Annotated in this window: 98 protein-coding genes and 1 pseudogene (1 of these 99 running past the window's edge); 54 read left to right on the plus strand and 45 right to left on the minus strand. The window is 73.0% G+C overall.

The genetic code is table 11. From position 1 onward, the window contains the following. The first annotated feature begins 357 nt into the window (after positions 1–357). The 4 genes from ACYVGT_RS09025 to ACYVGT_RS09040 all read left to right on the plus strand — a co-directional run bounded on the left by ACYVGT_RS09025 (position 358) and on the right by ACYVGT_RS09040 (position 5882). The gene (locus ACYVGT_RS09025; RefSeq protein ID WP_460856011.1) at positions 358–1641 is read left to right on the plus strand and encodes an MFS transporter; all 1284 of its coding nucleotides are present in this window, start codon (positions 358–360) and stop codon (positions 1639–1641) included. A 342-nt stretch (positions 1642–1983) separates the two neighbouring features. Next, positions 1984–2451 carry a DUF3054 domain-containing protein gene (locus tag ACYVGT_RS09030; protein ID WP_460856012.1) on the plus strand — a complete coding sequence of 156 codons (468 nt, stop codon included), beginning with the start codon at positions 1984–1986 and terminating at the stop codon, positions 2449–2451. Positions 2452–2461: 10 nt separating this feature from the next. Beyond that, on the plus strand, positions 2462–4144 hold the full coding sequence (locus ACYVGT_RS09035; protein WP_460856013.1) for a hypothetical protein: 1683 nt from the start codon (positions 2462–2464) through the stop codon (positions 4142–4144). A 475-nt stretch (positions 4145–4619) separates the two neighbouring features. Then, positions 4620–5882 carry a hypothetical protein gene (locus ACYVGT_RS09040; RefSeq protein WP_460856014.1) on the plus strand — a complete coding sequence of 421 codons (1263 nt, stop codon included), beginning with the start codon at positions 4620–4622 and terminating at the stop codon, positions 5880–5882. A gap of 5 nt (positions 5883–5887) precedes the next feature. Here ACYVGT_RS09040 and ACYVGT_RS09045 read toward each other — a convergent pair whose 3' ends face one another. Then, complete coding sequence (locus ACYVGT_RS09045) at positions 5888–8212, minus strand: hypothetical protein (RefSeq protein WP_460856015.1); 2325 nt, start codon at positions 8210–8212, stop codon at positions 5888–5890. A 263-nt stretch (positions 8213–8475) separates the two neighbouring features. Between ACYVGT_RS09045 and ACYVGT_RS09050 the strand changes: the two genes are divergently transcribed. Both ACYVGT_RS09050 and ACYVGT_RS09055 read left to right on the plus strand, forming a co-directional pair. Next, the gene (locus tag ACYVGT_RS09050) at positions 8476–8856 is read left to right on the plus strand and encodes a hypothetical protein (RefSeq protein WP_460856016.1); all 381 of its coding nucleotides are present in this window, start codon (positions 8476–8478) and stop codon (positions 8854–8856) included. Positions 8857–9060: 204 nt separating this feature from the next. Then, the gene (locus tag ACYVGT_RS09055) at positions 9061–9570 is read left to right on the plus strand and encodes a hypothetical protein (RefSeq protein WP_460856017.1); all 510 of its coding nucleotides are present in this window, start codon (positions 9061–9063) and stop codon (positions 9568–9570) included. A 74-nt stretch (positions 9571–9644) separates the two neighbouring features. Here ACYVGT_RS09055 and ACYVGT_RS09060 read toward each other — a convergent pair whose 3' ends face one another. Beyond that, on the minus strand, positions 9645–10319 hold the full coding sequence (locus tag ACYVGT_RS09060; RefSeq protein WP_460856226.1) for a TrmH family RNA methyltransferase: 675 nt from the start codon (positions 10317–10319) through the stop codon (positions 9645–9647). A gap of 381 nt (positions 10320–10700) precedes the next feature. Here ACYVGT_RS09060 and ACYVGT_RS09065 point away from each other — a divergent pair, with 381 nt between their 5' ends. Next, positions 10701–11336 carry a GNAT family N-acetyltransferase gene (locus ACYVGT_RS09065; RefSeq protein ID WP_460856018.1) on the plus strand — a complete coding sequence of 212 codons (636 nt, stop codon included), beginning with the start codon at positions 10701–10703 and terminating at the stop codon, positions 11334–11336. 127 nt (positions 11337–11463) lie between these two features. On the opposite strand, the gene ACYVGT_RS09070 is transcribed toward ACYVGT_RS09065, so the two are convergent. From ACYVGT_RS09070 to ACYVGT_RS09080, 3 genes are read right to left on the minus strand one after another with little or no spacing between them, the layout of a single operon-like run. Beyond that, positions 11464–12213, minus strand: a complete 750-nt coding sequence (locus ACYVGT_RS09070) for a succinate dehydrogenase/fumarate reductase iron-sulfur subunit (RefSeq protein ID WP_460856019.1) — start codon at positions 12211–12213, stop codon at positions 11464–11466. After that, positions 12210–14150, minus strand: a complete 1941-nt coding sequence (locus ACYVGT_RS09075) for a fumarate reductase/succinate dehydrogenase flavoprotein subunit (protein WP_460856020.1) — start codon at positions 14148–14150, stop codon at positions 12210–12212. The genes ACYVGT_RS09070 and ACYVGT_RS09075 overlap by 4 nt, the downstream gene beginning before the upstream one ends. Further along, positions 14151–14852 (minus strand): succinate dehydrogenase cytochrome b subunit, encoded by a 702-nt coding sequence (locus tag ACYVGT_RS09080; protein WP_460856021.1) that lies wholly within the window; start codon positions 14850–14852, stop codon positions 14151–14153. An 80-nt stretch (positions 14853–14932) separates the two neighbouring features. Here ACYVGT_RS09080 and ACYVGT_RS09085 point away from each other — a divergent pair, with 80 nt between their 5' ends. The 5 genes from ACYVGT_RS09085 to ACYVGT_RS09105 all read left to right on the plus strand — a co-directional run bounded on the left by ACYVGT_RS09085 (position 14933) and on the right by ACYVGT_RS09105 (position 20663). Beyond that, a complete protein-coding gene (locus ACYVGT_RS09085; protein ID WP_460856022.1) occupies positions 14933–15874 on the plus strand; it encodes a LysR family transcriptional regulator in 942 nt (313 codons plus the stop codon). Positions 15875–16261: 387 nt separating this feature from the next. Beyond that, positions 16262–17089 carry a hypothetical protein gene (locus tag ACYVGT_RS09090; RefSeq protein ID WP_460856023.1) on the plus strand — a complete coding sequence of 276 codons (828 nt, stop codon included), beginning with the start codon at positions 16262–16264 and terminating at the stop codon, positions 17087–17089. A gap of 139 nt (positions 17090–17228) precedes the next feature. Next, positions 17229–19175 (plus strand): fumarate reductase/succinate dehydrogenase flavoprotein subunit, encoded by a 1947-nt coding sequence (locus ACYVGT_RS09095; RefSeq protein WP_460856024.1) that lies wholly within the window; start codon positions 17229–17231, stop codon positions 19173–19175. Further along, complete coding sequence (locus tag ACYVGT_RS09100; RefSeq protein ID WP_460856025.1) at positions 19172–19972, plus strand: succinate dehydrogenase/fumarate reductase iron-sulfur subunit; 801 nt, start codon at positions 19172–19174, stop codon at positions 19970–19972. The genes ACYVGT_RS09095 and ACYVGT_RS09100 overlap by 4 nt, the downstream gene beginning before the upstream one ends. A gap of 172 nt (positions 19973–20144) precedes the next feature. After that, a complete protein-coding gene (locus ACYVGT_RS09105; protein WP_460856026.1) occupies positions 20145–20663 on the plus strand; it encodes a GNAT family N-acetyltransferase in 519 nt (172 codons plus the stop codon). Position 20664: 1 nt separating this feature from the next. Here the strand turns inward: ACYVGT_RS09105 and ACYVGT_RS09110 are convergent, their stop codons facing one another. The 3 genes from ACYVGT_RS09110 to typA form a co-directional block, all read right to left on the minus strand. Continuing rightward, on the minus strand, positions 20665–21063 hold the full coding sequence (locus tag ACYVGT_RS09110; RefSeq protein WP_460856027.1) for a hypothetical protein: 399 nt from the start codon (positions 21061–21063) through the stop codon (positions 20665–20667). 86 nt (positions 21064–21149) lie between these two features. Next, on the minus strand, positions 21150–22322 hold the full coding sequence (locus ACYVGT_RS09115) for an FAD-dependent monooxygenase (RefSeq protein ID WP_460856028.1): 1173 nt from the start codon (positions 22320–22322) through the stop codon (positions 21150–21152). Between the two features lie 355 nt (positions 22323–22677). After that, the gene (typA, locus tag ACYVGT_RS09120) at positions 22678–24570 is read right to left on the minus strand and encodes a translational GTPase TypA (protein WP_460856029.1); all 1893 of its coding nucleotides are present in this window, start codon (positions 24568–24570) and stop codon (positions 22678–22680) included. A 245-nt stretch (positions 24571–24815) separates the two neighbouring features. Between typA and ACYVGT_RS09125 the strand changes: the two genes are divergently transcribed. After that, positions 24816–25841 (plus strand): iron-siderophore ABC transporter substrate-binding protein, encoded by a 1026-nt coding sequence (locus ACYVGT_RS09125; protein WP_460856030.1) that lies wholly within the window; start codon positions 24816–24818, stop codon positions 25839–25841. A gap of 261 nt (positions 25842–26102) precedes the next feature. On the opposite strand, the gene ACYVGT_RS09130 is transcribed toward ACYVGT_RS09125, so the two are convergent. Next, complete coding sequence (locus ACYVGT_RS09130) at positions 26103–26561, minus strand: (deoxy)nucleoside triphosphate pyrophosphohydrolase (protein WP_460856031.1); 459 nt, start codon at positions 26559–26561, stop codon at positions 26103–26105. A gap of 263 nt (positions 26562–26824) precedes the next feature. On the opposite strand from ACYVGT_RS09130, the gene ACYVGT_RS09135 reads away from it, so the two are divergent. After that, positions 26825–27142 (plus strand): hypothetical protein, encoded by a 318-nt coding sequence (locus tag ACYVGT_RS09135; protein ID WP_460856032.1) that lies wholly within the window; start codon positions 26825–26827, stop codon positions 27140–27142. 544 nt (positions 27143–27686) lie between these two features. Next, a complete protein-coding gene (locus ACYVGT_RS09140) occupies positions 27687–28100 on the plus strand; it encodes a signal peptidase I (protein ID WP_460856033.1) in 414 nt (137 codons plus the stop codon). Between the two features lie 48 nt (positions 28101–28148). Here ACYVGT_RS09140 and ACYVGT_RS09145 read toward each other — a convergent pair whose 3' ends face one another. Beyond that, positions 28149–28991, minus strand: a complete 843-nt coding sequence (locus ACYVGT_RS09145) for a hypothetical protein (protein ID WP_460856034.1) — start codon at positions 28989–28991, stop codon at positions 28149–28151. A gap of 266 nt (positions 28992–29257) precedes the next feature. Here ACYVGT_RS09145 and ACYVGT_RS09150 point away from each other — a divergent pair, with 266 nt between their 5' ends. From ACYVGT_RS09150 to ACYVGT_RS09160, 3 genes are all read left to right on the plus strand, one after another. Next, positions 29258–30193, plus strand: coding sequence for a hypothetical protein (locus tag ACYVGT_RS09150; protein ID WP_460856035.1), 936 nt, complete (start codon positions 29258–29260; stop codon positions 30191–30193). A gap of 263 nt (positions 30194–30456) precedes the next feature. Continuing rightward, a complete protein-coding gene (locus tag ACYVGT_RS09155; RefSeq protein ID WP_460856036.1) occupies positions 30457–30732 on the plus strand; it encodes a hypothetical protein in 276 nt (91 codons plus the stop codon). A 15-nt stretch (positions 30733–30747) separates the two neighbouring features. Further along, positions 30748–31113, plus strand: coding sequence for a hypothetical protein (locus ACYVGT_RS09160; RefSeq protein ID WP_460856037.1), 366 nt, complete (start codon positions 30748–30750; stop codon positions 31111–31113). On the opposite strand, the gene ACYVGT_RS09165 is transcribed toward ACYVGT_RS09160, so the two are convergent. Next, on the minus strand, positions 31101–31601 hold the full coding sequence (locus tag ACYVGT_RS09165; protein ID WP_460856038.1) for a hypothetical protein: 501 nt from the start codon (positions 31599–31601) through the stop codon (positions 31101–31103). The two genes, ACYVGT_RS09160 and ACYVGT_RS09165, sit on opposite strands and share 13 nt — an antisense overlap. A gap of 451 nt (positions 31602–32052) precedes the next feature. Between ACYVGT_RS09165 and ACYVGT_RS09170 the strand changes: the two genes are divergently transcribed. After that, on the plus strand, positions 32053–33060 hold the full coding sequence (locus tag ACYVGT_RS09170; RefSeq protein ID WP_460856039.1) for a MinD/ParA family ATP-binding protein: 1008 nt from the start codon (positions 32053–32055) through the stop codon (positions 33058–33060). Beyond that, positions 33057–34085: a serine/threonine-protein kinase gene (locus ACYVGT_RS09175; protein WP_460856040.1), complete on the plus strand. Its 1029-nt coding sequence runs from the start codon at positions 33057–33059 to the stop codon at positions 34083–34085. The genes ACYVGT_RS09170 and ACYVGT_RS09175 overlap by 4 nt, the downstream gene beginning before the upstream one ends. A gap of 68 nt (positions 34086–34153) precedes the next feature. Here ACYVGT_RS09175 and ACYVGT_RS09180 read toward each other — a convergent pair. Beyond that, positions 34154–34518: pseudogene (locus ACYVGT_RS09180) on the minus strand (MmcQ/YjbR family DNA-binding protein). 302 nt (positions 34519–34820) lie between these two features. Between ACYVGT_RS09180 and ACYVGT_RS09185 the strand changes: the two are divergent. Beyond that, positions 34821–36653 (plus strand): bifunctional metallophosphatase/5'-nucleotidase, encoded by a 1833-nt coding sequence (locus ACYVGT_RS09185; protein WP_460856041.1) that lies wholly within the window; start codon positions 34821–34823, stop codon positions 36651–36653. 139 nt (positions 36654–36792) lie between these two features. Here ACYVGT_RS09185 and ACYVGT_RS09190 read toward each other — a convergent pair whose 3' ends face one another. From ACYVGT_RS09190 to ACYVGT_RS09200, 3 genes are all read right to left on the minus strand, one after another. After that, a complete protein-coding gene (locus tag ACYVGT_RS09190; RefSeq protein ID WP_460856042.1) occupies positions 36793–37152 on the minus strand; it encodes a hypothetical protein in 360 nt (119 codons plus the stop codon). A gap of 519 nt (positions 37153–37671) precedes the next feature. Further along, positions 37672–38499: a MetQ/NlpA family ABC transporter substrate-binding protein gene (locus ACYVGT_RS09195; protein WP_460856043.1), complete on the minus strand. Its 828-nt coding sequence runs from the start codon at positions 38497–38499 to the stop codon at positions 37672–37674. Between the two features lie 239 nt (positions 38500–38738). Next, the gene (locus tag ACYVGT_RS09200) at positions 38739–39665 is read right to left on the minus strand and encodes an AEC family transporter (protein WP_460856044.1); all 927 of its coding nucleotides are present in this window, start codon (positions 39663–39665) and stop codon (positions 38739–38741) included. Positions 39666–39905: 240 nt separating this feature from the next. Here ACYVGT_RS09200 and ACYVGT_RS09205 point away from each other — a divergent pair, with 240 nt between their 5' ends. The 3 genes from ACYVGT_RS09205 to ACYVGT_RS09215 all read left to right on the plus strand — a co-directional run bounded on the left by ACYVGT_RS09205 (position 39906) and on the right by ACYVGT_RS09215 (position 42787). Beyond that, on the plus strand, positions 39906–40034 hold the full coding sequence (locus tag ACYVGT_RS09205) for a hypothetical protein (RefSeq protein ID WP_460856045.1): 129 nt from the start codon (positions 39906–39908) through the stop codon (positions 40032–40034). A 141-nt stretch (positions 40035–40175) separates the two neighbouring features. After that, positions 40176–41402 carry a styrene monooxygenase/indole monooxygenase family protein gene (locus tag ACYVGT_RS09210; RefSeq protein ID WP_460856046.1) on the plus strand — a complete coding sequence of 409 codons (1227 nt, stop codon included), beginning with the start codon at positions 40176–40178 and terminating at the stop codon, positions 41400–41402. 446 nt (positions 41403–41848) lie between these two features. Then, complete coding sequence (locus tag ACYVGT_RS09215) at positions 41849–42787, plus strand: NADP-dependent oxidoreductase (protein WP_460856228.1); 939 nt, start codon at positions 41849–41851, stop codon at positions 42785–42787. Positions 42788–42857: 70 nt separating this feature from the next. Here ACYVGT_RS09215 and ACYVGT_RS09220 read toward each other — a convergent pair whose 3' ends face one another. Further along, the gene (locus ACYVGT_RS09220; RefSeq protein WP_460856047.1) at positions 42858–43478 is read right to left on the minus strand and encodes a hypothetical protein; all 621 of its coding nucleotides are present in this window, start codon (positions 43476–43478) and stop codon (positions 42858–42860) included. Positions 43479–44225: 747 nt separating this feature from the next. Further along, on the minus strand, positions 44226–47675 hold the full coding sequence (locus ACYVGT_RS09225) for an AAA family ATPase (protein ID WP_460856048.1): 3450 nt from the start codon (positions 47673–47675) through the stop codon (positions 44226–44228). Positions 47676–48098: 423 nt separating this feature from the next. On the opposite strand from ACYVGT_RS09225, the gene ACYVGT_RS09230 reads away from it, so the two are divergent. Continuing rightward, the gene (locus ACYVGT_RS09230; protein ID WP_460856049.1) at positions 48099–48686 is read left to right on the plus strand and encodes a hypothetical protein; all 588 of its coding nucleotides are present in this window, start codon (positions 48099–48101) and stop codon (positions 48684–48686) included. Positions 48687–48768: 82 nt separating this feature from the next. Continuing rightward, positions 48769–49377: a hypothetical protein gene (locus tag ACYVGT_RS09235; protein WP_460856050.1), complete on the plus strand. Its 609-nt coding sequence runs from the start codon at positions 48769–48771 to the stop codon at positions 49375–49377. A gap of 48 nt (positions 49378–49425) precedes the next feature. On the opposite strand, the gene ACYVGT_RS09240 is transcribed toward ACYVGT_RS09235, so the two are convergent. Then, positions 49426–51033 carry an N-acyl-D-amino-acid deacylase family protein gene (locus tag ACYVGT_RS09240; RefSeq protein ID WP_460856051.1) on the minus strand — a complete coding sequence of 536 codons (1608 nt, stop codon included), beginning with the start codon at positions 51031–51033 and terminating at the stop codon, positions 49426–49428. 83 nt (positions 51034–51116) lie between these two features. Further along, a complete protein-coding gene (locus tag ACYVGT_RS09245; RefSeq protein WP_460856052.1) occupies positions 51117–52487 on the minus strand; it encodes an alanine racemase in 1371 nt (456 codons plus the stop codon). Between the two features lie 247 nt (positions 52488–52734). On the opposite strand from ACYVGT_RS09245, the gene ACYVGT_RS09250 reads away from it, so the two are divergent. The 4 genes from ACYVGT_RS09250 to ACYVGT_RS09265 all read left to right on the plus strand — a co-directional run bounded on the left by ACYVGT_RS09250 (position 52735) and on the right by ACYVGT_RS09265 (position 57233). Next, positions 52735–53823, plus strand: a complete 1089-nt coding sequence (locus ACYVGT_RS09250) for a sugar kinase (RefSeq protein WP_460856053.1) — start codon at positions 52735–52737, stop codon at positions 53821–53823. Beyond that, on the plus strand, positions 53820–54635 hold the full coding sequence (locus ACYVGT_RS09255) for an IclR family transcriptional regulator (RefSeq protein ID WP_460856054.1): 816 nt from the start codon (positions 53820–53822) through the stop codon (positions 54633–54635). Before ACYVGT_RS09250 ends, ACYVGT_RS09255 begins: the two co-directional genes overlap by 4 nt. 106 nt (positions 54636–54741) lie before the next feature. Continuing rightward, the gene (locus tag ACYVGT_RS09260) at positions 54742–55167 is read left to right on the plus strand and encodes a RidA family protein (RefSeq protein WP_460856055.1); all 426 of its coding nucleotides are present in this window, start codon (positions 54742–54744) and stop codon (positions 55165–55167) included. A 230-nt stretch (positions 55168–55397) separates the two neighbouring features. Further along, on the plus strand, positions 55398–57233 hold the full coding sequence (locus tag ACYVGT_RS09265) for a tetratricopeptide repeat protein (protein WP_460856056.1): 1836 nt from the start codon (positions 55398–55400) through the stop codon (positions 57231–57233). Between the two features lie 296 nt (positions 57234–57529). Here the strand turns inward: ACYVGT_RS09265 and ACYVGT_RS09270 are convergent, their stop codons facing one another. From ACYVGT_RS09270 to ACYVGT_RS09290, 5 genes are all read right to left on the minus strand, one after another. Beyond that, complete coding sequence (locus ACYVGT_RS09270) at positions 57530–58780, minus strand: DUF2786 domain-containing protein (protein WP_460856057.1); 1251 nt, start codon at positions 58778–58780, stop codon at positions 57530–57532. A gap of 209 nt (positions 58781–58989) precedes the next feature. Continuing rightward, entirely contained in the window at positions 58990–59997 is a 1008-nt protein-coding gene (locus ACYVGT_RS09275) for a zinc-binding dehydrogenase (RefSeq protein ID WP_460856058.1), read from the minus strand. A 392-nt stretch (positions 59998–60389) separates the two neighbouring features. After that, a complete protein-coding gene (locus ACYVGT_RS09280; RefSeq protein ID WP_460856059.1) occupies positions 60390–60881 on the minus strand; it encodes a hypothetical protein in 492 nt (163 codons plus the stop codon). Further along, a complete protein-coding gene (locus ACYVGT_RS09285) occupies positions 60878–61282 on the minus strand; it encodes an STAS domain-containing protein (protein ID WP_460856060.1) in 405 nt (134 codons plus the stop codon). Before ACYVGT_RS09285 ends, ACYVGT_RS09280 begins: the two co-directional genes overlap by 4 nt. A 699-nt stretch (positions 61283–61981) precedes the next feature. After that, positions 61982–62971 carry a helix-turn-helix transcriptional regulator gene (locus tag ACYVGT_RS09290; RefSeq protein ID WP_460856061.1) on the minus strand — a complete coding sequence of 330 codons (990 nt, stop codon included), beginning with the start codon at positions 62969–62971 and terminating at the stop codon, positions 61982–61984. Between the two features lie 61 nt (positions 62972–63032). On the opposite strand from ACYVGT_RS09290, the gene ACYVGT_RS09295 reads away from it, so the two are divergent. Beyond that, positions 63033–65297: an ATP-binding cassette domain-containing protein gene (locus ACYVGT_RS09295; RefSeq protein ID WP_460856062.1), complete on the plus strand. Its 2265-nt coding sequence runs from the start codon at positions 63033–63035 to the stop codon at positions 65295–65297. A gap of 222 nt (positions 65298–65519) precedes the next feature. Here the strand turns inward: ACYVGT_RS09295 and ACYVGT_RS09300 are convergent, their stop codons facing one another. The 5 genes from ACYVGT_RS09300 to ACYVGT_RS09320 all read right to left on the minus strand — a co-directional run bounded on the left by ACYVGT_RS09300 (position 65520) and on the right by ACYVGT_RS09320 (position 72448). Beyond that, positions 65520–67715 (minus strand): hypothetical protein, encoded by a 2196-nt coding sequence (locus tag ACYVGT_RS09300; protein WP_460856063.1) that lies wholly within the window; start codon positions 67713–67715, stop codon positions 65520–65522. A gap of 108 nt (positions 67716–67823) precedes the next feature. Beyond that, positions 67824–68789: a winged helix-turn-helix domain-containing protein gene (locus ACYVGT_RS09305; protein WP_460856064.1), complete on the minus strand. Its 966-nt coding sequence runs from the start codon at positions 68787–68789 to the stop codon at positions 67824–67826. A 611-nt stretch (positions 68790–69400) separates the two neighbouring features. Beyond that, the gene (locus ACYVGT_RS09310) at positions 69401–70054 is read right to left on the minus strand and encodes an IclR family transcriptional regulator (protein WP_460856065.1); all 654 of its coding nucleotides are present in this window, start codon (positions 70052–70054) and stop codon (positions 69401–69403) included. 100 nt (positions 70055–70154) lie between these two features. Continuing rightward, entirely contained in the window at positions 70155–71117 is a 963-nt protein-coding gene (locus tag ACYVGT_RS09315; protein WP_460856066.1) for a hydroxymethylglutaryl-CoA lyase, read from the minus strand. Positions 71118–71119: 2 nt separating this feature from the next. Further along, positions 71120–72448, minus strand: coding sequence for a CaiB/BaiF CoA transferase family protein (locus ACYVGT_RS09320; RefSeq protein ID WP_460856067.1), 1329 nt, complete (start codon positions 72446–72448; stop codon positions 71120–71122). Between the two features lie 484 nt (positions 72449–72932). Here ACYVGT_RS09320 and ACYVGT_RS09325 point away from each other — a divergent pair, with 484 nt between their 5' ends. The 4 genes from ACYVGT_RS09325 to ACYVGT_RS09340 all read left to right on the plus strand — a co-directional run bounded on the left by ACYVGT_RS09325 (position 72933) and on the right by ACYVGT_RS09340 (position 76453). Continuing rightward, entirely contained in the window at positions 72933–74279 is a 1347-nt protein-coding gene (locus tag ACYVGT_RS09325) for a GntP family permease (RefSeq protein WP_460856068.1), read from the plus strand. 183 nt (positions 74280–74462) lie between these two features. Continuing rightward, positions 74463–75122, plus strand: coding sequence for a C39 family peptidase (locus tag ACYVGT_RS09330; RefSeq protein ID WP_460856069.1), 660 nt, complete (start codon positions 74463–74465; stop codon positions 75120–75122). 178 nt (positions 75123–75300) lie between these two features. Further along, a complete protein-coding gene (locus tag ACYVGT_RS09335) occupies positions 75301–75885 on the plus strand; it encodes a hypothetical protein (RefSeq protein ID WP_460856070.1) in 585 nt (194 codons plus the stop codon). A gap of 148 nt (positions 75886–76033) precedes the next feature. After that, positions 76034–76453, plus strand: a complete 420-nt coding sequence (locus ACYVGT_RS09340) for a DUF4345 family protein (RefSeq protein WP_460856071.1) — start codon at positions 76034–76036, stop codon at positions 76451–76453. Here ACYVGT_RS09340 and ACYVGT_RS09345 read toward each other — a convergent pair. After that, entirely contained in the window at positions 76423–77421 is a 999-nt protein-coding gene (locus ACYVGT_RS09345; RefSeq protein WP_460856072.1) for an SEC-C domain-containing protein, read from the minus strand. The genes ACYVGT_RS09340 and ACYVGT_RS09345 overlap by 31 nt on opposite strands. A 592-nt stretch (positions 77422–78013) precedes the next feature. Here ACYVGT_RS09345 and ACYVGT_RS09350 point away from each other — a divergent pair. Further along, positions 78014–79318, plus strand: coding sequence for a PucR family transcriptional regulator (locus ACYVGT_RS09350; protein WP_460856073.1), 1305 nt, complete (start codon positions 78014–78016; stop codon positions 79316–79318). A 219-nt stretch (positions 79319–79537) separates the two neighbouring features. Then, positions 79538–80488 (plus strand): AraC family transcriptional regulator, encoded by a 951-nt coding sequence (locus tag ACYVGT_RS09355; protein WP_460856074.1) that lies wholly within the window; start codon positions 79538–79540, stop codon positions 80486–80488. Between the two features lie 261 nt (positions 80489–80749). On the opposite strand, the gene ACYVGT_RS09360 is transcribed toward ACYVGT_RS09355, so the two are convergent. The 6 genes from ACYVGT_RS09360 to ACYVGT_RS09385 form a co-directional block, all read right to left on the minus strand. After that, the gene (locus ACYVGT_RS09360; RefSeq protein WP_460856075.1) at positions 80750–81523 is read right to left on the minus strand and encodes a hypothetical protein; all 774 of its coding nucleotides are present in this window, start codon (positions 81521–81523) and stop codon (positions 80750–80752) included. Positions 81524–81557: 34 nt separating this feature from the next. Beyond that, positions 81558–82172: a M15 family metallopeptidase gene (locus ACYVGT_RS09365; RefSeq protein ID WP_460856076.1), complete on the minus strand. Its 615-nt coding sequence runs from the start codon at positions 82170–82172 to the stop codon at positions 81558–81560. A gap of 65 nt (positions 82173–82237) precedes the next feature. Beyond that, positions 82238–82804 (minus strand): hypothetical protein, encoded by a 567-nt coding sequence (locus tag ACYVGT_RS09370; RefSeq protein WP_460856077.1) that lies wholly within the window; start codon positions 82802–82804, stop codon positions 82238–82240. Positions 82805–82913: 109 nt separating this feature from the next. Beyond that, on the minus strand, positions 82914–83258 hold the full coding sequence (locus ACYVGT_RS09375) for a hypothetical protein (protein ID WP_460856078.1): 345 nt from the start codon (positions 83256–83258) through the stop codon (positions 82914–82916). 66 nt (positions 83259–83324) lie between these two features. Further along, a complete protein-coding gene (locus ACYVGT_RS09380) occupies positions 83325–84503 on the minus strand; it encodes a C40 family peptidase (RefSeq protein WP_460856079.1) in 1179 nt (392 codons plus the stop codon). A gap of 245 nt (positions 84504–84748) precedes the next feature. Further along, positions 84749–85348, minus strand: a complete 600-nt coding sequence (locus tag ACYVGT_RS09385) for a hypothetical protein (RefSeq protein ID WP_460856080.1) — start codon at positions 85346–85348, stop codon at positions 84749–84751. 543 nt (positions 85349–85891) lie between these two features. Here ACYVGT_RS09385 and ACYVGT_RS09390 point away from each other — a divergent pair. The 16 genes from ACYVGT_RS09390 to ACYVGT_RS09465 all read left to right on the plus strand — a co-directional run bounded on the left by ACYVGT_RS09390 (position 85892) and on the right by ACYVGT_RS09465 (position 101562). Continuing rightward, positions 85892–86488, plus strand: coding sequence for a hypothetical protein (locus tag ACYVGT_RS09390; protein WP_460856081.1), 597 nt, complete (start codon positions 85892–85894; stop codon positions 86486–86488). 3 nt (positions 86489–86491) lie between these two features. Next, positions 86492–86818, plus strand: coding sequence for a hypothetical protein (locus tag ACYVGT_RS09395; RefSeq protein WP_460856082.1), 327 nt, complete (start codon positions 86492–86494; stop codon positions 86816–86818). A 58-nt stretch (positions 86819–86876) separates the two neighbouring features. After that, complete coding sequence (locus ACYVGT_RS09400) at positions 86877–87215, plus strand: hypothetical protein (protein ID WP_460856083.1); 339 nt, start codon at positions 86877–86879, stop codon at positions 87213–87215. 58 nt (positions 87216–87273) lie between these two features. Beyond that, entirely contained in the window at positions 87274–88827 is a 1554-nt protein-coding gene (locus ACYVGT_RS09405; RefSeq protein WP_460856084.1) for a hypothetical protein, read from the plus strand. Between the two features lie 2 nt (positions 88828–88829). Further along, the gene (locus ACYVGT_RS09410; RefSeq protein ID WP_460856085.1) at positions 88830–90299 is read left to right on the plus strand and encodes an SCO6880 family protein; all 1470 of its coding nucleotides are present in this window, start codon (positions 88830–88832) and stop codon (positions 90297–90299) included. Positions 90300–90306: 7 nt separating this feature from the next. Further along, the gene (locus tag ACYVGT_RS09415) at positions 90307–91869 is read left to right on the plus strand and encodes a hypothetical protein (RefSeq protein WP_460856086.1); all 1563 of its coding nucleotides are present in this window, start codon (positions 90307–90309) and stop codon (positions 91867–91869) included. Between the two features lie 4 nt (positions 91870–91873). Then, entirely contained in the window at positions 91874–93694 is a 1821-nt protein-coding gene (locus ACYVGT_RS09420; protein WP_460856087.1) for a type IV secretory system conjugative DNA transfer family protein, read from the plus strand. A 51-nt stretch (positions 93695–93745) separates the two neighbouring features. Next, positions 93746–94318, plus strand: a complete 573-nt coding sequence (locus ACYVGT_RS09425) for a hypothetical protein (RefSeq protein ID WP_460856088.1) — start codon at positions 93746–93748, stop codon at positions 94316–94318. 169 nt (positions 94319–94487) lie between these two features. Then, the gene (locus ACYVGT_RS09430; RefSeq protein WP_460856089.1) at positions 94488–95504 is read left to right on the plus strand and encodes a hypothetical protein; all 1017 of its coding nucleotides are present in this window, start codon (positions 94488–94490) and stop codon (positions 95502–95504) included. A 324-nt stretch (positions 95505–95828) separates the two neighbouring features. Continuing rightward, positions 95829–97370, plus strand: a complete 1542-nt coding sequence (locus ACYVGT_RS09435) for a hypothetical protein (RefSeq protein ID WP_460856090.1) — start codon at positions 95829–95831, stop codon at positions 97368–97370. A gap of 58 nt (positions 97371–97428) precedes the next feature. Then, positions 97429–98052 carry a DUF4913 domain-containing protein gene (locus ACYVGT_RS09440; protein ID WP_460856091.1) on the plus strand — a complete coding sequence of 208 codons (624 nt, stop codon included), beginning with the start codon at positions 97429–97431 and terminating at the stop codon, positions 98050–98052. Between the two features lie 166 nt (positions 98053–98218). After that, positions 98219–98833: a hypothetical protein gene (locus ACYVGT_RS09445; protein ID WP_460856092.1), complete on the plus strand. Its 615-nt coding sequence runs from the start codon at positions 98219–98221 to the stop codon at positions 98831–98833. Between the two features lie 112 nt (positions 98834–98945). Continuing rightward, on the plus strand, positions 98946–99185 hold the full coding sequence (locus ACYVGT_RS09450) for a hypothetical protein (protein ID WP_460856093.1): 240 nt from the start codon (positions 98946–98948) through the stop codon (positions 99183–99185). A 394-nt stretch (positions 99186–99579) separates the two neighbouring features. Then, a complete protein-coding gene (locus tag ACYVGT_RS09455) occupies positions 99580–99990 on the plus strand; it encodes a hypothetical protein (RefSeq protein WP_460856094.1) in 411 nt (136 codons plus the stop codon). A gap of 155 nt (positions 99991–100145) precedes the next feature. After that, positions 100146–100712, plus strand: coding sequence for a hypothetical protein (locus ACYVGT_RS09460; protein WP_460856095.1), 567 nt, complete (start codon positions 100146–100148; stop codon positions 100710–100712). A gap of 82 nt (positions 100713–100794) precedes the next feature. After that, complete coding sequence (locus tag ACYVGT_RS09465; RefSeq protein ID WP_460856096.1) at positions 100795–101562, plus strand: hypothetical protein; 768 nt, start codon at positions 100795–100797, stop codon at positions 101560–101562. A gap of 137 nt (positions 101563–101699) precedes the next feature. Here the strand turns inward: ACYVGT_RS09465 and ACYVGT_RS09470 are convergent, their stop codons facing one another. Further along, on the minus strand, positions 101700–103166 hold the full coding sequence (locus ACYVGT_RS09470; protein ID WP_460856097.1) for an alanine/glycine:cation symporter family protein: 1467 nt from the start codon (positions 103164–103166) through the stop codon (positions 101700–101702). A gap of 550 nt (positions 103167–103716) precedes the next feature. Here ACYVGT_RS09470 and nadE point away from each other — a divergent pair. Further along, positions 103717–105459, plus strand: coding sequence for an NAD(+) synthase (nadE, locus tag ACYVGT_RS09475; protein ID WP_460856098.1), 1743 nt, complete (start codon positions 103717–103719; stop codon positions 105457–105459). A 45-nt stretch (positions 105460–105504) separates the two neighbouring features. Here nadE and ACYVGT_RS09480 read toward each other — a convergent pair whose 3' ends face one another. From ACYVGT_RS09480 to ACYVGT_RS09515, 8 genes are all read right to left on the minus strand, one after another. Beyond that, positions 105505–106017 carry a hypothetical protein gene (locus tag ACYVGT_RS09480; protein ID WP_460856099.1) on the minus strand — a complete coding sequence of 171 codons (513 nt, stop codon included), beginning with the start codon at positions 106015–106017 and terminating at the stop codon, positions 105505–105507. Then, a complete protein-coding gene (locus tag ACYVGT_RS09485) occupies positions 106014–106904 on the minus strand; it encodes a hypothetical protein (RefSeq protein WP_460856100.1) in 891 nt (296 codons plus the stop codon). The genes ACYVGT_RS09480 and ACYVGT_RS09485 overlap by 4 nt, the downstream gene beginning before the upstream one ends. 78 nt (positions 106905–106982) lie before the next feature. Further along, positions 106983–107408 (minus strand): hypothetical protein, encoded by a 426-nt coding sequence (locus tag ACYVGT_RS09490; protein WP_460856101.1) that lies wholly within the window; start codon positions 107406–107408, stop codon positions 106983–106985. 535 nt (positions 107409–107943) lie between these two features. Continuing rightward, the gene (locus ACYVGT_RS09495; protein ID WP_460856102.1) at positions 107944–109527 is read right to left on the minus strand and encodes a protein kinase domain-containing protein; all 1584 of its coding nucleotides are present in this window, start codon (positions 109525–109527) and stop codon (positions 107944–107946) included. 152 nt (positions 109528–109679) lie between these two features. Then, on the minus strand, positions 109680–111884 hold the full coding sequence (locus tag ACYVGT_RS09500; RefSeq protein WP_460856103.1) for a DUF3488 and transglutaminase-like domain-containing protein: 2205 nt from the start codon (positions 111882–111884) through the stop codon (positions 109680–109682). Further along, the gene (locus ACYVGT_RS09505) at positions 111872–113044 is read right to left on the minus strand and encodes a DUF58 domain-containing protein (protein WP_460856104.1); all 1173 of its coding nucleotides are present in this window, start codon (positions 113042–113044) and stop codon (positions 111872–111874) included. The genes ACYVGT_RS09500 and ACYVGT_RS09505 overlap by 13 nt, the downstream gene beginning before the upstream one ends. 834 nt (positions 113045–113878) lie before the next feature. Then, positions 113879–114877 (minus strand): AAA family ATPase, encoded by a 999-nt coding sequence (locus ACYVGT_RS09510; protein WP_460856230.1) that lies wholly within the window; start codon positions 114875–114877, stop codon positions 113879–113881. Between the two features lie 84 nt (positions 114878–114961). After that, on the minus strand, positions 114962–115343 hold the 3' end of the coding sequence (locus tag ACYVGT_RS09515) for an NHL repeat-containing protein (RefSeq protein WP_460856105.1). The gene runs 1508 nt beyond the window's last position; the window shows 382 of its 1890 coding nt (coding positions 1509–1890); its start codon lies beyond the right edge, outside the window — the gene reads right to left on this strand; the stop codon is at positions 114962–114964.

Raw genomic sequence — 115343 nt, forward strand, 5'->3', positions numbered from 1 at the left:
CGCACCGCGGCTGCCGCCTCCGGCGGCCCGCCCGGCAGCGCGCCCGCGCCCTGTGGCGTCGGCCACTGCCGCCGCCCGCGCCCGGGCACTCGCAGCGCCGGACGGGCAGACCGAAACCCCCGCCGCTGCCGGGGCCGCGGCCGCCGGAACACCCCGGGCCCATCCGCACGGCCACCGCACACACGCCCGCCCACCCTGTCCACAATGTGGGAACGGACGTCTCATAGTTCGGTTCGCGTGCCTAGGATCAGCGGGTAACGACCACGCAATGGGAGGTTCAGGGCCGTGACCACGCAACCGGAGGCGGCGGACCGCGGGCGCGCGGCTGCGCCTCCGCCCCCGCAGCAAGAGCCGCCCGTGAACAGCAGGGGGCGCGTGGTCGTCGCCAGCCTCGTCGGCACGAGCATCGAGTTCTACGACTTCTACGTGTACGCGACGGCGGCGGTGCTGGTCTTCCCCTACCTCTTCTTCCCCGAGGGCGACGCCACCGCGGCCACGCTGCAGTCGTTCGCCACCTTCGCGATCGCGTTCGTGGCGCGCCCGGTCGGCTCGATGCTGTTCGGCCACTTCGGCGACCGGGTGGGCCGCAAGGCGACGCTCGTCGCGTCGCTGCTCACCATGGGCATCTCCACGGTCCTCATCGGCGTGCTGCCCGGCTACGCCCAGATCGGCGTGGCAGCGCCGCTGCTGCTGGCGCTGTGCCGGTTCGGCCAGGGACTGGGGCTGGGCGGCGAGTGGGGCGGCGCCGCGCTGCTCGCAACGGAGAACGCGCCCCGGCGCAAGCGCGCGCTGTACGGCACGTTCCCGCAGCTGGGCGCGCCCATCGGGTTCTTCCTCGCCAACGGCGTCTTCCTGCTGCTCACGCTGGGCCTGGACGACGACGCCTTCCTCTCGTGGGGCTGGCGGGTGCCGTTCCTGCTGTCGGCGGTGATGATCGCGGTCGGCCTGTGGGTGCGGTTGAAGCTGCACGAGACGCCGTCGTTCACCAAGGCCCGCGACGCCGGCCGCATCTCGCGCGCACCGCTGATCGACGTGTTCCGCACCAGCAGCGGCGCGGTCGTGCTGGGGACGCTGATCATGGTCGCCACCTACGTGCTCTTCTACCTGACCACCGTCTTCTCGATGTCGTACGGCACCAGCCCGGGCGGCCTCGGCTACTCCTACACGCCGTTCCTGCTGATGCTGCTGGTCGGTGTCGTCTTCTTCGGCGTGTTCACGCCGGTCGCCGGACTGGTCGCGGACCGGTTCGGGCGGCGCCCCACGCTCATCTGGGTCACCGCGGCGATCATCGTGTTCGGCGTGGTGATGGGCCCGATGCTGGACAGCGGCTCGACGCCGCTGGTGCTGCTCTGCCTCATCGTCGGCCTGTCGCTGATGGGCCTGACCTTCGGCCCGATGGGCGCGCTGCTCCCCGAGCTGTTCCCCACGCAGGTCCGCTACAGCGGGGCCTCCATGGCCTACAACCTCGGCGGCCTGCTGGGCGCCTCGCTCGCTCCCTACGCCGCAACGTGGCTGGAGAGCCGGTACGGCCTGCCCGCGGTCGGCGGCTACCTGGTCGCCGCTGCAGTGGTGACCCTGGTCGCTCTGCTCATCGCGCGGGAGACCCGGGACACCGACCTCGACGCGGCCGAGGTGCGCTGAGCGTTCGGCGCCCCGGCGCACTCCGCGCCAGGAACCGTCTCCGCTGCTGCCGCCGTCCGGCTGCCCACCGGGCGGCGGCAGCCGCCGCTGACCGGGCGCGCTCCGCCTCCGTCCCTGGCTGCAGCTCCGCTGCCGAGCAGGCACTCCTGACCGGTGGGCCCCACCACACCCTCGCGGTGCCCGCACAGACGGAGCAACCCGACGGCAGACGCACCGCGCGCTCCGTCAGGCCCCCTGTACCGCGGCAGTCTCCGGCTCCGGCGCGATGCGGCTGGCCAGAGGGCCGCGGTGCCCGGACCGCCCCGTCCGCGGGGCCGGTTCTGCACCGCATACCCTGAAGGCATGCGTTTCCTGCCCATCGCCGTCGCCGCGGTACTCGACCTGCTGAGCGTCGCCGCGTTCGTCACCATCGGCCGCCAGTCGCACGAAGAGGCCGCGTCGCTCGCCGGGACCCTGGGTACCGCCTGGCCCTTTCTGGTTGCGCTCGCCGCCGGGTGGGTCGCCTTCCGCGCCTGGCGCTCACCGTTCAGCGTCGTGTGGACCGGTACCGGAATCTGGGCGGTGACCGCGGCCGGCGGCCTGGCGCTGCGCGCGCTGTTCACGCCGGACAGCGCCCCGCTCTCCTTCGCCCTGGTCACGGCGGTGTTCCTCGGCGGAGCGATGATCGGCTGGCGCGAGCTCTCGCGGCCGTTCCGGATGGGCCGCGGCCGGGCAGCGGGCGCCACGCAGGCCGACCCCGCCGAGCCGGCGGACCCGGACCCGGCTTCGGGGGAGGAGCCGGCGCGGCGCGCGGAGGACTCCTCCTCCTGACGCCCGCCGCGTGACTCCCGCACCCCCGCCTCCCGGACCGGAGCCCGACCCCTGGGGCACCCTGCCGCCCCCAGAGCGGGAGGTCCTCGTCGTGGTCCGCAGCGTGCCCGCCGCCAGCCGCCTGCTCGACGCCGTGCACGTGTTCGACGGCGACGACCGGGTCAGGCTCACGTTCGCGGTCAGCCCCGGTTCGGTCTCCGAGCCGGGGATCGCTCCGATGCTGCAGGCAGCAGGCGTCGGGGAGGTCCTGCCGTTCGACCGGGCCGTCACCGAGCGGGAGCGGTTCGGACTGGCCCTGGCCGCGTCGGCCAAAGACGGCCTGCACGCGCTGCGGCCGGGCGAAGGCGGGCCTCCCCTGCTGCTGATGCCGCACGGCGCCGGCCACAACCGGCTGGTCGACGCGCTGCCCGGTGACCTGTCCACCGCGTCCGGGCTGGCACCGGAGCAGCTGCTGCACGCCGGGCAGCCCCTGCCGACGGCGCTCGCCGTCTCGCACCCCGAGCAGATCGGGCGCCTGCACGCCCACCCCGCGCTGCGCCGCGTGGACGCCGAAGCCGTGGGCGACGTGACGTTCGACCGGCTGGCCCTCAACGAAGGCCGCCGCGACCGGTTCCGCGCCGCCCTCGGCGCCGGCCCGGGTCAACGGCTGGTGGTGGTGTCGTCCACCTGGAACCGGGATTCCCTGCTGGGTTCGGGGCGGGACGCACTCCGCCGCCTGCTCGCGCAGCTGCCATCAGACCGCTACCGGATCGCGCTCGTCGCCCACCCCAACGTGTGGGCGCGGCACGACCCGCACGGGCTGCAGCGGATCCTCAGCGACGAACTGGCCGCCGGCCTGGCCCTGGTCGATCCGTTCCAGGGCTGGCAGGGCGCGCTGATCGCGGCCGATGCGGTGGTGGGCGACCACGGCTCGACGACCTACTATGCGGCGTCCCTCGGCCGGCCGGTGCTGCTGGCCGCGTTCGGGCGGGACGAACTCGACCCCGCGTCGCCGCTGCACGCCTTCGCGCGGCGGGTCCCCGGACTCGACCCGCGCGGCGACGTCCGCCGCGCCATCGAAGCCGCTCTTGAGGCGCCGCCGCCGGATACCCGCCCCCTGCTCATCGCGCACCCCGAGCGAGCCGCGGAGCGGCTCCGCGCCCTCTGCTACCGGCTGCTGGAACTCGCGCCGCCGGAGCGGCCGGCCGGGGTGCGGCCGCTGCCCGACCCGACGCAGTTCTCGGGTGAAGCCACCGCGTGGCGGGTCGCGGCTCCGCTGGAGGGCGGCGACCGCGGCGCCCCGGTCCTGCGCCCCGAGCTCTATCCCGCCGCGGTGTCCTCGGCGCGCCGCGGGCCGCTGGTGGTGAGCACCGAAGACACCGCCCCGGCCCGGCGCGACTCAGCGGCGGTCCTCCTCCGCCCCCGCCCGATCCCCGAGCCCGAGGCCGCGGCCTGGGCCCGCGAAACCCTGGACCGCCACCCTCTGGCATCCGCCGCCATCGCCGTCCTGTCCCCCCGCGACTTCCTCATCGCCCCCGCCGGCTCCGCGCAACTCCGCCTCCGCGCCGACACGCCGGCCGCCCCGACCTCCATCGCCGCCGCCACCGCCGCCTGGCACCCCCGCGACCCCGACCTCGCCACCTGGCGCGCCAAGGGCGCCGTCCTCCGCCTCCCCACCGGGGACCTGCTTTTGGGAGCACCCCCCCCCGCATGATTGAGGGATTCTCAGGGGCACACCGACTCTGGGGTCCGGAACGGCACCGCAGCTCCGTCCCCCACCGCGGACTCCGCACACCGGCCTCAACCGGCCACCGCAAGAACGTGGCGGCGCGACTGCCCCTAACCTGTCGCCCGGCCCGCCTCCGGCCGAGTCGTCGCAACTGCTAACCCCGGTCCTTCACCGCGCCCCGCTCCCGCGCCGCGTTTCGGGCCGGTCACACTCAGCTCCCTGCCGCCACAGGCCCCTGTATTGCACCCGCCTCATCGCCTTTTCGGCGCATTCGCGCCTTCCGGTGTACGCGTTCCTCTTCCATGCTCACTGTGCCGACTCCCCGCACGAGACGAGGTGGATTCGATGCCGACGCCGTCGCCCGCAGATTTCTTCCAGAGGATCGCCGGTCAACGAAATTTCTCCTTCTCGTCCGGTCAAGAGCTCGCAGCAAGTACGGAGCTGGCCGCGACACGCGAAGATGAGAAACGACGAGCCGAAGGAAGAATCGCTCTGCGAAGGCCACCCCGGCTCGTTCCTGTTCCCGAGTGCGCGCGCTCCTCCTCAGCCGGCCCCCTTTGCCCCGTGGGACGTCCTCCACTTCCTCGGAAAGGCCATTGCACTCGACCGCCGCGGTGCGGCCCGGGGCATGGCCGAACACTGGGCCTGCTTGAAGTACATTCCCGCCCTGACCGGGAACGAGCGCGGTTTCCTCGGGCTGTCGGAAGAGGGCCGCAGTCCGCAGCAGGAGCACCTGGGGACCCAAGCACGAGAGCTGGGAAAAGCGTTCGGGGTGACACTGGTGCGCCATGTCCTGGAGAAACGACATCCCAGGTGTTCCGTCACGATCGTGCCCGCCGATTCTGTGCTCCTTGCGGGCTGGAAGTCGCTGACATCGCGGAAAGGCCACAGGCCCCGCGCCTACCGCCCCCAGTTCTTTGCCGAGGCATGGCAACCGGGCGAGCGTTCGCGGATCTATCCGGTGGTACTGCTCGGCAACCATTCTCCGCGATCTGAAGCAGCCAAGCAGCTCGCGACCGCATCGGTCCACGCGGAGACCGTCCATATCGGCCCGTGGGGACCAACACCAGCGCTCATCTGCAGCACCAGCCTGCGTCCGCGCAAGGGCCCGCTCACCACCAACGCGCTTGAAGCGCCCGGCGAGTCGGGGTGGATCTCCGCAACCGCTCCCCCCGACCTCTCCTCACCGCCCGCAGAAGTCAACTTCCCTCCGGAAGTCCGTCCGCAGAGCTTCACGGCAGCAGAAGAACCGGAAAGCATCCATGGATTCCATATCCCGCCGGAAGACTATTCGTGGCTGCAGAAGGCTGTGGCCTACACGCAAGCCGCTGCGGTGTCCGCTTTCGCAGGGGATGGCCCGCTGGCGTCCCGCTACCTGACCGAGCGCCAGGGACGGAAGTACTTCGCGGCGAGTCTGCACGCGGCTATGGGCAGCACCCAGGACACAGACCGGGTTGTGGACGGGGTGACCTACCGCGGAACCGACACTGTGTTCCGCCTGGCTGGGAGACGCGTCGAGGCGTTCTCTGGTGTAGCCGAGCCGGTGTTCGCAACCCTCGGGCCCGGTCGAAATGGTCCCGCCGGGCCCGAAGTGCCGGCGTTCCGCGAGGCGCTGTACGCGTGGGCGCCGCCGCAGGCCGGGGTCTTCTGGGCCGGCGGTGAGGCCGGGCTGGTCTCGGTGCACCCGGACGGCACGGTGCTCTCCCTCCGGGTGATGGGGTGACGCGCTCAGAACCCCAGGTCATCGCGGAGGTGGGGCGCGGAGACGTGATGGGCGCTGTAGATGCGGAGGGCTTCGGCGCCCCAGGTCTGGGCGTCGGGTGAACCGAGAGTGCGGGCGGCACGGGCGACGAGGGAGAGCGCGTCGGCGCGGCGGAGCGGCGCCGCGTCGGAACCGAGCTCGCGGACCAGATACACGCCGATGCCGAGGGCCCGGTCAACTCCGCCGGCAGCCAGCAGGGCCTCGCCGAGGCGGACGGCGACGCGGAGGTAGAGCGAGCGCCAGTCCCCGCTGTCCGGGTGGAGCTCCAGCTCGGCGGCAGCGGCCTGTTCAGCGGCTTCCAGTTCGGCCACCGCGTGCGCCGCGTCAGTGCCCAGGAGAAAGAGCCCCAGCTGGTAGCGGCTGAGCACCGTACCGCGCACGTTGCCCAGGCCGTCGTGGACCTGCCGGGTCTCGGTGATGTCCCGCACTGCCTCGCTCCGGCGCCCCGTCCGGTGGTGCAGCAGGGCACGCGTCTCCAGCACTGCGGCACGGGTGAACGCGTCCCCCGACCGCTCAGCGCAGTCCAGCGCCGCTGCCAGCTCGTCCTCGGCCGCCGCGGGGTCGCCGGCGTCGAGCAGCGCGCGGCCGCGGTAGTTGCGCATCCGGGCTTCGGCCTGCGGGTCGCCGAGGTAGGCCGCGTCCTCGGCGGCGCAGCGGTACACCTCGGCGGCGAGGCCGTTCTGGCGCTGGTCGTGCAGGAACGGCCAGAGCGACTCCGCGATCAGCAGGGCGTCAGCGGTACGCCCGAGATCACGCGCCGTACGCAGGAGGAACCGCGCGGCTCCCGCTGCCTCCCTGACCCAGGCGCGGACCGCAGCAGCGTCCGCGCGCTTCGCTCCGGCCGCACCGAACGGCGCGGCGTAGCCGCCGGATATGCGGTCCGCAGCAGTGTCCCCGCGGTCGGCGGTGACGCGGCCGCGCCGGCCGGCGACGGAGCGGTCCGCGTGGGCGAACGCCGCCGCATAGAAGTCGAGCACGCGAGCGCGGTCGCGGATCCGTTCCGCGTCGGGCCGTGCGGCCGACCGGGTGCGCGCATCGGCGCGCATCACGGGCTCCCAGCGGTGGCCGCCCCCGTCGCGCGCGACGAGGCAGCGGCCAACGAGTTCGGCGAGGGCGCGGCGGGCCGCAGCCGCAGACCCCAGCAGCGCCGCCGCGAGCCCGACCGGGATCTCCGTCCCCGGGCTCTCCCCCAGCGCCACGTAGAGCTCTGCCGCCTCCTCCGAAAGGTGCCGGACACCGAGGGCGATGAGGTCTTCGACGCTGGGGCCGGCCTCGGGCGCACCTCCCATCAGGGCGAGTTCGGTGTCGATGCGCTCGGCGGCGCTCAACCGCTCGGCCACTGCGGCGACCTCCGCCCCGTCGCCGATTCCGGCGAGGAAGGCGCCGACGATGCGCAGCAGTTGCGGCAGACCGCCGCAGCGCTGGATGAGCAGTCGCACCTTCTCCTGGACTTCGGGGGCGTCGATCAGCGCGGCCAGCGGCCCGCCGCCGGCGTCGAACCCGCGCAGGAGCTCCAGTGCGTGCTCTTCCCCCAGTCCGGGAAGCCGGATGACCGGGACCTGCCGGTCCGCCAGGTCCTTGTGCGGCGCAGTAGGGCCGGAGGTGACGAAGGAGCGGCCCGTGGCGATGAGCAGGCTGCCCGGGCCGGGCTCGAATGCGGCGACCTCGGCGCCGCTGACCACTCCGTCGACGATGATGACGGTGGCATGGCGCGAGGTGATCTCGTGGAACTTGCTCCGCCGCGCCTGCAGGCCTTCGGGGATCCGCTCCGCCGGCAGGTGCAGCCGCCGGAGGAACTCGCCGAGGGCGTCGGCAAGGTGGACCTGCTCCTCCACCACGCCCGGGGCGGCAGCCGGGTCTGCACCGCCGGTCCCGTCGGCTGCGCCGCCGATCGCGCCGGAACCGGACTGGGCGCGCGAGGCGTCGAGGTCGACGTACAGCCCGAACGGCGGAGTCCCGGCCGCCTCGGCGATGAGCCGGCGCGCCGTCAGCGACACCTCCAGCGCGAGGGTGGTCTTGCCGGCTCCCGCCGATCCGTACAGATAGGTGACCGCGGGCCGACCGGCGAGAACCCGGTCGCGCACCTGGCCGAGCAGCCGCTCCTGCGCGCCCTGGTGGTTGACGAAATCGCCGAAGAAGTCGGTGCGGATGTCCCACACCGGCTCCGGCAGCGGGGCGGTGCCGGAGTTGAGGTACACGTCCCTGGCATGGTCCAGCTGGACGGCGACACCGCCGTCGCCCACGTCGCCGATCGTGTTGGCGGTCCTGCGGTGCTCGTCGTGCGGGGCCACGGCTAGGGGAGCCTCCTCGCGCATCGGGGGGTGTGCGCCGATCCTACGCAGCGTGCACGGAGTACCCCGGTCCGGGCTCGCCGGTGGCCGCATGCGGACGGCGCCATGGAACACGCAGGGTTGCCGTGCAGGTCGGCGCGGGTTGCTGCCGCGGCAGCCAGGAGCACCCCGAGGCCGCCCGGGGCAGCCCGGTGTACCGCTGCGGCGCGCGGGAAGTCCAGCTGTGGAGAGCCTCCGGACACGCCTTCCCTGAAAGGAACCCCGTGGACGAGTTCACGCTGGCCATCGCCGGCGCCGTCGCCGGCAAACTCACCGAGTCGGCCACCGAGAGCGTCCGGGACGGGGCGAAGGCGCTGCGCCGCGCCCTCCGAGCGCGCTTCACCGCGAGGAAGGACGCCGAAGGGGACGAGGCACTGGATGACGCGCTCGCATCGCAGGGCGCCGACGCGGCGGAGGTCCAGGTTCTGGCCGGACACGTCACCGCAGCGGTCGAGGCCGATCCGGAGATCGCCCGCCTGGTCGAGGAGCTCCGCCCGCACCTCACCGCCTCGCAGACCACCGTCACCAACACCATCAACGGCAAGGTCACCGGCACGGCCTTCCAGGCGGGCACCGTCCACGGCGACGTCACCCTCGGCCGGTAGCCAGCCGGCTCTCCCGGCGTTCGGCGCGGCGCAGGAGCGCCGCCCCTCCGCTGCCGCCGCGGTGGCTCCGCCGAACTCAGCGCGGTCCCTCAAACCGCCACGGCCGGCTCCGGTCGTCCACCGAGTGCGGCCCGCGCCCCGCGGCGGCGGTGCCCACGCATGCACGGCGTGGGAGTGTGGCGGTCCACGAGAGAGGCGGGGCGCATGGCGGATGCAGCAGGACCGCGCGGGGCAGGGTTCTGGCGGTCGGTGAACCGGGTGGTGCGGCCGGTACTCCGGAGCCGCTCCGGGCTGCTGCCCAGCGGGCTGATGCTGGTCCGCTACTCCGGGCGGCGCTCCGGCCGCGGCTACGAGATCCCCGTCCTCGGGTACCGGCGCGAGCCCGGCGAGGTGTGGGCCTTCGGCGCGCGGCGCGGCTGGGTCTCCAACCTGCGCGGCGGCCACCCGGTCCGGCTGGTACTCGGCGGGCGGGAGTTCGAAGCCGTCGGCGAGGCCGTGGAGGATCCCGAGGACGTCGCCGGCCTGCTGGCGGAGCTGGCGGAAGGCTTCCCCGCCTCCTCGCCCCGCCGCATGCTGCTCGGGCTGCCGCGCGGGCGCACCCCCAGCCGGGAGGAGTACCTCGCGGCGGCCGCGTCCACCCGCATCGCCCGGTTCCGGATTCGCCGGGACAGCGCCCCCGCACGATCAGCCGGCAGCCCCGCCGAACAGGGGTGATGCACGGGAGCTATCGGCACTGGACGCCCCGGGCCCGCACGGTGCGCAGCGGTTGCCGGGGGCGGCGGGCACCGCTACGGCGCCGTCGCCTCGCCCTCCGCGGACGTCCTCTGGCCGGATACATGCTGGTCGAAGACGTGGGCCCGGACCCAGGCGTGCATGGCGACCGCGGCCGCCGCGCCCGCGTTGATGGAGCGGGTCGAGCCGAACTGCGCGATCGACAGGACCGCGGTGCAGACCGCGCGGACCTCCTCGGAGAGCCCTGGGCCCTCCTGGCCGAAGACGAGCACGCACTCCCGCGGGAGCGGCCACGTCTCCAGCGGCACGGCGCCCGGCAGGTTGTCGATCCCGATCAGCGGCAGCCCGCGCTCGCCCGCCCAGTCGACGAGTTCCCGGGTGCCCGGGTGGTGCAGGACGTGCTGGTAGCGGTCGGTCACCATCGCGCCCCGGCGGTTCCAGCGGCGCCGCCCCACGATGTGCACGGCGCGGGCGTTGAAGGCGTTGGCGGTGCGCACCACGGAGCCGATGTTGAAGTCGTGCTCCCAGTTTTCCACCGCCACGTGGAAGGAGTGCCGGTGCAGGTCGAGGTCTGCCACGATCGCCTCGTGCCGCCAGTACCGGTAGCGGTCCTCGACGTTGCGGCGGTCGCCGGCGGCGAGCAGCTCGGGGTCGTACCGCTCGTCGGCGGGCCATGCGCCCTCCCACGGTCCGACGCCGACCCCGTCCGCTCCGGGCTCTGCCGCGCTCACCGCATCGGCTGCCGGAACCGCCGGAGGCGGCGCTGACTGGCGGGGCGCGGCGTCGGGGTGCTGCACGTTCACGCTGACCAGCTTAGGGCGTGCTGGGTGGGCAACTGCCCTGCTGCGCACCACCCCGGCACGCTCCTCGCGGAGTTCTCCTCTCCTCGACAGGGAACACCCGCCCTGACTCCGCCGTCGGCCGTGCGACGGGTGCACTGCCGGCACCGCTCGCGGCAACGCCACCCAACACGCCCTGGACGCTGCCGCAGGCCGCCCGGCCGCGGCCGTTTCCGGCCAGCCGACGCGGCGCCCGGGGGCAGCAGCCGTCCCTTTCCTATGCTGGGGCGGCGTATGACGCCGAGAACCCAGTCGACACTCCAGAGGGCGAGCATGGCCGAGACCTCCGCGTTCACCATCCGCACCGCCACCTCCGATGACGTGCCCGGCATCGCCCGCGTGCTGAGCCGCGCCTTCCGCGACGACCCGCTCTGGGTCTGGATGTTCCCCGACCCGGAGACCCGGATCGCGCGCAGCGCCCGCTTCGCCGCAATCCAGATGGGCCACTGGTACATCCCGGCGGGCACGGCCGAGGTCGCCGTCTCCGCGGAGCCGGGTCCGGTCGTCCGCGGCGTCGCCGTGTGGACGCCGCCCCAGACGCAGGCACCGTCCGGGCCCGCGCTGCTGCGGTCGCTGCCGCACCTGCTGGAGCTGCTCGGGCCGGCGACGTTCGGACGCATGCCGCTGCTGCTGGCCGAAATCGGCGCCCACGCTCCGTCCGAACCGCACCGCCGCCTCGAATACCTCGCGGTCGACCCGGTCGCCCAGGGCCGCGGGATCGGTGCGGCGCTGCTGCACGCCGGGCTGTCCCGCGCCGACTCCGCCGGGGAGCCGATCGCGCTGGAGACGTTCGTGGAGGAGCGCACCGGCTTCTACGCCCAGCGCGGCTTCGCCACCAAGGCACACATCTCCGGCGGCGACGGCGACCGGCCGGAGCTGTGGACCATGGTCCGCCCCACCGGCATCTGAGCGCTGCCCGCCGCCGGAGCGCAGCACCGGCAGGGAACACGGCGAGGGCCGCCCCCGGTGGGGGCGGCCCTCGCTGCGGTGCCATCGGAGGCGGCGGTCCGCTGCGCGGCTGCCGCTCCTCAGGGGACTACTCCGGCTTGCTGCTCGCCAGTGCGCCCAGCAGGTCGCGGTTCATCTCCGAGATGGTGTCCAGCGGGATGCCCTTGGGGCAGACCGCGGCGCACTCGCCGATGTTGGTGCAGCCGCCGAAGCCCTCTTCGTCGTGCTGGTTGATCATGTTGATCACGCGGGCCTCGCGCTCCGGCTGCCCCTGCGGCAGGCTCCCCAGGTGGGTCACCTTGGCCGCGGTAAAGAGCATGCCGGAGGCGTTCGGGCAGGCCGCGACGCAGGCGCCGCACCCGATGCAGGTGGCGGCGTCGAACGCGCGGTCGGCGTCGGCCTTCGGCACCGGGGCGGCGTGCGCGTCCGGCGCGGTGCCGGTGGGCGCGCTGATGTAGCCGCCGGCCTGGATGATGCGGTCGAACGCGCCGCGATCGACCACGAGGTCGCGGACGACCGGGAACGCGCCGGCGCGCCACGGCTCGATGGTGATCTCGTCGCCGTCGTTGAAGCTGCGCATGTGCAGCTGGCACGTCGTGGTGTTCTCGGGGCCGTGGGCGACGCCGTTGATCACGACGCCGCAGGCGCCGCAGATGCCTTCGCGGCAGTCGTGGTCGAAGGCGACCGGGTCCTCGCCGGCGAGCGTGAGCTTCTCGTTGAGGACGTCGAGCATCTCCAGGAAGGACATCTCGGGGCTGACGTCTTCCACCTTGTAGGTGGCCATCCGGCCCGCGTCGTCCTTGCCCTTCTGGCGCCACACGCGCAGGGTGATGTTCACTTGTAGCTCCGCTGCTTCATCTCGACGTACTCGTACTCCAGCGCTTCCTTGTGCAGGACCGGCGGCGTGCCGTCCCCGGCGAACTCCCAGGCGGCGACGTAGGCGAACTCGTCGTCGTGGCGGAGCGCCTCGCCGTCCTCCGTCTGGCTCTCGCTGCGGAAATGCCCGCCGCAGGACTCGCGCCGGTGCAGCGCGTCGATGCACATGAGCTCGCCGAGCTCCAGGAAGTCGGCCACCCGGCCGGCCTTCTCCAGCGCCTGGTTGAGCTCGTCGTTGCTGCCGAGGACCTTGACGTTCGTCCAGAACTCCTGCTTGAGCTCGCGGATCTTGTCGATCGCCTTCCGCAGGCCCTCTTCGTTGCGCTCCATCCCGCAGTACTCCCACATGATGTGGCCGAGTTCCTTGTGGATGGAGTCGACGGTGCGCTCGCCGTCGATGGACAGCAGTGTCTCGATGCGGGACCGGACGGCGTCGGCGGCCTCCCGGGCCTCCGGCGTCTCCTCGGTGAGCTCCTCGAACGGGCCCCCGGCGAGGTAGTCGTTGATGGTGTTGGGCAGCACGAAGTAGCCGTCGGCCAGGCCCTGCATCAGCGCGCTCGCGCCCAGGCGGTTGGCGCCGTGGTCGGAGAAGTTGGCCTCACCGGTCACGAACAGGCCGGGGATGCTCGACTGCAGGTCGTAGTCGACCCACAGGCCGCCCATCGTGTAGTGCACGGCCGGGTAGATGCGCATCGGAACCTCGTAGGGGTTCTCGCCGGTGATGCGCTGGTACATGTCGAACAGGTTGCCGTACTTGGCCTCGACCGCCGGGCGGCCCAGCCGCTTGATGGCGTCGGCGAAGTCCAGGTAGACGCCCAGGCCGCCGGGGCCGACGCCGCGGCCCTCGTCGCAGACGTTCTTCGCGGCGCGCGAGGCGATGTCGCGCGGCACGAGGTTGCCGAAGGAGGGGTAGATGCGCTCCAGGTAGTAGTCGCGCTCGTCCTCGGGGATCTCCCGCGGGTCGCGGGCGTCGCCGCCCTCCTTGGGCACCCAGATGCGGCCGTCGTTGCGCAGCGACTCGCTCATCAGGGTCAGCTTGGACTGGTAGTCGCCGCTGACCGGGATGCAGGTCGGGTGGATCTGCGTGTAGCAGGGGTTGGCGAAGTGCGCACCCTTGCGGTGCGCGCGCCAGGACGCGGTGACGTTGCAGCCCATCGCGTTGGTGGAGAGGAAGAACACGTTGCCGTAGCCGCCGGTGGCGAGCACGACGGCGTCGGCGAAGTGGGTCTCGATCTCGCCGGTCACCATGTCGCGGGCGATGATGCCGCGGGCGCGGTTGTCCTTGACGATCACCTCGAGCATCTCGTGCCGGGTGTTCATCTCGACGGTGCCGGCCGCGATCTGCCGCTCCAGCGCCTGGTAGGCGCCGATGAGGAGCTGCTGGCCGGTCTGGCCGCGGGCGTAGAAGGTGCGCGACACCTGCACGCCGCCGAAGGAGCGGTTGTCGAGCAGGCCGCCGTACTCGCGGGCGAAGGGGACGCCCTGCGCGACGCACTGGTCGATGATCTCGACGCTGGTCTGGGCGAGCCGGTAGACGTTGGACTCGCGGGAGCGGTAGTCGCCGCCCTTGACGGTGTCGTAGAACAGCCGGTAGATGCTGTCGCCGTCGTTGCGGTAGTTCTTGGCGGCGTTGATGCCGCCCTGCGCGGCGATGCTGTGCGCGCGGCGCGGGCTGTCCTGGTAGCAGAAGGACTTCACCCGGTAGCCGGCCTCGCCCATCGTCGCGGCAGCCGAGGCTCCGGCCAGCCCGGTACCGACGATGATCACGTTCAGCTTGCGGCGGTTCGCCGGGTTCACCAGCTTGGCGGAGAAGCGGCGCTTGTCCCACTTCTCGTTGATGGGGCCGTCGGGCGCCTTCTCGTCGGCGATCGGCGCGCCCTCGGTGTAGAGGTCGGTCATTTATCCCACCAGCCCGAAGAAAACGGAGAACGGCGGCAGCAGGAAGCCCACCGTGATGACGGCCGCGACGGCGATCGCAGTGATGTTGATGGCCCGCCGGCGGCCTTCGCGGTTGAGGCCGAGCGTCGCGCAGGCGCTCCAGATGCCGTGCCGCATGTGCAGGCCGACGAGGATCACCGCGACCACGTAGAAGAGGGTCACGTACCAGTACTCGGGCTGGAAGCCCTGGACGAGCCGCTCGTAGGGGCTGTCCGACTTGCCGCCCGGGGCGATGGTGTTGGTCGTGAGGTGCAGGATGTGGAACACCACGTAGAGCGCGATGATCACGCCGCCCCAGCGCATGGTGCGCGAGGCGTAGGTCTGCTGCACCGACTTGTGCTTCTCGTAGCGCACCGGGCGCGCCTTGCGGGCCCGGATGGTGAGCGCTGTCGCGGAGTAGATGTGGATCAGGATCGATGCCAGGAGCACCACGCGGATGATCCACAGGGCGCCCTCGTGCGGGAGCATCGGCTCGCCGAGTTCACGCAGGTGGTGCGAGTACTCGTCGAACGTCTGCTGACCGGCGAAGACGTTGAGGTTGCCGTACATGTGCGCAATGAGGAAGAGCACGAGGATCGCACCGGTGACCGCCATCGCGGACTTCAGGGCCACCGTCGAGCCACGCGCCTCCGAGCGCTGCTTGGTCAGGGTACTGTTCGCCACGACCTGTCACTTTAAGGCGAGATAAAGGATGGCGTCTAAGTCATCGCGGCGCTGGTGTCCATAGCCGTAAGCTATGGAGCATGCAGTTCCAGCAGCTCGCGTACTTCCTGGCGGTCGCCGAGACGCGCCATTTCACCCGGGCAGCCGAGCTGTGCCAGGTGGCGCAGCCCAGTCTGAGCAAACAGGTCCGGATCCTCGAAGAGGACCTCGGCGCGCCGCTGTTCAGCCGCGCCCGGGGAAATATCACACTCACCCCGGCCGGCGAGGCGCTGCTGCCGCTCGCCCAGCGCATGGTGGCCGACGCCGAAACGGCCCGCCGCGAGGTGGCCGAGCTCGCCGGCATGCGCAAGGGGCGGGTCAGGCTGGGCGCGACACCGTCGCTGTGCGGCGGACTGGTGGCCGAGGCGCTGGCCGGCTTCCACGCCCGCTTCCCCGGCATCGAGCTGCGGGTGGAGGAGAGCGGCTCGCGCGACCTGATCCGGGCGCTCGGCAAGGGCGAGCTGGACCTGGCGGTGATCATCCTGCCGCTGCAGAGCAGCGACCCCGCGTTCGTCACCACGCCGATCCTGCGGGAGAACCTGGTGGTGGTCAGCGCCGCCGACCGGCCGCCGCCGTCAACGGGCGCCTCGCTGCGCGTCGCCGACCTGCGGGACCGCCCGCTGGTGATGTTCCGCCGCGGCTACGACCTGCGCGAGGCGACGATCAGCGCCTGCCGGGCGGCCGGCTTCGAGCCGCGGCTGGCCGTGGAGGGCGGCGAGATGGACGCCGTCCTCCGGTTCGTGGAAGCCGGCCTGGGCCTGGCAGTGGTGCCGAGCATGGTGCTGAAGAACCGCCCCGGGCTGCGCGGCACCCCGCTGGGGCGGCCGCGGCTGCTGCGCACGATCGCCCTGGCGCACCGCAAGGACGTCGACCCCTCCAACAGCGCCAAGGCGTTCCGGCGGCACCTGACGACCTACCTCACCCACCTGGCGCCCGCCGATCTCGGCGAGGACCTCGAAGTGATCGCGTCGTCGATGCCCTGAACGGCTCCACCCCGCACCGGCGGCGCCCGGCAGGCGCCCGCCCCAGCGCCCGTCCGGGCGCGGTGTACGCCCTCCGCCCGCAAAATTCGATAGATTCCATCGATGAAGGGTGGACTTTCCTTGCGGCCCATTAAGCGAACCCACGGAAACCCCTCTCTCCCCCGCGGGCACACAGCCGCCCCGGCACCACTTCAGACATTGCCGGAACAATGCGAATCAGAACCACTAAGGGAATAATTTTCGCAGGGAACAGCAAAGGGAATATATTGGCCCGGTCGATGGATAATCGTGGGACTTTTCACACCCGCGCCGACGTGATTTCTTGCTGAATTCGTGATCGCGCCGTCCTAGCGTGGCTCCACCAACGCATAAGGGAGTTGCGCGTTCATGACATCGACCCTTCCCCCGCGCCCCGGCCCCGAGGCGCCGGACCGCAGCCGCGCCCGCATCGCGGCGCGCACGCTGCGCACCGACCGGTGGTGGTCGGCACCGGTGTGGACGGTGCTCGGCCTCTCGGCGTTCCTGGTCTACGGCCTGGTCCGCGCCCTGCAGCAGGACCATTACTGGGTCGCCGAATACCACTATCTGACGCCGTTCTATTCCCCCTGCCTCGCGGCGCAGTGCGTGGAGGGCTCAGCGGTGTTCGGCCGACTGCCGTGGGAGTTCCCCTGGTTCCTCCCGTTCGCCGTGATCAGCCTGCCGTTCCTGCTACTGTTCCGCTTCACCTGCTATTACTACCGGAAAGCCTATTACCGGTCATTCTGGCAGTCGCCGACCGCGTGCGCGGTCCGCGAACCGCACGGCCGCTACACCGGCGAGGCGCGGTTCCCGCTGATCGGCCAGAACCTGCACCGCTATTTCTTCTACGTCGCCGTCCTCATCTCCCTGCTGAACACCTATGACGCCGGCGCCGCGCTGTTCCACGGCTCAAACGGCGGCTTCGGGCTCGGGATCGGCAACCTCGTCCTGATCGCCAACGTCGTCCTGCTCTGGTGCTACACGCTGAGCTGCCACTCCTGCCGCCACGTCATGGGCGGACGCCTGAACAGCTTCTCCCGGCACCCGGTGCGCTACGGCGCATGGACGGCGATCTCCCGGCTGAACACCCGGCACATGCAGTTCGCCTGGATCACGCTGGGGACCCTGGTGCTGACCGACGCCTACGTCGCGCTCGTCGCCAGCGGCACCATCACCGACCTGCGCCTGTTCAACTGACGCGCACCGCTGCCGCCGTTCCCGGCTCGGCAGCCGCCGGCGGCACGGGCGCCGCACCCACTGCACTGCAACCCATCCGGCCCTTCGCGGAGCACCGCGGACGCGGCCCGCAGAACCGAAACGTCAGGCGGATGACTACATGTCCGACCAGAGCGATACCCCCACACGGCACACCTTCGACGTCCTGGTGATCGGCGCGGGCGGCGCCGGCCTGCGGGCCGCCGTCGAGGCGCGCCTGCAGGGCAAGCGCACCGCGATCATCTCCAAGTCGCTGTTCGGCAAGGCGCACACCGTGATGGCCGAGGGCGGCGCCGCGGCGGCGCTCGCCAACGTCAACGGCTCCGACGACTGGCAGGTGCACTTCCGGGACACGCTGCGCGGCGGCAAGTTCCTGAACAATCCGCGCATGGCGGAGCTGCACGCCCAGGAGGCGCCGGAGCGGATCCTCGAACTCGAGCGCTGGGGAGCGCTGTTCGACCGGACCCCCGACGGCCGGATCAGCCAGCGCAACTTCGGCGGCCACGAGTACCCGCGGCTCGCGCACGTGGGCGACCGCACCGGCCTGGAGCTGATCCGCACCCTGCAGCAGCGCATCGTGCAGCTCCAGCAGGCCGACGCCGAGGAGCACGGCGACCCCGAGGCGATGCTCGCCGTGTTCGCCGAGACCACCGTGACCGAGCTCCTCCTGGAGGGCGGACCGGACGGCGGAGCCGGAGCGCGCCGCATCGCCGGGGCGGCCGCCTACTCCCGGGACACCGGCGCCCCGATGGTCTTCGACGCCCCCGCGGTGGTTCTGGCCACCGGCGGCATCGGCAAGTCCTTCAAGGTCACCTCGAACTCCTGGGAGTACACCGGCGACGGCCACGCGCTCGCGCTGCGGGCCGGCGCTTCACTGCTCAACATGGAGTTCGTCCAGTTCCACCCCACCGGCATGGTCTGGCCGCCGTCGGTGAAGGGCATCCTGGTCACCGAGTCGGTGCGCGGCGACGGCGGCGTGCTGCGCAACGCCGACGGCGAGCGGTTCATGTTCGGCTACGTCCCGGAGGTGTTCGCCGCCCAGTACGCCGAGACCGAGGAAGAGGCCGACGGCTGGTACACCGACCCGGCGAACAACCGCCGGCCGCCGGAGCTCCTCCCGCGGGACGAGGTCGCCCGCGCCATCAACAACGAGGTGAAGGAGGGCCGGGGATCGCCGCACGGCGGCGTCTTCCTCGACATCGCGAGCCGGCTGCCCGCCGAGGAGATCATGCGGCGGCTGCCCTCGATGCACCACCAGTTCAAGGAACTGGCCGACGTCGACATCACCGCCGAGCCGATGGAGGTCGGCCCCACCTGCCACTACGTGATGGGCGGCGTGGAGGTCGACGCCGACACCGGTGCGGCGCTGGTGCCCGGGCTGTTCGCGGCCGGCGAGGTGTCCGGCGGGATGCACGGCTCCAACCGGCTCGGCGGGAACTCGCTGTCGGACCTGCTGGTGTTCGGCCGCCGCTGCGGGCTCGGCGCGGCCGACTACGTCGACGCGCTCGCCGAACGGCCGGCAGCCGCCGCCGAGGAGACCGCCGCGGCACTGGCGCGGCAGTCGGAGCCGCTGGAGCGGACCGACGGCGACGACCCCTACGCGCTCCACCAGGAGCTGCAGCAGACGATGAACGACCTGGTCGGCATCATCCGGCGGGCGCCGGAGATCGAGCAGGCGCTGGAATCCCTGGACAAACTGGCCGACCGGGTCGCCGCGGTGCGCGCCACCGGCGGCCGCGTCTACAACCCCGGCTGGCACCTGGCCCTCGACCTGCCGAACATGCTGCTTGTCTCGGAGGCGGTTGCCCGTGCCGCGCTGGAGCGGACCGAGTCCCGCGGCGGGCACACCCGGGACGACCATCCGGGCATGTCGGCCGAGTGGCGGCGGGTCAACCTGATCGCCTCGCTGACCGGCTCGGGCAGCGTGCGGCTGCGCCGGCAGCCGCTGGACCCGCTGCGGGACGACCTGCTGGCGCTCTTCGACCCCGGCGAGCTCGCCAAGTACCTGACCCCCGAGGAGCTGCCCGCGGGCGGCGCGGAGCAGCCCACCCCCGAGGAGGAGCTATGACCACGAAGCGCGCGTTCCGCGTGTGGCGCGGCGGCGGCGAGGACGGCGCCCTGGCCGACTACGAGGTCGAGGTCGACGAGGGCGAGGTCGTGCTGGACATCCTGCACCGGCTGCAGGCCACCCAGGCGCCCGACCTCGCGGTGCGGTGGAACTGCAAGGCCGGCAAGTGCGGATCCTGCTCGATGGAGATCAACGGCCGCCCGCGGCTGTCCTGCATGACGCGGATGAGCACGTTCGACCCGGACGAGACGATCACCGTCACCCCGATGCGCACCTTCCCCGTCATCCGGGACCTGGTGTGCGACGTCTCGTACAACTACGCCAAGGCCCGCGAGATCCCGTCGTTCACCCCTGCAGCGGACGCACCTGCGGACGGCTACCGCATGCAGCAGGAGGACGTGGAGCGCTCGCAGGAGTTCCGCAAGTGCATCGAGTGCTTCCTGTGCAACAACGTGTGCCACGTGATCCGCGACCACGAGGAGAACAAGGAGCACTTCTCCGGCCCGCGGTTCCTGATGCGCACAGCCGAACTGGAGATGCACCCCGAGGACACCGCCGACCGGCGGATGATCGCCCAGGACGAGTTCGGCCTCGGCTACTGCAACATCACCAAGTGCTGCACCGAGGTCTGCCCGGAGGGCATCAAGATCACCGACAACGCGCTCATCCCGCTCAAGGAGCGGGTGGCCGGCCGCCGCTACGACCCGCTGGTCTGGCTCGGCACCAAGATCGGCCTGCGCCCCGGCGCTGACACCCCGCGCGTGCCCAACACCCGCCCGGGCGACAGCGCCGGCTGACCGGTCCGCATGCGCGCCTGCCCGGCGGGCGGCCGCCCCGGAAAAACCGGAGGACGGCCGCCCGCCGGGCCTCTAGGGTGAGGGGGTTCGCGTGAGGGGCGCGGTGCGCCGGTCCCCTCTGCACCCCGGGCCGGTGTCCCGGAGCTCCGTCTTCACTCGAAAAGGATCAGCCATGTCCTCAGCGACCACTCCGGCCTGGACCGCGCGCCCCGAGGCGGCGGGAGAGGCCGGCACCGTGCGCGAGATCGTCCTCGCCGCGTTCGACCGCGCGGAGGAGGCCGACCTGGTTGATGCACTGCGCGCCGACCCGTCCTGGATTGACGGCCTGTCGCACGTCGCCGAGGCCGAAGACGGAACCGTCGCGGGACACGCGCTGCTGACCCGCTGCCACATCGGCGACGTCCCCGCGCTCTGCCTGGCCCCCTGCTCCGTGCTCCCCGCCTACCAGCGCACCGGCGCCGGGTCGGCCTCGATCCGGTCGGTCCTGGCAGCCGCCGCCGAGCAGGGCGAGCAGTTCGTCACCGTTCTCGGCCACCCTGAGTACTACCCCCGCTTCGGCTTCTCCCGCGCCTCGGCCCACGGCATCGGGCTCACCATCGACGTCCCCGACGACGCCCTCATGGCCCTCTCGCTCACCGGCGCCCCGCTGCCGGCCGGGACCATCGGCTACGCGGCGCCCTTCGGCATCTGAGCTAGGACCGCCAGTCGGCGCCCATCGGGAGCGCCACAGCGAACAGCCAGAGGATGCACCAGAGAAAGACCAGGCCGAAGCGGTACGCGTCGAGCCCGCGCCGCGAGGGGAACAGCCACACCCCGATCAGCCCCAGGCCGGAGGCCAGGTAGGCGAGGGCGAAGTATTCGCCGAGGCGGGCCTGCGCCTTGGACTCGGGGCAGGGATTGACGTCACCGCAGTTGCCGGCGGCCATGCCGGCGCCGAACAGCACCACTCCGATGAACAGCAGCCCGGGAAGGTACAGCACGCTGCCCAGCGCGGGCACCGCCCACCAGAAGCGGTTCCCGGTGCCGGCTTCCGCCGTGCCCTCCGCATCCCCCGCCCGTGCTGCCGCCCGCTGCTCCGTCGTCTCATCCATGCCCCCCACACCACCACCCGCGGCCCTCGGGCACCTGAGTGCGGGTACTCAGCGCCGCGCACCGCGGCGGATCTGCCTGACCGGCGTCAGGGCGCCACTGGGGGGCGCCAGTTTCCGGTGGGGCGTGCGTACCGTGCGAGCTGCCAGGGGGCGACCTTCCCGACGAGTTGGGCTGCGGTGTCCCGGATGTTCGTCAGTACCGGCGAATCGTTCTGGACCGCCTCGGACAGCTGAGCGGAGCGCTGGACGAGGGCGGCGGTACGGGGGAGCCGGGCGGCCGTGTAGGACTGCACGGCGATCGGCACGTAGGCCATCGAGCCGCGGGCGTGGTGGGCGAGCACGACGGCGTCCTCCACTGCCTGGCAGGCGCCCTGGGCCAGGGAGGGCGTCATGGCGTGGGCCGCGTCGCCGAGGAGGGCGACGCGTCCCTTGTGGTAGGCGGGCAGCGGCGTGTCGATGTGCCAGACGTCGTTGCGCACGACGCGTTCCGGCAGGGCGCGGGCGAACAGGTCGGCGAGGGGCTCGTGCCAGTCCTCCAGCCGGCCGACGACCTCGGTGCGCTCGTCGGGCAGCGAGGCTCCGGCGGGGACGTTGCCGGTGGCGTAGCAGTAGACCTCGTCGCCACTGAGCGGCAGCACGCCGGCCACACCGCCCTGGCCCCACGTCTCGCCGAAGTCGAGCGGGTCGGCCTGGTCCCACGGGACGACCGCGCGCCACGCCGCGTACCCGGCGTAGGCGGCGCCGGGGTGCTCCAGGAAGAGTTCGGACCGGACGGTGGAGCGGGCCCCGTCCGCGACCACGACGAGGTCGGCGGTGACGTCGCCGGTCTCGGTGGAGACGCGGGCCAGCTGCCGAGTGCCGCCGGGGTCGACGGCGGTCACCGCGGACCCGGTGTGCAGGGCGCCCTCGGGCAGCCGCCGCAGCAGAACGTCGATGAGGTCGGACACGCGCAGCACGCAGACGGCGTCGCCGAAGCGCTGCTGGGTCTCGTGCGGGCCGGTGCGGACCAGCCAGCGGCCGCTGCGGCGCCGGATGGCGGCGATGCCGTGCGGCGCCGAGCGCTTGCGCACCTCCTCTCCGGCGTCGAGGGCGTCCAGAGCGCGCAGTGCGTTGGGCGCCAGCGAAATCCCGGCGTCGACCGGGTCGAGAAGCGGCGCCTTCTCGAAGACGCTCACCGCGCAGCCGACCCGGTCCAGAGCGAGGGCGGCGGCCAGGCCGCCGATGCCTCCGCCGACCACGACGGCGTGCGGTACTGGCATGGGCAGCGTCCTCCGGAAGCGAGGGGCGGCCCCGGCCCGCCGGTCCGTCCGGAGCCCTCTTCCACAGGCTAGAGTCGCCGGGCGGCCCGCGCCATGCATCGGCGGCGATTGGGGCGGCTTGTCCCGAGTCGGGAGTCCGGACCCGGCCACCAGGTGGAATCCTCTGCAGAGATGCCGGGGCGCCCGCCGCACCCGCACGGCTCCGGCGAGGCCGCGGTACTCCCCGGCCGCGCCGCGGCGGGAGTCCGCCTGCCGCGCGGCTGCCCGCCGCTGGACATGAATGCGCCCGGGCGGCGGCCGCCCGGGCGCATGCAGTGCGGAGGAACGGCCGGAGCACAGCGCCCCGGCCGCAGCGTCAGGACTGGCTGCGCTTCTTGTGCGCCGCCATGCGGCCGCGCTCCTTGTGGTCGAGGACGACCTTGCGGATGCGCACGGCCTCCGGGGTCACCTCGACGCACTCGTCCTCGCGGCAGAACTCCAGCGCCTGCTCCAGGGAGAGCTTGCGCGGCGGGACGAGCCGCACGAGCTCGTCGCCGGTGGAGGAGCGCATGTTGGTGAGCTTCTTCTCCTTGGTGATGTTGACGTCCATGTCGTCGGAGCGCGAGTTCTCGCCGACGATCATGCCCTCGTACACCTCGGTGCCGGGCTCCAGGAAGAGCACGCCGCGCTCCTGCAGGTTGAACATGGCGAACGCGACCGCCTGGCCGGAGCGGTCCGCCACCAGCGAGCCGTTGGCGCGGGTGCGCAGCTCGCCGAACCACGGCTCGAAGCCCTCGAACACGTGGTGGGCGATGCCGGTGCCGCGCGTCTCGGTGAGGAACTCGGTGCGGAAGCCGATGAGGCCGCGGGAGGGCACGAGCCAGTCCATCCGGATCCACCCGGTCCCGTGGTTGCTCATCTGCTCCATCCGGCCCTTGCGGACGCTGAGCAGCTGGGTGATGGCGCCCAGGTGCTCCTCGGGCGCATCCACGGTGAGCCGCTCGACGGGCTCGTGCAGCTTTCCGCCGATCTCGCGGGTGACCACCTGGGGCTTGCCGACGGTGATCTCGTAGCCCTCGCGGCGCATCTGCTCGACCAGGATGGCGAGCGCGAGCTCACCGCGGCCCTGCACCTCCCAGGCGTCGGGACGCTCGGTGGGCAGCACCCGCAGGCTGACGTTGCCGATGAGTTCGCGGTCGAGCCGGTCCTTGACCAGGCGGGCGGTGACCTTGGCGCCCTTCACCTTGCCGACGAGCGGAGAGGTGTTGGTGCCGATGGTCATCGAGATGGCGGGCTCGTCGACGGTGATGAGCGGCAGCGGGCGCGGGTCCTCCGCGTCGGCGAGCGTCTCGCCGATCATGATGTCGGGGATGCCGGCGATCGCGATGATGTCGCCGGGGCCGGCCTTCTCGGCCGGCTTGCGCTCCAGCGCCTCGGTCATCAGCAGCTCGGTGATCTTCACCTGCTGGGTGGTGCCGTCGGTGCGGATCCAGGCGACCTGCTGCCCCTTGGTGATCTCGCCCTGGCGTACCCGGCACAGTGCGAGGCGGCCGAGGAACGGGGACGCGTCGAGGTTGGTGACGTGCGCCTGCAGCGGGGAGCCGGGCGCGTACTCGGGCGCGGGGACGGTGTCCAGCAGGGTGCGGAACAGCGGGGTGAGGTCGTCGTTGTCCGGGACGTCTCCATTGGCCGGCGCCTCCAGCGACGCCTTGCCGTCGCGGGCGCAGGCGTAGACGATCGGGAAGTCGATCTGGGCCTCGTCGGCGCCGAGGTCCATGAAGAGCTCGTAGGTGTCGTCGACCACCTGGGAGATCCGGGCGTCCGGCCGGTCCACCTTGTTGATGCACAGGATGACCGGGAGCTTGGCCTCCAGCGCCTTGCGCAGGACGAACCGGGTCTGCGGGAGCGGGCCCTCGCTGGCGTCGACCAGCAGGACGACGCCGTCGACCATGGACAGGCCGCGCTCGACCTCGCCGCCGAAGTCGGCGTGGCCCGGCGTGTCGATGATGTTGATGACGACGTCCTCGCCCTCCGGCGAGGTGTAGTGGACCGCGGTGTTCTTCGCGAGGATCGTGATCCCCTTCTCGCGCTCCAGGTCGTTGGAGTCCATCACGCGCTCGTCGACGTCCTGGTTGGCGCGGAAGGCCCCCGACTGCCACAGCATGGCGTCGACAAGCGTGGTCTTGCCGTGGTCGACGTGCGCGACGATGGCGACATTGCGGAGGTCAGCGCGGCGCGCGGAGCCCTCGGCGGTGGTGGCGCTGGACATGCGAAAGGTCCCGATCTCATCTGCTGGGAAGTACCGCGACACCCGCGGCCGACTACCAGTTTATGCGCACACGCGATCGTGACCGGGACCACTGGACACGCGGCAGCAGCGTGGACTTAGGATAGGCGAGCCTTACTTTCTCGCCGTCCCCGCTCCCGGCGCCCCGGCTGCACGCCCTGTTCCTCCCCCCGGCATTTCCCCGCTGCCCCCCGGCCCCCTGCATCCCGATCCCCACCGAGGTCGCCATGTTCTCCCCTGGCCGTTCCGCCGCCGCGCACACACTGCGCGCCGGCCTCATCGCCTCCGCCGGCGTGCTGGCGCTCACCTCCTGCACCTCCGGCGCGGCCGACGCCGGCAAGCCCGCCGGCGGCGGCTGGTCACCGGTCACCATCGAGCACGCCCACGGCAGCACCGAGATCACCTCCGAACCGGAGCGCGTCGTCACCATCGGGTGGTCGGACGAGGGCGCGCTGCTGGCCCTGGGGGTCGTGCCGGTGGGCATGGCCGAGTCCACCTGGGGCGGCGACGACGAGGGCTATCTGCCCTGGGACCTGGAGAGGATCGAGGAGCTCGGCGCCGAGAAGCCGGCGGTCTTCAACACCGACGACGGCGTCCCGGTCGAGGAGATCGCGGCGCTGGACCCCGACCTCATCCTGGGCGTGCAGTCCGGCCTGGAGGAGAACGAGTACGAGCAGCTCTCCGCGGTCGCGCCGACCATCGCCTACCTGGACCAGCCCTGGATGACGGACTGGAAGGACGCCACCCGCACCATCGGCGAGGCCCTCGGGCGCGCAGACGAGGCCGACGAGGCAGTCGCCGGTGTGGAGGCCGACATCGCCGAAGCCGCCGAGGAGCACCCGGAGTTCGACGGAGCGACGGCCGCCGTCGGTGCGCTCATGCCGGAGAGCTCCGACTACGCCTTCTACACCGAGGGCGACCCGCGCGCCGACCTGATGGACCAGCTCGGGTTCACCCGCGCCCCGTTCATCGACGAGCTGGAGAATCCGGGCGGCACCTTCTACGCGCCGCTGAGCGCGGAGAAGGCCGAACAGGTCGATACCGACATGCTCGTGATGTGGTACGACACGCCCGAAGCGCGCGAGGACACCGAGGAGAGCGCCCTGTTCTCCGGGATCGGCGCGGTCGAGGACGGCTCCTATGTGGCCTACGAGGACGCCACCAGGGCGATGGCCATCTCCTCGCCCAACGCCATCAGCATCCCGTGGGTGCTCGACGACTTCGTCGGCGACCTCGGCGAGGCCATGGAGTAAGGGCCCCGGAGTGCGAGGCAGCACCGCCGCCGGGCCCTGTGGCGCGCCAGCGCACCGGGGCTCCCCGGCGGCGGGATCCGGAACTCCCGCGGGAATCGCGGGAATCGCGGGGGAACTCGGGCTGTTACCCGCCCGTTCTCCTGCTGTGACGGCCCGCCGGACCGGCCCCGCCCCGTTCGCCACGCGTGGGCACCGGTCCGGCACCGCCGTCACACCACCGCGGCCGCGCAGCGCGCCGCCGGCGCCATACCGCGGCGCGCCCTACCGCGGGTCCGGTTCGGAACTGCGCGGCAGGTGCGCGCCGGCGCTGAGGTGCGGTCGCACCGCGTCGATGAACGGCAGGTCGGCAGGGAGCCAGTCGACGGCGCCGAGTTCGGCCGGCGCCAGCCAGCGCAGCGCCAGGTGCTCGATGCGGCGCGGCTCGCCGCCGAGGAGCTCCGCGGTCCACACGCGCAGCACCGCGCGGGTTCCGTCGCCGCGCGGCGGGAACGCGACGTCGCCGCCGAGCCGGTGGAGCGGCCGCACCTCGACGCCGAGCTCCTCCCGGCATTCGCGGACCAGCGCGGCGGTATCGCTCTCGCCCGGGTCGACCTTGCCGCCGGGCAGCTCCCACCGTCCGCGCAGCGCCGCGGGCGCGGCGCGCTGCGCGGCGAGGAGGTGCCCGTCGCGGATGAGTGCGGCGCCCACCACGACGGCGGGCGCACCAGGGAATCCGGCCACGGTCGCCAACGCTACTCCAGCCCGCGCCCGTCCGGCCCGGCGGTTTCGGCCGTCCCCCATCCCCCGCTGGCCGGGCGGCAGATCCCGGGGCGGAACAGGACGGAACCGCACGCCCGGGACCGGACGGACGCATGCGGTGCGCACGGCCCTGCCGGAACCGGCCGCGGCCGTGTGGCGGCCGCCCGGCGCGGGCACGCTGGGATCGGCCCGGCAATCCCGGCGTACTGCCGCGCCGGAAGGCGATGCTGCCGAGAGGGGTGGACATGTCGGCGCTCGACGCCCTCACGGGGTGCGCACTCACGGGTACGTGGATCGACGTGCCGGCGCACAGCGTCACGCTGTCGCTGCACACCGCCCCGGGCACGGAGCCGTCCGTGGGCTACACACTGGTGCTGCAGGGCGTCACCGACCTGAGCTTCTACGACGACGCACCTGCGCCGTGGCCGGGAGCCGAGGTCGCTGGAATCCAGTCCGAGCACGACCGCGATTCGCTGCGGCTGGACTTCACCTTCGGCGGCGACGCCTCCGGACTCACTGTCACGTGCGAGAAGGTGCTGCTGCACCGCACCCGCGACAGCTGAGGCCGCTGCCCGGGCGCCGGCTGAACGGCCCTCAAGACCGGGAACCCTATTCCGCAATTGCACGGGATTTCCGGGTTTGCAGACCGCTTTTCCGTGCGAAAGCGCCCCGGGAGCCGTGCCGGCCCGGGCCGCCCTGGCAGGAGATCCGGGGCCGTACCCGGGAGGGGGGTCGGATACGGCCCCGGGTGCGGACGGTGCTCTCCGGACACGGGGAGGGGATCCGTGCCCAGGCGTCCGCCGCTCCCCACCGTAGGCGAGATCCCGTGCGGCGCATTTGGTCGGAGGAACGAATTTTCCCGGTATTTCTGATCCTCCGGACAAAGCACCTTCTTGAATTCGAACACTTCGGCACGGACCCGGCGTTCGGTGCACTGTTCACAGCATCGCAGAAATACTACCTCGGGTAAGAAACACGGAAGAAAAGGGAGAGAGGGGGGCACGCAGTACCCCATTGCCCCAGAAGGGCAGCCGCCTGAATCGCCTCCACCCGCTTTCGGCAGCACGGCCAGGCACCGCGCATCCCGCAAGCAGTAGCCTCGCCGCCGTGACCACACCGAACGGCTCCGCCGACCGCGCAGCACACGTCCCGGACATCTACGTCGGCAGTGCCGGCGCCGACGGCGCACTTGACCGCGGCTGGCTACTCGGCCACTTCCGCCCCGCAGGCGACGCCCGGCACAGCGCCGACGTCGAGATCAAATGGGGCGTGCATCCGGCGGGCGAGGAGCGGGCCGAGTGGGCGGTCGGGGAACAGCGCACCGCCCTGCTCATACTCATCTCCGGGCGGTTCCGGCTGCGGTTCCGCACTGCCGCCGGAGAGCGCGATGTCCTCCTCGCCGACCAGGGCGACTACGCCGTGTGGGGCCGGGGCACGGACCACTCCTGGATCGCCGAGGCGGATTCGACCGTCCTCACCGTGCGCTGGCCCTCGATCCCCGGCTACGCCGTCGTCCGCTGACCCCGCGCCCGGCGCTCCCGGTGCCAGCGGCCCTGCGGCCCGCACCGCTCAGTACCGGTAGGGCTCAGCCAGTGCGCGGTAGGCGCGGGCCGCGGGGCCGGCCTCCCGGGCCGCGACCGCCCGGGCCAGCTCCTCGATGTCAGCGGTCCGGCGGCGCGCCTCGCCGGTGACGACGCGGAGCGGGCGGGCACCCGGCGCCCGGTTGTCGCTGAGCGAGCGCGCCATCCGCCACGTCCGGTCGCGCACCAGGCGGAGGCAGGCCGTCGGAGCCGGCCCCGGCCAGGCGGCGAACCCGCCCCCCGCTGCGGCGGCACCGGCCAGCTCCCGCTCGGCGCCCTGGGCACGGCGCACCAGCTCGCGGTCGGCGGGCGCGAGGTCGCCGGGGCGGACGTAGCGCCCGTGATAGCGGGCCGCCGCCCGGTGCGGGTCGTCGCCGGCGAGCCGCCGCTGGGCGGCCTGCCAGCCCAGGACGAGGGCGGTGAGCGCCGCGATGACGGCGAGCGCACCGGGGCCGGAGCGCAGGTAGAACAGGATCAGCAGGGGCACCGCGACCACGCTGTTCAACACCATGTGCCCAGCGCCGCGGGCGAGGCCGTACACGCTGCACGCGGCGATCGCCGACGCCGCGAGGACCAGGAGCAGGTCAGGGGCGGTCAGCACACTGACGGCGACGCAGAGCAGGGCGGCCGCCGCGGCGGCCGCGGCCATCGCCGCGCGCCGGACGCGCTCTGCACGCGGCATGTGCTCGGGGTCGCCGGGATCGGCGCCGGCGGGCAGGAGCAGCTCGGGCGCGCGGGAGAGCTCCTCGGCGGCGTACGCGGGCAGGGCGGGGTCGAACACGGGGCGCTCCGGCTCTGCTCCGCTTTCCCCGCGCACCGGCAGCACCGCCATCGGCTCCGCCCCCTCCGCCGATCCCCGAATCCCGACCGATCGGCGGCGCACCGGGACGCGCGCCCCGTGCCGCGCCCGCCGAAGATCCCGCACCGCCCCCGGTGCCGGTGCCGCCTCCATCGAACCTACGCGGACCCGCACGGGAGGAAAAGCCCGCTCCGGGACGTGTCGGGGCATCGCGCCGACCACCGGCCGCGCTGCCGCGCGACGGCGCAGTGCACGGTTACCCTCGGCCGTGACCGACCAGCACGCAGACAGGCTCACCGATGGTCCACACCCAGGTGGTCGTCGCACTGCACAGCGGCGGCACACGCACCGGCCCGTTCGACCCCGCCGCGCTCAGCGCCGCGCTGGCGCCGTTCGACGCGGCGCGCTCCGTCGACCCCTACCCCGACTACACCGAGTTCCAGGGGCGGCCGAGCGGTTTCTGGGCGGTGAAGTACCTGCGGGCGCACTGCGGGCTGGACACCCCCGATGAGGAGTTGACCTGGGAGCAGGTCGCCGAGGTGTACAACACGGCGTTCGCGCCGGCAGAGGGTGAGCCGCCGATCCTGTTCGACGGTGCGGGCGCGCCGTACCACGCGTCGACGCATAACCCCGAAGAGCGGTGGGACCACTGGTGCATCGGCGGGCGGTGGAGCGGCGCCTTCCGGGTGCACCCCCGCGCCGACCCGGACGATCTGGTGGGGCTCACCGAGGGCCCGGACGGCCCGCGCGCGGACGGCGGACGGCGGAGGGCCCTGGACTTCGCTGCGATGCGCGCGGACGCGGGCGCCGGTGCGGCACGGGCCTGGCACGCGTTCGAACGGTGCGCGGCGCGGCACCCGCCGGCGCTGGGCTGGTCCACGTTTGCCCGGCTCGTCTCACCGGACTATCCCCGCCCGCGCGCCGAGGACGACTACCGCAGCCAGCCGCTGGTGGCCGAGCTCTACCCCACCGAGCTGAGCGACGTCCTGGATTTCGCGCTCGACGCGCCAGGTGCCGACCTGCACTCCTACGTGGCGCGCCGGCGGCTCGCGGCGACGACCGGCGCCGCCCTGCTCACCGCGGACGGGCAGTGGATCGACGAGCCGTTCGCCGGCTGGGTCGGCTCGCCGCCGGAGGTGCGGTCGGCGGCGGACTCCTACCGCCGCCGCGCCGCCGCCTACCTGGACACGCTGCCGCCGGACACGTGGCTGGCGGTGGTGGACGCGCACAGCTGAACACCGGCGTCCGCAAGCGGACACCGGCCGCCGGCGCGGATCGCCGCCGGGTGCATTACCGTCGCCCCCATGCGGCACCGGACTTCCCCCGCCCCGCAGTCCCCCGATCCTGTCCGGCCCCCTTCCCCGGCAACCGGCCGGCCCGCCCCGCCAGACGCATCCAGCGGGGGTGCGCGGCCGCACACCCCCGGGGCCGGCCGCCCGTTCCTCCGCGGCACCCGCCGCAGCCGAGCCGCACCGCGGGCGGGGAGCGGAGGGCGGCGATGCTGAGCGCGTTCACGCTGTTTCCGCTCGTCCTGCTGCTGGGCGGGGGTGCGGCGCTCATGCTGGCCGGCTCCGCTCCCCCGCAGACGGCGGGAGCGGTGTTCGCCGCGGGCCTGCTGCTGCTCGGCGGCGGCCTGGTCCTGCTCTTCGCCGGCGGCACCGTCGCCACGACCGCCGGCCACGCGGCGGCGGTCTCCTCCTTCGCGCTGCTTGGGGCCGCTGCCGCACGGCGCGCGCTCACACCGGGAGCCGCGGACCGCCCACCGTCCCGCTGACCTCCGGAGGCACCCATGCAGTGGCTTCCGCAGCCGCCCGGGCTCGTCCTCGACGCACTCATCGGCTGCATCGGGCTCGCGATCGCCCTCGCCGCGCTCGGCGCGGGTCCGCGGCGGCGCGCCGCCGCGGCCGGCGGAGTCCTGCTGGCCGCCTACGCCGCGATGGCGCTCGGCTGGTGGGCGCTCCCGCTGGATCCGCCGGGGCCGCGGCCGCTGGAGGAGGTCCTGGCCGGCGACGGCTCGGCCGCGGAGGTCCTCAACCTGGCGCGGCTGTGCCTGGGCGCCGTCCTGTGGTTCGCAGCGCTGCTCTGCCTGCTGGCCGCGGCGGTCCGCGGCGACGAGGAGCCGCGGCCCGCGCGGCCGGGCGCTCAGGACCGGTAGTAGGCCCGCGCCCGACCGCTGCACATGAGCCCGATCTTGAGGATGCACAGGGACAGCGGCAGGACCGCGAGCAGGTTGAGCACGAGCAGGTTGGCCGCGTAGGCGAGGGCCAGCAGCACCTGGAACCCCACCACCGACCACAGCCACAGGCGGGAGCGGCGGCCGGCGAGCGCGGCCAGGGCCAGCGAGATCAGCCCGGTCACCAGGGGGACGCCGACGATGGCGCCGGCCCCGGCCACCAGGTACTCCGCGGGGATACCGGTGACCTCAGAGAACATGGCCGCGAACTCGAGCCACTCGGCGGCGCTCGCCGGTGCTCCGGGTTCCATTTCGACGACGAACAGGGCGACGGCGATGACCCCGAGGCCGATGAGCACACCGAGGAGGCCGCCGAGGGCCATCAGCACGCGCACGGCCGTGACCTCGCCGGGCAGCGGGGGCGGGTCGGCCTGCTGGGGCCCGTAGGGCACGGGGGTCGGTGAGTACACGGCGCCTCGCTCTCTCTGCATGCGGGGATGCCCCCGGTGCGGGGGCGTCCGGCCCCTCCGACGCAGCGCGGCCGCCGCCGGTTCGCCACCACCGCACCCGATTGCCGCTGGACTGAGTACGCGGGCTCATGCGGGTGTCGGCGGCTCCGGGGAGGATCGCACCATGGAGACCGCCGCACGCCCCGCCCACCACTCCGACTCCGCCGCCCGCCCGCATACCTGCCCGGCTACCCGCAGGCGCTGCCCGATGTGCCGGCGGGCCGGGATCCGCTACGGCGCCGCGCCCCGCGCCAGCCTGGGGACGGCGCCACCCCGGCCCCGCTGACCTCGGTATCTGCGCCGCGGGCGGCCAACCGGAAAAACCCCGAACAGGCAGACTCCGGCGACACTGCGTAAAATGCCGTGCGACAGGCCCTGCGCGCACGAGTCGAGCCCCCGAAAAGGTCAAGCGGTGTCCGTACGTTCCCCCCACCCCGAGCCCGCGTCCAGCGGCGACCGGTCTGACGGGTCCTCTGCCGACCCGCTCAACGCCGATCCGCTCAGCGCCGACGCGCTCATCCGCCGGGAGCGCCCCGCGCCCCGCGGCGGCTGGCGCCGCGCCGTATTCGCGGTGACCGGCGGCCGCGTCAATCCGGGCGACTCCAAGACCGAGCAGCGCCGCCAGGAGCTGGCGGCCGCGGTGCGCAGCGCACCGTCCGCCGAAGAGCACCAGTCCATCGCCGTGGTCGGCGCCGTTCCGGGGGTCGGCGCCACCACCGTTGCGCTGGCGCTGGGCACGATGCTGGCAGTGCACCGCGGCGACCGCTCGATCGCGGTGGACGCCGACGCGGAGAAGCCGCCGGTGACCGACCGCGTTCCGCTCAAGTGGCACGCCGAGCTGCCCCTCCAGGACCTCATCGCCTCGCCCGAGGCGGCTGTCCGGTTCTCCGATATGAACCGGTTCACCGCGCAGACCACCGGCGGCCTGGACGTCCTCGCCTCCCGGCCGTTCGACACGGCCAACCGGCCGATCGGGCTGGACGGTTTCCGGCGGATCTCCGACGCCGTCGAGCGGCACTACCCGGTCCAGATCGTCGACGCCGGCTGCGACCTGGGCCAGCCCGCACTGCCCGTCGTCCTCGCGCGCGCCACCCGGCTGATCGTCGTGGCCGGCGCCGACCGGGACGGTGCGAGCCGCGCCGCGACGCTCCTGGACGAGGTGCGCGACCTGGGGCTGGAGGAGCTCGCCGAAAGGTGCGTGCTCGTACTCAACCAGGCTCCGTCCGCGGGGCCGGGCACCTCCGCCGAGGTCGACGACCTGCAGGCGCAGCTGGCCCAGCGCGGCGCGGCAGCGTTCCAGCTGCCCGCCGACCCGCACTTCTCCTCCGGCGACCCGCTGGACCCCGAGCACCTGCGCTCCCCGGCGGTGCTCGGCCTCTTGGAGCTCGCCGCAGAGATCACCGCGGGCTATACGCGGTGAAACCGCGCGGCCCGCGGCGGCTCGGCCCCCTCCAACCGGGGGATCCTGCCGCCGTCGGCGGCTACCGGCTGATCGGCCGGGTAGGGGCCGGCGGCATGGGCACCGTCTACGCCGCGGCAGGCGACGGCCTGCGCGGCTACCTCGCCGTCAAGGTGGTGCACCCGCAGCACGCCGCGAACGCGGAGTTCCGCCGCCGGTTCGCCGCCGAAGCCCGGCTGCTCGCCCGGGTGAACAGCCGTTTCGTCGCCCGGTTCACCGCGGCCGACGTGCAGGCGGAGCTCCCGTGGCTGGCCACCGAGTTCGTCCCGGGCCCGACGCTGCGCCGGCACGTGGAACGTCGCGGCCGGCTGCGCCGCCCCCTCCTCACCGGGCTTGCCGCGGGCACCGCGGAGGCGCTGCGCGCGGTGCACGCGGCCGGGGTGGTGCACCGCGACCTCAACCCGGGCAATGTCGTCCTCGCGCCGGGCGGGCCCACCCTGCTCGACTTCGGCATCGCGCACCGCAGCGCCCGCGAGGACGCGACACGCCACCTGCGGCTGCGGCGGCACCGCCGCGCGGTGCGCGGCCGCGGGCTGGCCGCGGCTCCGGCACCCGCGGAGGAGCCCGCGCCGGGGCCGCGGGATGCGCTGGGCACGCCGGGCTGGATGAGCCCGGAACAGCACCGGGGCCGGGAGGTCACGGCGGCGTCCGACGTGTTCCTCTGGGGCGCTCTGGTCGCCTACGCAGGATCGGCCCGCGACCCGTTCGGTGCCGCCGCGCCCGCCGAGCTGGCCCGCCGGACGGTCCGGGAAGCGCCGGACGTGGACCGGCTGCCGGGCGCACTGGACCCGCTCGTGGCGGCCGCCCTGCGCAAGTCGCCCGCGGAGCGGCCGGGACCGGCAGCGCTGCTGTCGGAGCTGCTGGGGCTGCCGGCCGGGGCGCCGGGTGCGGCGTGCACGGCCGCGGTGCGCACGGTTCTGGACCGCGACTGGGCACCGGGCGTCGCCGTCCGGCTGCCGCGCCCGCCGCGGCGTCGGTTCCGCTGAGGACGCCGGCGCCGGTCCGGGACGGGCGGCAGGGACGCAGCAGCCGCCGTCCCGGACGCGCTGCCCCGTCAGCCGCCCGGCAGCGGCGGCATCTCATCGCCGAGAACGGCGCGCAGCCGGTCCCGGTCGGCGCGGCGCAGGCCGGCGATCACCCGCTCGTAGGAGTGCCGGGCCATCTCCGCGATTTCGTCGTCGGGCACTGAGCCGTCGAGCAGCACCGTGTTCCAGTGCCGCTTGGCCAGGTGGTAGCCGGGCGTGACGGCCGGATACTGCGCCCGCAGCTCCAGGGCGAGGCCCGGCTCGCACTTGGGGGATATCCGCGCCGGGCCGCGCCGGTCTCCGGCATCAGCAGCGCGAAGATGCGCCCGCCCGCCTTGTACACCTGGGTGCCCGGACCGAACGGCTCCGATTCCTCTGCTTCGGGGAACCACAGGTAGGTCGTGTTCGGTGGGTGGCGTCCGTAGCGAGCGGTGTCCTGGTGCGTTCATCGCAAGGCCGACAAAGGAGTCAGGGCGGGTTTTCCTGTCGACTGAGGAGAACGCCGCGAGGGGCGTGCCAGGGCGACGCGCAGTAGGACAGTTACCCACCGAGCACGGCCTGGATCGATGAACTGTTCGGGCGTCATGGCGCGCCTCCCTGGCGGCTCTTCCGGACTGGTCGGGAGGAGCCTAGGGTGTGCCCCTGACCGTGCTCGTGGACCCCGTTCCCAGAGTCCCCCGTGAGGAAGGCGAGAGCATGCCCGCCCATCCCCCCTCCCCCCGCTCCTTCGCGCGGCCCCGCGGGGCCGCGGCGTGCGCACTGCTCGCCGCGGCCGCCCTGACCGCGTCGGCCGCACCCGCGGCAGCCGACCCGTCCGTGCAGGGCGTCGCCTACCGCCTCACCCTGCTGCACGCCAACGACCTGGAGTCGGCACTGCTGGGCGCGCCGGCCGACGCCGACTACGGCGGCGCCGCCCGGTTCACCGCGCTCCTCGACCAGCTGCGCGGCGAGGCCGAGACGACCAGCGACGGCGTCCTCACCCTCTCCTCCGGCGACATGTACCTGGCCGGCCCCGAACTCGCGGCGAGCCGCGAGGCGGACGCGCCGTTCTACGACGCGCAGGCGGCCGCGGCCGCCGATTGGGACGCCATCGCGATGGGCAACCACGAGTACGACTTCGGCCCCGACTTCTACGCCGACTACATCGACGCCTACACCGCGGCCGGCGGCACCGCGCCGTTCGTGGCCAGCAACGTGGACGTCTCCGGCGAGGAGCGGCTCGCCGCGCATGCGGAGCGGGGCACGATCGCGCCGAGCGCCGTGCTGGAGGAGGGCGGCGAGGAGATCGGGATCGTGGGCGCGCTGACGCCCGACCTGCCGAACCTGTCCAGCCCGCGCAACGTGGCGGTGGACCCCGGGGTCGCGGCCGCCGTACAGGGCGCGGTGGACGACCTCGCCGACGACGGCGTCGACAAGGTCGTGCTGCTGGCGCACCTGCAGGACCTGAACAACGAGCGCGCGCTGGTCGGCGAGGTCGAGGGCGTCGACGTGGTCATCGCCGGCGGGGGCAGCGAGGTGCAGGCCGGTCCGGACACGCCGCTGGTCCCGGGCGACGAGGTCACCGAGGATCCGGAGACCGGTGCCCCGATGGACTACCCGCTGTGGGCCGAGGACGCCGCCGGCACCGAGGTGCCCGTGGTCCAGGCCAACGCCGACTACAAGTACGTCGGACAGCTCGTGGTGGACTTCGATGCGCGCGGCGGGGTCTCCGGCGTGGCGGACGGCTCGGGCCCGGTTCGGGTCTCCGGTACCGGCGGCGACGCCGTCGATCCCGACCCGCAGGTGGCCGAAGAGGTGCAGGCCCCGGTCCGGGACTATGTGGACGGCCTCGCCGGCGAGACCGCCGCGGAGTCCGAGGTGGACCTGGACGGCACCCGGGCCGGCGTGCGCGGCGCGGAGACCAACCTGGGCAACCTCGTCGCCGACGCTTTGCTCGCCGCAGGCCGGGAGAAGGCCGAGGAGTACGGGGTGCCGGAGCCGCAGCTGGCGCTGCAGAACGGCGGAGGGCTGCGCAACGACTCGGTGCTGCCCGCCGGGACGGTCAGCGAACTCGACACCTTCTCGGTGGTCCCGTTCGCCAACCAGGTCGCGGTCGTTCCCGAGCTGCCGCGCACCCAGATCAAGGAGCTGCTGGAGAACGCGGTGTCGGCGATGCCGTCGGCCGACGGCCGGTTCGCGCAGGTCGCGGGTGTCACCTTCAGCTACGACGCGGCGCGGACGGCGCAGGAGACGACCGAGGACGGCGAGATCGCCACGCCCGGCGAGCGGGTCCGGGAAGCGGTGCTCGACGACGGCACCGTGCTGGTCGAGGACGGCTCGGTGGTGGACGGCGGCCCGGTCACCGTGGCGACCGTGGACTTCTCCGCCAACGGCGGGGACCGGTACCCCTTCCGCGACGCCGACTTCACCGTGGTCGGCACGGTGCATCAGGAGGCCCTGGCCGCGTTCCTACGCGACGGCCTCTCCGGCACCGTCACGGCCGCGGACTATCCGGAGGGCGGCGAGGGCCGCATCACCCGCCTCGGCTGACGGCGCCGCCCGACCGGCCGAAGCGGCAGCGAGCGGGCCGGCCGGGCCGGGGCGCTGGTCCCGTCCCGGCCGGCCCGCAGGCTCCCCGGGGCCGCCGCCGGTGCGGCGGTGGCGCAGCGGAACCGGGCGCAGCCGGCGTTCAGTGCTGGGCGGCTCCGCTGTCGGAGTCGCCGCGTGCGGAGGCGCGCAGCCGGAGCGCACGCAGGGCGCTGGTCCAGGCGGAGCAGTCGTCGGCATCGCCGCCGCAGGCGGTGATGAACGCTCCGACGAGCGCGACGGTGGGCGCGCGGCCGCCCTCCAGGGTCTGCTGGAACCGCGCTGCGGTGCAGACTTCGCCGGAGCGGCGCTCCATCTCGTCGTAGCCGGGGTTGCCCGCCCGGCTCCGGTAGGAGCGCATCGCCTGCACGAACTCGCCCGTGGTGCGGGCGGCGTGCGGGGCGGGGACGGGGGTCGGCGCCGGCGCTGCACCGGCGGTTCGGGTGTCGTGGTCGAAGGGCAACGTCGCTCCTCCGGGTCGAGTGGTGCAGGCGTGGCTGCTGGGGGATGTCTCGAGAACGGACGGCCCGCTGTGTCCGGTACAACGCGGCAGGCACGGAGCCGGGTTCCCTGCCGCGCAGTCCGGGTTCTGGCACGGGCTCCGCGGTGTGCCGGGCGGCCGGAACGCGCGGGATGCCGAAGCGCCGCGGAGGCGGGCGGGCTTGCGGCGGAGCGGCGCGGCAGGAGAAGGATCGGCCGGTGCGGCCGGCTGCACCGCGGCACCCTCCGCCGCCGGGTCCGCGCGCGCGTGCAGTACTCCCCGCAGCCTTGCCGCACGCATGCGGCACGGCTTTTCACGCATAGCCGTCAGTCCCCTCCACACGCCCGCGGGCGCCCCCTATCGGACCCAGTGTCCTCTGCATAGGCCGATGGCGCCAGAGCTTGTCCGGCGGACATCTGCCCCACCGTGCACTCCAGGCCCACCGGCCACTGCGGGCGCGCACCTGCGCCGCGGCCGCCCGCCGCTGGTGGTCAGCGGCCGCTACCCGGCGGTGGCGGGGATCACGCTGCCGCCGTACTGCTGCTCGATGAACTCCGCGGTCTCGGGCGACGTGAGCAGCTCCGCGAGCTTCTGCACCCGCGGGTCGCCGGAGGTGTCGGCGCGCGCGGCGAGGATGTTCACGTAGGGGTTGTCCTCCAGGTCCTCGGCGAGGATGGCGTCCTCGGTCGGCGACAGGCCCGCGTCCTGGGCGTAGTTGTTGTTGACGATGGCCGCGTCCACGTCGTCCAGCGACCGCGGCAGCTGGGCCGCCTCCACCTCGCGGAAGTCGAAGCCGTTCGGGTTGTCCTCGATGTCGGCGAGCGAGAACGCGGTCTCCTCCACGCCGTCGGCGAGCCCGATCAGGCCGGCCTCCTGCAGCAGGAGCAGTGCGCGGAACTCGTTGCTGGGGTCGTTGGGCAGCGCGATCTCGGCGCCCTCGCCAAGGTCGGCCGGGTCGTCGACGACCGAGGAGTAGAGGCCGAGCGGGGGCAGGTAGACGTCCTGGACCTTCTCCAGGTCGGCCCCGTTGCCGGAGTTGTACTCGTCCAGGAACGGCTCGTGCTGGTAGAGGTTGGCGTCGATCTCGCCCTCGGCCAGCGCCGCGTTCGGGGCGATGTAGTCGGAGAACTCGGTGATGTCGAGGTCCAGGCCCGCATCGGGGGCGAGCTCCTCGTCGACGAAGGCGAGGATCTCGCCGGCCGGGACGGCGGTCGCACCGACGGCCAGGGTCTCCCCGCCGCCGCCTCCGCTCTCGGACGGGGCGCTGCAGGACGCGGCCGCCAGTGGGAGGACCGCTGCGGCGAAGACGGCGATGGGGGTGCGGCGCATGGGTGGGATCCTTCGTGTTCGTGCTGGGTGGCACGCCGGCGCTCGGCGCAGGAGCGGAGGCATCCGCTGCGGGGCTCAGCCGGGGGTGCCGGGGCGGAGGGAGCTGTCGGGCGCAGCCAGGTGCACCCGGGGACGACCGCCCGTAATTTCCTATTAGTCCGATCTTAAATGCGGATCTCCCCGGAACCCAGCACTCGTGACCGACGCCATAGCCCGCGACCGGCGCCTGCGCGCCGCGGCTACCCGTGCAGCAGCGCGATACCCACCAGCACGGGGAAGGTGACGATGGTCGACAGCAGCACGATCTCGCTCACGAACCGCGGCACCGCGTTGTAGCGGGCCGCGTAGGTGTACATGTTCTGCGCCGTCGGGAGCGCAGCGAGCACCACCACCGCGAACAGCGCCTCCGGCCCCAGGTCGAACACCCAGGTGCCCAGCGCCCAGGCGATGAGCGGCTGCACCAGCGACTTGAGCGCCGTCGACAGCAGGACGGGCCACCGGTCGGCACCCCGGGCGGGCAGCGGACTGCCGTGCAGCGAGATCCCCAGGGCGAGCAGCACCGCCGGCACCGACATCGAGCCCACCAGCTCGAACGGCTGCATCAGCGCGCCGGGCACCGGGATGTCGAGCAGCGACACCGCGACGCCGGACAGCGCCGCCACCGCGACCGGGTTGCGGAAGGGAGCGGTCGCGATCCGCAGCACCCCGGTGCGCTGGCCCGTAGCGGTGGCGCCCAGGTCGAGCAGAGTGACGGCGAGCGGCGTCACCACGAGCTGCTGGAGCAGCAGGATCGGTGCGACCAGCGACGCATCGCCGAGCACGTAGACGGCGATGGGGATCCCGAGGTTGCCGGCGTTGACGTAGCCGGCGCACAGGGCGCCCATCCCGGTGGTGCGCCAGTCCCAGCGGCGCAGTAGCGCCACCGCGAGGAACAGCAGGGCGACGGCGGCCATGCTGGCGGCCGTCACCAGCAGCGGCGCCGACAGGAGGAGCCGCGGGTCGGAATCGGCCAGGATGGTGAAGAGCAGAGCCGGCGTCGCAACGTAGAACGCGAGCCGCGTCAGCACCTCGCGTCCGTTCTCGCCGAGCGCGCCGGTGCGCCCCAGCACGTAGCCCACCGCGATGATGCTCGCGATCACCCCGAAACCGGTGATCACCCCGCCCATGCCCGTCCACCCCTCTCGGCGCCGGCGACCTGCCGCCGCGCGCGGGTCGACGGTATACCACCGGCGGGGGACGTCGTCCCAGGTGGTCCGGGCTGAGCGGGCCCGCGGAGCGAGCACTGCGCCGCGCACCGCGCAGCCCGTGGCGGTGATCACCGCGGCGCGCGGCGGGGGGCGGGGCGGGGACCGGCGCCGATACCCCTATCCTCGGAGAAGAGCCCGCGTTCTCAGGAGGACACACCCATGGTCGGTACCATCGCAGCCGTTCTGATGTGCATCGGTCTTCCGATGATGATCATCGCTGGCCTCCTCGGTGCCTTCTTCACCAAGAGCTACACCGGCCCCAAGACCAGCGCGGACTCCGCGAAGTAGCCAGCCGGATCTGCACGGGCCCGCACGCGCTGCCGGGCCCGTTCGCGTGTGCGGGGGCTGGCCGGGGGCCGGGGCGGGGCGCTGCTAGGTTCCCCTGGGGTTTGCCCGTGAACCCGGACCCCCTGATGCGACGGGAACCGCATGCGCAAGATCCTCATCGTCGGCGGCGGCCAGTCCGGCCTGCAGCTCGCGATCGGCCTCCTCGGCGACGGCCACGACGTCACCCTGCTGACCCTCCGCTCCGCCGACGAGGTACGGTCCGGGCGGGTGATGTCGACCCAGTGCCTCTTCGGGACGGCGCTGGACCGCGAGCGCCGGCTGGGGCTGGCGCGCTGGGACGGCGCCGCGCCGGACGTCACCGGGGTGGCGATGACGCTGGCCGGCAGCGAGGGGATCGCCGCCTCCTGGACGGGCCTGCTGCCGCGCCCTGCGCAGTCGGTCGACCAGCGGATGAAGCTCGCCGCCTGGTCCGAGGAGTTCGAGCGGCGCGGCGGCCGGATCGTGCTGCACGGCGCGACGCTGTCCGACCTGGACTGGTTAGCCGCCTCCTATGAGCTGGTGGTGGTGGCCGCCGGCCGCGGCGAACTCGCCGACCTCTTCCCCGTCAACCGGCACCGCACCCCGAGCGGCGGGCCGCGGCGGCATCTGGCGCTGGCCTACGTGCACGGCGCCGGCGAGCACCCGGACGGCCCGGTCCTGGACCGCAGCGCGGTCGACGGCCTCGGCGAGGTGCTCGTGGTACCGGCCCTCACGCACACCGGCCGGTGCCACGCACTTCTGGTGGAAGCGGTTCCGGGCGGTCCGATGGACATGCCGCTGCCGCACGCGCCCCAGCCGGGCGACGTGCTCGCACAGATCATGCAGGTGCTGCGGCAGAACGCCCCCTGGGTCTACGAGCGCTGTGCGGACGCGGTGCCCACTGATCCATTGGCGGAGGCCGCCACCGCGTTCCCGCCGGTCGTGCGGGAGCCGGTCGGCCGGCTGCCCGGCGGCGCTCCGGTGCTGGGGATGGGCGACACGGTGGTGGCCAACGACCCGGTCACCTCGCAGGGCGCCAACGCGGCGTCGGCCTGCGCGGACGCCTACCGGGCGGCGATCGCCGCCCACGGCGGTGGGCCGTTCGACGAGGAGTTCATGCGGGGCGCCTTCGCCGCGTACTGGCGGCACGCCCGCTACCTGCGCGCCTGGAACCAGGTCATGCTGGACGGGCCGCCGCACGTCTGGGAACTGCTTGCGGCGGCTGCCGACCACCCCGAGGCGGCCGACCGCTTCGCCGGGGCCTTCGACGACCCGTCCGACCTCATCGACTGGTTCCTGCACCCCGAGCGCGCCTACGCCTACCTCGACCGCCTCGGCTCCGCCGGCTGACGCCCGCGAGGCCCGCTGCGCCTCGGCCGGTGCCGCTCTCCGCCGCGGGGCTCAGTACCGTGCACCCACTGCTGCGGGCACAGCGTCGAGCTCGGCGAGGCCGGCTGCAGTGAGGTCCACATCGGCCGCTCCGGCGTTGCCGTGCAGGGAGCAGCAGGCCGGGGAGCGCCGCTGCGCCGCTGTCTCCGCACGCCGGCGGGTGAGGCCCCACGGGCAGGCACGGGTGCTCCCGCTCGCCAGGGCCGAGCCGCATCGGACGGCCGGCCGCGGCCCGGCGGGTGCGCAGGAAGCCGCGAGCCCGGAGCTCCGGCGCGAATCTGCGGGGCACGGTTGGCCAGGCCCCGGTGGTGCGGCGCGGTGGTGCGGCGGTGGATGGTGGTGCCATGAGCGAAACGCAGGAGACGCAGGAGAACACGGTCGCCGCGGTGCCGGAGGTCCCGGAGCGGATGCGCGCCGTCATGCAGGAGGTGCACGGCGGGCCGGAGGTGCTGGCCGTCGCCGAGGTCCCGGTGCCGCAGCCCGGGCCGGGCGAGGTCCTCATCCGGGTGCACGCAGCCGGGGTGAACCCGACCGACTACAAGCACCGCTCGGGCCGCCGCTTCCTGGGCGACCCGCCCTACGTCCTGGGCTGGGACGTGTCCGGCACGGTCGCGGCCGTCGGGATGGGCGTCGCGCTGTTCCGGCCGGGCGACGCGGTGTTCGGCATGCTGCCCTACCCGCACGGCGCGGGAGCGCACGCCGAGTTCGCGGTCGGCCCGGCGCGCGCCTTCACCGCCAAGCCGGCCGAGCTGGACCACGTGCAGGCCGCAGCGGTGCCGCTGGCCGCGCTCACCGCGTGGCAGGCGCTCGTCGACACGGCGGGCATCCGCGGCGGCGACCGGGTCCTGGTGCACGCTGCGGCGGGCGGCGTCGGCCATTTCGCCGTGCAGATCGCGGCGGCCCGCGGGGCGCACGTGGTCGGCACGGCAAGCGCGGCAAAGCACGGCCTGCTGCGCGAACTGGGCGCCGCGGAGGCGATCGACTACCGCGAGCAGGATCCGGCGGAGTCGGTGCGCGGCGCCGCGGCGGTGCTGGACTCGCTAGGCGGCGACTCCCCGGTCCGGTCGCTGGCGGCGGTGCGGAAGGGCGGGACGGTGGTGGCGATCCTGCCGACCGGCACCGGCCGGCTGGAGCAGGCCGCTGCGGCGGCCGGGCGGCGCGGCACCGAGATGCTCGTCGAGCACGACCAGGCCGGGATGCGGTCCATCGCCGCGCTCATCCGGTCGGGGGCGCTGCACCCGGTGGTGCAGGAGGTGTTCCCGCTGGAGCGGGCCGCCGACGCGCACCGCCTGGGTGAGGCCGGGCACGTTGCGGGGAAGCTGGTTCTGCAGGTCGTCCCGGACTAGGGCGTGCCAGGGCGTGTCGGGTGGTCGGCGCCGTACCACCGCGGTGCCGGCCGCGGCCGCCCGCGGCCGGTCAGGCGACGGGGGCCGCCGCGGCCGCTCGCTCTCCGGCGGCCAGCAGCAGCGCGTCGCCGCCGAGTGCGGAGGCGGCCCAGCCGCGGGCGGGACGGCGCGCCGGAGCGCGCCTGCCGGGCACGGCGAGCAGGACACCGCCGATGAGCAGCATGACGCAGGCGATCCACAGTGCGTGGGTGTACCAGGGCCAGGAGTGCGCGAGCGAGGTGAGCGCGCTCCCCCACGGCGCTGCACCCGGCACCACCCACACGGCGGCCCAGCCGGACGCCGCCGCAACCAGTACGGCCGAGACGCGGATCGTCCACCGCTCGGAAGAGGAGACGCCCTCCGCGGTACCGGTGACGGCGCGGGCCATCCCGCTCCTGCGGCCCACGCGCAGGCACACGGCCGCGAGGTTCCCGATGCCGGCGATCAGGACCGGCCAGACCATGTGCGGCGGCGCCTCGATCCAGCCCGGGCGGCCGATGAACTGGACGCCGAGCAGCACGGCGCCGGCGCTGCAGAGCACCGCGCCCGCCTGGACGGCGGCCGACAGCGCCGAGCGCCTGCGCCCGGTGCGCGCCGGGTGCGCGGCTGCCTCGGTCGGGGGATGCGTGTGCCCGGGTTCGGGGGAGGACACCTGAGTCTGCTCTCCATGAAGGCGCCGCGGGGGCCGGCGCACGAAAGGGGGGTAGGAACGTCACTGTATCGGCGCCGGAGTGCTGTTCCGTGCGTACAGTGAGTGATTTGACCGATGGTTCCGAAGTTGTCCGTGTGACAGGTTGGCATCACTGCGGGCGCCCCTCCGGTCACGGACGGCAGGCGCTCCGGCCGCGTTCGGCGCCCGGCGCGGGGTGGACCCGCTTCCCTGCGCCCGCCGGCCCTGCACCGGAGCGGCGCACCGCACGGGAAGCCGCGGCCCGGCAGGCCCGCACCCCGACTGGCCCGCCAACCGACCGGGCCTTGACCGAACGGGGCCGTTGCTAGCGGCCGGCGCTGCGGCACCGCGCCGCAGTCGGCAGAGCCCCGGACGGAGGCGGCCGGCAGCACCGGAGAGCACCGTCCTGCCGACCGCGCGCATCCGCCCAGCGCCGGACAGCCGCATCCGCCGGCCTGGCGGCGAGAACGCCGAGAACCGCCCGGCCGGCTGCTCCCCCCGGCAGCGCGCGGCGGACTGAGCACGCCGCCGCGCGTCAACCCCTGAACCCCTGCGGCCCGACTGGCGCACCACCCTCCTCGAACACGGTGCGGTTCCCGCGGCCATCGCACTTGAACAGGCGCGCCGGAAGCCACCCGGTCGGAGGAACGCTCCACGGCACGCCCTCGCCAGCCGAGCGGCGGTCCTGCGAAGCACCCCGCGACGGGGCTCCGCACAGCGCCGCGGCCGCTACTCCTGCGGCGCGACGTCGTCCGGGAGGAGCGCCCGGAGCTGCTCCACGGAGGGGTCGGCGCCGGACAGGGCCTGGGCTTCGATGCGGCGGGACTGGCGGGCGACGCTGTCCTCGAACAGGGTGCGGATCTCGCGGCCGTTGCCCTCGGCGAAGCGGGCCGGGGCCGCGTCGACCACGGTGCCGACCGCGGTGCGGGTCGGCTCGGGCACGGTGAAGTCGGCGCCAGCAGCGACCGCCGCGAAGATCTCCGCCAGCTCGGCGCGGGTGTAGGGGGCGAAGGCGATGGTGCGGGAGAACCGGGAGGCGAGCCCGGGGTGGTCGGCAAGGAAGTCGGCCATCTCCGCGGAATGCCCGGCGGCGATCACCACCACCTCGTCGCGGAAGTCCTCCATCAGCTTGAGCAGCGTGTCCACCGCCTCCCGGCCGAAGTCGCCACCGGTACCGCCGAGGGCATAGAGCTCGTCGATGAACAAGACACCGCCGCGGGCCCGCTCCACCACCTCGCGGGTGCGCTGCGCCGTCTGCCCGATGTACTGGCCGACCAGGTCGGCCCGCCCCACCTCCACGACCTGGCCCTGCGCCAGCACGCCGAGGGCGGCGAGCAGCTCGCCGTAGATGCGCGCGACCGTGGTCTTCCCGGTCCCCGGCGGACCGGAGAAGACCAGGTTGCGGGAGGGGAGCGGCGCCTCCAGGCCGGCCGCGCGGCGCCGACGCCCGGCCGAGATGAGGCTGGTGAGCTCGGCGACTTCCCGCTTGACTCCGGACAGCCCGACCATCGCGTCCAGCCGGGCCATCAGAGCGCGGGCCTGCCGCTCGTCGCGCGGCGCGCCGACCCGGGCGCTCAGCCCGCCGTCGACGACGCCCGCCAGGTCGCCGGGGAGGATGTGCGCGAGGGCCTCGGCGGAGACGGCGCCGTCGGCGACGACCCGGCCGGTCTGGCGCTGCACGACGTCCTCGAACATGCGGCGCGCCTCCCGCCCGTTGCCGAAGGAGGAGTCCTTGGGCACCGCGCGGAAGTGGCGCACCACCAGGTCGTGCACTCCGGCGCCGAGGACGTAGCCCTTGCGCTCGGCCATCGCGGTGAAGATGGTGGCGAGCTGGTCGGGCGTCTGGTGCTCGAAGCGGACGGTGCGCGACACGCGGGAGGCGAGCCCGGGGTTGGCCGACAGGAACGTGCGCATCTCGTCGGAGTAGCCGGCGAAGACCACCACGACCTCGTCGCGCAGATCCTCCATGAGCTTGATGAGGGTGTCGATCGACTCCTGTCCGAAGTCGGCTCCGGCACCGAAGGTGCGGGACAGGGCGTATGCCTCGTCGACGAAGAGCACGCCGCCGCGGGCCCGCTCCACCACGTCGGCCGTCTTGCGGGTGGTCTCGCCCAGGTGCTCGCCGACGAGGTCGGCGCGGGAGGCTTCGACGAAGACTCCGGTCGCCAGGGCACCGAGGGACTGGAGCACTTCGCCGTAGAGGCGGGCCACCGTCGTCTTGCCGGTACCCGGCGGACCGGAGAACACCAGGTGGCGGCTGAAGTCGAGGGCCGGCAGGCCGGCGGCGCGGCGCCGCTCGTTCACCCGCTGCAGGTCGACGAGGGAGCGGACCTCGCGCTTGACGGCCTCCAGGCCGACCAGGTCGTCCAGGTCGGCGAGCACCTCGTCGATGGGGCGCGGTTCGCCGGCGGTCCGCTCCCCGGACGCCGCCCAGGCGGCGTCGGCGTATTCGGGGACGCCGGTGCCGTCGGGGCCGGCGGCGAACTCGTCGGCCTCACCGCAGTCCTCGGCCCCGCCGGTCGGCAGGCCGGTGACGGCCCACCCCTGCCCGTCCCCCTCGCCGACCGAGGCGACCTGCTGCTCCACCCCTTCCAGGCGGGTATCGACCAACTGCACGACAGCGCCGTCTTCGGCGTAGATGCCGGGCTCGCCGTTGTCGCGCACGGTGCACCGCACCAGGTGCAGGCGGCCGCCGCCGGTGACCGCGGCGCCGGCCCGGCCCGCACCGGCCAGCAGCGTGTCCTCCAGGGTCGCGCTGCCGCCGTCGACGACGCCGACGCCGCCGGCCGCGCCGGCCACCGCGGCGTCGCGCAGGTGCAGGCGGCCGCCGTCGCCCACGTGCACGCCGTCGCTGACGGTGGTGCGCACCTTGGCGCGGGCGACGTCCAGGGTGCCGCCCGCGGCGACCGTGACGGCGTTGCTGCCGCACATGGCGGCGGACAGCCCGTCGACGGACAGCGCGCAGCCGTCCACCACCCACAGGCCGCCGCCGATGTCGGAGAGCTCCACGTCGCGCAGCTCTCCCCCGCCGCCCTGCGCGGTGACGGCCTGCCGCCCGCGGTTGCCCGAGACGTGCACGCGCTCCAGGTCGACGCGGCTCTGCTCCAGGTAGATGCTGGGGTAGGCGACGCCGTCGCGCGCCGCGGCACCGGAGACGTGCACCCCGGCCAGGCGCGCGGTGGAGGCCCGCAGGTGCAGCCCGTTGCCGCCGGGGGTGCGCACCCGGACCCCCTCGCCGGACAGCTGCCCGCCGTCGACGAGGACGCCCTGCCACGCGGGCGCGCCGACGCGGAGGTCCTGCACCTGCGCGTGGCCGCCCCCGCTGACGTGCAGCCCGGTCCCCGCGCCGGTGATATCGGAGTCCTCGAACAGGGCCTCGGCACCCGCCTCGACCCGCACGGCGGCCCATTCAGGGCGCCCGCCGCGCACGCCGAGCCGGGTGAATGCGGCACTCGACCGGTCGGTCACCAGCACCGCTGCCCCGCTGGAGTCGGTGAACGCGCAGTCGGCGACGGACGGCGCGGCGCCGTCGGCGATCCACAGCGCGGCGCGGTCCTCGGAGCCGGCGCGGTCGAAGGTGCAGCCGCGCACGGCGGGCCGCGCCTCGGCGGTCACCGACAGGCCGGCCGCGGACTCGTCGTCGCCCTCTCCCGGCGGCAGGCCGGCGAACGCGAGCCGGTCCAGCTCGACCGCCCCGGTGCCGGCCACGGTGAGCCAGGCGCCGTCGAACGCGGTGTCGGCGACCGAGCCGCCCTCACCGAACAGGGCGAGGCCGCCGCCGGTGAACCTGCACCGCGCCATCGTGACCGGCGCGGCGTGCGCGTCGATCTGCGCGGCGGAGGTGAAGGTGCAGTCCTGGGCGTGGAAAGAGGTGCCGGGCAGCAGGGAGACCGGCGGCTCTTCATCGGAGCCGCCCGCGATGTCGACGCCGTACAGCTCCAGCCGCCCGGCGGCGACCGTGAAGACGGGCGCGCCCTCGACGGCGATGGTGGTCGTTCCGGCGCCCTGCGAGGCGACGACGATGACGTGCCGGTCGATCAGGTGCGATTCGTCGACCCGGTACTGGCCCGGATCCACCTGGAGGTACAGGTCCATGCCCGCGCACTGGGGGTGCAGCAGGATCTCGTTGAGGTCCGACGCCGCGCCGCGCGCCGTCTTGGAGACCTGGACCGTGAACACTGGGCACTCCACACGCCGATAACGGATCCGACCGGGGCCCGCTGCGCCGCCTGAGGCACCCGCAACGGTGTGGTCCGTACGGTATCGCCCACCCCTGTCCCGTGTTCAGCCATCGCCGCGCCCTTCCTGGAGATCCTGCACCCCCGGCCCCCTCCACCACCGCGCCTGCCGGCCCCGGAGGGCGCGGCGCACTACCGGATCACGGCACTGCGGGCAAGGGGCGGCGCCGGGCTCCCGAGCGCACCGCGGGCGGCGGACTTCTACACTCCCCGTGGTCCCGCACGCGGACGCCGCACCCCGAACACCCCCACAGTTGGAGACGATTCCGTGCAGCCCCATCCCCCTGGCTCCCCCTACCCGCCCGCTCCGCCGCCGCCCGGGTCCGGGCCGCACCAGGGGCCGGCGAAGAAGCACAGGAACCCGATGGCCCTCCTGGTCGTGCTGCTGAGCATCGCCCTGGTGGTGGCTCTGGTCGTACTGGTGATCGTGCTGGGCCGCGGAGGGGGCGGCGCGCCGGAGCCCGCTCCCGGAGACACGCCGGGCGCCGGCGGCGACACGGCGGACGGCGGCGCGGAGGACGGCGGCGACGGCGCCGCGGACGACCCGGACAGCGGCGCGGCCGACGCCTCAGCGCTCTACGAGGCCGAGCTGGTCGAGATCGACCTGGACGGCGGACTGACCTACGTCGACCTCGACACCGAGCCGCCGACCGTCTCCGACACCAAGATCGGCGGCCATGACCTGAGCCTGGGCACGACGACCGGCACCCCGGGGCTGCATTCGCAGGACTCCGTGCAGATGACGCTCGCACCGCTGCCCGAGGGCGGCGCCGAGCCCGACGCCGCGAGCTGCCGCGACGCGGTGGAGACCAACGGCACCTACACGAGCGATTTCGAACAGGACGCCCGGTTCTGCCTGCAGACCGACGAAGGGGCCGTCGCCGCCATCCAGGTCACCGCATCGCCGCACGGCCGCGGCCCGGCGGCCTTCGAGGTCACACTCTGGGAATGATCGGCCGGATCCGGCCACCGACAGCGGAGACGGACCCGAAACGGGCGCCGGAGGGCTCCGGCGCCGCGCGGCAAGGAGAGGCATGGACGACGTGACTGGGGCCGGCGCCGACTCCCCCGGCGACGTGTGGACGCTGGGGTGGCGGTCGGCCGTCGACCTGCGGTCGGCCCTTCTCGGCGGAGCGGGGCTCCCGGAGCTGCCGTTCGTGCCGGTGCGCCTGGAGCCGGGCGAGACCGCGCACGCCGAGCTCGTGCTGGACTACCGGCGCTTCTACGGCACGGACGTGTCCTACTCGCAGACGTCCGGCTTCTACTTCGGCTCGCCGGTGTTCGTCGCTGCCAGCCTCGCCGGGCAGGGCCTCGGCAACATGGCGGCGAAGAACCGCGCCGAAGCGCAGGCGCGGGCGCAGTGGCGCGAGCACCAGCGGGTGACCGCGTACCTGACCGATACGCGGCTGCTGGCGCTCGTCGACGGGCACCGGTGGCTGTCCTGGTGGCATGCCGGCGCCATGCAGGTGCACACGCTGCTGGAGGAGTGGAGCGTCGTGCAGATGTTCGGCGACACCGAGCCGCTCCGCTGGGAGGGCCCGGCCGCGCCGTGGCTCGCCGTTGCGCTGGTCGACCTCGTGTACGGCCGGGACGCGCTCGCCCGCCACCCCGGGCTGGCCGCGCTGGCGGTGCCCGGGGGCTGAACCTCGGGCCCGCGGCAGTCCGCCGGCCCTTCCGCTGCGCAGCGCGCCCTAGCGCCGCCTGCTCCGCACGGAGCGGCCGGGGAGGGCCGAGGTGCGGGCGCCGTCGCGGATGACGGGGGTGCCGGCGACCCAGACGTGCGGGATGCCGCCGGGGAGGCGGCGGGGCTCCGCGAAGGTGGCGCGGTCGCGCACCCGGCCGGGGTCGAAGAGGACCAGGTCGGCGCGGAGGCCGGGGGCGATCCGCCCGCGGTCGCGCAGGCCGAGGCGCGCGGCGGGGCGGGCGCTCAGATGCGCGACGCACTCCTCCTGAGTGAAGACGCCCAGGTCGCGCGCGTAGTGGCCGAGGTAGCGGGGGAACGTTCCGTGGCCGCGCGGATGGGGCTTGGCGCCGTGCAGGATGCCGTCGCTGCCACCGGTGTGCACGCGGTGGCCCATGATGGTCCGCACGTTGTCCTCGTCGCCGACGTGCTGCAGGATCGCGGTGGCCAGCCGGTCGCGGACCAGAAGCCGCAGCGCCGTGTCGAACGGCGCCTCGCCGCGGTCGCGTGCGATGGCGGCGACGGTGCGGCCCACGTGGTCGCCGAGTTCCGGTGCTGCCACGCCGGCGACCTCCACGGCGTCCCAGTCGATCGGAACGCCGTGGCCGCCGTCGCAGCCGTCCACCTCCATGGCGTGCCGGATCCGCCCGGCGGTCGGGGCGTCGCTCAGCCGGCTGAGGATCGCGGCCGGGCCGCCCGCGCTCGCCCAGCCCGGCAGCAGCGCGGCGAGCGTGGTGCTGCCGGGGGTGTAGGGGTAGGTGTCCAGGGTGACGTCGGCACCGGCGCAGCGCGCCTGGTCCACGAGGTCGAGGAGCTCCTGCCCGCGCCCGGCGTTCGGAGCGAAGTTCATGGTGGCGTGGGCGAGGTGCAGCGCGCACCCGGCCGCCCGCGCCACCTCCACCATCTCCCGGTAGGCGTCGAGCGCGCCCGCGCCGTAGGAGCGGTGGTGCGGGCAGTAGTAGCCGCCGCGGGCCGCAACCACCCGGCAGAGGGCGGCGAGCTCCTGGAAGCCGGCGTACATCCCCGGCGCGTAGGTGAGACCGGAGGACATGCCGAGCGCCCCTTCGGCGAGCCCGGTGTCGAGAAGTCCCCGCATGCGGTCGAGCTCCGCGGCGGTGGCGGGCCGGTCGTCCCAGCCCATGGCGAGCATGCGCACGCTGCCCTGGGGGACGAGGTAGGCGGCGTCGACCGCGGTGCCCTGGTCGATGCGGTCCAGGTAGCCGCCGACGGAACGCCAGCCGATACCGCCCGGGACGCCGGCGCCGTCGCCGTTCCAGCCCGCCACGGCGGCGCGCACCTGGTCCAGGGTGGTGGCGTCGGCGGGCGCATAGGAGAGCCCGTCCTGGCCGACCACTTCAAGGGTGACGCCCTGGGCCGCCTTGGCGGAGTGGTCGGGGTCGGCCAGCAGGGCCAGGTCGGAGTGCGCGTGCATGTCGATGAACCCGGGGGCGAGCGCGAGCCCGCCGGCGTCGACCTCGCGTGCAGCCGAAGGACCGGGCGGCGCTGCCCCGTCGGCTGCGACCCACGCGATGCGGCCGCCGCGGACACCCACGTCGCCGCGGTAGGAGGGCTCCCCGGAGCCGTCCATGATGCGTGCGCCCTTGATCACCGTGTCCATGCGCTCTCCTCTCTCAGCGCCCCGCAGCCGCTGCGCCGGACACGGCCCGGAGGCGGGCACTTCAGGCAGCGCGCGGGACGGGCTCAGAAGAAGGTGCGGATGAGGTCGACGACGGTGCCGTCGTCGCGGACCGCGGGGATGAGCTGCCACTTGTCGAAGACCGTGCACGGGTGGGAGAGGCTCAGGCCGACCCAGTCCCCGACCTCCAGCTCGGCGCCCTCATCGACGCTCACCCAGGCGTGCTGGTCGGAGAGGCTGGTGACGGCGATGCCCTCCGCGGAGCGCGCCGGTCCCCCGCCGGACGGCCGCACCAGGTGCGGCCGGGGCAGGTGCTGGTCGAAGGAGGCGTCGCGGCGGCCGGCGTTGAGGAACGCCTGCCCCGTCTCCGGGCGGGACACCACCTGCGCCCACAGGGTGAACGCGGACTGCAGCTCCCCCTCGCCGGGCACGCGGTTGAACGGCGTGCGCTCCCGGTAGAGGCCGTCGTCGTGGGTGACGTAGGCGCCGGAGCGGAGCAGCTTGCGGACGGGCCGGGAGAGCGATTCCAGCGGACCGCCGGGCTCGCTGAACACCGCTGCGACCGCGTCGAACCAGGCGCTGCCGCCCGCTGAGACCGTGATGGGCTCCCCGGGGCCGAGGGCGGCGAACCGGCCGTCGGCGTCCAGCTGCGCGGTGAGCCGGGTGAGCTGGCGCAGCCATGCGGCAACCCGCTCGGGGGTGGCTCCGGGGACCTCGCCCTCGTAGCCGGCGACACCGACCGGGCGCAGGGCCGGTGCCTCCGCCGCCGCGGCGGCCACCCGGTCGGCTTCAGCGGCGCTGCGCACGCCGGTGCGGGTGCCCTCGCCGGCGCCGAGCTCGACAACCACGTCGACCGGCCGGCGCGCCCCGGCCGCGCGCAGGGCTTCGTCCATGAGGCGGACGCCGCGCACGGAGTCGACGTAGCAGGCGAAGGAGAAGTCCGGGTCGGCGTCGAGCTCTGCGGCGAGCCAGCGCAGCGCAGCGGCGTCGACCAGCTCGTTGGCGAGGAAGAGCCGGGCGACGCCGAACCGGCGGGCCACCCGCACCTGGTGCGGCGCAGCCAGGGTGATGCCCCAGGCCCCGTAGCGCAGCTGCAGGTCGAACAGCTGCGGCGCCATCGACGTCTTGCCGTGCGGCGCGAACGCGAGGCCGTGCCGTTCGGAGTAGTCGCGCATCAGGGCCAGGTTGTGCTCCGTGCGCTCCGCGGACAGCGCGAGCACCGGGGTGGTGAACCCGCCCGTGAACAGGGAGCGGCCCTGCGCGGCGAGCGCGCCGACGGTGCTGTGCGCAGCGTCCGGCGGAAGGCCCTTGAACCGCTCGTCGGCGTGCTCGGCGGCGAGCCGGCCGAGGCCGGGCAGCACCGGGGAGCCGGGCGCCCGCAGTCCGTGCGGTCCACCGCCGGGGCCGGCCACAGTACGGACGTCGGCACTACTCACGGCGGCCTCCTCGGTCGGCGCGGTCGAGCGTTGCGGCGTCCCTGCTGCCGCTGGCAGCGGTCGGGCCCACCTCGGCCGTACCGCGAATGACCAGCGTTGCAACATGTGCAATGCTCATTGCGTTATCTGCTCATCGCTGTCTACCATCCGGCTTCAGGGCGGTCAACGATGCCGGTTCCGGTCCGGCTCCGAACCGCAGCACGGCGACACGACCGGTCGGACCCGGTGGACGAGGAGCGCTGACCAGGTGGCCACCAGTACGGACGCTGCGGCGCGCGCGCCCGGCGCTCCCGACGCGGTCTGCCTGGGCGAGACGATGGTCGCCCTGCTGCCGGCCCCGCCCGCAGCGCTCGCCGCCGCGCAGTCGTTCCGCCCGTCGGTCGGCGGCGCCGAATCCAACGTGGCGTGCACGCTGGCGGCACTCGGGCATCCGGCGCGCTGGCTGGGCCGGGTGGGTGCCGACGGGTTCGGCGACACGGTGGTTGCCGACCTGGCTGCGCGCGGCGTGGACGTGTCTGCGGTCCAGCGCGACCCCGGCCGCCCCACCGGCGTCTACTTCCGGACTTCCGGAACGCCTTCCGCGACGGACGGGGACGGCGCGGGGCCGGCCGCAGAGGTGGCCTACTACCGCGCGGGGTCGGCGGCGTCGGCGATGGCGCCGACCACCGTGCGCACGGCCGACGCCGACGCCGGCCGGGTCCTCCACCTGACCGGCATCACCGCCGCGCTCTCCGCGGACTGCCGGGACCTGCTGGAGGGGCTCACCGGGCCGCGGCGGGGACGGCCGCTGGTGTCGTTCGACGCCAACTACCGGCCCGGGCTCTGGGCGCGGACGGCGGCCGATCCGCAGCTGCTGCTCGACCTGGCGCGGCGGTGCGACGCGGTCTTCGTGGGCGAGGACGAGGCGGCCGCAGCCTGGGGCCTGTCCGGCGGACCGGCCGCGGTGCGCGCTGCGCTGCCGGAGCCGGGCACGCTCGTCGTCAAGCAGGGGGCGCGCGGCGCCACCGCGTTCGGGCCGCAAGCGCCGGACGGACTCTTCTGCCCGGCGGTCGACACCCCGCTCCGCTCGCCGGTGGGCGCGGGCGACGCGTTCGCGGCCGGGTTCCTCTCCGCGGTGCTGCGCGGCCTGCCGCTCCGGGACCGGTTGCGCCACGGCCACCTGGCGGCGGCCGCGGCGGTGGCGGCGGAGGGGGACGTGGGCGACCCGCTCGACCGCGCCCGAGCCGACGCGCTCGCGGCGCTCAGCGACGCCGACTGGGCAGCGCTGCGCTTCCCGGGCGCCCCGGAACCGCCCTTCGGCGCCGCGCCCGCGGCCGAGGGGGTGCAGCAGCGATGAGCCAGACGGTGGACCGGGCGATGACCGTGCTCGGCTATCTCGCCGGCGGACCGCGCAGCCTGGACGGCGTGGCCCGCGAGTTGGGCGTGCACAAGTCGACGGCGCTGCGGCTGCTGCGCACCCTGGGCGAGCACGGCGTGGTCTATCGGCAGCCCGACCAGCGGTACCGGCTCGGCGTCCGGCTGTTCTCACTCGCCCACCAGGCCATGGAGGGGCTCGACGTGCGCGAGGTCGCCCATCCGCACCTGGCGCGCCTGAACGCCGACACCGGCCACACCGTGCACCTGGCGGTGCACGAGGAAGGCCAGGTCCTCTACATCGACAAGGTCGACAGCCGCTACCCGGTGCGGATGTACTCGCGCATCGGCCGCTCGGTCCCGATCACGGTCGCGGCCGTCGCCAAGGTCCTGCTGGCCGACCTGCCGGCGAGCGAGCGCACCGACCTCGCCCACCGGCTGGACTACCCCCGCTACACGCCGCGCTCCACGGCGGCGCCCGAAGAGTTCCTGCAGGAGTTGGCGCAGGTGCGGGAGCAGGGGTGGGCGGCCGATTTCGGCGGCCACGAGGAGGCGGTGAACTGCATCGCCGCGCCGGTGCGCGGGCCGGACGGGCGGGCTGCGGCAGCCATGTCGGTCTCGGCCCCCGGTGTCGTGCTCGCGCGCGAAGACCTGCTCGCCCTGCTACCGGCGGTGCGGCGCACTGCGGCCGCCATCGGCGCCGAGTACTCGGGCGAGCGGATGGACACCCCGGTCCGCGGCCGGCACGGCAGCCGGACCGGGGACGGTGCCGACCGCCGGCCGGCTGCCCGGTGACCTGCCGTCGCTTGCGAATCCCGTTCCACCTGCCGCGCTGCGACCGCTGTTCCTGCATTTTCCGCTGCCGCAGCCGCTGCGGTACACCCGATCCGATGGAGGCACCATGACCGAGTCCGCTGGCCAGAAGGGCGCCAAGACGGCGCTCAACCCCGCCACGCACACGACGCCGCCGGCCCGCTTCTCACACGGCGTGCTGAAGGGCGGCCTCCTACAGGTCGCCGGCCAGGTCGGCTTCGGCCCGGCCGAGGAGGGCAAGGCCCCCGCCCCGGTCGGCCCCACGCTGCGCGAGCAGACGCTGCAGGTCTTCGACAACGTCCGCGCGGTCCTCGCCGAAGGCGGCGCCACCTGGGAGGACGCGGTGATGATCCGGGTCTACCTGACCGACACCGCCCACTTCGCCGAGTTCAACCAGCTCTACGACGACTACTTCGCCACCGTCCAGGGCCCGCCCGCGGCCCGCACCACGGTCTACGTCGGCCTGCCCGCGGGCCTGCTCGTGGAAATCGACGCCCTGGCCGTCGTCGGCTGACACGGGCGGCTGCACCGCCTCGCCGCCCTGGCCCGCGGCAGGCGGTGCAGCCCCGCACTGCATCCGCGGCGGCGCCCCGCGGCGCAGTGTGCGCGGCCCGCTGTTCCGGGGGAACCCGCACTTCGGAGCGCCCGCACCCCACTTCGGAGGGTGTAGGGCATTCGCCCGCCGTCACCCGATTGTGGAAGAGTCGTCCCGCAGAGACCCGCACCAGAACGGTGGGAGGGACGATGGCGGACGGCACCGAAGGCACCGCCGACCCCCGGCTCGAAGCCCGAGGCGAGCTGTCCATGGCGCTGCTCGCCGTTGACAGCGGCGACCTCGGGCACGGAGCCGAGCACGTCGCCCGGGCGCTCGTCTATGCCCCCGCGCTGCCGGAGGCCCACGAGCTTCTCGCCCGCCTCGCCGTCCACCCGGAAGGCGGCGCCGACCTCTTCCCGCTGCCCGCCGCGAACGGCTCCCCGGTCAGCCTGGGCACCGTGGTGGCCCGCGCCCACACCCTCGCTGTCCTCGGCCGGCCCGGCGACGCGCTGCCGCTTCTGGTGTCGGCGCAGCGGCACAGCCCTGACGGCCGCTGGGCCGATGCCGCCTGGATGTACGACCCGAACGTGGCCTGGCGTATCGGCCCCGAAGCGGTCGAGGCGTGCGCGCTCCGGCTCGCCCAGGTGGTGCCCGAACCCCCGCCGGAGGAGCGCAGCGCCGCGATCGCCCCCTACCTGGCACTGGTCCGGTCGACGGTGGCCGCGTTCCCCGGCCACGCCGGGCTGCTGTGGACCGCCTCGGTCCTGCTGCGCCGCTCCGGCGACGCCGCGGCAGGCGCCGACCTCGCGCTCCGCTCCGAAGCAGCCCGCCCGTCGTTCCACGCCGCCACCGCCGCCGGCTACGCCTTCCGCGCTCAGCAGCGCTGGCAGGACGCCGAGGACGCCTGGATCCGGGCCCTCGGGTTCGAGCCGCGCAACGTCGCCCTGCACACCGACATCGGCGAACTGCTGGCCTCGGCCGGGCGCCCGCGCGACGGCCTGTCCTGGATCGAACGCGGCCTGTCGATAGATCCGCAGCACCCGGGGGCGTTTGCCACCGCGCGCGGGCTGCGCTTCCGCATCGACGGCGAGCTCCACCACCTCGTGGAGCTCGCCGACCATCTGCGCGACCATCCCGGCAGCGGCCACGGCGACCGGGTGCTCGCCCACGGTTCGCAGAGCCGCTGGTGGCTGGGGCCTATCCCGCCGGCATCGGAGTCGGTGGTCAACGCCCTGCACCAGGTGCTCGACGACGACCGGTTCGTCCGCAGCGCGGGGCTGTCGCTGACGGTTTCGGCGCCTGAACCGCCGAGCGCGCTGCTGGCGTTCCAGCGGGCGCTGCCCGGATCGGAGGTCGCGATCGCCTCCGCTCCGCAGCCGGACCCGCGGCTCAGTGTCCCGGAGGCGTTCGCCCGCGGCCCGATCCACACGGTGGGCCTGCGCCTGTGGAGCTTCGCCGGCCCCGCTGCGCGGCCCGCTGTCGCGCCGCCCTCGGAGCAGGCGGCGGCCGCCGTCCGCGGCGCCGCCACCTACCCGTGGCGGCACCTGCCCGGCGCCTACGACGACGCGGTGCGCCTCTCCGGCCTGCCGCTCCGCGACCTGCTCGGCCTGCTGGTCCACCCGCCCGAGCCGCTCAACGAGGATCCGATCGTCTGGCCCGCGTGGATCCGCCGGGTGCAGGCGTGGGCGTGCCTCGGCATCGCCCACCACCGCGGCGACGAACCGTGGATCGACTCCACCCGCCGCAGTGTCCTCGTCGACCTCGCCTACGGCCCCGACGACTGGACGTGCGAGGCGGCGCTGCTCGCGTTGGCCGCAACCGCGTGGACCCAGCCGGGCACCCGCTCCGACATCGCCGAACTCGTCGCCTGGCGCTTCCTGGCCGCTCTGGAAGCCGAACGCACCCGCCCGGTCACCATCCTCGACTCGCTGGCCCACCTGGTCCTGGCCACGCCCGGTGTGCACGCCGACATCGCTTCGCTGGCCCGCGAGGCACTGACCCGCCCCGGAGGCACCGGGAGCACCGGGGGCACCGCCTCGGAGTGATCGGGCCCGCGGCGGGGCCCCGGTGCGGCGGCTGCCGGCCGCGGGGGCCGGCTCCGGCCTCCCCGCTCCGGAGCGCGCGGAGGCGACGCCGGCGGCCGCGACGCCGGTCTGCGCAGACCCTCCGGGATCCGGGCGCCGGGACCGCGATCGGCGGCTGCGCGGCGCGCAGTGCGGCCGTCTCTCCCCCCGGACGAGAGCTCCGCGCGGGGGGGGACGCATCCACCGCGGGCACGGAGGGCTCAGCGGATACGGACCCCAGGTCAGCCCGTCTCTGCCGACCGCCGGGGCGCATCTCCTCAGCGGCGGACCTGCGGGGGACGGCCCAACCGGGCCGAGTCGGCGGCGGCGAGGCCGGCTTTCCAGCCTTCCGCGCTGTCGGGGCCGCGGACGCGGGACCGGGTGAGTGGCCCGAACAGGGAGTCCACTGCGGCGTCGACGGCGCGGTCGCGCTGCTCGACCGCGGGGACGATGTCGCGTCCGGCGCGGGCGTGCTCGGCCACCGCCTCCTCGCGCGCGGAGGCTGCGGCGCGCTCCAAGCGGTCGCCCACGCGTTCCGCGAAGGCCATCAGGAACGACGACCGGTACCGCCGGTCGGCGGCCCGGCCGGAGCGGTCGCGGTCGGCACCGGCCGCGCGCATCGCCGTGTCCGCCTGCACCAGCAGCGAGGTGAACAGGACTTCCACCGCTTCGGTGTCGGCCTCATGGCCCACCACGGTACTCAGCCCGGTACTGGGGTCCCAGACGGCGCGGCAGCCGTCGGCCTCCGCCACGATGTGCAGCAGTGTCGCCTTCTGATCGGCGTAGGGGTCCTCCACCGGCAGCCGCAGGCCGACGGCGTCCCCGCCGGAACGGCCCCCGGACTCGGCGAAAGCGAGCCAGGCGGCGTCGATGCTGTGGCGGGCCATCATCTCTGCCGCCCGGGCGGAGAGCGCTTCGGCCTCCTCGGGGAATCCGGTCGACTCGGCCTTCGCGAGGAGTGCGCGGATCCGGGACAGCTTGCCCGCCTCGGGTGCCGCACCGCTCGGCCGCGCGGGGGTATCCGCCCGGCCGTGTACGGGCTCACCGGGGACGGGGAGCAGGCGCTGCAGCCGGGGGAGGCGTTCGAGGAGCACCAGCAGGTGGAGTGCGGATTCCACCGCTTCCCACCGCGGACGGCGCGGTGCGGGCCCGCCTGCCTCCGCTGCGACGTCGTTCAGCTGGGCCGCCCATCGCGGGTGCAGGTCCTCCGGAACCCGCCTCGCTGTCCAGGGCCGCTGCTCCGCTCCGACATAGCGTGCGCAGAGCCGCGCTGCGTCCGGCCCGAGCCGGCGGCGCGCGTGCCGCACCACTTCGGCGGGCTGCCAGCCGCGCCGCCACGCCTCGGCGATGCAGGCGGCCGCGGCGGCCTCCAGTACCGCGTCGGCCGCTTCCCGCCACGCGGCGCGTTCGCCATCGGCGAGCAGGGCAAGGGGAAGGTCGGCGTCGGCGGGGTCGCCGCCGGACCGCAACGCGCCGAGCGCGTCGTGGACCAGCGCTTCAGCGCGCTGCCGCGGGTCAGTCTCCGCCATGGCCTTCCCTGCTCTCGCCGGCGCCGGGCCGGTTCCCCCTCCAGTCTGCCAGCGCAGCGCACCGGAGCCGCCGTCGCCGCCGCCAGCCGGCGCACCGGGGGCGGAGGCGCCCGCGCCCGCCCCGCACGCGGTTCGGGGCGGGCGCGGAGCGCTCCGGCACCGGCGGCGTGTCCGCGAAAGCACCGCCGGCCGCTCGTGGACGGACGCCGCTACGGCAGGAGGAGCACCTTGCCCAGGGCGGTACGCGACTCCAGCGCCCGATGCGCCTCGGCCGCTTGGTCCAGGGGGAAGGTCTGGCCGATATGCGGGGCGAGCTGCCCGTCGGCGATGAGCCGGAGGGACTCCTCCACGGCGCGGCGGTGGCCGTCCGCGCCACCGAGGTCGAGGTCGAACAGCCCCGTCACGGCGATGTTCCGGCGCTTGGCCTCTGACGCGTCCGCCTCGGAGAAGGCGCCCTCCGCGCTCCCGTAGGTGATGAACCGTCCGCCCTCTGCGGTGAGGGGGAAGGCGGCTTCGCCCTTTGCCCCGCCGGCCCCGTCGATCACCGTGTCCACCCCCGCAGCGCCGACGAGTGCGCGCACGTGCCAGATCCAGCCCGGAGCGGTGTAGTCGACGGCGTGGGCGGCCCCGAGGCTGCGGGCCAGTTCCTGCTTGCGCGGTCCGGAGACGGCCGCGATGACTTCGGCGCCGGCGTTCCGCGCGAGCTGGACACCGAGGCTTCCGGCTCCGCCGGTCGCGGCCAGGATCAGCACCCGCTGTCCGGGTGCGTACTCCGCCGCCGCGGCGACCGACAGCGCAGTCGGGCCGTCGGCGAGAACGGCGAGCGCATCGTGCTGACGCACCCCCGCGGGGATCCGGCGCAGCGTCGCAGCGGAAACCAGCGCCCGCTCGGCGTAACCGCCTGCGGCGTCGCGGCCGCGGCCGGTTTCGGGGTCGCGTCCGCCTGTCTCAGCGAGAACGTCCACTCCGACCCACTCCGGGTCCACCCCGGCACCGACCGCGGCGACCGTGCCGGCGACGCCGCCTCCGGGCACGTAGGGCGGCCGTTCAGGGAAGTAGTCCCGCCCCCACCCGCTGCGGATCAGCGTGTCGAGGAACATGACGTTGGCGGCGCCGACGGACACCACCGCCTCCCCCGCCCCTGCCTCCGGCTCCGCGGCCTCGACCGCCCGGAGAACGTCCGGCCCACCGAATTCGTCCACCTGTACTGCACGCATGCCGCTCCCTTGTGTTCGGGTCCCCCCACTCTCATACTTCGACTTAACTCGAAGTCAACCGGAGCGCGAGTCGCCTCACCAGACCCAGCTGCGCCACGCCACCCTTCGCTGACGTGGCGCGGCATCGGCACCGCTGGCCGCCTCTAGGGCCGGCCGACCGGTGTTCAGCGCATCGGGCAAACACAGAAGCGGCAGCGATGGCGGCGGGGCAGGCGCTCGGGGGGCGGGGGGGGCGGGGAGGGGTGACCAGGCCGCACACCGGCTCCGAAGCAATGGGCCAGAGCAGAAAGCCTGGCGGCGAAGCCGCCCCTGTTGTGAGTCCCGGCCCGCGGCAGCACCAGCACGAACGGCGAGCGCCACCGGGGGGGGGTAGCGCCCGCCGCTGCTCGCCGTCAGAGGAGGTGGCGCGGGGCGCGGCCGAGCCAGTCGTCCGGCCAGCCGTCGAGGAGAGCCGTGCACTTGGTGCGCAGGACTGCCGGATCGACGTGGAGGCCGTCGGCGACGTCGTCGGGCGCGTAGCGGGAGCGCTGGCGGTCCGGAGCGGACGGGCGCGGGAGGGCGCCGTCGCGGCCGGCGTTGCCGGTGCCGCGCTCGGCACGGCGCATGGCCGCGATGCCGTCGATCCAAGCCCGGTCCCGGGCGACCAGCGTGGTGCGCTCGCCCGTCTCGGTGTCCTCCAGCAGCAGGGCGCCGTAGCCCGACCTGCTCGGTTGCAGGCCGATCAGCTCGCAGACTGCGGCGTAGGCCTCAGCGCCGCTGAGGCCCTCGGGCGAGAAGTAGAGGTAGCCGCGCGGCACGGCCCGCTCCAGCGCGGGAGAGCGCTCCACCGCCGCCGCTTGCGCCGGTATCACCGCGTCACCGCGCAGCAGCGCCGATGCGGTCATGAATGCCCCCCGGAGCCGGCGGCCGGGTGCACGCCGAACCGGTCCGCGAGCCGCGCGGCGGCCAGTGCCGTGAGGACGGCGTCGGAGGGGTCGGTGAGGGACAGCGGCAGGCCGAGCAGGGCAGCCCTGCGGCGGGTTCCCACCAGCAGCGCGACACCGGCGGCGTCGCAGGCAGTGACCTGCGCCAGGTCGAGCGCAACCGCTCCGGTGCCGGGGCGCAGCGCAGCGGCGAGCTGCTCGCGGACGGCGCGGGAGGTGGTGCGGTCCAGCGGGCCGGCCACCGCGACGGTGACCGCGCCGGCGCCGGGCTCTCGCGCGGCGACGACGCGCACGGAGCGGGGCCGGCCGCGTTCGGGGGCGATGGGGATCGCGGAGGGTTCCGCGACTGGTGTGTTGTTCATGGTTCTCCTGTTCCGCCGGCCGGATCCGCGCGCCCGGGCGCCGCAGACGGTGTCCGGGCCGGGCGGCGGCGGGGGTCCCGCCGGGTGGTCGACCCGCTCCCGCCGGGGGTGCCGGCGTCCTGCGAGTCGTGTGGTCGTGGCCGGCGTGCCACCGGGTGCGGCGGCGGTCGGACCGCCGGCACCGTCGCGCGCCGGGTGCGGGGTGACGGACCGCGGGCCATCGGCCCTGCGTGGTGCGCGTCGTCCCGCACGGTGCACTCGATGTGTGCGCTGTGGTCGTTCATCCCCTTCGGCCGGCCCCTGCACTTCGATCACAGGAACCGCTTCATTCGGTCTCGATCAGATTACGCCGTCGGTCAAATTCTTTCCGGGCCTGCACTCGAACACCGCAGGAACGGGCGGAAACATCCCTCCCACGGACCCCCTCCGCACCGCACCGCTAGGGAGCCTTCCCCGATCGGAGCGCGGCGTACCGGCCACTCGGCTCCGGCTGCCGCCGCCAGAAGTCCCTGCCGCCGCGCCGGATGGGCCCGGGCCGCCCCGGCCGCGCTGCCCGGCCGGCCAGCGGAGCAGCACGCGGGCCCGGATTGCGCCCGGCTGGGGGCGCCGCGCCTTTTGGGCGGGCTCTGGCCTGAACCGCATTCCCTGCCTCCGGCCAGGGAACCCGGGCGGCGCGTCCGGAACCGGCCGCCTCCGGGGTTACGCCTCCGCGGCCTGGCCCTCGCCCGCACCCGGTTGCCCGTCCGCTGCACGGGCGATCCGGCCCGCCAGTTCTCGGGAGCGGTCGATCAGCTCCGGCGGCCCTTCGATCGAGTACGCGACGCCGACCATGGCAAGGGTGATCGCCAGCCATTCCCAGGAATCGGGGGCGCTGACGAAGCGGCAGCTGTCCGCGTCCACCGCTTCGAGCGTCCCCGCCTCCGCCAGCAACCGGTCGGACACGACGCTGAGCGGAGCGTGGAACAGCACCACCGCGCGGTGGCGGGTGATCGGTGCCTGCGCGCTGCGCTGGACGAAGGAGACCGGGTCCTCGGGGGGCTCGCGGCGGAGGAAGCTGGTCCCGGACAGTTCGAGGCCGGCGACGCGGTCGATGCGGAACGTCCGCCAGTCCTCCCGGTCGCGGTCCCACGCCAGCAGGTACCACCGGCGCCCCAGCAGCACCTGCGTGGCCGGCTCGACCCTGCGCTCGGAGGAGAGCCCGGCTCGATCGGTGTAGGTGAACCGGATGTGCTGCCGGTGCGCGATGGCGTCGCCCAGCGCCGCGAGGGTGCCGAGCTCGGGTCCTGCACCGGGACGGCCCGCCGTCTCCACCGATGCGGACAGCGACCGCACCCGCTGCCGGAGCCGGGACGGCAGCAGGCGCTCCAGCTTGGCCAGCGCCGCAGCGGCCACACCGTCGACGTCGGAGAAGCGCGCGGTCGCCGCGAACCGGAGCCCGATGGCGGCGGCCACCGCTTCATCGTCGGTGAAGTGCAGCGGGGGCAGTGCCCGTCCGGCGACCAGCCGGTACCCGCCCACCGGGCCGCGCACCGACTCGACCGGGTAGCCGAGGCCGCGCAGCCGGTCGAGATCGCGGCGGAGGGTCCGCGGCGGAGCACCGGTCCGCCGCGCCAGTTCGGCGGCGGGCCACAGCCGGCCGTCCTGGAGCAGGGAGAGGAGGTCCAACATGCGCGCACTGGGATCGGCCATGCCGCCATGCTTCCCGCAATTGTGGCCGCCAAACGGCCACATCGCTCCCTACGGTCGCCGCATGGACAACTCCACGATCCGCATCACCGGCGCGCGCAAGCACAACCTGACCGGGTTCGACCTGGCGGTGCCGCGCCGCGCCATCACCGTATTCACCGGTGTCTCCGGCTCGGGAAAGACATCGCTGGTCTTCGACACGATCGCCGCTGCGGCGCAGCGCGGCCTGAACTCCACGTTCACCGCGTTCGTGCGCAACCGGCTGCCGTCGCGGGGGCGGCCGGACGCCGACCTGATCGAGAACCTGAGCCCGGTGGTCCTGGTCGACCAGCGGCGGCTCGGCGGCAACGCGCGTTCGACGGTCGGCACGATTACCGACGTCAATCCGCTGCTGCGGCTGCTGTTCTCGCGCGCGGGCACTCCGAGGATCGGCGAGTCGGGCCGGTTCTCGTTCAACGCGCCGGAGGGAATGTGCGGGCGGTGCGAGGGCCTGGGCCGCGTGGTGGTGCCCGACGTGGACGCGTTCCTCGACCTCGACCGCTCGCTGGAGGGCGGCGCAATCCGGCTACCCGGGTTCGGCGCCGGCCGCTACTGGTACGGCAAGTACGCCGACATCGGGCTGTTCGACCCGGCGGCGCCGCTGCGGAGCTGGACGCCCGAGCAGCGGGAGGCCCTGCTCTACGGCGGTGCGACCGCCGCACGGCTGGGCACCCGGCCGCCGAAGGACTACATCGGCCTGGTGGAGCGGTTCACCCGCATCTACCTGGCCACCGGCGACGAGGTGTCGGAGCGCAAGCAGTCGGTGGTCGACCGGTTCACCACCGCCACCGGCTGCCCCGACTGCGGCGGTGCGCGGCTCAGCGCCGCCGCGCGGTCGGTGCGGCTGGACGGCCGCACCATCATGGACTGCACCGCGATGGAGGTGGGCGCGCTGGCCGGGCTGGTGCGCACCGTCCGCAGCCCCGGGACGGAGCCGGTGGTGGCGGAGCTCGCAGAACGGCTGGACGCTCTGGACCGCATCGGACTCGGCTACCTCACCCTGGACCGCGCCACCACCACGCTCTCCGGCGGGGAGTCGCAGCGCATCAAGACGGTGCGCCACCTCGGCAGCAGCCTGACCGAGATGCTGTACGTGTTCGACGAGCCCTCCATCGGGCTCCACCCGCACGACATCGAGCGCCTGCGGGACCTGCTGCGGCGGCTGCGCGACCGCGGCAACACGGTGCTGGTGGTGGAGCACGATCCCGGCGTCATCGCGGCCGCCGACCACGTGGTGGAGCTCGGGCCGGGCGCCGGCGCCGGGGGCGGCCGGGTCGTCTATCAGGGCACCGCTGAGGGCCTGGCCTCGTCCGACACCGCGACGGGCCGGGCGATGCGCGCCCGCCCGGCCGGTCGCGGTGCGCCGCGCGCGCCGTCGGGGGTGCTGACCGTCGCGGATGCGCGGCGCCACAACCTGCGCGGCATCACGGTGGAGCTGCCGCGGGCGGCGCTGAGCGCGGTCACGGGCGTCGCGGGGTCGGGGAAGAGCAGCCTGGTGGCAGAGCTGCTGGAGCAGCATCCGGAGGCGGTGTGCTTCGACCAGAAGCCGATCGCCGCGGGCCGCCGCTCATCGGTGGCCACCTTTTCCGGCATCGCCGATCCGCTGCGGCGGCTGTTCGCGGCGGAGAACGCCGTCTCGGCGTCGCTGTTCAGCGCGAACTCGGCCGGCGCCTGCCCGGTGTGCTCGGGTGCGGGCGTGGTGTTCACCGACCTGGCGTTCATGGAGGGGGTGACTTCGGTGTGCGAGGCGTGCGGCGGGCGCCGCTTCACGGCGGAGGTCCTCCGGCACACCGTGGACGGCCGGTCGATCGCCGACGTGTGGGAGACCCCGGTCAGCGCCGCGCGCGAGCTGTTCGCGGACGGCCGCATCCGCCGCCCGCTCGATGCGCTGGACGCAGCGGGTGTCGGCCACCTGACGCTGGGGCGGCCGCTCAGCACCCTGTCGGGCGGTGAGTGCCAGCGCGTGAAGCTCGCCGCGGAACTGGCCCGTTCGCCGTCGGCCGGCCTGTATGTGCTGGACGAGCCGACGACGGGCCTGCACCGGTCCGACGTTGCGCGGCTTCTGGGTGTGCTGGACCGGCTGGTGGACGCCGGCGCCACGGTGGTGGTCGTCGAACACGATCTGGACGTGGTGCGGCACGCCGACTGGGTTGTCGATCTCGGCCCCGGCGCAGGCTCGCGCGGAGGCCGCCTGCTGCACTGCGGCCCGCTCCGTGACCTCTTCGGCAACCCCGAATCGCTCACAGCTGCGCACCTGCGCCGCTCTGCTCCGGCCGCCACTCCCGGGTGAGCGGTGCACCGCGGCGGGTACAGCGGCCGCGGGGCGGGGCGGCGCCCGTCCCGCGGCGCTGCCGGTGCCCGGCCCCAGCGTCGGCTGATGCCGCCCGGCGGCAGAGGTACGCCCCCGGGCCGGCGCGCCGATCCGGCCCAGCAGAGGCGGGGTGGGCCGGGACCCGCGCCCTGCAGGGTGCCGTGCAGCAGGTGCACGCGGCGGGGGACGAGGCCGCGCCGGTCAGTTCTCCATGCCCTCGATGAGATGGCGGAGGCGCTCCATACCGGCGGCGTCAGGGTGCGCGGAGGTGAGGACGTCGGAGACGGCGGCGCGGGCGAACTCGTCGCCGCCGATCTCAACGCGGATGAGGGCGCGCACCTCGCCGGGATCGCCGACCTCCATCATCTGCAGCAGGCCTTCGGCTCCGACCCGGAGGTTCTCGTCCTCGGTCAGGTCCAACCGCTCCAGCTCGCCGACGTTGAGCAGCAGCTGCAGCGCCGTCGGCGCGAGCAGCGGGTCCGACCGCAGCGACCGCACCAGGCGCACCCCGGCGCGGGGGTCCTCGTCGCCGCCGGCCGAGTCCGCGAGAGCGGACATCAGCGCCATGATGCGGCTCCGGTACGGCAGCCCGCGCAGGCCGGCGAGCAGCGCCTCCATGGCGCTGCCGGGGCCGCCGTTGGCATCCATCCAGCCGTCCAGCTCCATGCGCGCGGTCTCGGGCGTGTAGTGCTCCGTCAGCACACCGAGCATTCCGACCGGGCCCGCGCCGCGCAGGTCGCCGACGACAGGGGCGTCGCGCCCCTCGGCGGTGAACCGCTCTTGCAGCGCAGCCGTGCCCAGCGCGGTCAGCGAGAGCAGCTCGACCGGGCCGGCCTCCAGCTCCGCGCGGAGCCGCTCCGACCGGGCGCGGCGCCGCTCCGCCTCTTCGTGGTCGTCGAGTGCCTCGACGGCCTCGAAGGACTGGCCGGTCGCCTCCGGCGCGAGCGGCCGGCCGGGCTCACCGCCCTGGCCCGCGGCGCCTTCCCCGCCGGTGCCGTCCCCGGAGTCGTCCGCGGCGCCGTCCGCTATCCCGCTCTCGCCCTCCCCCTCGCCGCCGATCGGCCCGGCCGCGTCGAGGAGCCGCCGCAGCTCGTCCGCTGCGCCGTCGTCCTCGTCGGCGGCTCCGTCGCCGTCCATGTCGATGTAGAGCCGGTCCGCCCTGCCGTACTCGCGCCGCACCGCACCGAGGCGGACGAGGGCGCCGATGGCGGCGGCGAGGTCGCGGTCGGCACGGTCGAGTTCGGCGTCGGCCTCCTCGGGAGGCAGCAGCGACAGCGGGTCGCCGCCGTAGCCCTCGCGGACGGTTTCCCGCAGCCGCGGCCACGGCACCGGGACCGGCGCCGCATACAGCGCGCCGAGGGCGTCGAGCAGCACCTCGCCGAACACCGCCCGCATCGGCGACGGGGCGGCCGGGCGCCGCCCGCCCTCGGCGGTGAGCACGCCCCCGGAGTCCACGAGCGCCTCCAGGGCGCGGTCCCAGAGCGCCCGGTGGTCAGCGAGCAGCGGGCGGGCCCGGGCGACGGCGACGAGTCGGCCGCGGACCCGGCGCACCAGCCGTGCGCGCTCGGCCCAGGCCAGCATGCGGCCCAGTTCCGGCAGGTCGGCGGCGGTCCGCGCGGTCGCGGCGGCCTCCGGGTCGGTACCGAGGCTGCGCGCGAGCGCGCGGGCCTGGGCCGGACGGACATACCCCGCGGCGGTGAGCTTCCGGCCGTCGGCACCGGCCCAGTCGGCGATGCCGGCGAGCTGGGCGGCCACCGGCGATTCGGCCGCGGCCTTGTACAGCGCGCCGCTGCCGGGGAGGACGACCGGGGGCGACGGCTCGGCGCGCGGCCGCCCGGGCCCGCCGGAAGCAGCGTTGCTGCGGACCGCCTCGACGATGTCCGGCGGGTAGCCGGCGCCGCCCGAGCGGACCTGCTGCACGAAGGCGCGGACGGCCTCCGCGTCCACCGGATCGGCGCCGGACTCCGCTGCGGCGGTCGCCCAGAACTTGGCCGGACCCCAGCGGCGCGGCTCGGCCATCGCCGCCCGGTGCTCGGCGCGGACCTCGCGGGCAGTGCCGCGGGCCGGCTCCACCGAAGCACGCGGGTCGGCGAGCTGCTGGGCATCGAGGAACCGCAGGTAGAGGTCGAGGGTCGGCGCGAGGTCGTGGTCGGCGCTGTCGCCGGGCAGGGCGACCGCGAAAGGCGCCCAGTCCAGCAGCAGCTCGCGGACGTGGCCGGGGGTCCACAGCGCGAGCCGCCCGTCGGGGGTGCGGTGCTGCCGGTAGTCGAGGAGGGCCCCGGCAAGGTAGGGGTCGGCGCTGTCGCCGAGGTCGGCGGCCCAGGCGGCCAGTGCGCGCACCAGGGCGGCGCGCCCCGCCTCGTACTCGCCGTCGTCCGGATCGAAATACGTCCGCACCTGCCGCCCTTCTCGCCGCTGTGCCTCCACCCTCACACACGCCACCGCCGCTCTCCACTCTCACACCCGGCCGCCCCGAATCGGCGGCGCGGCGGGGGCCGGGCTCCTTCAGCGCGGCGGCCCGCCGTCGGCGCGGCCGGCCAGCAGGCTGCTGCCCAACCGGGTCAGGACGTGGATGACCGCGGGTCCGTCGCGGACGCTGGAGACCAGTCCCGCTTCGCGCAGCACCCGGGCGTGGCGGCTGGCGACTCCGGGGCTGACGTCGAGCCGCCGGGCGAGGTCGGTCGTTGAGCGGGGGGCGCGGAGTTCCCGCAGCGCGCGGGCCCGGGTCTCGCCGAGGAGCGGGGCGACCCCCGACCGGTCGGCCGTGCCGGGTCCGGCAATGGGGAAGACGAGTACGGGCGGCAGTTCCGGATCGATGAACGTGACCGGCATGCGGTGGCAGAACCACGAGGGGATGAGGGTGAGGCCGCGCCCGCCGAGGTGGATGTCGCGTTCGAACGGATAGATGGTGTGCAGGACGGGCGGATCCCACCGGACTCCGTGGCCGAGTCCGGCGAACAGCGCTGCCAGGCCGCCGCTGGCCATCTGCCGTTCGCGCCGGTCGGCGTCGGCGCCGATGCCCGCGGCGATGGTGTCCCACCAGGGCGCCAGATGGGCGTCGTGGTAGCGCTGCAGCGCATCGCCGAGGCCGCGCATGCCCCGGGCGGAGCCGCCGTCGAGCAGGGCGGGCGCGATACCGGAGGCGCCTGCCTGGGAGCGGATCTGCGGGCGGGGCGTGGCCAGGACGGTCTCCAGCTGGCCGCCGAACGAGGGGGTTCCGGCCGCCGGGGTGAGGAAGTCCGGGAAGGAGCCGTGCGCGGGGGCGACCTCGTCGAGGAGGCGGCGCGCCGCAGCGTCGTCGCGGCGCTCGCGGCGGTGCACGTCGGTGCGCCAGTCGGCCATGCGCGGCGGCATGCGCACGGCGTGCAGCATGTGCAGGCTGAGGATGGCTTCCCAGAGCGGATGCGGATGCTCGAGAAGCCGCGTCGACCCCATGTCTTCGACGGTGAAATGTATACGGAGCGTCGGCACAGATGCGATTGTGGGTCATTCGGTGGAAATGGGCGAAGGGGATTCGCCGCAGAGAATCCCCGTCCGCGCCTCTCGCTGCCCATCCGCCGCGGGCCGGTGCACCGCCTCCGCTGCTCCCAGCTCCCTCGTGGGCGGACACCGGTCGGCAGGGTTTGCGGACCGCGTTCACCGGGCGCCGCTTTCACCTGCGGCCGCGGAGGATCCGCCCGGGGCGACGACGGCGCGGCGGTGCGCCGCCGTCCGGCAGCGGCCGGAGCGGGCGCTCCGGAAACCCACCGGGCCTTTCCTTTTGGTGAGTTCTTTGTTTTCTCTTCCCGGGATTGCACGCGAGGGAATCCGGCTTCCCTCAATGCTGAGGTCAGCGCCCCCGCCCGGGAACGCCGGTCGCCCCTCGGGGCCGGGGGATTGCGGGACAGCGCAAACGTCTGGACCGTGCACGCGGGTCCGGGAGACACTCCCCCTGTCGCCCGGACTAGCGGGGAGGGCCGGAGGACGGCCGGCCCTCCCCCGACGGGCCCCGCTGGGCGCAGGCGGCGCCGGAACCGGCGCTCCTGCGTGCCCTGCGCGTTCCGGGGCATCCCCGCAGCAGCGCAGCGGCGCAGAGCTGCGAGTCAGCCGGCCAGCGCATGCGCGGCATCGGCGAGGGCCGCTTCCACGGCACGCGCCGCTTCCACCACCCGCGCACCGAACAGGCTGCCGGGCGACGGGTCGAGCCGGTGCAGGGGACCGGACAGGCAGACGGCGGCGACGGTCTGGCCGTGCAGCCGCACCGGCGCGCTCACCGAACCCACCCCCGGCGCCCGCGCCGCACAGCTCTCCGCCCATCCCCGCTCGCCGGCGCCGCCGAGCAGGACTACGGCCGCCGACCCCGCGGGCAGCGGGATGAGGGAGCCTTCCGGCAGGCCGGCGCGCAGCTCCTCGGTGGAGTCCACGGCGACCAGGCAGAGGCGCTGGTCGGCACGGCGCACCCAGAGCTGGACCGACTCGCGGGTGGCGGCCTGGAGCTCGGCCAGGACCGGACGCGCCGTCCCGGCGAGCTCACCGGTGGCGAACCGCGCGCCGAGACGGAACGCCCCGGCGCCGTCGCGGCGCAGCAGGTTGTGCGCAACCAGTGCGTTGGCCAGGCGGTGCGCCGTCGACACCGTCAGCCCGAGCTCGCGGGCCAGCTCCGAGGCGCCCATCGGCCGGCTCTCCACGCAGTCGAGGATGGCAACGGCCCGGTCCAGGACGCCCACCCCCGTGCTGAACACCTCCGCGCGACCCATGGTCATGAAACGTAGGCCCGGGCCGGGGACGCGTCAATCGGGCCCGGCGCCGCCGCGCGGCGCGGTGCACCCGGGTGCGGTGCGGCGGCGCGCGGGCCGGTCAGCACAGCGCGGGCGATGCGGCGGGCACCGCGGGGATCCGGGAGAGGGCCGACTCCAGCGGGTGCCCGACGAGGCCCGCCAGCTCGTCCCGGAGCGCGGCGAGCGCGGCGGTGTCCACTCCGGTGGCCACTCCCTCGCGGTGCAGCAGGTGCACGAGGTCGTCGGTGGCGATGTTGCCGCTGGCGCCGGGCGCGAACGGGCAGCCGCCGAGGCCGCCGAGCGCGGCGTCGAACCGGCGGATGCCGAGCCGCAGCGCCTCGGCCACGTTGGCGGGGGCCATGCCGTAGGTGTTGTGCAGGTGCAGTCCGGTGTGCTCGGCGCCGGTGGAGGGCAGGACCGCGCCGGCGGTGCGGGCGATGTCGCCGGGCGAGGCGGCGCCGATGGTGTCGGCCAGGTGCACTCGGGCGGCCCCGAGGGAGAGGTAGTGCTCGGCGACGCGCAGGACCCGCTCGGGCGGCGTCGGTCCGTCGAACGGGCAGTGGAAGGCGGTGGCGACGCAGCCCTCGAAGGGGGTGCCGGCGTCGCGCAGGACTTCGGCGGCCCGGGCGATGCGCGCGCACGCCTCCTCGGTGGGCGCGCCGCCGTTTGCGGAGCTGTGGCCGTCGCTGGCCGACACGACGAGGCGCACCGCCCGCGCACCGGCCTCGACCGCGCGCACCGCGCCCTTCTCGTTCAGCACCAGCGTGTGCAGCGCGGCGCCGTCCGGCGCGTCCGCGAGCCCGGCCACGACCTCCGGGGTGTCGGCCATGGTGGGCACCCGGCCGGGGTGCACGAACGCGCCGATCTCCAGGTCTCCGAAGCCGGCGGCGATGAGGCCGCGGCCGAGCCGCACCTTGTCGGCGGTGGGCACGATGACGGGCTCGATCTGCAGGCCGTCGCGGAGGCAGACCTCGGTGACGACGGCGGAGTCGCCGGGGCTGGATGCACCGTTCGCGGGGGCGCCGGTTGCGCTGTCGGCCATGGTCAGATCACTCCCTTGGCGCGCAGTGCGCGCTCGGTTTCGGCGGAGTAGCCCAGCTCGCGGAGTACCTCGCCGGTGTGCGCGCCGAGCTCGGGGCCGAGCCAGCGGGTCCGGCCGGGCTCTTCGCTCAGCCGGGGGACGGTTCCCGGGAATGCGACGTCACGCGGCGCATCGCCGCCGATCCGGACGGAGTGCGTCTCCAGCATGCCGCGGGCCGCGTAGTGCGGGTCGGCGGCGATGTCGGCGACGTCGTAGATGGGCCCGCTCGGCACGGACGCGCCGGCGAGCAGTTCGAGCGCTTGGGCGCTGGTGCGCTCGGCGGTCCAGGCGGCGACGGCGGAGTCGATCTCGTCGGCGCGCGCCACGCGGCCCATGTTGGATGCCAGCCCGGGGTCGTCGGCGAGGTCGTCCCGGCCGATCAGGCGCATCAGGCGGACGTAGATGCCGTCGGCGTTGCCGGCCACGATGACGTACTTGCCGTCGGCGCACGGGTAGGTGTTGGACGGCACGACGCCCGGCATGGTGGTGCCGGTGGCTTCGCGGGTGACGCCGAACGCGTCGTAGTCGGGCGTGGTGGACTCCATCAGCGAGTACACCGCCTCGTACAGGGCGACGTCGACGGTCTCGCCGCCGCGGCCGGAGCGGCGGCGCAGCAGGCCCATCAGCGCGCCGATCACCGCGTACAGGCCGGCGACCGAGTCGGCGAGGCTGACGCCGGTGCGCACCGGCGGCATGCCCGGATAGCCGGTGAGGTGCCGGAGGCCGCCGAACGCCTCGGCGACCGCACCGAACCCGGGGCGCTCACGGTAGGGGCCGGTCTGGCCGTAACCGGAGACCCGCACGAGCACCACGTCGGGGTTGGCCGCGCGCATCGCCTCGGGGCCCAGGCCCCACTTCTCCAGGGTGCCGGGCCGGAAGTTCTCCAGCACCACGTCGGAGGAGGCGATCAGGTCGAGCGCGACCGCGCGGCCCTCTTCGGAGCGGAGGTCGAGGGTGACGGAGCGCTTGTTCCGGCCCAGGCTGCGGAAGAGCAGCGAGACGTCGCCTTCGTGCAGCCGCCAGCTGCGCAGCTCGTCGCCGCTGCCGGGGCGCTCGACCTTGACGACGTCGGCGCCGAACTCGGCGAGCAGCCGGCCGGCGGTGGGCGCGGCGATGAAGTTGCCCAGTTCGCAGACGCGCACCCCGGAGAGCGGGCCGGGCCCGTCCGCGCCTGGCGCACCGGCTTCGTCGACGGTGCCGGCGGTACCGGCCGCGCCGACGGTGTCGTCAGTGCCGGCGCCAGGGGTGGCCGGGTGCTCGCCGGCGGTGCCGGGCGGGCCGTCCGTCGCCATGGTGCGGTTCTCCTGTCTGCGCGGGTGCTACGAGCCGGAGACCCCTTGCCAAACTCTGGGATGTCTGTGTCATCATCCGGCAATGCGGCGACTGTATACCGGACACCGTGCACACTCAAGGGGCCGGGCACCGCCTGCGGGCGGCCCCGAACCGCCCTCGGTCGCGCCCGGAACCTCCCTCGGCGACACCTTCAGCATCGTGCATGAATGTGTACAATCCACGCATTCGTGACAGCGGGCCGGTTGACCCACCGGACCGGACACGAGCGGCCGCACCCCGCGCACCCCTTCGGCCCACAAGGCCCTGCACCCCATCGGACCCGCGCCGCCGACGCTGCCGCGGACGCCGCGAACCGCGCCGTCTGCAGCGCCGCCGGGTCCGCGACGCCCTCCCATCGCCCGCATCCGCGGCCGCGTGCCATCGCACGCCGGGCCGGATCCGCGCGGCGCCGGCGGGTCGACGACGAAAGCAGGCCCCTTCCGCATGTCCGATATCGCCATCCTCGCGAACACCGCGGCCGCCATCATCGGCGTCGTGGTGCTCATCCTGAAACTCCGGATCAGCCCCGCCGTCGCCCTCGTGCTGGGCGCCCTCTACCTGGGCCTCGTCACCGGCCAGGGCGCCGAAGGCACGATCTCCACCATCGCCACCGGGTTCGGCGACCTCATGGCCGAGGTCGGCCTGCTCATCGCGTTCGGCGTGCTGCTGGGCTCGCTGATGACGTCGCTCGGCGCCATTGAGAAGCTGGTGGGCCTGCTGGTGCGGACCTTCGGCCCGCGCTCCCTCCCCTACGCGTTCGCCGCCACCATCGGCACCGTGATGCAGTCGATCTTCGCCGACGCGCTGCTGGTCATCACTGCTCCACTGGCCCGCCGGCTGGCGCCGCGGGTGGGCCCGCTCGGTGTGGCGCGGATGGCCGCGGCCATGGCGATCGGCATCGAGGTGGGGCTGATCTTCGTCCTGCCGGGTGTGGGCGCGGTGGCGCTGGCGGGCGTGCTCAACGTGTCGATCGCGCGGATGTTCGTGTTCGGCACCATCACCGCCGTCTTCACCATCGTGACCACGCTGGCGCTCTTCACGGCAGTGGCGCGGCGCGGCCTGTGGAAACCGGAACTGGACGAGAACCAGGAGTTCGCCGAGATCGACGCGGCCGCGGCGGACGAGGCCGCGAGCCGGCAGCAGGCCCTGCCCCGGCTGCGCCTGTCACTCGCCCCGCTGCTGCTGGCGCTGGGGCTGATCGGCGCCGGCGCGGTCGCCGAGTTCGCCGGGGTTGACCATCCGGCGCTGGCGTTCTTCGGCGACCCCACCATCGCGCTCCTCATCGGCCTGCTGGGCGCGCTGGCCGTCGTCCGCTGGAAGCTGTCGGCCGACGAGGCGGGCGCGGCGTTCAAGCGCGGCTTCCAGGAAAGCGGGCAAATCCTCATCCTGACCGGTGTCGGCGGCTCGCTCGCGGCGACCGTCGAGGCCGCCGGGCTGGGCACCATTCTGGAGGGCTACTTCTCCAGCAGCACGGTGGCGCCGCTCCTGCTGGTCTGGGTGGTCGCGGCGACGCTGCACATCGCCATCGGCTCGGTGGTGCTCTCCTCGATCACCGCGGCCGGGGTGCTGGCTCCGGTCATCCCGCTGCTCGGCATCGACCCGGTGTTCGTGGCCCTCGCGGCGGGCGCCGGCTCGCTGTTCATCGTGCACGCCACGAGCAACACCTTCTGGCTGCTGCAGACGCTGCTCGGCCAGACCACCCGCGGCGCTCTGAAGTCCGCCACCCTCGCCGTCTCCGCCGCCTCGGTGATCGCACTCATCCCGATCCAGATCATGGCCTACCTGTTCTGACCTGGCCGCTCCGGGCCCGGGCCGCTGGGAGGCGCCCGGCGCCCCGCCCGGATTCCGCCGGAACCGCCCGCCTCCGCAGTACGTCTAGGGCGTGTTGGGATCGCGTGCCCCGCCCCCGCTCGCCCGATCCGCAGATCCACCAACCGCCGCCGGCGCCGCCGGCGCGAGAAAGACGAGACCCACGTGCGTCCACTCCCCCTCCTCATCGGCGCGCTCGCCACGGCCGGCGCGCTCTTCGCCGGGATCGGCGTCTCGGCGGCTGACACGGCCGCCCGCCCCTCCACGGTCATCGGCGGCGAGACGTCCGCCGCGGCAGCCGCCGAGCTGCGCGCCGATCCGCCGGCGCGCGCCGAGGTCACGCACAAGGCGTGGCAGCAGAAGAAGGGGTCCTGGTGTGCTCCGGCGAGCGTGCAGCTGAGCCTGCGCACGTTCGGCGTCAAGGTCACCCAGGACACCCTCGCCGCGAAGATGGACACCGACGACGTCGGAACCACCGGCGCCGACATGCGCCGGGTCTACAACGCCTACCTGGAGCCGGAGGGCTACCAGCAGACGTGGGCGGACGCCACCGACCCGGACGTCCTGATGGACTCGGTCGCCCACAACGTGGGCGTCCTCGGCAAGGCGGCCCCGCTGGGCATCTGGGGCACGAAGGCTCCGTGGATCCAGTCCGACTCGGAGTTCGGCCACGTCGTGTCGGTGCGCGGATACGACCGCGCCGCCGGCACCGTCACCGTGTGGGACCCCTCCGCCAACTCCTACGGCGGCCACCACGTCGTAGACGTCGACAAGCTCGCCGGGGCCTCGCAGAAGAACGGCCTCTCCCTGATCAACCGCGCCTGAGCAGCTCCCCCTCCGCCGGCCCGCGGCCCGATCGGGCCGCGGGCCGGCGGGCCGGGCCGCTTCGGCTGGCCGGGGCGTCGGTTCCCGTGCGGCCGGGACCGGCCGCACGGGAACCGCGCTCACCTGCAGGCCGTTCGGACGGATGCACGACACATCCCCCGAACCGATAAGGCGGCGCATGACCATCCGAACCCTCGCCCTGTCCGCGGCCGGCGCACTGCTGCTCGCCGGCGGCTGCGGCACCGGCGGAGACTCCGCCGACCCCTCTCCCGCACCCTCCGCCGAAGAAGCGGCGGAGGAGTCCGCGCCGCCCTCTCCGGAGCCCTCACCGTCTCCGTCAGAGCAGCAGAGCCCTCCCCCGGACCAGGGCCTCATCGCGATGTGGTGGATCGCGGCCGACGCCTCCGAGCACGGCTCGGTGGTGGCGGTCACCTTCCGCGAGGACGGCCTCATCTCGGTCGTCGGCGACCCGGCCGGGCCCCCGCGCAGCGGCTCCTCGGGAGGCGATGACGACGATGCCGGCGCCATCCTCTGCGGTGGCGAGTTCGACCCCGAAGCCGACCCGCCGCTCGACTTCTCCGTGGAATGCGGCGAAATCGCCGACCTGATGGACGGGCCGAGCACCTCCAGCCAGACCGGAACGGCGGACCTCACCGAGAACTCCGCCGCGGGGCCCGGAACGGTCCTGGAGGTCACCTGGGACGCCAACGGGGCCACCGACTACTACACCTTCACCGGTACCGGGGAAGAGTCCGGGGCCTGAGCCGCTGCGAGCCGGCTCCTGCCGCGCCGCCGCCCTGGAGCAGGGGCCCAGGGCGGCGGCCCGGCGGAGGGGTGAGACTGGCTGCGGGCCCGGCCCCGGCCATCGGCATCGGGCCGGCGCCGACGCCGACACTGCGAAGGAGGCCTCCTTGGCCGCTCTCCACCCGACCACCGCACGTACCGCCCTCCGGACACTGCTCTGCGGGGCCGGAGCCGTGGCTCTGGGCACCGGTTCGGCGGTCGCCGTGCGCGGAAGCGCCGCAATCCCCGGGGGCCGCCCCATTGACGCGAGCACGGACAGCGTCCTGAGGTTCTACGGCGTGTGGTGGGCCGCGACCGGCGCCGGCCTGCTGCGCGCCGCAGCGGCTCCCGAACGCCACCGGCGCTTCATCCGCTGCGCCGCTGCCGCCATGTTCGCCGGCGGGGCCGCACGGGCCGGCGCGTGGCGGGAGTCAGGCCCGCCGCACCCGCTGTTCCAAGCGCTGACAGCAGTCGAGCTGGCGGCAGCCCCCGCGCTCCTCGCGGCACAGCACCGCGCTCAGGAGCCGGCGGCGCAGCAGACGCGGTAGGTGCTGTCGGAGCCGCACCAGCAGGGGGCTGCAGAGGCCGGCGGCCACGGAACGGGGGCCGCGCCCTCGACCGAGAGGTGGCCCAGCAGGCCGGCGAGGGTGCGCGGATCGCTGGGGTCGAGATCGGTCTCGGTGAGCCGGTCCAGGTCGGCCACTGAGATCGGCCAGAGCAGCGCGCGCGGAGCTCCGGTCGCGACCAGCCGGCGCTCGATGCGGCGCCGGTAGCCGGCGGGGTCGCCGCCGCGCACCATCCCGCGGGCGATGGCGGCGGGGACGTCCTCAGCCACCACGAAGGTGAGCTGCGGCCGTCCCTGCTCATCGAAGACGAGCGAGCCGTCCGGGCCGGTGCGCAGGTCCGGCCCCTGCGAGGCCGGCGCCTGCAGGTTGGCGAAGAACGCCCGCAGCCCGGGCAGGGCTGCGGGCGCTTCGGCATCCCGGACGCCGTAGACGCGGTACGCGTGGGAGAGCGCCGTGTGGTCGTGGGCGTCCGGGGCGAGCCCGGCTCTGCGGCGGACCAGCGCCCGCAGCACGATCTCCGGGTGGGTGAGCAGGTCGTGGTCGTCCAGGGTGTCGGCGCTGCGCACGAGGACGCGGCGGCAGGCCCGGTCGAGCCACTGCAGCGCCTCGCGGTCGCGGCCCAGCAGGGTGAGCCCGGAGGCGGCTTCGACGGCGGCCGTGTGCGGTGAGGTGGCGCGGTCGAGGTGGGCCAGCTCCTCGTCCGCCTCGGCGGTGCGGCCGAGCTCGGCAAGCAGGCAGAAGCGGGCGGCGCGGGCCTCGGCGAGGACCCGGCGCGCGGTGCCGGTCTGGGCGGCGATCGTGTCGCAGACGTCGAGGGCGCGGAGGAGGTGTCCGCGGCTCCGGTGCTCGGCGACCGCATCCAGGAGGTATTCACCGCGCGCGGGAGCGGGGCCGACCGGATTCCAGCCGAGACCGGATTCGGGCGCGGCCGCAGGTCCCTCCGACGCCATCACGGCTCCCCCGGTATGTCCTTCGCTCCGAACGGAGGATATCCCGTCGCCCAATGCTGCTGGGCCCCGTTCCGCATCCCGCTGGATGTCGATCCGGAAACGGACGGCCCGATTCCCCAGGCCGCCCGGGCTCCGCCGCGGTACCGGCTCCCGACCGGAGCCGTTCCGAGACTCCGCGCGACAGCCGCAGCAATTCGGCTCTCGGCGGGCAGCGCGGATGCCCGCCGCGGAATTCGCGGAATCCGGCGCTGGCCGGATCCGGCGGCCCTCTTCGGGATCGGGGCGGATATCCGGGATTCCACGGGGAAGGAATGCCCCCGCAACCGTCCTGGCGCCTGCACCGCTGCCGGCGCGCCCGGAGCGGACGCGTGGAGCCCCGAAAGAGGGCACCCGAACCGCCCGGCCCAAACACCGGGCATCCGAGGTGCAACCGCGCCGCAACCGGAGGTGTGCCGCCCACACACCCCGCAGTGGTGGAGAAACACCGCGATTCCGCCGCCTTCTAGCAGATTCGGCGATCATGCGCGTGGGCGCAAAGTCCTTGCGCGACAGACCGCTTGCGGACGTGCCCGAGCTGGATAGATTCGCCACCATGAGCCCCTCCCTGGTGCACGCCCCCACGTGGCCCTCCGACGGAGCGGACCGGCGCCCCCTCCAGTGGCTGCAGAGCTGGCTGCACGGCTGCGAAGCCCACCTCCAGGCGCACATCCTCCGGCGGCTGCGCCTTGACGCGCCCGATCCGGACGGCGCGGTCCGCCCGCCCGAAGCCCGGCGCACCCAGCTGGTGACGGCTCACCTGCGGACCCTGGCCGCCCACGCTGCCCAACCGGACGAGCCGGCGCCGGTACCGACCGACGTCGAGCGGCACGCGCGCTTCGCCGGAACCATGCCCGGATCCACCCTCGCCCCGCTGCTGCGCGAGGTGGAGACGGTGCACGCGGAAGTGTGGCTGCAACTCACCAAGGCGCTGCGGGATCCGCGCAGCAGCATGTCGGGGGCCGCCCGCACCGCCGTGCTGGAGCGGGCAGCGGCCCTGCTCGCCAACTACTTCCAGGCGGTGACGCGCCGCATCGCCCTGGTCTACGCCGAACGCCCCGCCGACACGCGCGCAGCCGACCGGATCAGCATCCGCGAGGTGCTCACCCGGCTGCTGTCCGGCGCCATCGACCAGGAGCGCGCCGAGTACCTGGTGGACTACGACTTCGGCACCCCGCACACCGGGTTCACGGTGTGGAGCACCACTGCGTCGCCAGAGGTCCTGGACAAGACGGCAGCCCGGCTGGTCGACCGGACCGGCCCGCAGCAGCAGATCACCATGCGCACGTCCGACAATGCCGTCTTCACCTGGGTCTCGTGCGCCGACACCGACCTGCGCGCGGCCATCGCGGAGCTCCGACTTCCGCACGGCGTGCACGCCGCCTGGGGTACGCGCCATGTCGGCCTGGAGGGCTTCCGCGCCACCCACCGCGAAGCGCTGGAGGCCCGCCGCATCCACGTGGCAACCGGCAGATCCGGGATGGTCCACTTCGATGACGTCGCGGTCGTCTCGCTGGCCTCCCGCGACCTGCGCGCCTGCGCCGACTTCGTGGAACGCGAGATCGGCGCCGTGGCACCGGCCGCGGACCCGACCGGGCGCCTGCTGGAGACGCTCCGCGTCTACCTGCACGAGCGCGCCAGCCCCACCCGGACCGGCCGCCAGCTCAACGTGCACCCGAACACGGTGGTCAAGCGGATCGCCCGCATCGAGCAGCTGCTGTCCCGGCCGGTGGACCCCGCGAGCCTGACTCTGCGCCTTGCGGTGGAACTCGCCCCCCTCACCCGGCAGGGCTCCGGCGCGGCGCCGGCGCCGGAGGCCGACGAGCCGGCCGCAGGTTCCCGCACTGACGTCAGCCCGTAATATTCCTGTCTCCGATCCATCCGTATAATGCAATTCCGGCGAGGGTTCGACCCCGCGCGCATTCTGCGTATCGAATTCCCGATACCGCGCGCGGAGTGATGCGCCAAATACACTGCGCGTTTCCGCGCGGCTTTGCCACCGGGCAGCCGCGCGGATTCGCCGTCGGCGGAATTGTGTGCGCTGCAGCACAAGCGGCAGGGATCGGGGGCACTGGACATCATGACCACCACCGTCACGACCGAGACCACGGCGACGGGCCACCTCGAACCCGATGAAGCGCACCAGATGTGGCAGGAGCGCATCGACTCCTATCACCACGGGTTCAACTCGGCATTCCACAACCCGCACGTCCCGTTCCGCGGCGACGCGTTCCGCGCCTGGACCGACCACCACCAGGTGATCAGCTGGTGCTCCGACCGCGTCCACCACTGGAAGACGCGGCGCCAGATCCGCTCGAACCAGACCAGCGGCGCATTCCTGATCGCCTGCAGCTCGGGACTGATCAACGTCGAGCAGAACGGCCGCCAGCACGTGCTGCGGCCCGGCGATGCCTGCATCATCACCATGGCCAGGCCCATCGTCTTCGACCAGCCCCAGCGGGTGAGCGCCCTCGCCCTCTCCCTCGGCCCGGTGGTGAGCGAGGCGGGCAAGGACGGGCCGGCGACACCGCTCCCGGTCAGCCTCCGCACCGGTGTGGGCCAGGTGGCCCGGGCCATGGCCCTCAGCCTCGCCGAACAGGCACCCGCGCTCACCCCCGACGAGTTCGACGCGGTCACGGAGCGCACGTCCGAGCTCGTCGCCATGGCACTGCGCGGCGACCGGGAGGCGCGCCCCGGCGGCCGCCTCGCCGACATCGCAGCGTCAGCGCAGCGCTACGTCCGGCTGCACGCCGGCGACCCCGACCTGCGCGGCGAGACGCTCGCTGCCGCGCTAGGCTGGTCGCTGCGCCAGCTGCAACTCGCGCTGCAGACCGCTGGCACCACACCGCGGCAGCTCATCAAGGAGACGCGCCTCGCGCAGGCGCGGGAGCTGCTGACCGATCCGCGCGCCGCATCGATACCGGTCTCCGAAGTCGCCCGCCGCACCGGGTTCACCTCGGCCAGCACCTTCAGCGTCGCCTTCCGCGAACGCTACGGCCGCCCCCCGCGGATGCTGCGCGGGCGGGTGTGAGTCCGCAGGCCCGCTGCCGATCCACCGGTCATTCCGCCGCGGAGCACGGCTGCCGGAGTCCACCTTCCTCGGCGCATGCACAGGCTTTGGAGCACTGCCAGCGGCTGACTGCACATGCTGGGGCCGTTCAGCCGCCGCGCCGCAGTCCCGAGTACCTCATCAGCACGGCAACCAGTCCAGTCACTGGCCCGATATCCGAGCCAAGAATCTTCGAACGGGAGTCCTCGGCCGCATTCTTCCGGATCGGCCGAGGAGCCCTGGTCAGTATGGCTCGGTTCCTTCGCACAATCGGTCCTCGTCTCCCCCGGTCTCGGCAGCGTAGGCGGATACCCAGCCAGGGAACTCTTGGCACGCATAAACCAGCACGGGGGCATCCGAGTTCGCCTGGATCTCCGCAGGGATATCTTCCTCCTTCGGGGGGTCAGGGCAATCGGGCGGAACGACCTCTGCGGCGTCACCGAGAGACCATTCGAAGAAGCTCGGACATGCGTAGTCCGCCCAGATCCAGCCCTCTTCAAAGGTGTTCTCCGCGGCGCAATTCGACGCGGCCCCCGTTCCCATCGGAGGGACAAAGCAGTACTCAAAGCAATTCGCGTAGTCATCGGAGACGCAGCGCGGATCCCGAGGGCCGGTGACCGCGGCAGTTTCTACCACGTCGTCCCACGCGTCGTCGTCCGGGCACACGGCGAGGTCCGTCTCCGGGTCCTGCAGGCAGCCGTCCGGGATCGACGCCTCCTCCTGCTTCTCCTGGTACTCAACTCCTTCGGCAAGCAGGTCGGGCAGGGAGGTATCGGTGGAGTGCACCGATCCCTGGAGGAGGGTCCCGGCCATGATGCCCGAACCGGCGAGCAGCACCAGCCCCAGCAGGACCCAGGGCAGGTCGCTCATACCCCGCGCAGCGATCCACGGATCACCCGTGAAGTTGGCGTGGATCATCCGCCCGCCGATGATCAGCAGCGCCAGCACCCCGACGAGCACGCCCAGGCCCATCACATAGCCGAGCACATCATTGGCGCGCGACACGAAGTCGGCCATCAGCGTCCCCTTCCTCGACACGTGCAGAATCCGGTCATGCAGACACCCCGGTGGCGAACTCCCAATGCCAGGGTTCGGGTGGACCCGAACCGCCCTGCTGCATGTTCTCCGGCTGGAACCAGCCGTACTGTCCGCTGTTGGAGAGCATCCAGTGGTATTGCGGGGTGTCCCACTGGCCCATGGAGCCGATGTCGACCGCCAGGCCCAACCCGTGGTTACTGGTCCCCGGCGACGCCGCCATCCCCGGCGCCATGCTGGCGTACAACTCCTGCTGCCGGGCATAGGTCCGGTAGGCGCTGTTGACGGTGATCGGCGCGCCGAACTCCTCCTCGTAGGCGTCGCTCATCCTGAGGAACGCGGCCCCCGCATCCGCTCGCAGGTAGTCACCGGGCTGCTGCAGTTCGCAGAGGACGCCGGTGGGGATGCGGCCGTTCTCGTAATCGGCGCTGAGGTCCGCTTCGGTAGCGTCGCACCCCCCGTACTGCTGGGGCCCGTTGTAGGCCGCCTGCTCGACGGCGGCCTCGCCCGCCGGCCCGACCGCCTGTCCGGTAGTGGCGCTGATCAGGACCGTCCCGGCGATCCCCGAGAGGGTGAGCATCCCGGCCGAGGCGGCGTAGTCGGTGCGTGTGTCACCGCGGTCAGCGCGCAACAGCGCTCGCCACCCCCGGAGCCTTCCGCGCGGCCGCTCCCTCCGGCTCTTCCCCGACCCGAGCGTCATCCTGCGGCACCGCCTTCTGCGGCCGAGCCGTCCGCGCCGGCTTCCGCGGAGGATGCAACAACCCACTCCTGCGCTTCGAGGATCACGAGCACGTTGTACGTCCCGAGTTCGATTGCGGCCCCGCCCTCCGCGGGGACCGCCGACAGCGCAATTGCGAAGTGCACCGAGTCAGCGCCGAGGTAGGTGGTTCCGCGGATTTCAGCGCTGCCCTCGGCTGCGCGGCCCTCCTCCGCTAGGCGGGCGAAACACGCGGCGGCTGCCCCGAGGTCCGGGCCCTCGGGCATGTCGGCGAGCGGCGCGGCCGCCCGGACGCGCTCGGTGTAGGCATTTCCGGTCTCGCCGGATTCGTAGGTGCCGTAGGCGTCGGAGTGCACGAGCGCCACTTCTGCTGCTGCCCGGTACGCATTCCCATCGAGGGGGAGGACATTGCGCAGCTCGGGAACACGGTCTGCAGAGGACGCTGCTTCGGGCTCCGCATCGGCGGTGAACGCCAGGCGGCCGAAGACAACGGCGCCGACGACCAGCAAGCCGATGATTGCAGAAACAACGACGGAGCTCCGCATGATCCCGCCTCCATCGGAAATATGCCGGACCGGTCTCAGCCTCGGCTCGGATGACCATTCCCGGAACGTGCCGCGGTTCCGAGTGCCGCTTGGCCCCTTCTTCCCGCCGTCAACCCGGCATCGCGAACGCCTTCTTTCCTCTCCCTCGGAGCTCTGGGGATCCCATTCCGTAAGACTGCGCCGCTGCCGCTCCCGCGAACGCCGCCGCAACAGCGCCGAGCAGCAAGAACGGATTCGCGGCCCCGACGGCAGACATCGCATCGCCGGCCCCGGACGCTCCGAGCTTCAACCCCCCCACGACGAGCCCGCCGATAGCGGCGGGAACGGCCGCCTTCAGCAGCCCCCACCCCTTGCTTCCGAGGAACTTCAGCCCTTTTCCCGCCGCACGCAGGGCGAACCTTCCACCCACGCGCGCGGCAATACCCAATCCGACACCGATCAGTGGCAGCGCCATATCCGTCCACCTCCACTTTCTGTCAGCAATATCTGTCGGAATTCCGGCACTGCCCACCGCACCCGGTCAGGCATCCGTAGCATCCGGGTAGACACGGACCGCTCCTACGTACTCCGTGCTCCCTTGCGCGTACGTACTCACCGTGGCAACGTTCACCGGGTTTCCGGCGTGGATCATCTCGTCATTGCCGATATACAGCCCCATGTGACTGGGCGGGTTGGGCTTTCCCTGCGTATGGAAGAACACCAGGTCGCCCGGCTGCAACTCGTCCACCACGAGACCATCGGTCTGGAATTTCTCCACCGGAACGCTCCATTCCGGGGCGTCGGGATTGAACTGGCCGGTGGTGATTCTCGGCGTCGTGATTCCGGCCGCCTCGTAGGCGCGCATCGTCAGCCCCGAGCAGTCGAAGGTATCCGGGCCCGTCGCTCCCCAGCTGTAGGGCTTGCCCAGCTGCTCGCGCGCGTAGGCGATCACGGCCTCCTGGTGGTCACCGGCGCCGAGGGGGATGCCCGGGATTCCAGCGGGGGAGGCTCCGGGGGTGCAGTCCTCACCGGTTGCCGTGTTCGTGGTGAGCGCTGCCGGCTGGATGTTCAGAGCCGGTGCCGTATCCCAAGTTCCGTCTTCGGCGTACACGGACGCGATAGCCTTGACCTGATCCACATACCAGTGCGCGAGGTTGTGCCGGTACAGGCCGCAGTCCAGCGGATCCTCGATAGCCGGATCGGCACTGGCGCACACGTCCGACGGAGCAGCACCAAAGTCGGTCTCTGCTCTTGCTTTGATATAGGCGAGCTTGAATGTGGCGGAAATAATGTTATCCCAAGGATCCCAGACATTGACGATCCCATCGCCGTTCCCATCGGTTCCGTAGTAGCTCCGACCGAAAATCGACGGGTCCGTCGGGACCACTCCGACTTCGTTCACATGGGGGCGGTCTTCGACCCGTTCCTTGGGTTTTCCGCCCCATCCGTTCGTCGCCGCCCCACCAATCCCCATCTGCATGATTCCGGCCGCACCGTAAGGGTTCGAGTCAGGCTCCTGAACGCCTGAAGGCTGCCCTGGTCCGTACCAGAGCAATCTCCCGTGATGGCTCTCCTTAGCACCGATCGCAGCGATGATCTCGAACGGGATTCCGTACTCCGTTGCGGCGGTCTCGTAGATCGGCAGCAGGTCCGAGGGGATGTCGATCGGGACCCGCACCTCTTCCCCGTAGTTGCCGTTCTCGCCATAGGAGTCGATCACTGCGTGGTTTCCATCGCGGTGCGGAGCGATCGAACCCTCGGCTGTGGATGCGTTCGACACCGTTCCGGCGGTGAACCCCGCTTCGGCCGCGTCAGGGCCGCATCCGTGCGTCGCTGCGTAGCCGACCGAGCCGGCCAGGATCAGCGCCGAGCCCGCCGAGGAGACACGGAGTGACGCCGATCCGCGGTCCCCCCGGGCTGCCAGGCGCCTGCACCCCGGGACGATCCGCCGCACGAGTCGCGCGATCACGGTGCTCCGCCCCCGGCCGGGCTACCGTCCCCGTCGCCCACGTCGGCGAACTGAACGTCATAGATGAGCCAGCGGCCGTCTTCGTGCGCCACCGTCGCCGCGTACTCCTGTGCGCGCTCCTCTCCCCCGGAGCCCGCCGTTGCGGACACGAGGAAGACCACCGAGGTCTCCCCCACGCTCCGGATGCCGTGCACGGTTGCCTCGGTGCGCACCGCGCCGCCAGCGCCTCCACCGCCTTCCAGGCCGCTCGCGCCGGCAACTCCGCCGGAGAGGGAGGACGCGGAAAGTGTCTGCTCGAGCCGCTGGGCGAAGTCGTCGGTGGTGTCGCCGGTCAGGCGCTCCAGCCGATCGTCCATGGACTCCGCCGGGTCGGTCGTCGCGTACTGCTGCACGAACCCGGCCGCCACCCGGGCTCCGGCCTGGAGCTCGGCCTCGCTGTAGGGGAGCAGGCCCATGACGTCCTCGGGGACCCCGCTGGCCTCCCCTTGCGGCGCGTCCCCTTCGCGGCCGGGCCCGTTCGCGCCCTCACCACCGCCCGTCCCCTGACGCATCGCCAGCACACCGAAGACGGCCAACAGCACGACGAGGACCGCCACAACTCCCCCGACGAACAGGGTTTCAGTGCGGGATCCGCGGGCCAGAGCGCGCGAGGAGGGGCACACGCTGCCTCCGATCAGCACGGGAAGACGGGCGGAAATGCCTGCGCAGCAGGCGAACGCATTCAGGGATACCCGAGCACATGGGACAGCGCAACGGCAGGCAATTTTCGGACGCGCACACAGAGTCTCCACCGATAACGATTTACTCACCGAATGGAAAACCATCGATGGCAACTCCGAGACACGCACTCCATTGGCCCTGAATGGCAACCCTCCACTCTTCCTCGGTCGACCAAACAGGGCCCCACCAGACGGTGTTTCCAGACACCACCACATTTGCAGAAGGAGTTCTCGAGAACACCGCAGGAAACCATTACTCTGGGTAGTAGGTTTCATTTGGGAAACTTGCGGCAGTTCGCCGGAAGGGCTAAAAATTGTGCCCTGATGGCCGCTGCCGCTCCGAAGGCAGCCGCCACCTCAGATTCCGCGGCCGCGGGTCCCGTCGATCACGCGCTCGCGCACGGGCCCACCGGTCTGCCAGTGGTGCTCCCGACCCGCACCTGGAGATCCCTCTACCTGGAGATGATGGCCATGCTGCAGCAACAGGCGGCACCGCCCGACGCCGTCGGCGCGCTCGATGGTCTCACCGCGGAGACTCTGCCGGACTGGACCACCGAACCCGTCCTCCTCGGCTGCCACGGAGGCGCCGGCACCACCACTCTCCGTGTGCTCCTGGATGCCCCGTGGGACCTCGGTGCCTACACGACCGAGCGCCGCCGCATCGGCACCTACGGCCGCCCGCTGGTGCTGGTCACCCGCAATACCTCGGCGGCCTCGGCACACACCGGTCCGGTGTTGAGCATTCTGGAGGCCAACGGCATCCGGCCGGCCGTGCTCGCCGTGGTGGCGGACGGCGCCGGCCCCGAGCCCGCCGAGGCGACCGCGCGCTTCCGGCTCGCGGAGGAGCGGGTGCTGCGGACCGTGCGCATCCCCTTCGTCGCCGGGCTGCGGTTCGTCGACACGTCCGACGCCTCCCACGTACGGCTGCCCCGCAAGGCCCAGCAGGCACTCGAAGCAGTCACTGCCGGATGCCGCGAGCACGCCGCCACCACCTTTCTGAGCGCTGGAGGCAACTAACCGATGGACGGCATCCTGCACCTTGCGGCCGATGCATTGCAGTCAGCCGCGATGCTGCCCGCCGATTTCAATTGGAAGAGCGACCCCGGACTTCCTGATTTCGACGGGAACCACAACCCGATCCAGGAGGTCATCAACTGGGGCCAGGGCATCATCGTCGTCATCGGGATCATCGGCATCCTCTTCGCAGCCGGAAAGATGGCCGTCGGCAAGTTCGGCCGGTCCGACCTCGCCGCGGACGGCGTCGGCGGACTGGTATGGACCGTGATGGGGATTTCGCTGATGCTCGTCGCGATCCCGATCATCAATGCCGTGGCGAACACGACGTGACCATGGGCGACAGCCACGGCTCAGGCACTACCGCCCGGTCCGACCGCCGACTGATTCCATGAGCGCCGCACTCATCGACGTATTCGCCGCTGCAGACGGGGCACTGCAGGCGCAGGCCACCTATGCGCCCGAGCCGCAGCTGCCCAATTTCGGCTTCGGCGACACGCAGACCGGCGGAGACGGTGCGATCCAGCGGTTCCTCAGCTACGCGCAGGGGGTGCTGGTCGTGCTCGGCGTGATCGGGGTCCTCTACTGCGCCGGGAAGATGGCGGCCGGCCGCCTCGGCAAGTCGGAGGTCGCCGCCGAAGGGGTCGGCGGACTGGTGTGGACCATCATGGGCGTCTCGCTGGTGCTCGTCGCCATCCCCATTGCCACGTCGCTGACGGGCGCCGCCTAGCGCCGGGGCTCGATGGACACAGGTACTGAGCCGGACTACCCCAGCGAGAGGAGGAAGTGTGGGCGCCACGGAAGGCACCGGCGACAACACCGGGTGGGTCGGCGGATCCCTCCAGGAGGTCACCGAGACACTCTTCAGCCTGATGCGGGCCAACCCGTTCTACCTGAGCGAGCAGACCGAGGGCTATTACGAGGAGGGGACCGGCTGGGTCCCCCTGCAGATCGACCAGGGCTGGCTGCACGTCCAGAACATCCTCAACCCCTTCGTCCTCTTCCTCGCAACGCTGGGGATTCTCTTCGCCGCGATCCGGCTGCTCTGGCAGCGGCGGCTCGACCCGATGATGGATCTGATCCGCGGCCTGCTCACGGTGATCGTGACGACGTTCGCCGGCATCTTCATCGTCACCGTGCTCGTCGGGCTCAGCAGGGCCCTTACCGGCATGGTCCTGCAGTTCAATCTCAGCGACGAAGAGTTCCAAGCCACGGTCGGAGGAGACGAGGAACCGGAGGATCTCCTCACCGTGGCCGCGCAGGTCTACCCGAGCGTGCTGCGCGCCGCGATGAACGAGCAGGCAACGGACGCCGGCTTCGCGGGCCCGCTCGCCCAGGGCGCGATCACCGAGATGGTGGGGCTTGCGGTGATGGTCGGCCTCACCGTGCAGATCGTGGTGATGGCGCTCCTCCAGGCCATCATCTACCTGATCGTCTGCGTTCTGCCGCTCGCAGCGGCGAGCACCATGGTGCCCGGCCTCAAGATCTTCACCAAGCTCGTCGGCTGGCTGCTCGCCTGCCTGCTGTACAAGCCGCTGATCCTGCTGATCTATCTGGCCGGGCTGGTCCTCCTCGGCATCAACACCGGCGACAACCCCCTCTTCCGGTATCTGCTGGCGGCGGCCGTCATGCTCCTCGCTACGGGCGCGCTCCCCGTGCTGATGAAGCTGATGAGCTCACCCGGCGTCTGGGCGCTCGCGCTCGGATCCTCCTTCATCGGGGGCGGCAGCGGCGGTTCCGGCTCCGGAGCAGCTGCCGGGGGCGCGAGCGGGGAAGGCGCCTCCCAGGACACGGCAGGAGCCGGCCAGGACTCGTCGGTCACGACCGCCAGCGCGCCGTCGGGCGAGGGGACCGGCTCCGAACCGGCGAACAACCGGGCCGACGACGTCGCAGGGAACCTCGGAGCCGCTGAGTTCGGTGACGGCACCGGGAGCACGAACACCGCCGGCCTCAGCGGGGAAGGAACGGCGATCGCCACGTCCGGAGGAGGCTCCCTGCCCGGCGGCGGAGACGGCGCAGCCCTCACCTCAACCGGAGGGGCATCGGGTTCCGCGGGGGGCTACGGGAGCACGTCCGCGGCCGAATCGGCCACCGTGGCCGCGGGTTCCGACGACGCCGCCGCATCGGGCTACGAATCGGCGGTCAGCGAGGGCGCCGCAGCGAGCGGAGCGGCCGAAACGGGCGGCGAGTTCACTGCAGCCTCCGCATCCGGGCCACCGGGCGCTGACGGCATCGACACCGGGGCACTTCCGGAGAGCGGCGGGGACGCTCCCACCGCATCGGGTGCCCCCTCACCCATCTCGGGCCCGGACTTCGGGCCTTCGGGCGCTAGGGAGGCGTGACCATGGCCCGCACCTACGGCGGTTGGCGGCGCCGGCGCAGCATCGGCCTGTTCGGCCTGGGCTTCGGCGGCACGCTCGCGCTGCTGGGCTGCCTCGTCTTCCTCATGCTGTCCGGGCTCTACGCGCCCGGGCTCGCCGCCTACGTCCTGCCCGTGATGGTGGTCGTCTTCGTGCTGGCCGCCGTGCCCGTGCAGGGGACGTCGCTCCTCGGCTTCCTGATGACGCAGCTGCGCTGGCGCTGGGCGGCCCTTCTCGGCCACACCCGGTACCGGGCCGGCGTGATGGTGGAGCATCCGCGTGCGCTCCAGCTTCCCGGCATCCTCGCTCCGACGACGCTGCTGTCCTGCGAGGACGGCCGCGGCGGCCGGTTCGGGATCGCCTGGAACCGGCGGCTGGGCCACATGACGGCCACCATCCGGGTGTCGTCCAACTCGGTGTGGCTCGCCGAACCGTCCGAGGTCGACGGCTGGGTGGCCAACTGGCACCGCTGGCTCGCCTCCCTCGGCTACATGCAGTGGGTGCAGTGGGTCGCGGTCACCGTCGAGTCGCGGCCGGACCCGGGGACGGCGCTGCGCGACGGGGTGCGCGCCGAGATCGACCCGTCCGCTCCCGGTACCGCCCGCAAGATCGTGGACGACCTGGTGCAGCTGGCGCCGGCGGTCAGCGCCCAGATCGAGACGCGCGTGGCCATCACGTTCGACCCGCGCAAGTTCCCCATCCCGCCGAAGAACCGCCTGGAGGCCGCCGCCGAGGTGGGCAGCTACCTCGCCACGCTGGAGAGCAGCCTCTCCGGCACCGGCGTGACGGTGCTCGGCCGGTCCACACCGGAGCAGCTCGTGGCGACCGTTCGCTCCGCCTTCGACCCGGCGGCGCTGCGGCACATGAACAACATGGTGGAGCACACCCCGGAGGACATCGAGACCGGCGACTGGACCGACGCCACCCCGATCGAGGCCGAGGCGCTGCACGACCACTACGCCCACGACAGCGGCACCAGCGTCGCCTGGGTCTGGCAGGAGGCACCGCGGACGCACGTGACCAGTACCGTGCTGGCCGAACTGCTGGCACCGACCCGGTGGACCAAGCGGACGACCCTGCTCTTCCGGCCGTGGCCGGCCGCTGCCGCGGCGCGCGCGCTGGAGGCGCAGAACTCGGCCGCGCAGTACAAGAGCGAGCTGTCCTGGCGGGTGCGGCACCGGGTGAGCGCCCGGGACAGCCAGGACCTCGCCTACGCCCGCCAGGCCGCCCGGGAGGAGACCCGCGGCGCGGGCCTGGTGCAGATGAGCCTGTACACCTGCGCCACCGTCGAGAACCCCGAGCAGCTCAAGCAGGCCGTGGCGCATACCGAGGCGGCCGCGGAAACCTCCCGGATCCGGCTGCGCCGTGCGTGGGGCAGCCAGGATGTCGCCTTCGCCACGACCCTGCCGCTCGGTGTCTGCCCGCCCTTCCTCATCCAACGCGGAATGGGGTGACCCCGCGATGACCTCCACACAGCACCGGGATCCTGCCACCGAGCCGGCGGCTCCCAGCCTGGCGGCCGGCGGCGCAGGCGGTAGGCCGAACAGCTTCGAAGAGGCCCCGCACGACCCGGCGGAACCGGACACCGCCCCGCCCGGCCGGGAGACCATCGCGCCGCTCTTCGGCTGGCGGCACAGCGGCGGCGGCCTGGCGCCCAACATCCCCAACGCCGCCGAGTACCAGGCGACCACGGCGCAGGCGTGCGGCCTGTTCCCCTTCGTCACCAGCAGCAAGCCGCCCGCGATCGGCACGCCGATCGGCCGCGACCTGCTCTCCGGAGAGGTGGTGTGCATGGACCCGATGGCGTGGCTGCGCGCCGGCCTGGTCACCAACCCCGGCTGCTTCGTGCTGGGCCAGCCCGGCACCGGCAAGTCGACGTTCGTGAAGCGGCTGGTGACCGGCGCGGTCGCCTTCGGATCGCAGGCCATCATCCTGGGCGACACCAAACCCGACTACACCGACCTCGTCGCCCACCTCGGCGGCCAGGTGGTGAAGATCGGCCGCGGCCTGGAACGGATCAACCCGCTCGACGCGGGCCCGCTCGGCGGCGTGATGGAGCATCTCGACCACGTGGACCGCGAGAAGCTCCGCTGGGAGGTGCGGTCCCGGCGGATCTCCCTGCTGATGGCGCTCTGCACGCTGATCCGGGAGGGCCGGATCGACAACTCCGAGGAGGTCGTGCTCGGCGCCGCGATCGACCTGCTCGATGAGCGCCTCGCCGGCACCCGCCAGCCCACCGTGATCGACGTGCTGCGGGTGGTCGAAGAGGGGCCCGAGTCGCTGCGCTCGTTCGCCCGTGCGGACGGCCACGCGCAGTACGCCCAGCGCGTCGACGGCCTCGTCTTCACGCTGCGGCTGCTCTGCACCGGGTCGCTGGCCGGCGTCTTCGACGGAGAGACGACGTCGCCGCTGGACATGGAGGCGCCGGCGGTCAGCGTCGACATCTCCCGGGTCGGTGCGGCCGGCGACAAGCTGCTGACCGCCGCGATGCTGTGCACCTGGAGCTACGGCTTCGGCATGGTCGACGCCGCCTCGGTGCTCGCCGAGCACGGGCTGATGCGGCGGCGCTCCTACATCGGCGTGATGGACGAGCTGTGGCGGGCGCTGCGCGGCGCACCCGGGCTCGTCGAGTTCGCCGACTCGCTCACCCGGCTCAACCGGTCCAAGGGCATGGCGTCGGTGATGGTCACGCACTCGCTGAGCGACCTCGAAGCGCTGGCCAGCGAGGAGGACCGGGCCAAGGCGCGCGGTTTCGTCGACCGGTCGGCGATCACCGTGCTGGCAGGGCTGCCGCCGCGCGAACTGGCCTGGGTCAACCGGATCACGCCGATGACCGGACCGGAGCGGGGGCTGGTGGCGTCCTGGTCGTCGCCGGACTCCTGGCAGCCCGGCGCGCGCCACCCGGGGCGCGGGAAGTACCTCATCAAGACCGGTGCGGAGCGGCTCGGCATCCCCGTGCAGATGTCTCTCACGGCCGACGAGCGCCACCTCTACGACACCGACCAGGCGATCCGGAGGCAGTGAAGCGATGGCACGCGCCAAGCGCCCGACCTACCAGGTCCGCGGCGGATCCGCCGCCGCGGGCGCCCCGCCGCTGCTCGTGCTGCTCGCCCTGTGGGGTGCGGTCGGGCTGTTCTACCTCGTCTGGCTGTCCGCGCGGGCGGTGGCCTCGGTGCTCGGCGGCGAGGTCGCCCCGTTCGGTGCGGTGTGGGCGGTGGCGCTGGTGACCGGAGACACCGAGGCCACCTGGCCGGGTGTGCCGTCCGTGCCGGTCTTCGCGCTGTCATCGGTGCTCGCGCTGGGCGCGGTGGTGGCCGCCGGGTGGCTGCTGGCCAAGGTCCGCAACCGGCTCTACGGCCAGCCCGACGCGGTGACCGCACTCAACAAGGGCAACGACACGGTCGGCGAACTGGCCAGGCCCGAGGCAGCGGACAAGGCGGTGCGGCTGCGCCGCCGGTCGCTGCGCGGCCGGAAGGGCAAGGGGCTCGCCAACGCCGACGTGGGGCTGGCGATCGGCGACGTGAAGCAGCCGGGCGGCCGCCGGTCCGGGCCGCGGCTCTACGCCTCCTGGGAGGACACGATCCTCGCCTACATGGCGCCGCGGGCCGGCAAGACCACGGCGATGGCGATCCCCTACGTGCTGGACGCGCCGGGGCCGGCGCTCGCCACCAGCAACAAGGCCGACGTGTGGGCGGCCACCGCGGAGCTGCGGCGGCGCGCAACCGGTGAGCGCATCTGGCTCTTCGACCCCCAGTCGATCACCCACCAGGAGCAGGAGTTCTGGTGGAACCCGCTGGCGGCGGTGCGGACGGTCGAAGACGCCTACCGGCTGGCCGGGCACTTCGTGCTGACCATCGACGACGACTCGAAGAAGGACATGTGGGGGCCGGCCGCGCGCGCCCTGATCTCGCAGCTGACGCTCGCGGCGGCGCTCTCCGGCGAATCGCTGGCGAAGGTCGGCGAGTGGCTGCACGACACGAAGCTGCCGCAGCCGGTCGACGTGCTCTTCGACAACGGCTTCACCGCCTATGCGGAGGCGCTGCGGGAGACGCAGAACATCGTCGCCGAGACGCGCGACGGCATCTACACGACCGCGCGCACCGCCGCCCGCTGCCTGGACGATCCGCAGATCATGGCGTGGGTGAGCCGACCGGACGACCCGCTCCTGGACGAGTTCGACCCGAAGGCGTTCGTCACCTCGCGGGAGACGCTCCACCTGCTCAGCAAGTCGCGGGCCGCCGCAGCCCCGCTGATCGCGGCGATGACCGACGCGATCTTCCTCGCCGGCGAGGAGGCGTCCGAGGGCCAGGGCGGCCGGCTCGACCCGCCGCTGACCGCCGTCCTCGACGAAGCGGCCAACATCTGCAAGATCGCCGACCTGCCCGACATGTACTCGCACCTGGGATCGCGCGGCATCGTGCCGGTCACCATCCTGCAGAGCTACAAGCAGGGCGTCCGGGTGTGGACCGAGAACGGCATGGAAGCCATGTGGTCGGCGGCGACGGTAAAGGTGTTCGGGGCCGGCCTGGACGACCACAAGATCGTCGACGCGCTGTCCAAGCTGATCGGCCAGCACGACATCTCCACCACGTCGTTCAGCTACGGCGAGGGCAAGGGCAACCACTCGGTCCAGCTGCGCCGCCAGGAGATCATGCAGGGCTCCGACATCCGCAAGATCGGCAAGGGCGAGTGCCTCATGTTCGCCACCGCCGCCCAGCCCACCTTGCTGAAGATGCTGCCGTGGTACGGCACGAAGCGGGCCGGCTCCGTCTCGGCGGCCATCAAGGACGCCGAGCAGCGCATCACCGACGGAGCCCGGGCGCGGTACACCGCTCCCGACCGCCACTGACACCGAAAGACGCTGCTACTGCAGCGGCGATGAGCCACTCGGGAGGATCGTATGGCTGGAGACCAGAGCGACCGCACACCGCCGGCGGCGGCATCCGACATCACGCAGGCCGTACGCAAGGACCTGGTCGACCACGCTCTCCACCAGATCGAGGAGGCTGCCGACAACGCACGCATCGAGGCCGAGATGCGGCCGAGCGCCGAAACTCTGCCGGAAGGCATGTCCGGTCGGCCCCTGCTGGACGCGATCGGTGAGATCTACCGCCCCTTCGACAAATCGTCGCTAAAGCTGGCCCGGAGTGCCCGGGAACTGGCAGAGAACGTCGGCCGGGCCGACTTCTACACCGAGTTGCGAAGCATCACGGACCAGCACGAGCAGAATACTGACGGCTTCTATTCCGCGCTCGACGCAATCATCCCGCCGCTCGCCCCCGGTACGGGTGCCGGCGACGCTCCCAGGGGAAGCGGCGTGTCGAAGGAGCGCCCCTCAGATGTGCTCAGGAATTCTCCCGTGAAACTCAGGAACCCCGATCCCCGAAGGAAACCCCTCGCCTCGCGAAGCGGGGTCTACCAACCGGTCCCGAACCGGCCCCATCATCGGAAGGCAGCGAAACCGCTTGGCTGACGGGCTTCGCAGCCCGATGCCCTGCATCAGCCGTCTCAGGAATCGCGGCACGTCCTCGGCGCCGCTGCATGGCGCCGGGTCCGCGAAGCCACCACCGAAGCACGAATGTACTCCGCCCTAGACAGCCGCCCGTTGCCGACGCCAGTACTGAGCCGCTGAGGAGAAGAGCATGGCTGACGCCAGAGATCGGCTGGGGGCAGGTGCGGAGCAGTCCGGCGAGGAAGCGAAACGGGGATGGGGCGACTGGATCTCGGATGCTGCGGCCCTGATGCGCTGGATGGCGCAGTCCGTTTACTCATTCCTCGGCACAGCCGCAACGGTGGCTTCACGCATCGTGCAGGGAACCGTCCGCCTGCTCAGAGCTGCCGTCCGCGGCCTGCGGGACTTCACACGCAAGGGCCAGCGAAGGCAGATCGATCGCGCCCAGCACGTCCTGGACCAGCGTCGGCGCGCCGCAAAGCGCTGGACGCGGCGCACGCTCCGCGCCGCCGACAGGGTGGTTGCCGATGCTGAAGCGCGCGCCGACGACCATGTGAAAGCCGTCCGGGCTGCTGGCGCCCTGCACGTGCAGGAAGTCGAATCGGTGCACGACGGCCGAGTGGCGAAGGCTCTCAAGGAGAATGGGGCAGGGTCATCGGAGTTCCGGGCGGCGCAGAATAACCGTAGAACCGAAGTCACGGTCGCCCGCGGAATGGCCGATCTGGCGCTGAGAGAAGCGAAATCCGCAGCCGCCGCCTACACCGCCAATGTGCGCACTGAGGCAGACAACCTCAAGAATGAGGCATCGTCGGCATACAAGTCCTACGCCGAAGCCACTGACGCGAACATGCAGGCCCTGGAGCACCTCGGGGAGAGGCGGCGCCGGCCGCGTATCTTTCGCGAAGGGTTGAAGTCCATCACGCAGGACCAGGCGGGCCACCGCAGCGCGTTCACTGGTGCGGTCGGATCCGGAAGTGAGCGTCTGCAGAACGCCTGGAGCGCCGTCCCGAAGGACACGACCAAGGTAGACACTCCATCACCACGCGGCGGCCACCTAGATAAACCACTGATGGAATATTCATCAAAAAACCCGAGCAACCGCAATTGGTTCAGCAGGGCAAGGTCCGCGACCCTGGGGAATAGAGCAACCCGGACCCTGAACCGCAACCAGAAGCGAAACAAGCAGAAGAGCGGACAGACACGATGAGCCACGCAGCTCCAGCGGGCGCAATCCTGGCCCCTCCCACTCGCCCCCGAACGGAAACGGAGAACCGGTCCGCACCCGTGGCGGTTGGGTAGAGTTAGCCGAGAAGAAACGAGGATCCTTATGTTCACCGAGCGCAGCCCAGCCCAGGGAAAGACAGCTACAGGTGCACTAAGAGAGGCCGTGAGAAAAGCTGCAGCGGCAAAGGATATCCCAAAATCCAAGGTGCCGAAGAGACCTCACCATCACGCCAAGGCGAAGCCTCTCGGAAAAGGACGCTAGTCAATTCCGCCGCCCCTTCCTCCCCTCCTTCTCTGAGGAGTCTCCATGGCCACCTCTCGGCGCCGGCAGGCGTCCCGCCTCACCGACGCAAAGTCGGCTGAGCGCCGCCGCACGCGCGGTCTGCCCGAGTCGTACCCGACCGGGCGGGACGGCGACCGCGGTGGGGGCGGCGGGGACAGCGCCATCGCCGAGGCACTCATGCACTCGGCACTGCGCGCGGGCATCCGCAAGGGCGGGCTGCAGAACTCCGGGCTTCTCGCCGCGGCCTCCCTCCGGATGGCCCTGTATCGGCGCCGCTGGACTCCGCCGTCGGAGGACCGACCCGCTCTCTCCCCGAAGGTCGTGCAGGCGGCGGTCCCGCTCGTCCAGCAGGGCGACGCGGGCGAAGTCGCCAGGCAGCTGGACGTGGGGCGGGAGCAGGTTGGCCGGGTCAAGCAGACAGCCGGCTTTACCGACGCGTCCGAGCTGCTGCACGACCACTGGGCCGCGTGGCGCCTGGAACAGCAGGCGCACCGCACGCTGAAAGACTCCGACCCGGCTCCGGGCACCCCGCTGTCCGGCCTGTGGCGCACAGCAGCCGACGACGCCTCGGTCCTCAGCCGCGCCGCCCCGCGCGACACGGCTCTGCTGTGGTTCAGCGCGGCAAACTCGCAGGACCCCGCGTCCTCGGCCGTAGAGAGCACCGCAATCGACCAGCTCGCCGAGCGCAACCCCGCGCTCTGGTACTCCATCGAACGCGGCATCGTCCAGGACCCGGAGTTCAACGGGGACCTGCTGTCGGGCCGCACCGACAAGGCCACCGCGCTCGCCGGCGCAGTGTGGCAGGCTGACGGCCGCCCGATGGAGACCATGGAGGAGTACTTCGCCAAGGCGCTCCCCTGGTTCCGGGACAAGCGGTCCGATCTCAACCTGCTGCGCGACACGGCCGAAGCCGCCATGACCGCGGAGGCGGACGGCCGCCTCCCCGCAGGCACCTCCCGGGCCCTGGTCGACGATGCGCGGCGCTCCATCCCCGGTTTCGCTGACGCGTTCGACCGCGCCCGGGACCGGGCCGAGGACCACGCCGCGGAGCCCGGGGCACGGGAAACCGCCGCGCTGTCCGCATTCGACGAGCTGCGCGGCATGCCGGAGCGGGAACGGGCCGCGGCGGCGCCGCGCACCGGCTTCGTGAGCGCCGCCGACGCTCCGGCGCTGGCTGAATCGCGCACGGTGCTCAACGACTTCGGGTCGGCGCAGACTGCGGTGGGCGCCGCCCACCAGCAGGCCGAGGAAGCCAAGAAGCACCGGGTGGCGAAGGGGATGTCCGGCCATCAGACGTCGGCCACCCCGCTTCCGGAAGGGCACTCCTCGGAGCGTCGCACCTCCGGACACGCGGTGCAGCCGGGGCAGCGGAAGCAGAACGGGTCACGGAGCAGGCAGTGGGAAGCGCACCGGTCGCGCGTTGAATCGCCGCGGCGGTTCAGCGCCGTGGTGCGGACGCGGGCCACCAGGCGGGCTGCGGCCGCCCGCCTCACGCGCCAGACCCGGACCCGCAACCAGCGGGCAGCGCAGATCCACCGGCGGGAGAAGACCGCGGCCACAGCATGACCGGCGGCCCTCTCCGGCACCCTCCCACGACAACGCACGAACCGAAGGTGAATCCCCCATGGACAGCGTCACCAGCAGCGGCGCAGGCAGCCCTGCTGCCGGCAGGACCGGCAGCGGCGACGGCGGCGGCCCCGCCGGGAGCGCGCTGGCAGAGCAGAGCGGCGAAGCGCCCCTGGAGGGGCCGGACGGCACCGGGCAGCCCGCCGGGCCGGGTGACATGCTGGCGCAGTCGGCCGGGATCGTCGGCGCGGTGACGGCCGCGAGCACGGACGGCGAGCCCGGCGACGGCGCAGATGGATCCGCGGACTTCAGTGCCGAGGGGGGCGGCGAGGAGGAGCCGCCGCCGGAGCCGGTCTTCAAGAACGTCGAGGAGTTCGTGCGGCTGCGCTTCCTTCCCGTCTACGTCCGCGCCGAGGGCGGCCAGTTCCGCTGGTGCAAGGAGTGGTGGCGGCACGCCGAGGCCGTTTCGCGCTTCCAGGCGCTCTGGCACGCCTGGGAGGTGCTGCGGTGGGAGCCTGGCACCGGCATGGCGATCTGGTACCGCGATCACCTGGACTTCCAGATGAGCATCCTGCTCGGTGATACCGGTCCGTTCCGCGAGTGCACGTCCCGCCGCCACCAGGACCCCCGGCCGCTGCCCGCCGAACCGTCCCCGGAGGGCTGGTTCGAGGACGAATGGTAGACCGCTCTATGCCCCTGTCCCCCAGCGCTCTGCTCCCCCGGCTCCGGCCGGTTGAGCGGACTGGGAGGTGAGCGGCGACGCCACCGGAGGAGACCGCCGTCAACTGTTCCACCGCGCCAACACGTGCGCTAAGGAACGAGCCGATTCCGTCGTTGAAGTAGCCCGTATGGTTGCCCAGACCTTGTTTGACGGCACCGTGGACGCCATCTCTCACCTGCCAGTACCAAAGGACGAGGCAGCACCTGCCGAGGCGTTCCCGGACCATGCGGTTAACGACGCCTACAAGCAGACCAGTCGCGGAATCAGCATGGTCGCCCAGCTCTCCCTCGTGCTGGACAGCCGAGCGCCGGCCCCCGACGCGTCCCCCTCCGAACTCACCCAGCGCGCCAACAGGGTCCTGCCCGCCGGCGTCCCCCGCCTGCCTTCGCGCGAAGGCGACGTGCGGATGCCGCACCGGAACCCCACCGCGGAGGAGTTCATCGCCGCCAACGTGCGCGACGTGCTGGCCGCGGAGAAGACGCTGACGGGGATCATCGACCATCTCGCCGATGCGGGGACGAAGACCCCCGAGGCAGCGCAGTACTGGAAGGGGATCCTGCGCGCTTCGGCCAAGAACCATCCGATTCCCGAAGCTGTGGGGCTTCCCCAGGAAGCCGGCACCGGCCGCACCGCACGGAACATCGCCGACGCCGTCAAGAAGCCCGGTCAGCGGGGGACACAGCGCCCCAGCAGGGGCCGCCCCGGGGGCCCGACACGCGGGCCCGGCAGGGGCCGCCCGTGACGGTGCCGGGCCTCATCCGCGTCCCAGCACGAGGCGGTAGGGCGGGCGGAGGCCGCCGGGCAACAACCACCGTGTGCACGCCATGAACACAGTCATCAGGACAGGAGCCGCCATGAGCGAGAAGCGCCCCGCGCCCGGGCCGGCCCCCGCCTCTGGACTGCGCACGGCACTGGCAGCGGCGGCGGGTAACGCCGTCGTGGCCGGCGGGGTCAGCGCGGACCAGCCGGCGGAGACGCGCGAGGAAACTGCCTCCACGGCGCTCGGCGTTGCCAACCGCCACGCCCACCAGCGCGCCGAGGTCCTCGGAGGGGCGGTGGGCGACCTGATTGAAGAGCAGGGCCGCCGCTGGTAACAGCGCCCCATTGGAGGGCCTGGCGAGCGTGCCACCCACTGCTCCCAGCTCCGTCGTCAGACTCTCCGCAGACGCTCTCCCAGTTCAGCTTGCGCAGCGCCAATGCCGGCCGCCACGCGGCGAACACCAGCGGCATTGCCGCCGCCGAACTGGCTCTGGCTCTGGGCCCGACCGGCGGCCGCATCGGCGCCGGCCCCGAGCCGGGCGACAGCCCTGACCGCTTCCGCGAGGAGCAGCGCTCAGCCGCGAACGTCTGGCTGAAAGGCCGGGGCCTTCCTCAGGCCCCCGCAGGCGGCCGCAGAAGACCTCGGCTGGTCGGGCAGCTTCTCCCCGGTTCCATCGACAACCCGTCCGACACGCCTTCCCTGAGTGGGCGGGGGCGGTGTCGGCGACCATGGCCGACAGCATCGAGCGGGCCGAAGCCGCCGACGACGTTGTGGTCTCCACAATCACCCTGGTCAACGGCGACGGGGACTTGCTTCCTGGCGGGGCTGCCGCGCTCGACAGCATCAATCAGGCACGCAGCGACTACCCGGTACCCGGCCCGACCGTGCTTCGCAGCCATGTCGGCGCCGTGCAGGGACTCCAGGACTCGGAGCACCTCCTCATCGGGCGGGAGCACACCTCAGCGGCGGGGCGGGCTGCCCTGCACACGCCCGGCCTCTCCGCCGCTCAGCGGCAGCGCTCTGAGCGGGGCGCTGTGCTGCCGGGCAGCACGGCCGCCACCCCCCTCCACCCAGCCTCCCTCGGGGGCGCAGCTGACCCTGCTGCCCTGACCCCGTTCTCTCCCACCGGCGGCCGCTAGGGCCAGGCCTTCGCCCGGGCTCCCGCGGTAACCGACATCCCCGGTTCACCCCGCCGCCACCGCCGCGGCGCCCACCGTGCGCGGCGGCGTCGCGGAACTGCGCTGGAATCTCTGGTGGCCGGCGGTGCACGCCGGCGGGAGAGAAGGTGGGCCCCGTGTCGCTGACGACTCTGCTCGCCCTCTGCGGGGCATTCACGAGCGTGTTCGCCCTCGTGGTGGGAGCAACCGCGCTCGGCGCCCGCTGGCTGGGCCGCGCGGACGCCGAACGCGGGCTCGCCGACGCCAAGAAGTACGCGCTCGCGGTGGATGCGGACCCGAAGGTCGTCGAGTACCGGACGCTCCAGGCCACCACGGCCGCCTATCGCAGTGCGGACCGGCCGGTCGCAGAATCGGTACGCCGCATCTCCGAACTCGTCAGCGCGGCCTCGGACAAGGCGGCCGCGCTGGCCCGTACGGTGCAGCGGTACGGCGAGCGTCTCAACGACGCCGAACGTGTCGCCGCGAACCTGCCGGGCCGGCTCGACCGGCCCCGCGGGCCCTTCTCCGCGGCGGCCCCCCTGCCCCCGTCGATCAGGAGCGCGGTGGCGAGCGCGTCGTCGGACGCTGCCGCACGGCGCCGGGGATCTGCGGCGCCCTCCGCAGGCGCAGCATCGGCGTGGAGCACTGCGCGGCTCCCCCGGACCGAGCCGTCCCGCGCCACGGCCCCGAAGGGAGCCCGGTGATTCTGCGGCCCGCGTCCCCGATGGCCTTCCCGGTGACGGCTGGGCCCGCCGGGCAGGACCGGGTACGCCGGAGGCGGTCCGCGTGGCAGCGGTAGCGGTGGGCGGCGCGCTCGGCCTGCTGGCCGGGATCGGCGTCGTGCTCTTCACCGCGAGTGTGCGGCTGGCGCGGCGCGGCGGAAGGGCCATGTCCGACCACGGCAGGGTGAGTGCCGGCCGGATCCGCCGAGCGGCCAATGAGCGGCTCGTCGAAGCAGAAGCCGGACTGACCGGCGCCCGCGAGGAACTGGAGCGGGCGCGTTCGGCCGGCACGCTGCGCCGGTCCGCTGACGACTCCCTGGCACGGTGGGAAGGCGCGGTCGAGAGCTCCCGGCGGTCGGCGCAGTCGTTCCAGACGTTTGCTGGGGAGCGGCATGACGGACTGGTCCGCCGCCTCCATGACGAAGGCACGCTGGTCTGGATCGACGGCGTTCCCCAGGTCGACCCGGCCTGGTATCCGCATACCTCTGCGGGGGCGGTGGAGCAGCTGAACGGCCATCTGGGCGCTCTGGAGGAGATCCGCACCCAGGCGCAGGCGGACGGGATCGCCGCGCCGCTCGCGGACCCGCCCCCGGTCGACCGGGCCACCGTCGACGAGGTGAACTCCCGGCTCGACGGCTCGCGCGTGGCGGAGGGGGCGGTTGCCCGCATCGTCGAGGAGGGCGCGCTCGGCCGCAACCTCCTCGCGGCGCGCAGGAGCGGCCGCACTCCGCGTCCCGACCGGGCGTCTCCGCTCGGCCGCGGCCTGGCGGAACTCCGCCGGGACCCGGGGCCGTCCTGGCTGCGCGAGGCGGCGCGCCGGTCCGCATCCTGACGGCGGGGTTCGGGGGCCGGCTCCGGCGCTGCACCCTGCCGACGCGGCGGGGCGGGCCGTCCGGATCGAGTCCGGCCGGCCCGCCCCGCGGTGCGACCGCTATCCCGGAGCCGCACCGGCTTCGGGACGGCCGGCGGTCACACGGACGGGGTCTTCTCCGCGCGGAAGTGCTCCACGTCTGCGTGCTCCCAGCACTGCACGTTCTCCAGGCCGGGGATCCGGTCCCGGGTGAACACCGGGTCCTTGCCGTCCTTGCGCTGGTCCACGTAGTCCTTCAGCACGCGGAACGCCGTGGGCGCGAGCAGCGCGATCGCGGCGAGGTTCACCACCGCCATCAGGCCCATGGCGACGTCGGCCATGCTCCAGACCAGGCTGGCGGAGCCGACGGCGCCGAGGAAGGTCATCAGGACGTTGGCCGCGCGGAACCCGTTGATGGCCATCGGGTTCTGCGAGAGGTAGCCGACGTTGGCCTCCCCGTAGAAGGCGTTGCCGAGCACCGAGGTGTAGGCGACCAGCAGGATGATCGCGGTCAGCAGGTGGACCGCCCACGGCCCGAGGGCCGCGTCCACCGCGGACTGGGTCAGCGTCGGGCCGGCTTCGGCGTCCATGCCGACACCGGAGAGCAGGATGATGAAGGCCGTGGTCGAGCAGACGATGAGGGTGTCGAAGTAGACGCCGAGGGTCTGCACCAGGCCCTGCTTGGCGGGGTGGCTCACCGCGGCGCTGGCCGCGGCGTTGGGGGCGGAGCCGAGGCCTGCCTCGTTGGAGAACATGCCGCGCCGGATGCCCTGGACGATCGCGGTGCCGACCGCGCCGGCGGCTGCCTCCCGCAGACCGAACGCCTGCGCGACGATCTCGGCGACCATGCCGGGCACCGCCGTGATGTTCATGGCGATGATGAGAAGGCCCATGAGGATGTAGAGCGCCGCCATGAACGGCACCACCAGGGAGGCGACGTGCGCGATGCGGCGGGCGCCGCCGAAGATGATCGCCGCGGTGACGGCGGCGAGGACGATCCCGAGGGCGAGCGGGAGCCAGGACGCGGGCTCGCCGCCGGCCGCAGTGACGGAGTTGCCGATCGCCCCGGTGATGGTGTTGCTCTGCACCGTGGTGAAGACCAGGCCGAAGGTCACGGTGATGATGACGGCGAACAGCACGCCCATCCACGGTTTCTTGAGGCCGTGCTTCATGTAGTAGGCGGGACCGCCGTGGAATCCGGACTTGTCGCGCTCCTTATACAGCTGGGCGAGCGTCGACTCGATGAAGCTCGCGGCGCCGACCAGCAGCGCCATCACCCACATCCAGAACACCGCGCCGGCGCCGCCCAGGGCGATCGCGGTGGCCACACCGGCGATGTTGCCGGTGCCGATGCGCGCCGCGGCCGAAACGGCGAAGGCCTCGAAGGCGGAGATGGGCTTCCCGCCGTCTTCAGCGGTGTGCCCCGGGCGCTCCTTGATGGCGCGGAACATCTCCGGGACCAGCCGGAACTGCACCAGGCCGGAGCCGAAGGTGAAGTACAGGCTGAGGATGATGAGGACGGGGATCAGAAAGTATCCCCAGAAGGCGTCGTTGACAGCGACGACCCCTGTTTCGATGGCTTCCACGGGGGGTCCCTTTCGTCGTCGGCGGAGACCGCGTTGTCTCGCTCCGCGACTGTGAGTTCAGGATTCGGGGAGGCGTGCTGTGCACGCCGGGGGATCTGATGACGTTCCGGATGCGCGGGGCGGCGGTCCGTCGAGTTCACCGGCGGAGGCAGCCGAAAGGGGGCGCATCGGGATGTGATGGCCGCCACCCAGAAAACGGCAGTGCGGCACATCCGCGCAAACCGCACCCACTGGATCAGCCGCGGATCGCGGGCTCGCTGCCGACCGATTCCACCGGAACCCGTCCCGCACGGACCGCCACCCTGGGTGCTCGCCGCCCCAAAACCGCTGGCCACGGAGGTGCGGCCGTGGAATGCAATTTATTCGGAAACCCTACATATTCTCTTCCGGAAACACCTCCTATTGTCGTGCGGCACCACTCAAGTCTCCTGACTCGGCGATTTGCGGACACCAACACCGCGCATTCGCCGCCGTCCCGTACCGGAACCCCGGGCCGCATTCCCTTACCACGGGGGACGAGTATCGATGTTTTGTCCGTTACCATTCCCCCGTGCTGAGAATCCGTATAGCTCTGGCCCAGATGAACCCCACGGTGGGCGATCTGGAAGGTAACTGCGACAGCGTCGTCGCCTTCGCTCGGTCGGCGAACGAAGCTGGAGCCCATATGGCCGTGTTCCCCGAAATGGTGGTGACCGGCTACTCCGTCGAGGACCTCGCCCTGCGGAACGACTTCGTCTCCGCTTCGATCACTGCCACCCACCGCCTCGCCGCGCGGCTGGCAGCGGAGGGGCTCGGCGACATGCCCTGTGTGGTGGGCTTCCTGAGCCGCCGCGACGATGAGCGCCCGCGCTCGGGTGCGCCCGCCGGCGCACCCCAGAACTCACTGGCCGTGCTGCACCGCGGCGCGGTCCGGCTGATCGCCGCCAAGCACCACCTGCCGAACTACGGCGTGTTCGACGAGTTCCGCTACTTCGTCCCCGGTGATGCCCTGCCGGTGCTGCGGCTGCACGGTGCCGACATCGCCTTCGCCATCTGCGAGGACCTGTGGCAGGACGGCGGACCGGTGTCGGCCGTGCGCGAGTCGCGCGCCGGCATGCTCATCACCCTGAACGGTTCGCCGTACGAGCGGCACAAGGACGACGTGCGCCTTGAGCTGTGCGGCCGCCGCGCCCGCGAGACCGGTGTGGCAGTCGGCTACGTCAACATGACCGGAGCTCAGGACGAGCTGGTCTTCGAGGGGGACTCCCTCATCGTCGACACCAACGGCGAGCTGCTCGCGCGTGCTCCGCAGTTCGAGGAGACCCTGCTCGTCACCGACGTGGAGCTGCCCGAAGGGCCGCCGGTGGCCGAGCTTCCGGACACCGCCGCGGGGCGCCCGGTCGTGCGCCACATCATCCCCACGGCGCCGCCCGCCCCGCGCCCGCCGAGCCCACCGGTGCTGACACCGCGCCCGGACCCGGTAGACGACACCGGCGAGGTATACAAGGCGCTGGTCACCGGTGTGCGCGACCACGTGCAGAAGAACGGGTTCTCGTCGGTCCTGGTGGATGTCTCCGGCAGCGTGGACTCGGTGCTGACGGCCGCCATCGCCGCGGACGCCGTGGGCGCGGAGAACGTGCACGCCCTGCTCACCCCGGGTGAGACCACGACGCTGGAGGAGACCGCGGACGCCGAGGAGGCGGTGAAGCACGGCGGTCTGGTCCGCCGCCTGCAGCCGGTGGCCGCGCTGGCGGATGCCTTCCGGACCGAGATCGGCGCCGCACCGGGCGCCATGCCGGCGCTGGAGGACCGGGTCCGGGGCGGAATCGCCGCTGCGCTGGCCGCTGAAGAGGGCCATCTGATGCTGGCGACGGCGGACAAGAGCATGCTCGCCATGGGACTGTGCGGCCACTACGGCGATCCGAACGGCGCCTTCGCTCCGCTGAAGGACTGCTGGGCATCGCTGGTGGGCGAACTGGCGCGCTGGCGGAACGCCACCGCGGCCCAGGACGGCTCCCCCGCACCGGTCCCGACGCCGTGCATCGACCGCCCGACGCGCCCGAACCCGTCGGCGGACGGTCCCCCGCTGCCGGACCAGCGCCTGCTCGACGCACTGCTCGAGTCCTACATCGGCACGGACAAGGGCGTCCGCGCCCTGATCGCCGACGGCTTCTCCGCCGACCTGGTGCACCGCGTCGTGCACATGGTCGACCGGGCCGAACACATCCGCCGCGCCTACCCGCCCGGCCCCAAGATCACCCGCCGCAACCTCGGCCGCGACCGCAGACTCCCCATCACCAGCCGCTGGGCCTGAGTAGACCTCCGGGTCGGCCGCCCCTCCCCTGGCGGCCGACCCGGTTCAGAACAGCCAGATCCCTAGGAGCACTGCCCCTGCCCCCCCGCATACGAGGGCGACACACCTTCGCGCAATGAGCGCCCGGGCCTCCGAGTACCGCTGGTCTATCAACTCAGCAAACTCGTGCTCGATCTGCTCTCGCCGTGCTTCTACACGCGCATTAATCTCCGTTGCCGCCCGGTCGATTGCGTCGATTCGTTCGAATGCACGTGCCATTTTCTGAGCGCGCTGCTCACTTGCAGATTCCGTGCGAACCGATTCTACGATCTCAGCGACAACATCTTCTTTAGTCCGCAGCAGCCCAATCTGCTTGGGCAGCGTTTCACCAACCACTCGGGCTATCTCTGCTTCGCGGCGCTTCTTCAGATCCCAACCCGATTTTGCAGACAAGTCATGAAATACCCCCGACCAGTTCACAAGGGTTATTAGGGCTGTCGCCGCCATGGCAGCAAGCGCCATAAAATCAGCTACCGAAATCACCGAACCCCAGGCATCTATACCCAAAATGCCGTTCATTTAACATTACCTTTCGATTGGGAATTCGAACCTCCAATTCGCCACCGCCTTCCTCCCCCCTCATCGGACTTCACTTTTCTCCCGTACTTAATATATGCACTCAAACGAAGCTTTCCGTCGCGCGTATACGAACCTAGTGGGTACCTTGAGTCCTCCAACCCCTGACTTTTTCCTGGAAGCGACCTCGGATCCTCCATTCGTTTAACCGTCTCCCTGGAAAGGGGGCCTCCTCCAGCATCGGCCATTTCCGCCACAACTTGATCGTTTGCGTCCCACCCGTTTCTCTTGGAGATCTCCTCAGATTTATCCGCGTACTTGCTCATTTCCTTCTCTAGAAGTTCGTGGTATGAGGGTTCCGAGTTCTTCATCAAATCGTCGAGCGTTAAGCTCGGATCATAACGATGGAGCACTGCCTCCAATTCACGCCTCCCCGAAACAACGCTGCGAAGGTACCTCTCTGCATCCTCGGCGTCGCGCTGATCCAACCTTCCAGATCGATTATGTACCTTAATCTGATCCGGACTAGAATCTCTCACTTCATGCCATGCGAAATCGATGACCCCTTCTCTTTGGAGATTAAAGCATAAGGCCTGGGCATAATCATCTACGCCGGCAGACTCCACCACGTCAGCAATAAACTGATTGATGTGCGACTGGCCCTCATATGAAGCCATTACAACAATCTCAGGATACCCAGTTTTCTGATTCCATTTTTCACTATTTTCAACGTACTTATCTTCGTCGGTGCGAACGACAGCTTCTTCCCGCTGGTCTTTAATTTTCCGCCGTTTCGTCTGGATCTCAGTAATATAAGGGCGCGCGCTGGAATACACCGAGAAACAGGAAACAAGGAAGGCCAACGACAGAATAGCCCATGTTGTAGCCATCAACCATCTTTTCCGACAAGAGAAAAGGCCAATGAATTGAGCCCTTTGGCGAAAATGGACTGCCCATGCGTCCATTTTCTACCGATTTTCACTATCACCCAATTCGCCTTGAATCAGCAGGGATTCAATAAGATCAAGATCCTTGACCAACCTGTCATTGATTTCTTTATATTCAATCCTTGAGTAATTTTCCCAGTGCCCCAATTCTTGCAATCGGCCACTAGAGGATTCAACTCCCCGAGTCTCTTCTAGGTATTTCGCCGAATCAATCTCTTCCTCAAGGACAAGATTCAGTCGTCGCCTGCTCTCGTCCACACCAAGATTGCTATGCTCTATACGATATAGCGAATCCGACACTTTCCATGAATTTTTGATAATTCTGGCTGAATATCCAACACTCCCTTTCGAATACCTTCCCGTGGTTCGTCTTCCAATCCAAAACGCTTGGATTAAAATGGCAGAGAACGCAAGAACCAATCCTGAGTACAACACCAGTTCATCCATCTCTTTTCCGTTCACTGGCGCCCCGGCCGCGAATTGCTGCGTCGACGGTACTCAATCCCCGCGGACCGAAATGCCCTTTGGCGATTTTCTCTGGAAAGCCACTCCATTCGAGTCATCCCTGCCGCCATCCTGGCCGATTGCATCGCAATCCTGCGCAAATTAAATGAGCCCACAAAAAGGCGACTGCCGCGACTCGCCCAAACTGACCGGACTCCTTGCGAAACCATGCTCGCCACGTATGGCCTCTTTGTGAAATGGTCCCTTGAGTCCTCAGCCTTGTACTTATTCGGAATTGAATTATTCTTTGCCTTTCTTGCCGATATATCGCTTTCCGCCACACGGGAATGCTCATCGGCCATCCTCTTCGATATTTCTGCCGCCAACAGTCGAAGCGGAAGGACTACAAAATAGCTACAAATGGCCACGATTGCCACTTGCACAAATACCGGCTGTTTCGCCAATTCCTCAATCATGGCGACCCTCTATCCATTACCCGAAGGAATGCGAGTAGGCCTCGTTGCCATTCCGATCCTTTTTATTGGATCCGCTCGGTGCACACCTCCTCGGAATGGGTCAGGGAATCCGCCGTGTGGACGGCGACCACGCGGAAGCAGTAGTCCATGTCGGGGTTGAGGCCGGTGACCTCGGTGGTGGAGGTTCCGGGGGCGGCGTGGGCCATGGTCTGCGGGGCGCTGCCGTCGGGGGCGCCGACGATGTAGTGCGGGGCGTCGGTGGCGGCGGTCCAGGTGAGGGTGGCGCTGATGGTGCCGTCGCGGATCTCCACGTCGGACGGGGCGTCGGGCGCCACTGTCGGTTCGGCTGAGCGCTCTTCCTCAGCGGCGACGGCGCGGGCCACTTCCTCCTCGGCTGCCTGCTCGTCTGCAGCGCGCTTCTCCTGCTCTGTTTCGGCAGCGCCGGCCTGCGGTTCACCGCCCCCGCCGAACATCCACGCGGCCACCACGGCGCCGCCGCCCGCAACCGCGACGAGCGCGGCCGCCGCCGCGATCAGCGGCAGCACCCGGCGGGGTTCTCGCGGGGCTGCCGCAGCCTCCGACCAGTGCACGAGGCGCTCGTTCGGCGGCCGTTCGGACTCGCCAAGATGCTCTTCCGGCCCGGGGGCGGCCCCACCCGGTTCCCCGTCGGCTGCTGGAGCGGGGGCCGGGGCGGGCACGGCGACCCGTCCCCTACCGGCGCCGGCACCGGCGGGCTCGGCCGCCGCCGGCGCCGGCGCATCGGTCCAGTGCGCCGTCGGCAAGGGCCTCAGCTGCGGAGGCTCCTGCTGGCGGAGGATGCGTCCGAAGCATGCGGCGCTCTGCGGGCGGCCGGCGGGGTCGGCGTCCAACGCGTGCGCCAGCGCGTCGGTGAGCCAGCCGGGCACGTCGTCGCGGGGCACCCGCGGCGCCGGATAGCGGAGGGTGCGTTCGGCGACGGTGTCCGCGGTGGGTCCGAGTCCCGGACCGGGGCCGCCCGCACCCGGGTGGCCGGTGTCGGAGAAGGGCGGGTGGCCGACCAGCAGGTGCCAGAGGGTGGCGGCCAGCCGGTAGACGTCCGACGCCGGCGACGGGGTTTCGCCCGCAAGCTCCTCCGGCGGCACGTGCTCGACGGTGAACGGACCGTAGTAGGCCGGCGGAAACGGGTGGGACGCAGGCAGCGCCGATCCGAAGTCGATCAGGGCGGCACCGAACCGGGTCCAGAGCACGTTGTCCGGCGTGACGGCGTGGTGCAGCAGGCTGTGCCGGTGGACCGCTTCGAGGGCTTCGGCGATGCGGACCCCGACACCGGCCGCCTCCGCGGGCGGGAGGGGGCCGGTCGCCGCGAGAACGTCGGCGTAGCTGCCGCGCGGGCTCTCCTCCATGACGGCATACGGACGGCCGTCCGCGGTCACCCCGTTCTCCAGCAGGGAGAGGATCCCCTGCTGGGAGGAGAGCATCCGCCAGCGCTCGACCTCGTCGCGCCCCCGGATCGGCTCCGCCAGGATCTTGACCACGACGGGCACGTCGTTCGCCGCGCCCTTCGCCCGGTACAGGTCGGCCTCGCGGCCGTGGTGCAGGATCGTCGGAGTATGCAGCCCGAGTTCCTGCCACGGGTCCGTGCGCGAGCTTCGTCTGCGCAGGGGCATGGCACGCTCCTTCCGGTCGGTGGGTCGAGGGTGTGCTGGTGGCCGCGGGGCGGGTGTACGGTCCGCGCGCAGCTCGGCGCCGTGCGGAGCAGGTGCGGGAACGGACGGGACTCCTGCACGCCCTGCGCGGCGCTGTGTCGCTGCGCCGCCGGCTACGGCGGTCTGCGGAGCAGGTGCAGCAGCGGCCGCGGGTCGGCCCACCACACGATGCGGCGGCCCAGCGGGAGGCTCTTGCGCAGCGCGCTCGTGTACTCCCGCACCTCGTCCGCCGCACGCTGGGCCTCGCCGGCCCCGCCGGCAGCGGACCGCTCCTCCTCGGGGGCGAAGGCCAGGGCGGTGACAGCGGTGCCGACGGTCCAGGCCCGCGGCGCCTCGGGAGACGGCGGCAGCCGGCGGTCGGCCGCACTCACCACCTCCGCCACCGTTGCTCCCGCCGCCGGCGCGGCGCCGCTGAGCCAGAGGGCATCGCGCAGTTCGCGCCAGGCTCCGGCGATCTGCTGCGGCGCCGCGCGCGCACGCAGCCGCCGGTGGCGGTGCAGGGCGCGGGCCGCCGCGAGAAGCGCGGCGGCGAGTCCGATCGAGGCGGGGACTGCCGCGGCGGTGATGCCGGCGGCCCGCCAGGCGAAGGCGACGTCGAGGTAAGCGCCGGTGGTGCGGAAGAAGGAGTCGTCCGGTTCCTCCCTGTCGCCGGAGTCGCTGCCGTCTGCGCTGTCCCCGCCGGGTCGCTCGCTGGCGGATCCGGCGCCGTTGGTCTTCGGGTCGCCCGGGGTCACGTCGAACGGCGCCCAGCCGACTCCGTCCAGGTACACCTCGCCCCAGGCCACGGCGTCGCCGCTGCGGATGAGCTGCGCCCCGCCGTGCTCCACCCCCGGGCCGAACCCGGCGACCACCCTGCTGGGCAGGCCGGCCGCCCGCGCGAGCAGCGCGAAGGCGCTGGCGAACTGCTCGGAGGTGCCCGCGCCGCCCTCCTCGCCGGGCGCGGCGAGGAGGCGGTCCAGGTTGGCGTAGCCGTGGCCGCTCGGCGCTTCGGGGTCGTAGCCGTAGTTGGCCCGCAGGTAGCCGGCCAGCCGGTTGGCGCGCTGGTAGGGAGAGGCTCCGTCGACGCGCCCGGCGATCTCGTCCAGCTGCTCAGGAGCGCCCTCGGGCAGGCGCAGGTAGCGCTCGAACCGCTCCCGGTCGGCCTCCCCCGCGGCGGCGAGCGTCTCCTTGTCGTAGGAGGGAACGGTGCCGGAGGCGGTGTAGCCCAGCCCTTCCAGTCCGCCTCCGCCCGTGCCGTCTCCGGTGGTGCGCACGGTGAAGGAGGCGGGGTCGTAGGCCAGCTGCGGCCCCTCCACCCGGTGCGGCACGCCGGCGACCGGCAGCCAGTTTCCGGGCAGGCCGTGCACCTCGACGGCGATCGTGCGCTCCTCGCCCTGCGGGACGCGGGCCTCCGGCTCGGGCAGCACCTCCGAACTGGCGCGGTAGGCGCGGTCGGGCTGCCAGGTGATGCCGTCGAACTCGGAGAGCGTCACCCAGCGCAGCTCGGTCGGCTCGTCGGCGGCGACGCTGAGCAGCGGCTGGTCCGGCTCGGCCGCCCACTGCGGCAGGTGGCTCAGCGGGCTGACCGCGTCGTCGTCCTCCTCTTCGGGAGCGGTCGCATCGCGCAGATCGGCGGGGGCCACGCCCGTGCTGTAGAGGGCGAGCGGGCCGACGTAGGTCGTCGCCGCCGCGCTCACCGCCACCACGGCGGCGACGGACACCGTTCGGCGGACGCGGTGCGCCCGGCGCCCTGCGTGCGGACCGCCGCGGCCGTCCGCAGCCGGGTCGGCGGCGGCGATGGCGAGGACGGCGATGCAAGCGAGCGCATAGAGCGCAGCCGCCCCGTACGCGTGCTGGGCGTCGGGCCCTTTGAGGACGGTCGCGCCGACGAGCACCGGCAGCGGGCAGAACACGGCGAGCAGCGGGCGCCCGCCGCGCAGTGCGATTGCGGCCGCCGACGCGCACAGCCATCCGGCCAGCGCGGGCAGGGCGAGCAGGTCCGCCGTGACGGCGGAGGGGACCGCGGTGGTGATGATGCGCGCGCCGGAGTTGGCAACCGCGTCGAGAGTGGCCGCCGCGACCGGGGTGACCGGCCCGGGAAGGGCGGACGCCAGCGCTGCCACCCCGGCCACTGGCAGCGGCAGAAGCAGCAGGAGCGCGATCGGCGCAGCGAAGCCGCGCGCCGCGAGCAGGGTCAGCGGGACGGCCGCCACCGGCCAGAGCACAAGGAGCGCTGCGGCCTGCACCGGGTCGGTGTAGATCGGCGCCAGGGCGAGGGCCGGGGCTGCCGCGGCCGCGGTGAGTGCCGCGTGCGCGGCGGCGGTTCTCAGGCGGCCCATCCCTGCCCCCATCGTGCGGCGAGGTCCTCGGCGCCGGCCGCGTTGACGACGGTCGCGCCCGGCAGGCCGGCCAGCGGCGCGCCGAAGGGCCGCAGCGCGACCACGACCAGGCGCGCATAGCGGCCGCGCAGGCCGCAGAACCGGTGCGCCTCAGCGGTCGTGAGCGACGCGCTGACCAGCACGACCGTGTCGGCGGAGGGCCGGTCCCAGAGCCGCTGGAACTCCGTGGCGGGGTCGGCGCGCGGGTGCGGCTCGGCCTCGGCGAGCAGATCGAGCAGCGGCCCCAGGTGCCCGCTGCTCTCCCGCGATCCGCCGCTGACCAGCCGGAGTTCGCACGCCCAGCGCTCGTGCACGGCGGCCGCGCAGATCGCCGCGGCGGCTCCGGCCACCTCGTCGAGCGCGTCCCGGTCGTCGACGGCTGCGCCGGCGCGGTCATCGGCCACGACGGTCAGCCGGGTGTGGGTGGTGTCCACGTGGTCGCGGACCATGAGCCGTCCGTGGCGCGCCGTACTGCGCCAATGGATGTGGCGCACGTCGTCGCCGGGCACGTACTCCCGCAGCGCGTGGAACGCAACGCTGCCGAGGCGTCCGCCATCCTGGCCGCCCTGCGGGTCCTCGACCGCGCCGGCCGGCATCGCCTGCGGCATCGACCAGCGCGGATGGATCCACACGCGGTCGGTTCCGCCCCCGCCGCGGGCGGCTTCCACCAGTCCGAGCGGATCGCGCCGCAGCAGCACGGCCGGCCCGAGTTCGAGCACGCCGCGGCGCTGGGCGGGGATGCGGTAGACACCGGTCGCGGTCTCGGCGGTCCCGTCGACCGCAACGGCGTGCAGCGCGGTGCCGGAAGGCCCGCGTACCGGGTCGGCGACCGTGTGCGCCCGCCGCCCTCCGCCCGCGCCCGTGTGCGCGACGGTGAGCCGCACCTCGACCTCGCCGCCGGGCGAGACGCGGTCCAGCGGAACCGTCCGGTGCACCTCCATCGGGCGCAGCCGGCCGACGAGCAGCGCAGCCAGCAGCAGGACCGCCAGCGCGGTTCCGCCCAGCACGATGAACTCGCGGTGCCCGAGCACGAATCCGGCCCCCGCCAGCAGCAGCGCCGCCGCAAGCACCGCCCACCCGCGGCGGGTGGGGTGCGCCGCGCCGTGTCCCTCCGCCGTCACGGGGCACCCCCGGCGTGCCCGGCCGGGGCCGTGCTCGGCTGAGCGGGCGGCGCGGCCGCCGGAATCCGGCCCTCGGACGGTGCCGGAAGGCCGCCGGCCACGGGCTCAGCGCCCGGCTGCCGCGCGGCGCGGCTGTCTCCGGTTCGGCCGACCGCAGCCGGGCCGCGCCGGACCGGACTGCGCCCCCTGCCTGCCACCGGGCGTGCCGGTACGGGACCGGGCACCGGTCCGGCCGTGGAATGCGCAGGGTTCAGCCGCGCAGCGCGGACACCTCCGCGCACCTTCGCCGCTTCCCCACCACGGCGGCCCAGTCCGCTCGCGGAAGCGCCGCCGCGCGCCGCGGCGGCACGGTGGCGGTGTTCCACCCGGCACACCGGCGCCGCAGGGGAAGCCCCACCTGCCGCAGACTTCACCGATCCCGCGGCGGTGCCGCCCACGCAAGCGGCCAGTACCGGAACCGGCCTCCCGGCGCCGCTCCCGCAAGCACCGGTGCGCTGCTCTGCGCAGCGGCTTCGGGAGCCGCCGGAGGGTCCGGAATCCGCGGATGCCTCCGCGGCGGACGAGGGCCCCAGCCCTCCCCGGCAGCGCTCTCCCCGGCGCATGGCGCCAAGGGCGGGCGCACCGCCGGCCGTGGAACGTCGTGCCCTGCGCTCCGCCGAGTCCCGGGTCAGCCGGCCTGCGGAACCGCACCTCCCGCGCCGGCCGCATTCCCCCCGGCGCACCGGCGCGCGCCCCGCACGGGCTGATCGCTCCGTCCGGGTGCGGGGTGCGGAGACGGGGACCTGCGCCGGCCGGGGAGCCGCCGGTGTTCCGATGTCGCCTGCCGCACCCACGTCACACCCCTGCCGTGGCTGCGGGGTCGGGGGCCGGAACCTCGGCGAGGACATCGTCGAGCAGCGCCTCGGCCGTACGGCCGCCGACCGCCGCCCCGGGGGCCAGGATCAGGCGGTGTGCCCAGACCGGTCCGACGAGGCTCTTCACGTCCTCCGGCGTCGCGAAGGCGCGGCCGTCGGCCGCGGCGGCGGCACGCAGCGCCGCGATGAAGGCCCGGGTGGCGCGCGGCGACACCCCGACGCGCACCTCGCTGTGCGCGCGGGTCGCCTGGGCGATGCGCAGCACGTAGTCGAAGACGGCGTCGTGCACGTAGACGCGCTCCGCGGCAGCACGGAGCTCGGCCAGCTCCTCGCCGCCGGCGAGCGGCGGCAGCTCTTCCGGCCGCTGCAGCGTTTCGCCGCGCATGACGGCCATTTCGGCGGCGCTGTCCGGGTATCCGAGGGAGATCCGGATCAGGAACCGGTCGAGCTGGGCCTCGGGCAGCCGGTAGGTGCCGTCCATCTCGACCGGGTTCTGGGTGGCCACCACCAGGAAGGGGCGGGGTACCGGCCGGGCTTCGCCGTCGACGGTGACTTGGCGCTCCTCCATGACCTCCAGCAGCGCCGACTGGGTCTTGGGCGAGGCGCGGTTGATCTCGTCGGCGATCACGACGTTGCTGAAGACCGGGCCGGGGTGGAAGCCGAAGGCGCGGGCGTCGGTGTCGTAGACGGGGACACCGGTCACGTCGGAGGGCAGCAGGTCGGGGGTGAACTGGATCCGCCGGCAGGTCCCGCCGGTGACCGCCGCGATTGCGCGGGCCAGCGTGGTCTTGCCGACACCGGGCACGTCCTCCAGGAGCAGGTGGCCCTCGCAGAGCAGCGCCACCAGTGCCAGGCGGACGGCGTCGGGCTTGCCGACGACGGCGCCGCCGATCGCCTCCCCGAGCGCCCCGATGCGCTTCGCGGCCAGTTCGGGCGCCAGCTCCGCCCGCTCAGGGGCCGCCGCTGCGGTGTCCACCATGTTCTGCACTGCTCCCATCCGACGAGCTCTCTCGGCCCCTTCCTCCGCCGAGCACAGGCGCTGCGGACGAAGGGGCCGCGTCTGTCATCCCCCGCTGCGCTCCGGCGCCGGCTCCTCCACCGGCGGCTCCTCCTCGGGCGGAGGCTCCGGGGCGGGGTCGGCAGGCGGCGGCTCGCTCCCGGGCGGCTCCTCCGCGGGCGGCTCTTCCGGCGCCGGCTCCTCCACCGGCGGTTCCTCGGGGGCTGGTTCTTCCGGCGCCGGCTCCTCGACCGGCGGCTCGGTGGGTTCCGGCTCCTCGACGGGGGGCTCTTCGGGGGACGGCTCCTCGACCGGGGGCTCGGTGGGCGGCGGTTCCTCGCCCGGCGGCTCCTCCGGCTCGGGCTCGGGTTCGGGCTCCGGCTCGGGAGCGGGGCCCGGCCAGCCCGGCAGCTCGGGAAGCTCCTCACCGGGCTCCTCAGGCTCCCCG

The sequence above is a fragment of the Nocardiopsis coralliicola genome, from assembly GCF_054779695.1.

What these genes read in the sequence shown, in the direction of transcription:
- ACYVGT_RS09030 (WP_460856012.1), top strand. Translation starts at nt 1,984, where the DNA reads ATGCGTTTCCTGCCCATCGCCGTCGCCGCGGTACTCGACCTGCTGAGC.
- ACYVGT_RS09040 (WP_460856014.1), top strand. Translation starts at nt 4,620, where the DNA reads ATGAGAAACGACGAGCCGAAGGAAGAATCGCTCTGCGAAGGCCACCCC.
- ACYVGT_RS09055 (WP_460856017.1), top strand. Translation starts at nt 9,061, where the DNA reads ATGGCGGATGCAGCAGGACCGCGCGGGGCAGGGTTCTGGCGGTCGGTG.
- ACYVGT_RS09065 (WP_460856018.1), top strand. Translation starts at nt 10,701, where the DNA reads ATGGCCGAGACCTCCGCGTTCACCATCCGCACCGCCACCTCCGATGAC.
- ACYVGT_RS09075 (WP_460856020.1), bottom strand. Translation starts at nt 14,150, where the DNA reads ATGACCGACCTCTACACCGAGGGCGCGCCGATCGCCGACGAGAAGGCG.
- ACYVGT_RS09085 (WP_460856022.1), top strand. Translation starts at nt 14,933, where the DNA reads ATGCAGTTCCAGCAGCTCGCGTACTTCCTGGCGGTCGCCGAGACGCGC.
- ACYVGT_RS09090 (WP_460856023.1), top strand. Translation starts at nt 16,262, where the DNA reads ATGACATCGACCCTTCCCCCGCGCCCCGGCCCCGAGGCGCCGGACCGC.
- ACYVGT_RS09095 (WP_460856024.1), top strand. Translation starts at nt 17,229, where the DNA reads ATGTCCGACCAGAGCGATACCCCCACACGGCACACCTTCGACGTCCTG.
- ACYVGT_RS09100 (WP_460856025.1), top strand. Translation starts at nt 19,172, where the DNA reads ATGACCACGAAGCGCGCGTTCCGCGTGTGGCGCGGCGGCGGCGAGGAC.
- ACYVGT_RS09105 (WP_460856026.1), top strand. Translation starts at nt 20,145, where the DNA reads ATGTCCTCAGCGACCACTCCGGCCTGGACCGCGCGCCCCGAGGCGGCG.
- ACYVGT_RS09110 (WP_460856027.1), bottom strand. Translation starts at nt 21,063, where the DNA reads ATGGATGAGACGACGGAGCAGCGGGCGGCAGCACGGGCGGGGGATGCG.
- ACYVGT_RS09115 (WP_460856028.1), bottom strand. Translation starts at nt 22,322, where the DNA reads ATGCCAGTACCGCACGCCGTCGTGGTCGGCGGAGGCATCGGCGGCCTG.
- typA (WP_460856029.1), bottom strand. Translation starts at nt 24,570, where the DNA reads ATGTCCAGCGCCACCACCGCCGAGGGCTCCGCGCGCCGCGCTGACCTC.
- ACYVGT_RS09125 (WP_460856030.1), top strand. Translation starts at nt 24,816, where the DNA reads ATGTTCTCCCCTGGCCGTTCCGCCGCCGCGCACACACTGCGCGCCGGC.
- ACYVGT_RS09135 (WP_460856032.1), top strand. Translation starts at nt 26,825, where the DNA reads ATGTCGGCGCTCGACGCCCTCACGGGGTGCGCACTCACGGGTACGTGG.
- ACYVGT_RS09145 (WP_460856034.1), bottom strand. Translation starts at nt 28,991, where the DNA reads ATGGCGGTGCTGCCGGTGCGCGGGGAAAGCGGAGCAGAGCCGGAGCGC.
- ACYVGT_RS09150 (WP_460856035.1), top strand. Translation starts at nt 29,258, where the DNA reads ATGGTCCACACCCAGGTGGTCGTCGCACTGCACAGCGGCGGCACACGC.
- ACYVGT_RS09155 (WP_460856036.1), top strand. Translation starts at nt 30,457, where the DNA reads ATGCTGAGCGCGTTCACGCTGTTTCCGCTCGTCCTGCTGCTGGGCGGG.
- ACYVGT_RS09160 (WP_460856037.1), top strand. Translation starts at nt 30,748, where the DNA reads ATGCAGTGGCTTCCGCAGCCGCCCGGGCTCGTCCTCGACGCACTCATC.
- ACYVGT_RS09185 (WP_460856041.1), top strand. Translation starts at nt 34,821, where the DNA reads ATGCCCGCCCATCCCCCCTCCCCCCGCTCCTTCGCGCGGCCCCGCGGG.
- ACYVGT_RS09195 (WP_460856043.1), bottom strand. Translation starts at nt 38,499, where the DNA reads ATGCGCCGCACCCCCATCGCCGTCTTCGCCGCAGCGGTCCTCCCACTG.
- ACYVGT_RS09200 (WP_460856044.1), bottom strand. Translation starts at nt 39,665, where the DNA reads ATGGGCGGGGTGATCACCGGTTTCGGGGTGATCGCGAGCATCATCGCG.
- ACYVGT_RS09205 (WP_460856045.1), top strand. Translation starts at nt 39,906, where the DNA reads ATGGTCGGTACCATCGCAGCCGTTCTGATGTGCATCGGTCTTCCGATG.
- ACYVGT_RS09210 (WP_460856046.1), top strand. Translation starts at nt 40,176, where the DNA reads ATGCGCAAGATCCTCATCGTCGGCGGCGGCCAGTCCGGCCTGCAGCTC.
- ACYVGT_RS09215 (WP_460856228.1), top strand. Translation starts at nt 41,849, where the DNA reads ATGCGCGCCGTCATGCAGGAGGTGCACGGCGGGCCGGAGGTGCTGGCC.
- ACYVGT_RS09230 (WP_460856049.1), top strand. Translation starts at nt 48,099, where the DNA reads ATGGCCCTCCTGGTCGTGCTGCTGAGCATCGCCCTGGTGGTGGCTCTG.
- ACYVGT_RS09235 (WP_460856050.1), top strand. Translation starts at nt 48,769, where the DNA reads ATGGACGACGTGACTGGGGCCGGCGCCGACTCCCCCGGCGACGTGTGG.
- ACYVGT_RS09240 (WP_460856051.1), bottom strand. Translation starts at nt 51,033, where the DNA reads ATGGACACGGTGATCAAGGGCGCACGCATCATGGACGGCTCCGGGGAG.
- ACYVGT_RS09255 (WP_460856054.1), top strand. Translation starts at nt 53,820, where the DNA reads ATGAGCCAGACGGTGGACCGGGCGATGACCGTGCTCGGCTATCTCGCC.
- ACYVGT_RS09260 (WP_460856055.1), top strand. Translation starts at nt 54,742, where the DNA reads ATGACCGAGTCCGCTGGCCAGAAGGGCGCCAAGACGGCGCTCAACCCC.
- ACYVGT_RS09265 (WP_460856056.1), top strand. Translation starts at nt 55,398, where the DNA reads ATGGCGGACGGCACCGAAGGCACCGCCGACCCCCGGCTCGAAGCCCGA.
- ACYVGT_RS09270 (WP_460856057.1), bottom strand. Translation starts at nt 58,780, where the DNA reads ATGGCGGAGACTGACCCGCGGCAGCGCGCTGAAGCGCTGGTCCACGAC.
- ACYVGT_RS09275 (WP_460856058.1), bottom strand. Translation starts at nt 59,997, where the DNA reads ATGCGTGCAGTACAGGTGGACGAATTCGGTGGGCCGGACGTTCTCCGG.
- ACYVGT_RS09280 (WP_460856059.1), bottom strand. Translation starts at nt 60,881, where the DNA reads ATGACCGCATCGGCGCTGCTGCGCGGTGACGCGGTGATACCGGCGCAA.
- ACYVGT_RS09285 (WP_460856060.1), bottom strand. Translation starts at nt 61,282, where the DNA reads ATGAACAACACACCAGTCGCGGAACCCTCCGCGATCCCCATCGCCCCC.
- ACYVGT_RS09290 (WP_460856061.1), bottom strand. Translation starts at nt 62,971, where the DNA reads ATGGCCGATCCCAGTGCGCGCATGTTGGACCTCCTCTCCCTGCTCCAG.
- ACYVGT_RS09295 (WP_460856062.1), top strand. Translation starts at nt 63,033, where the DNA reads ATGGACAACTCCACGATCCGCATCACCGGCGCGCGCAAGCACAACCTG.
- ACYVGT_RS09310 (WP_460856065.1), bottom strand. Translation starts at nt 70,054, where the DNA reads ATGGGTCGCGCGGAGGTGTTCAGCACGGGGGTGGGCGTCCTGGACCGG.
- ACYVGT_RS09315 (WP_460856066.1), bottom strand. Translation starts at nt 71,117, where the DNA reads ATGGCCGACAGCGCAACCGGCGCCCCCGCGAACGGTGCATCCAGCCCC.
- ACYVGT_RS09320 (WP_460856067.1), bottom strand. Translation starts at nt 72,448, where the DNA reads ATGGCGACGGACGGCCCGCCCGGCACCGCCGGCGAGCACCCGGCCACC.
- ACYVGT_RS09325 (WP_460856068.1), top strand. Translation starts at nt 72,933, where the DNA reads ATGTCCGATATCGCCATCCTCGCGAACACCGCGGCCGCCATCATCGGC.
- ACYVGT_RS09335 (WP_460856070.1), top strand. Translation starts at nt 75,301, where the DNA reads ATGACCATCCGAACCCTCGCCCTGTCCGCGGCCGGCGCACTGCTGCTC.
- ACYVGT_RS09345 (WP_460856072.1), bottom strand. Translation starts at nt 77,421, where the DNA reads ATGGCGTCGGAGGGACCTGCGGCCGCGCCCGAATCCGGTCTCGGCTGG.
- ACYVGT_RS09350 (WP_460856073.1), top strand. Translation starts at nt 78,014, where the DNA reads ATGAGCCCCTCCCTGGTGCACGCCCCCACGTGGCCCTCCGACGGAGCG.
- ACYVGT_RS09355 (WP_460856074.1), top strand. Translation starts at nt 79,538, where the DNA reads ATGACCACCACCGTCACGACCGAGACCACGGCGACGGGCCACCTCGAA.
- ACYVGT_RS09360 (WP_460856075.1), bottom strand. Translation starts at nt 81,523, where the DNA reads ATGGCCGACTTCGTGTCGCGCGCCAATGATGTGCTCGGCTATGTGATG.
- ACYVGT_RS09370 (WP_460856077.1), bottom strand. Translation starts at nt 82,804, where the DNA reads ATGCGGAGCTCCGTCGTTGTTTCTGCAATCATCGGCTTGCTGGTCGTC.
- ACYVGT_RS09375 (WP_460856078.1), bottom strand. Translation starts at nt 83,258, where the DNA reads ATGGCGCTGCCACTGATCGGTGTCGGATTGGGTATTGCCGCGCGCGTG.
- ACYVGT_RS09395 (WP_460856082.1), top strand. Translation starts at nt 86,492, where the DNA reads ATGGACGGCATCCTGCACCTTGCGGCCGATGCATTGCAGTCAGCCGCG.
- ACYVGT_RS09400 (WP_460856083.1), top strand. Translation starts at nt 86,877, where the DNA reads ATGAGCGCCGCACTCATCGACGTATTCGCCGCTGCAGACGGGGCACTG.
- ACYVGT_RS09410 (WP_460856085.1), top strand. Translation starts at nt 88,830, where the DNA reads ATGGCCCGCACCTACGGCGGTTGGCGGCGCCGGCGCAGCATCGGCCTG.
- ACYVGT_RS09415 (WP_460856086.1), top strand. Translation starts at nt 90,307, where the DNA reads ATGACCTCCACACAGCACCGGGATCCTGCCACCGAGCCGGCGGCTCCC.
- ACYVGT_RS09420 (WP_460856087.1), top strand. Translation starts at nt 91,874, where the DNA reads ATGGCACGCGCCAAGCGCCCGACCTACCAGGTCCGCGGCGGATCCGCC.
- ACYVGT_RS09425 (WP_460856088.1), top strand. Translation starts at nt 93,746, where the DNA reads ATGGCTGGAGACCAGAGCGACCGCACACCGCCGGCGGCGGCATCCGAC.
- ACYVGT_RS09430 (WP_460856089.1), top strand. Translation starts at nt 94,488, where the DNA reads ATGGCTGACGCCAGAGATCGGCTGGGGGCAGGTGCGGAGCAGTCCGGC.
- ACYVGT_RS09435 (WP_460856090.1), top strand. Translation starts at nt 95,829, where the DNA reads ATGGCCACCTCTCGGCGCCGGCAGGCGTCCCGCCTCACCGACGCAAAG.
- ACYVGT_RS09440 (WP_460856091.1), top strand. Translation starts at nt 97,429, where the DNA reads ATGGACAGCGTCACCAGCAGCGGCGCAGGCAGCCCTGCTGCCGGCAGG.
- ACYVGT_RS09445 (WP_460856092.1), top strand. Translation starts at nt 98,219, where the DNA reads ATGGTTGCCCAGACCTTGTTTGACGGCACCGTGGACGCCATCTCTCAC.
- ACYVGT_RS09450 (WP_460856093.1), top strand. Translation starts at nt 98,946, where the DNA reads ATGAGCGAGAAGCGCCCCGCGCCCGGGCCGGCCCCCGCCTCTGGACTG.
- ACYVGT_RS09455 (WP_460856094.1), top strand. Translation starts at nt 99,580, where the DNA reads ATGGCCGACAGCATCGAGCGGGCCGAAGCCGCCGACGACGTTGTGGTC.
- ACYVGT_RS09480 (WP_460856099.1), bottom strand. Translation starts at nt 106,017, where the DNA reads ATGAACGGCATTTTGGGTATAGATGCCTGGGGTTCGGTGATTTCGGTA.
- ACYVGT_RS09485 (WP_460856100.1), bottom strand. Translation starts at nt 106,904, where the DNA reads ATGGCTACAACATGGGCTATTCTGTCGTTGGCCTTCCTTGTTTCCTGT.
- ACYVGT_RS09490 (WP_460856101.1), bottom strand. Translation starts at nt 107,408, where the DNA reads ATGGATGAACTGGTGTTGTACTCAGGATTGGTTCTTGCGTTCTCTGCC.
- ACYVGT_RS09495 (WP_460856102.1), bottom strand. Translation starts at nt 109,527, where the DNA reads ATGCCCCTGCGCAGACGAAGCTCGCGCACGGACCCGTGGCAGGAACTC.
- ACYVGT_RS09500 (WP_460856103.1), bottom strand. Translation starts at nt 111,884, where the DNA reads ATGGGCCGCCTGAGAACCGCCGCCGCGCACGCGGCACTCACCGCGGCC.
- ACYVGT_RS09510 (WP_460856230.1), bottom strand. Translation starts at nt 114,877, where the DNA reads ATGGTGGACACCGCAGCGGCGGCCCCTGAGCGGGCGGAGCTGGCGCCC.